The 110,011-nt window shown below is 35.6% G+C and carries 99 protein-coding genes and 1 pseudogene; 72 read left to right on the plus strand and 28 right to left on the minus strand.

Annotation, left to right across the window (positions count from 1 at the left end; genetic code table 11):
• Nucleotides 1–1,160: 1,160 nt before the first annotated feature.
• The 3 genes from dapD to map all read right to left on the minus strand — a co-directional run bounded on the left by dapD (nt 1,161) and on the right by map (nt 5,533).
• Nucleotides 1,161–2,006, minus strand: a complete 846-nt coding sequence (gene dapD, locus Q0940_RS11910) for a 2,3,4,5-tetrahydropyridine-2,6-dicarboxylate N-succinyltransferase (RefSeq protein ID WP_299268785.1) — start codon at nt 2,004–2,006, stop codon at nt 1,161–1,163.
• Between the two features lie 23 nt (nt 2,007–2,029).
• The gene (gene glnD, locus Q0940_RS11915; protein WP_299268787.1) at nt 2,030–4,648 is read right to left on the minus strand and encodes a [protein-PII] uridylyltransferase; all 2,619 of its coding nucleotides are present in this window, start codon (nt 4,646–4,648) and stop codon (nt 2,030–2,032) included.
• A gap of 93 nt (nt 4,649–4,741) precedes the next feature.
• A complete protein-coding gene (gene map, locus Q0940_RS11920) occupies nt 4,742–5,533 on the minus strand; it encodes a type I methionyl aminopeptidase (protein WP_299268789.1) in 792 nt (263 codons plus the stop codon).
• Nucleotides 5,534–5,861: 328 nt separating this feature from the next.
• Here map and rpsB point away from each other — a divergent pair, with 328 nt between their 5' ends.
• Nucleotides 5,862–6,581 carry a 30S ribosomal protein S2 gene (gene rpsB, locus Q0940_RS11925; RefSeq protein WP_105052154.1) on the plus strand — a complete coding sequence of 240 codons (720 nt, stop codon included), beginning with the start codon at nt 5,862–5,864 and terminating at the stop codon, nt 6,579–6,581.
• A gap of 125 nt (nt 6,582–6,706) precedes the next feature.
• Nucleotides 6,707–7,558, plus strand: coding sequence for a translation elongation factor Ts (gene tsf / locus Q0940_RS11930; RefSeq protein WP_299268795.1), 852 nt, complete (start codon nt 6,707–6,709; stop codon nt 7,556–7,558).
• A 92-nt stretch (nt 7,559–7,650) separates the two neighbouring features.
• On the opposite strand, the gene Q0940_RS11935 is transcribed toward tsf, so the two are convergent.
• Entirely contained in the window at nt 7,651–8,340 is a 690-nt protein-coding gene (locus Q0940_RS11935; protein WP_299268797.1) for a 4'-phosphopantetheinyl transferase superfamily protein, read from the minus strand.
• A gap of 166 nt (nt 8,341–8,506) precedes the next feature.
• On the opposite strand from Q0940_RS11935, the gene Q0940_RS11940 reads away from it, so the two are divergent.
• From Q0940_RS11940 to Q0940_RS12120, 37 genes are all read left to right on the plus strand, one after another.
• Nucleotides 8,507–9,175: a beta-ketoacyl synthase chain length factor gene (locus tag Q0940_RS11940; RefSeq protein WP_299268799.1), complete on the plus strand. Its 669-nt coding sequence runs from the start codon at nt 8,507–8,509 to the stop codon at nt 9,173–9,175.
• Nucleotides 9,162–9,929 carry a lysophospholipid acyltransferase family protein gene (locus tag Q0940_RS11945; protein ID WP_299268801.1) on the plus strand — a complete coding sequence of 256 codons (768 nt, stop codon included), beginning with the start codon at nt 9,162–9,164 and terminating at the stop codon, nt 9,927–9,929. Before Q0940_RS11940 ends, Q0940_RS11945 begins: the two co-directional genes overlap by 14 nt.
• Nucleotides 9,922–10,176 (plus strand): phosphopantetheine-binding protein, encoded by a 255-nt coding sequence (locus tag Q0940_RS11950; protein ID WP_299268803.1) that lies wholly within the window; start codon nt 9,922–9,924, stop codon nt 10,174–10,176. Before Q0940_RS11945 ends, Q0940_RS11950 begins: the two co-directional genes overlap by 8 nt.
• Before the next feature lie 11 nt (nt 10,177–10,187).
• The gene (locus Q0940_RS11955; protein ID WP_299268805.1) at nt 10,188–10,439 is read left to right on the plus strand and encodes an acyl carrier protein; all 252 of its coding nucleotides are present in this window, start codon (nt 10,188–10,190) and stop codon (nt 10,437–10,439) included.
• A 66-nt stretch (nt 10,440–10,505) separates the two neighbouring features.
• Nucleotides 10,506–10,988, plus strand: coding sequence for a hypothetical protein (locus Q0940_RS11960; RefSeq protein WP_299268807.1), 483 nt, complete (start codon nt 10,506–10,508; stop codon nt 10,986–10,988).
• 10 nt (nt 10,989–10,998) lie between these two features.
• Complete coding sequence (locus Q0940_RS11965; RefSeq protein ID WP_299268972.1) at nt 10,999–12,333, plus strand: AMP-binding protein; 1,335 nt, start codon at nt 10,999–11,001, stop codon at nt 12,331–12,333.
• Nucleotides 12,323–12,664 carry a thioester dehydrase gene (locus Q0940_RS11970; protein ID WP_299268808.1) on the plus strand — a complete coding sequence of 114 codons (342 nt, stop codon included), beginning with the start codon at nt 12,323–12,325 and terminating at the stop codon, nt 12,662–12,664. Before Q0940_RS11965 ends, Q0940_RS11970 begins: the two co-directional genes overlap by 11 nt.
• Nucleotides 12,661–13,407 carry a glycosyltransferase family 2 protein gene (locus Q0940_RS11975; RefSeq protein ID WP_363323581.1) on the plus strand — a complete coding sequence of 249 codons (747 nt, stop codon included), beginning with the start codon at nt 12,661–12,663 and terminating at the stop codon, nt 13,405–13,407. Before Q0940_RS11970 ends, Q0940_RS11975 begins: the two co-directional genes overlap by 4 nt.
• 1 nt (nt 13,408) lies before the next feature.
• The gene (locus Q0940_RS11980) at nt 13,409–14,353 is read left to right on the plus strand and encodes an acyltransferase (protein ID WP_299268810.1); all 945 of its coding nucleotides are present in this window, start codon (nt 13,409–13,411) and stop codon (nt 14,351–14,353) included.
• Nucleotides 14,354–14,364: 11 nt separating this feature from the next.
• A complete protein-coding gene (locus tag Q0940_RS11985; RefSeq protein ID WP_299268812.1) occupies nt 14,365–15,918 on the plus strand; it encodes an aromatic amino acid ammonia-lyase in 1,554 nt (517 codons plus the stop codon).
• Nucleotides 15,911–16,351 (plus strand): acyl-CoA thioesterase, encoded by a 441-nt coding sequence (locus tag Q0940_RS11990; RefSeq protein ID WP_299268815.1) that lies wholly within the window; start codon nt 15,911–15,913, stop codon nt 16,349–16,351. The genes Q0940_RS11985 and Q0940_RS11990 overlap by 8 nt, the downstream gene beginning before the upstream one ends.
• Complete coding sequence (locus tag Q0940_RS11995) at nt 16,344–16,979, plus strand: outer membrane lipoprotein carrier protein LolA (RefSeq protein WP_299268818.1); 636 nt, start codon at nt 16,344–16,346, stop codon at nt 16,977–16,979. The genes Q0940_RS11990 and Q0940_RS11995 overlap by 8 nt, the downstream gene beginning before the upstream one ends.
• Nucleotides 16,963–19,275 (plus strand): hypothetical protein, encoded by a 2,313-nt coding sequence (locus tag Q0940_RS12000; RefSeq protein WP_299268821.1) that lies wholly within the window; start codon nt 16,963–16,965, stop codon nt 19,273–19,275. The genes Q0940_RS11995 and Q0940_RS12000 overlap by 17 nt, the downstream gene beginning before the upstream one ends.
• A gap of 3 nt (nt 19,276–19,278) precedes the next feature.
• Nucleotides 19,279–20,511, plus strand: a complete 1,233-nt coding sequence (locus Q0940_RS12005) for an NAD(P)/FAD-dependent oxidoreductase (RefSeq protein ID WP_299268823.1) — start codon at nt 19,279–19,281, stop codon at nt 20,509–20,511.
• The gene (locus tag Q0940_RS12010) at nt 20,496–21,098 is read left to right on the plus strand and encodes a DUF3261 domain-containing protein (protein WP_299268825.1); all 603 of its coding nucleotides are present in this window, start codon (nt 20,496–20,498) and stop codon (nt 21,096–21,098) included. Before Q0940_RS12005 ends, Q0940_RS12010 begins: the two co-directional genes overlap by 16 nt.
• Nucleotides 21,095–22,315: a beta-ketoacyl-ACP synthase gene (locus Q0940_RS12015; protein WP_299268828.1), complete on the plus strand. Its 1,221-nt coding sequence runs from the start codon at nt 21,095–21,097 to the stop codon at nt 22,313–22,315. Before Q0940_RS12010 ends, Q0940_RS12015 begins: the two co-directional genes overlap by 4 nt.
• Entirely contained in the window at nt 22,308–22,766 is a 459-nt protein-coding gene (locus Q0940_RS12020) for a 3-hydroxylacyl-ACP dehydratase (protein WP_299268830.1), read from the plus strand. The genes Q0940_RS12015 and Q0940_RS12020 overlap by 8 nt, the downstream gene beginning before the upstream one ends.
• A 25-nt stretch (nt 22,767–22,791) precedes the next feature.
• Nucleotides 22,792–23,517, plus strand: a complete 726-nt coding sequence (gene fabG / locus Q0940_RS12025; RefSeq protein WP_299268832.1) for a 3-oxoacyl-ACP reductase FabG — start codon at nt 22,792–22,794, stop codon at nt 23,515–23,517.
• Entirely contained in the window at nt 23,517–24,743 is a 1,227-nt protein-coding gene (locus Q0940_RS12030; RefSeq protein ID WP_299268834.1) for a beta-ketoacyl-ACP synthase, read from the plus strand. The genes fabG and Q0940_RS12030 overlap by 1 nt, the downstream gene beginning before the upstream one ends.
• A 16-nt stretch (nt 24,744–24,759) precedes the next feature.
• On the plus strand, nt 24,760–25,146 hold the full coding sequence (locus Q0940_RS12035) for a hypothetical protein (protein WP_299268836.1): 387 nt from the start codon (nt 24,760–24,762) through the stop codon (nt 25,144–25,146).
• A 354-nt stretch (nt 25,147–25,500) separates the two neighbouring features.
• Nucleotides 25,501–26,235 (plus strand): UMP kinase, encoded by a 735-nt coding sequence (pyrH, locus tag Q0940_RS12040; protein WP_299268838.1) that lies wholly within the window; start codon nt 25,501–25,503, stop codon nt 26,233–26,235.
• A 21-nt stretch (nt 26,236–26,256) separates the two neighbouring features.
• The gene (gene frr, locus Q0940_RS12045) at nt 26,257–26,814 is read left to right on the plus strand and encodes a ribosome recycling factor (RefSeq protein WP_299268840.1); all 558 of its coding nucleotides are present in this window, start codon (nt 26,257–26,259) and stop codon (nt 26,812–26,814) included.
• A gap of 84 nt (nt 26,815–26,898) precedes the next feature.
• Complete coding sequence (uppS, locus tag Q0940_RS12050) at nt 26,899–27,660, plus strand: polyprenyl diphosphate synthase (protein WP_299268843.1); 762 nt, start codon at nt 26,899–26,901, stop codon at nt 27,658–27,660.
• 26 nt (nt 27,661–27,686) lie between these two features.
• Nucleotides 27,687–28,553, plus strand: coding sequence for a phosphatidate cytidylyltransferase (locus tag Q0940_RS12055; protein WP_299268845.1), 867 nt, complete (start codon nt 27,687–27,689; stop codon nt 28,551–28,553).
• Nucleotides 28,554–28,566: 13 nt separating this feature from the next.
• The gene (gene ispC / locus Q0940_RS12060) at nt 28,567–29,748 is read left to right on the plus strand and encodes a 1-deoxy-D-xylulose-5-phosphate reductoisomerase (protein ID WP_299268847.1); all 1,182 of its coding nucleotides are present in this window, start codon (nt 28,567–28,569) and stop codon (nt 29,746–29,748) included.
• A 9-nt stretch (nt 29,749–29,757) separates the two neighbouring features.
• A complete protein-coding gene (gene rseP / locus Q0940_RS12065) occupies nt 29,758–31,101 on the plus strand; it encodes a sigma E protease regulator RseP (RefSeq protein WP_299268849.1) in 1,344 nt (447 codons plus the stop codon).
• A 51-nt stretch (nt 31,102–31,152) separates the two neighbouring features.
• Complete coding sequence (gene bamA, locus Q0940_RS12070; protein WP_299268851.1) at nt 31,153–33,621, plus strand: outer membrane protein assembly factor BamA; 2,469 nt, start codon at nt 31,153–31,155, stop codon at nt 33,619–33,621.
• A 32-nt stretch (nt 33,622–33,653) separates the two neighbouring features.
• Nucleotides 33,654–34,160, plus strand: coding sequence for an OmpH family outer membrane protein (locus tag Q0940_RS12075; protein ID WP_299268853.1), 507 nt, complete (start codon nt 33,654–33,656; stop codon nt 34,158–34,160).
• A gap of 120 nt (nt 34,161–34,280) precedes the next feature.
• Nucleotides 34,281–35,318, plus strand: coding sequence for a UDP-3-O-(3-hydroxymyristoyl)glucosamine N-acyltransferase (gene lpxD, locus Q0940_RS12080; protein ID WP_299268855.1), 1,038 nt, complete (start codon nt 34,281–34,283; stop codon nt 35,316–35,318).
• A gap of 40 nt (nt 35,319–35,358) precedes the next feature.
• Nucleotides 35,359–35,823: a 3-hydroxyacyl-ACP dehydratase FabZ gene (gene fabZ / locus Q0940_RS12085; RefSeq protein ID WP_299268857.1), complete on the plus strand. Its 465-nt coding sequence runs from the start codon at nt 35,359–35,361 to the stop codon at nt 35,821–35,823.
• Between the two features lie 146 nt (nt 35,824–35,969).
• Entirely contained in the window at nt 35,970–36,731 is a 762-nt protein-coding gene (gene lpxA / locus Q0940_RS12090) for an acyl-ACP--UDP-N-acetylglucosamine O-acyltransferase (protein ID WP_299268859.1), read from the plus strand.
• A 40-nt stretch (nt 36,732–36,771) separates the two neighbouring features.
• Entirely contained in the window at nt 36,772–37,938 is a 1,167-nt protein-coding gene (gene lpxB / locus Q0940_RS12095; protein WP_299268861.1) for a lipid-A-disaccharide synthase, read from the plus strand.
• A 3-nt stretch (nt 37,939–37,941) separates the two neighbouring features.
• A complete protein-coding gene (gene rnhB, locus Q0940_RS12100) occupies nt 37,942–38,547 on the plus strand; it encodes a ribonuclease HII (RefSeq protein ID WP_299268863.1) in 606 nt (201 codons plus the stop codon).
• Between the two features lie 133 nt (nt 38,548–38,680).
• Nucleotides 38,681–42,190 (plus strand): DNA polymerase III subunit alpha, encoded by a 3,510-nt coding sequence (gene dnaE, locus Q0940_RS12105; protein ID WP_299268865.1) that lies wholly within the window; start codon nt 38,681–38,683, stop codon nt 42,188–42,190.
• A gap of 62 nt (nt 42,191–42,252) precedes the next feature.
• On the plus strand, nt 42,253–43,209 hold the full coding sequence (gene accA / locus Q0940_RS12110; RefSeq protein WP_299268867.1) for an acetyl-CoA carboxylase carboxyl transferase subunit alpha: 957 nt from the start codon (nt 42,253–42,255) through the stop codon (nt 43,207–43,209).
• A 422-nt stretch (nt 43,210–43,631) separates the two neighbouring features.
• Nucleotides 43,632–45,047: a tRNA lysidine(34) synthetase TilS gene (gene tilS, locus Q0940_RS12115; protein ID WP_299268869.1), complete on the plus strand. Its 1,416-nt coding sequence runs from the start codon at nt 43,632–43,634 to the stop codon at nt 45,045–45,047.
• A gap of 477 nt (nt 45,048–45,524) precedes the next feature.
• Nucleotides 45,525–46,304, plus strand: coding sequence for a hypothetical protein (locus Q0940_RS12120; protein WP_299268871.1), 780 nt, complete (start codon nt 45,525–45,527; stop codon nt 46,302–46,304).
• 81 nt (nt 46,305–46,385) lie between these two features.
• Here Q0940_RS12120 and Q0940_RS12125 read toward each other — a convergent pair whose 3' ends face one another.
• Nucleotides 46,386–46,955 (minus strand): DUF1415 domain-containing protein, encoded by a 570-nt coding sequence (locus Q0940_RS12125; RefSeq protein WP_299268873.1) that lies wholly within the window; start codon nt 46,953–46,955, stop codon nt 46,386–46,388.
• 83 nt (nt 46,956–47,038) lie between these two features.
• Nucleotides 47,039–47,731, minus strand: a complete 693-nt coding sequence (gene mutH, locus Q0940_RS12130; protein WP_299268875.1) for a DNA mismatch repair endonuclease MutH — start codon at nt 47,729–47,731, stop codon at nt 47,039–47,041.
• A 144-nt stretch (nt 47,732–47,875) separates the two neighbouring features.
• Here mutH and rppH point away from each other — a divergent pair, with 144 nt between their 5' ends.
• From rppH to Q0940_RS12155, 5 genes are all read left to right on the plus strand, one after another.
• Nucleotides 47,876–48,469, plus strand: coding sequence for an RNA pyrophosphohydrolase (gene rppH / locus Q0940_RS12135; RefSeq protein WP_299268877.1), 594 nt, complete (start codon nt 47,876–47,878; stop codon nt 48,467–48,469).
• A gap of 52 nt (nt 48,470–48,521) precedes the next feature.
• Nucleotides 48,522–50,804, plus strand: coding sequence for a phosphoenolpyruvate--protein phosphotransferase (ptsP, locus tag Q0940_RS12140; protein ID WP_299268879.1), 2,283 nt, complete (start codon nt 48,522–48,524; stop codon nt 50,802–50,804).
• A gap of 64 nt (nt 50,805–50,868) precedes the next feature.
• A complete protein-coding gene (locus Q0940_RS12145; RefSeq protein ID WP_299268881.1) occupies nt 50,869–51,672 on the plus strand; it encodes a sulfite exporter TauE/SafE family protein in 804 nt (267 codons plus the stop codon).
• 111 nt (nt 51,673–51,783) lie between these two features.
• The gene (gene lgt / locus Q0940_RS12150; protein ID WP_299268883.1) at nt 51,784–52,587 is read left to right on the plus strand and encodes a prolipoprotein diacylglyceryl transferase; all 804 of its coding nucleotides are present in this window, start codon (nt 51,784–51,786) and stop codon (nt 52,585–52,587) included.
• 44 nt (nt 52,588–52,631) lie between these two features.
• On the plus strand, nt 52,632–53,483 hold the full coding sequence (locus Q0940_RS12155; RefSeq protein WP_299268885.1) for a thymidylate synthase: 852 nt from the start codon (nt 52,632–52,634) through the stop codon (nt 53,481–53,483).
• 167 nt (nt 53,484–53,650) lie between these two features.
• Here the strand turns inward: Q0940_RS12155 and Q0940_RS12160 are convergent, their stop codons facing one another.
• Nucleotides 53,651–54,637 (minus strand): HD domain-containing phosphohydrolase, encoded by a 987-nt coding sequence (locus tag Q0940_RS12160; protein WP_299268887.1) that lies wholly within the window; start codon nt 54,635–54,637, stop codon nt 53,651–53,653.
• A 10-nt stretch (nt 54,638–54,647) separates the two neighbouring features.
• Complete coding sequence (locus Q0940_RS12165; RefSeq protein WP_299268889.1) at nt 54,648–57,962, minus strand: MHYT domain-containing protein; 3,315 nt, start codon at nt 57,960–57,962, stop codon at nt 54,648–54,650.
• Between the two features lie 317 nt (nt 57,963–58,279).
• On the opposite strand from Q0940_RS12165, the gene Q0940_RS12170 reads away from it, so the two are divergent.
• The 5 genes from Q0940_RS12170 to Q0940_RS12190 all read left to right on the plus strand — a co-directional run bounded on the left by Q0940_RS12170 (nt 58,280) and on the right by Q0940_RS12190 (nt 63,363).
• Entirely contained in the window at nt 58,280–58,891 is a 612-nt protein-coding gene (locus Q0940_RS12170; protein ID WP_299268891.1) for a FlgO family outer membrane protein, read from the plus strand.
• Nucleotides 58,892–58,900: 9 nt separating this feature from the next.
• Complete coding sequence (locus Q0940_RS12175) at nt 58,901–59,614, plus strand: FlgO family outer membrane protein (RefSeq protein ID WP_299268893.1); 714 nt, start codon at nt 58,901–58,903, stop codon at nt 59,612–59,614.
• Between the two features lie 16 nt (nt 59,615–59,630).
• A complete protein-coding gene (locus Q0940_RS12180) occupies nt 59,631–60,338 on the plus strand; it encodes a FlgO family outer membrane protein (RefSeq protein WP_299268895.1) in 708 nt (235 codons plus the stop codon).
• Nucleotides 60,339–60,350: 12 nt separating this feature from the next.
• The gene (locus Q0940_RS12185; RefSeq protein WP_299268897.1) at nt 60,351–60,998 is read left to right on the plus strand and encodes a hypothetical protein; all 648 of its coding nucleotides are present in this window, start codon (nt 60,351–60,353) and stop codon (nt 60,996–60,998) included.
• A 430-nt stretch (nt 60,999–61,428) separates the two neighbouring features.
• Entirely contained in the window at nt 61,429–63,363 is a 1,935-nt protein-coding gene (locus Q0940_RS12190) for an EAL domain-containing protein (RefSeq protein ID WP_299268899.1), read from the plus strand.
• A gap of 47 nt (nt 63,364–63,410) precedes the next feature.
• Here the strand turns inward: Q0940_RS12190 and Q0940_RS12195 are convergent, their stop codons facing one another.
• The 5 genes from Q0940_RS12195 to Q0940_RS12215 form a co-directional block, all read right to left on the minus strand.
• On the minus strand, nt 63,411–63,890 hold the full coding sequence (locus Q0940_RS12195; RefSeq protein WP_299268901.1) for a hypothetical protein: 480 nt from the start codon (nt 63,888–63,890) through the stop codon (nt 63,411–63,413).
• Entirely contained in the window at nt 63,877–67,011 is a 3,135-nt protein-coding gene (locus Q0940_RS12200) for an SPOR domain-containing protein (RefSeq protein WP_299268903.1), read from the minus strand. Before Q0940_RS12200 ends, Q0940_RS12195 begins: the two co-directional genes overlap by 14 nt.
• Nucleotides 67,012–67,025: 14 nt before the next feature.
• Nucleotides 67,026–67,811: a hypothetical protein gene (locus Q0940_RS12205; protein ID WP_299268904.1), complete on the minus strand. Its 786-nt coding sequence runs from the start codon at nt 67,809–67,811 to the stop codon at nt 67,026–67,028.
• A 240-nt stretch (nt 67,812–68,051) separates the two neighbouring features.
• Complete coding sequence (locus tag Q0940_RS12210) at nt 68,052–68,648, minus strand: hypothetical protein (RefSeq protein WP_299268906.1); 597 nt, start codon at nt 68,646–68,648, stop codon at nt 68,052–68,054.
• A gap of 200 nt (nt 68,649–68,848) precedes the next feature.
• Nucleotides 68,849–69,469, minus strand: a complete 621-nt coding sequence (locus tag Q0940_RS12215) for a FlgO family outer membrane protein (protein WP_299268908.1) — start codon at nt 69,467–69,469, stop codon at nt 68,849–68,851.
• Between the two features lie 181 nt (nt 69,470–69,650).
• Here Q0940_RS12215 and Q0940_RS12220 point away from each other — a divergent pair, with 181 nt between their 5' ends.
• The 3 genes from Q0940_RS12220 to bamE all read left to right on the plus strand — a co-directional run bounded on the left by Q0940_RS12220 (nt 69,651) and on the right by bamE (nt 72,777).
• A complete protein-coding gene (locus Q0940_RS12220; protein WP_299268976.1) occupies nt 69,651–70,856 on the plus strand; it encodes a dipeptidase in 1,206 nt (401 codons plus the stop codon).
• Between the two features lie 386 nt (nt 70,857–71,242).
• Nucleotides 71,243–72,277, plus strand: a complete 1,035-nt coding sequence (locus Q0940_RS12225; protein ID WP_299268911.1) for a hypothetical protein — start codon at nt 71,243–71,245, stop codon at nt 72,275–72,277.
• A 152-nt stretch (nt 72,278–72,429) separates the two neighbouring features.
• On the plus strand, nt 72,430–72,777 hold the full coding sequence (gene bamE / locus Q0940_RS12230; RefSeq protein WP_299268913.1) for an outer membrane protein assembly factor BamE: 348 nt from the start codon (nt 72,430–72,432) through the stop codon (nt 72,775–72,777).
• Between the two features lie 149 nt (nt 72,778–72,926).
• Here the strand turns inward: bamE and Q0940_RS12235 are convergent, their stop codons facing one another.
• Nucleotides 72,927–73,265: an RnfH family protein gene (locus tag Q0940_RS12235; protein WP_299268915.1), complete on the minus strand. Its 339-nt coding sequence runs from the start codon at nt 73,263–73,265 to the stop codon at nt 72,927–72,929.
• Nucleotides 73,258–73,689 (minus strand): type II toxin-antitoxin system RatA family toxin, encoded by a 432-nt coding sequence (locus Q0940_RS12240; RefSeq protein WP_299268917.1) that lies wholly within the window; start codon nt 73,687–73,689, stop codon nt 73,258–73,260. Before Q0940_RS12240 ends, Q0940_RS12235 begins: the two co-directional genes overlap by 8 nt.
• A gap of 113 nt (nt 73,690–73,802) precedes the next feature.
• On the opposite strand from Q0940_RS12240, the gene smpB reads away from it, so the two are divergent.
• The 3 genes from smpB (at nt 73,803) to Q0940_RS12255 (ending at nt 75,647) form a co-directional block, all read left to right on the plus strand.
• Nucleotides 73,803–74,282, plus strand: a complete 480-nt coding sequence (gene smpB / locus Q0940_RS12245) for an SsrA-binding protein SmpB (RefSeq protein ID WP_299268919.1) — start codon at nt 73,803–73,805, stop codon at nt 74,280–74,282.
• 194 nt (nt 74,283–74,476) lie between these two features.
• Nucleotides 74,477–74,875 (plus strand): hypothetical protein, encoded by a 399-nt coding sequence (locus Q0940_RS12250; RefSeq protein WP_299268921.1) that lies wholly within the window; start codon nt 74,477–74,479, stop codon nt 74,873–74,875.
• Nucleotides 74,862–75,647, plus strand: a complete 786-nt coding sequence (locus tag Q0940_RS12255) for an NRDE family protein (RefSeq protein ID WP_299268923.1) — start codon at nt 74,862–74,864, stop codon at nt 75,645–75,647. The genes Q0940_RS12250 and Q0940_RS12255 overlap by 14 nt, the downstream gene beginning before the upstream one ends.
• A gap of 46 nt (nt 75,648–75,693) precedes the next feature.
• Here Q0940_RS12255 and Q0940_RS12260 read toward each other — a convergent pair whose 3' ends face one another.
• The 3 genes from Q0940_RS12260 to tolC all read right to left on the minus strand — a co-directional run bounded on the left by Q0940_RS12260 (nt 75,694) and on the right by tolC (nt 79,945).
• Nucleotides 75,694–77,286, minus strand: a complete 1,593-nt coding sequence (locus tag Q0940_RS12260; RefSeq protein ID WP_299268925.1) for a vWA domain-containing protein — start codon at nt 77,284–77,286, stop codon at nt 75,694–75,696.
• Nucleotides 77,287–77,298: 12 nt separating this feature from the next.
• Entirely contained in the window at nt 77,299–77,976 is a 678-nt protein-coding gene (locus Q0940_RS12265) for a TcpQ domain-containing protein (protein ID WP_299268927.1), read from the minus strand.
• Nucleotides 77,977–78,574: 598 nt separating this feature from the next.
• A complete protein-coding gene (gene tolC, locus Q0940_RS12270; RefSeq protein WP_299268929.1) occupies nt 78,575–79,945 on the minus strand; it encodes an outer membrane channel protein TolC in 1,371 nt (456 codons plus the stop codon).
• A gap of 231 nt (nt 79,946–80,176) precedes the next feature.
• Here tolC and nudF point away from each other — a divergent pair, with 231 nt between their 5' ends.
• The 5 genes from nudF to Q0940_RS12295 all read left to right on the plus strand — a co-directional run bounded on the left by nudF (nt 80,177) and on the right by Q0940_RS12295 (nt 85,582).
• Nucleotides 80,177–80,830: an ADP-ribose diphosphatase gene (gene nudF, locus Q0940_RS12275; protein WP_299268931.1), complete on the plus strand. Its 654-nt coding sequence runs from the start codon at nt 80,177–80,179 to the stop codon at nt 80,828–80,830.
• Between the two features lie 22 nt (nt 80,831–80,852).
• Complete coding sequence (locus tag Q0940_RS12280; RefSeq protein ID WP_299268932.1) at nt 80,853–81,311, plus strand: DUF1249 domain-containing protein; 459 nt, start codon at nt 80,853–80,855, stop codon at nt 81,309–81,311.
• Nucleotides 81,312–81,345: 34 nt separating this feature from the next.
• Nucleotides 81,346–81,915, plus strand: a complete 570-nt coding sequence (locus Q0940_RS12285; protein ID WP_299268934.1) for a YqiA/YcfP family alpha/beta fold hydrolase — start codon at nt 81,346–81,348, stop codon at nt 81,913–81,915.
• A gap of 130 nt (nt 81,916–82,045) precedes the next feature.
• Nucleotides 82,046–83,935, plus strand: a complete 1,890-nt coding sequence (gene parE, locus Q0940_RS12290; protein WP_299268936.1) for a DNA topoisomerase IV subunit B — start codon at nt 82,046–82,048, stop codon at nt 83,933–83,935.
• Between the two features lie 84 nt (nt 83,936–84,019).
• Complete coding sequence (locus Q0940_RS12295) at nt 84,020–85,582, plus strand: hypothetical protein (protein WP_299268937.1); 1,563 nt, start codon at nt 84,020–84,022, stop codon at nt 85,580–85,582.
• A 30-nt stretch (nt 85,583–85,612) separates the two neighbouring features.
• Here Q0940_RS12295 and hemW read toward each other — a convergent pair whose 3' ends face one another.
• From hemW to Q0940_RS12310, 3 genes are all read right to left on the minus strand, one after another.
• Nucleotides 85,613–86,755 carry a radical SAM family heme chaperone HemW gene (hemW, locus tag Q0940_RS12300; protein ID WP_299268978.1) on the minus strand — a complete coding sequence of 381 codons (1,143 nt, stop codon included), beginning with the start codon at nt 86,753–86,755 and terminating at the stop codon, nt 85,613–85,615.
• Nucleotides 86,756–86,763: 8 nt separating this feature from the next.
• Nucleotides 86,764–87,366: an XTP/dITP diphosphatase gene (locus Q0940_RS12305; protein ID WP_299268980.1), complete on the minus strand. Its 603-nt coding sequence runs from the start codon at nt 87,364–87,366 to the stop codon at nt 86,764–86,766.
• A 179-nt stretch (nt 87,367–87,545) separates the two neighbouring features.
• Nucleotides 87,546–88,127, minus strand: coding sequence for a Fe-Mn family superoxide dismutase (locus Q0940_RS12310; RefSeq protein ID WP_299268939.1), 582 nt, complete (start codon nt 88,125–88,127; stop codon nt 87,546–87,548).
• A gap of 303 nt (nt 88,128–88,430) precedes the next feature.
• Between Q0940_RS12310 and grxD the strand changes: the two genes are divergently transcribed.
• From grxD to Q0940_RS12350, 8 genes are all read left to right on the plus strand, one after another.
• On the plus strand, nt 88,431–88,754 hold the full coding sequence (grxD, locus tag Q0940_RS12315) for a Grx4 family monothiol glutaredoxin (RefSeq protein ID WP_299268941.1): 324 nt from the start codon (nt 88,431–88,433) through the stop codon (nt 88,752–88,754).
• Nucleotides 88,755–88,910: 156 nt separating this feature from the next.
• The gene (locus Q0940_RS12320) at nt 88,911–90,590 is read left to right on the plus strand and encodes a DUF1566 domain-containing protein (protein ID WP_299268943.1); all 1,680 of its coding nucleotides are present in this window, start codon (nt 88,911–88,913) and stop codon (nt 90,588–90,590) included.
• A gap of 2 nt (nt 90,591–90,592) precedes the next feature.
• Entirely contained in the window at nt 90,593–91,138 is a 546-nt protein-coding gene (locus Q0940_RS12325) for a DUF1566 domain-containing protein (protein WP_299268945.1), read from the plus strand.
• 73 nt (nt 91,139–91,211) lie between these two features.
• Nucleotides 91,212–91,994 carry a DUF2884 family protein gene (locus Q0940_RS12330; RefSeq protein ID WP_299268947.1) on the plus strand — a complete coding sequence of 261 codons (783 nt, stop codon included), beginning with the start codon at nt 91,212–91,214 and terminating at the stop codon, nt 91,992–91,994.
• 137 nt (nt 91,995–92,131) lie between these two features.
• On the plus strand, nt 92,132–92,917 hold the full coding sequence (locus Q0940_RS12335; protein WP_299268949.1) for a phosphatase PAP2 family protein: 786 nt from the start codon (nt 92,132–92,134) through the stop codon (nt 92,915–92,917).
• A gap of 311 nt (nt 92,918–93,228) precedes the next feature.
• Nucleotides 93,229–94,722 carry a peptide MFS transporter gene (locus Q0940_RS12340; protein ID WP_299268950.1) on the plus strand — a complete coding sequence of 498 codons (1,494 nt, stop codon included), beginning with the start codon at nt 93,229–93,231 and terminating at the stop codon, nt 94,720–94,722.
• A 99-nt stretch (nt 94,723–94,821) separates the two neighbouring features.
• A complete protein-coding gene (locus Q0940_RS12345) occupies nt 94,822–96,246 on the plus strand; it encodes a peptide MFS transporter (RefSeq protein WP_299268952.1) in 1,425 nt (474 codons plus the stop codon).
• A 44-nt stretch (nt 96,247–96,290) separates the two neighbouring features.
• Nucleotides 96,291–96,593: a DUF6170 family protein gene (locus Q0940_RS12350; protein ID WP_299268953.1), complete on the plus strand. Its 303-nt coding sequence runs from the start codon at nt 96,291–96,293 to the stop codon at nt 96,591–96,593.
• Nucleotides 96,594–96,677: 84 nt separating this feature from the next.
• On the opposite strand, the gene Q0940_RS12355 is transcribed toward Q0940_RS12350, so the two are convergent.
• Together Q0940_RS12355 and Q0940_RS12360 are read right to left on the minus strand one after the other, a co-directional pair.
• Entirely contained in the window at nt 96,678–97,244 is a 567-nt protein-coding gene (locus Q0940_RS12355; protein ID WP_299268954.1) for a YceI family protein, read from the minus strand.
• A gap of 83 nt (nt 97,245–97,327) precedes the next feature.
• Nucleotides 97,328–97,870 carry a cytochrome b gene (locus Q0940_RS12360; RefSeq protein WP_299268955.1) on the minus strand — a complete coding sequence of 181 codons (543 nt, stop codon included), beginning with the start codon at nt 97,868–97,870 and terminating at the stop codon, nt 97,328–97,330.
• Between the two features lie 373 nt (nt 97,871–98,243).
• Here Q0940_RS12360 and Q0940_RS12365 point away from each other — a divergent pair, with 373 nt between their 5' ends.
• Both Q0940_RS12365 and Q0940_RS12370 read left to right on the plus strand, forming a co-directional pair.
• Nucleotides 98,244–98,780, plus strand: coding sequence for a redoxin domain-containing protein (locus Q0940_RS12365; RefSeq protein WP_299268957.1), 537 nt, complete (start codon nt 98,244–98,246; stop codon nt 98,778–98,780).
• Between the two features lie 265 nt (nt 98,781–99,045).
• Nucleotides 99,046–101,895 carry a pitrilysin family protein gene (locus tag Q0940_RS12370; RefSeq protein WP_299268959.1) on the plus strand — a complete coding sequence of 950 codons (2,850 nt, stop codon included), beginning with the start codon at nt 99,046–99,048 and terminating at the stop codon, nt 101,893–101,895.
• A gap of 186 nt (nt 101,896–102,081) precedes the next feature.
• Here Q0940_RS12370 and Q0940_RS12375 read toward each other — a convergent pair.
• The 4 genes and pseudogenes from Q0940_RS12375 to Q0940_RS12390 all read right to left on the minus strand — a co-directional run.
• Nucleotides 102,082–102,383, minus strand: a pseudogene (locus Q0940_RS12375) (hypothetical protein); the annotation flags it as partial.
• A 233-nt stretch (nt 102,384–102,616) separates the two neighbouring features.
• Nucleotides 102,617–104,296 carry a phosphoethanolamine--lipid A transferase gene (locus Q0940_RS12380; RefSeq protein ID WP_299268961.1) on the minus strand — a complete coding sequence of 560 codons (1,680 nt, stop codon included), beginning with the start codon at nt 104,294–104,296 and terminating at the stop codon, nt 102,617–102,619.
• Between the two features lie 123 nt (nt 104,297–104,419).
• Entirely contained in the window at nt 104,420–106,429 is a 2,010-nt protein-coding gene (locus tag Q0940_RS12385; RefSeq protein WP_299268962.1) for an LTA synthase family protein, read from the minus strand.
• The gene (locus Q0940_RS12390; RefSeq protein WP_299268964.1) at nt 106,417–106,812 is read right to left on the minus strand and encodes a diacylglycerol kinase; all 396 of its coding nucleotides are present in this window, start codon (nt 106,810–106,812) and stop codon (nt 106,417–106,419) included. The genes Q0940_RS12385 and Q0940_RS12390 overlap by 13 nt, the downstream gene beginning before the upstream one ends.
• 172 nt (nt 106,813–106,984) lie before the next feature.
• On the opposite strand from Q0940_RS12390, the gene Q0940_RS12395 reads away from it, so the two are divergent.
• Nucleotides 106,985–107,659 carry a response regulator transcription factor gene (locus Q0940_RS12395; protein ID WP_299268966.1) on the plus strand — a complete coding sequence of 225 codons (675 nt, stop codon included), beginning with the start codon at nt 106,985–106,987 and terminating at the stop codon, nt 107,657–107,659.
• Nucleotides 107,660–107,703: 44 nt separating this feature from the next.
• Nucleotides 107,704–109,101, plus strand: a complete 1,398-nt coding sequence (locus tag Q0940_RS12400) for a HAMP domain-containing sensor histidine kinase (protein WP_299268968.1) — start codon at nt 107,704–107,706, stop codon at nt 109,099–109,101.
• Between the two features lie 168 nt (nt 109,102–109,269).
• On the opposite strand, the gene nth is transcribed toward Q0940_RS12400, so the two are convergent.
• Nucleotides 109,270–109,902, minus strand: a complete 633-nt coding sequence (gene nth, locus Q0940_RS12405; protein WP_299268970.1) for an endonuclease III — start codon at nt 109,900–109,902, stop codon at nt 109,270–109,272.
• Nucleotides 109,903–110,011: the final 109 nt, after the last annotated feature.

Consider the following 110,011-nt stretch of genomic DNA (forward strand, 5'->3'; position numbering starts at 1 on the left):
ACAAGATATTTAATAAAATCAATCAACAGGGTTAATTCGAGCTTGAGGAGCAACGAACTGAATTTAGAATAAAGTACCTAAATATCAGTGGCAAACGATAGGAATTAATCTTATGAATTAATTTAATTAACTCACTTATTTATGAGCTGAGTTCAGATGTTAAATTTTAGGCAAAAAAAAGGGCATCCAAATTGGATGCCCAAAAGACTTTAAGTATTTAATATCCACAACAAGATATTAAATAAAATCAATCAACAGGGTTGATTCGAGCTTGAGGAGCAACGAACTGGGATTAGAGTAATGCATCTAAAAACCAGTAACAAACGATAGGAATTCACCTAATGAATTAATTTATTTAACTTATGAAAAGTGATGATTTTAGTGCTTGTTAAAAAATTAGCAGCCATTAACAAGCCAATAAATATTAATTCTATGTTTTAAATATGTGCTTTTTGTATAACGGTTTATATTAACGTTCGTGATAAAAATTAGATGAGAAGTTGTAATTGGTATAAATAAAAAAAGGGCATCCAAATTGGATGCCCAAAATATTACTATATATAATATCCACAACAAGATATTAAATAAAATCAATCAACAGGGTAGTTCGAGCTTGAGGGGCTGCGAACTGGGTTTAGAATAAAACACTTAAATATCAGTGGCAAACGATAGGAATTCATTTAATAAATTAATTTATCTCACGCATGACTTTGTGATTTCTCTCAAGTACTTCAATAAAAATATTTAAGGACTTAACATTTTTATCATTAAATTTTTTTTATAAAAAGGTAGGTGATGGAATGTTAAATTTTAGGCAAAAAAAAGGGCATCCAAATTGGATGCCCAAAAGATTTTAAGCATTTAACGTCCACAACAAGACATTAAACAATATCAATCAACAGGGTTAATTCGAGCTTGAGGAGCAACGAATTGAGATTAGAGTAAAGTATCTAATCTCAACTAACAAATGATAGGAATTCATTCGATGGGTGAATTAAATTAATCTATGTAAGGTACTTAATAATGGAGCATGAGTAACGAGTGTAAAATTAAGACAAAAAAAAGGCGCATTAATTAAATGCACCTATATTATGCTGCTTACAGCTTACAGCTTACAGCTTACAGCTTACAGCTTACAGCTTACAGCTTACAGCTTACAGCTATTCGTCAATGCTACGTAATAGTGCGTTAACACCAACTTTTGCACGAGTTTGTGCATCAACTTTCTTAACAATAATTGCAGCGTAAAGAGAATGGCTACCATCTTTTGATGGCAATGAACCCGGTACAACAACCGCACCAGCAGGAACCCTACCATAAGTTATTTCACCAGTTTCACGGTCAAAGATACGAGTAGACTGACTGATATATACACCCATAGAAAGTACAGCGCCTTCTTCAACAATTACACCTTCAACAACTTCTGAACGAGCACCAATAAAACAATTATCTTCAATAATCGTTGGATTAGCTTGTAGAGGCTCTAAAACGCCACCTATGCCAACACCACCAGATAAATGTACATTCTTACCAATTTGAGCACAAGACCCAACAGTGGCCCATGTATCAACCATAGTGCCATCATCAACATAAGCACCTATGTTTGTGTAAGAAGGCATAAGAACTACATTCTTACCAACATAAGAACCTTTACGTGCAGCCGCAGGAGGAACAACGCGCATTCCACCTTGTTTAAAGTCTGCTTCAGTGTATGACGCAAATTTATTATCAACTTTATCGTAAAATTTAGTTTCGCCACCATCCATAACTTCGTTGTCACGAATACGGAATGATAATAAAACTGCCTTTTTCAACCATTGATGAACAACCCATTCACCAGCAATTTTTTCAGCAACACGTGCTTTACCACAATCTAATAATTCTAACGCTTGCTCTACAGATGATTTAACTTCTGCAGTAACCGTTGTTGGTGTGATAGCATCACGATTTTCAAATGCTTGTTCAATGATCTCTTGTAAAGAGGCTAGGTTTTGTAACTCAGTCATGACTTTCCTAAATATATTATTGTTTAATCTAATTCTAATTCTTGTTTTAACGCTTCAACTAATGATGCTTTTTGTTCATCATTTAATTTAGTTCTTTCTATTGTAGATACTCTAAAAATATCTTCTGCTTTTTCACCTATAGTGGATATTTTAGCAGAGTACAGCATGATATTGTTCTGTTTAAATACTTTTGAGATCTTAGCTAAAACTCCCGGTGTATCCAGTGCCGTTAATTCCATCATGTTACTGTATTTATTTGAATCTTCTTTGAAGTTTACAGTGACTGGAATTTTAAACTGCTTAATTTGTCTTGGAATACGTTTTGAAAATGTGGAACTGCATTTACCCGTTAAGATCACGTTTTCAACTAATACTCTTATATTTTCTCTACGTTCTGCCGTTGAAATCAAAGAACCATCTTGTTCTAAAATAATAAACGTATCAATGACATAACCGTCTTTGGTATTAAGTATATGCGCATCAACTACGTTAGCATTTTTAGTGTCAAAAGTAGTTACTATATCTGCGAATAAACCAGGCTGATCTTTAGCATAGACAAATACTTGGGTGCCACCACGTACGGCAGTTTCGCTGATCAAAACTAAAGGTCGTTTGGAGCGATTTGAGTGAGCTAATAATTTCTCAGTGTGCCATTCGATATGTTTTGGAGCATGGCGGGCAAAATACAAAGTCCTCACTTGCTTCCATATTTTCTGAATTGAACCTGCAGGGTAACCGTTCTTTTCTAATAGCAGTAGAGCTTGTTCTTTATTAGCTTTTGCTGTTTCTCGCATATCTTTGACATTTTCTAACCCCTGACGCAATGCACGTTGAGTTACAAGGTAAAGATCAGCTAACAAGGTGCTTTTCCAATCATTCCAAAGATTAGTATTGGTAGCTCTTACATCAGCAACCGTTAAGCAATAAAGCAAATCTAATCGGGTCTCGTCTTTCACAATTTTAGCAAACCGGGCTATGACGTCTGGATTATAAATATCACTTTTTTGAGCGGTTACAGACATTAATAAATGATTATCCACTAGCCAGCTGATGATCTTAGTGTCAGATTTAGGTAGTTTGTGTAATTCGCCAAAACTAGTTGCATCAATAGCACCTAATTTTGAGTGATCTCCGCCGCGTCCTTTACCAATGTCGTGGAATATACCTGCGATATAAAGTAATTCTGGTTTATCTAAGCGTTTCATAATGCCGCTGCAAAGTGGAAACTCAGATTTGAATTCTGGAATTGTGAATCTATGCAGGTTTTGGATCAATCGATGAGTATGTTCATCAACGGTATACGCGTGGAATAAATCAAACTGCATTTGTCCAACGATATGACGCCAATTAGGCATGTAATAGGCCAATACACTGTGACGAAGCATTAGTGTAAATGCTTTTCCCATTGAGTTTGGGTGACGTAAAAATTCAAGAAACGCTTCTCGGCAATAAGCTAAATCTTGCAAGTCGCCCATTAAGCGACGTCGAACTTGGCGCAATAATCGAATAGTGGAAGAATGTAACTTTTCAATTTCGTCATGATCCGCAATGTGTGTGAACATTTTGATCATATTGGCGCGGTTAAAAAATACATCATCGTGTTTCGCTAACAAAGAACGTCCATGAATCGCAAAATCGTCATCAATATCGGTCACTTCTCGTGTAATACCGAGTATGGCGGAGTTAAATACTTGTAATAACATAGTGTTTAGCTCGACAACTCGCCTAGCAACACGGAAAAAACGTTTCATCATGCGTTCAACAGCGGCTTTGCCGTCATCACCAAAACCCATCATTTCGGCAACTTCTGGTTGATAATCAAATAACAAACGGTTTTCGCTGCGCTTTGCGACCACATGTAACGCAAATCGCATTTGCCATAAATAATCTTGGCACTCATTCATTTCTTGATATTCATCTGGTTGTAAATAACCATGTTTCACTAACTCGGCCACACTTTGAGTATCAAAATGTTTTTTAGCAACCCAAGAAATAGTTTGTAAATCTCGCAAACAACCGGGATTAGCCTTTAAATTAGGTTCCAAATTGTAAGAGGTTGAGTGATATCGATTATGCCTTTCTCTTTGTTCATCACGTTTTGCTAAGTAAAATTCTTTTGAGCTGATAAATTTTGAATTTGTTAGCTCATCACATAAAACTTTAAAAATATCATTATTACCAGCTAATGGGCGTCGCTCCATTAAGTTAGTCGCTATCGTAATATCTTCTTTGGCGATACTTAATGTTTCTTTTATGGTGCGAACCGAGTGGCCAACATCAAATTTCAAATCCCACAAGGTGGTAATAAATAAACTAATTTTTTCAGTTGAACTGGATGATATTGATTTTTTTGAAAGTAATAGTAAATCAACGTCCGACTGAGGATGTAACTCTTTGCGTCCGTAACCACCAACCGCAACTAAGCTTAGATTATTGTCTTGATCTAGACCTGAGTAAATCCAAACATTTTGTAAGATAAAATCAACAAATTCAGCACGAGCTCTAACCAAGTAACGAACAGGAATTGAATTGAAGTTTTGTTCACTCCAATCAGAAAACTGCTTAATACGTTCTTTGTACTCCAACAAATTAAAAGGTGTTGGTAGTGACGTTAATAATGGTGCTGGTATTTCAAATATCATCTTTTTCTCTTTGTTAAACAATAGATAGCTTTGATTAATAGATAGTTTGAATTGATTTTTTACTTTTTACACCAGTGGTTACTGGCTCATTTATTAATGTGAAATCACTCGAGGGAAATCTTCATCATTACGTAATGTTAATACCTCAACACCATTTTCAGTTACTAACAAAGTATGCTCATACTGAGCTGATAACTTTCTATCTTTAGTTACGGCAGTCCATTGATCTTTCAATACTTTTAAACGATAAGTTCCAGCGTTGATCATAGGTTCAATAGTAAAGCACATACCAGCTTTTAATTCTTCGCCAGTGCCCGCTTTGCCGTAATGAACAATTTGCGGTTCTTCATGGAAACCTTCGCCAATACCATGTCCACAAAAATCACGAACAACAGAATAGGATGCCGCTTCTGCGTGTTTTTGTATGATTTCACCAATGTCACCTAGACGACAACCTGGCTTTACAATTTTAATGGCTTTATAAAGGCACTCTTGTGTCACTTTAGCAAGACGTTTAGCTTGGATGTTTGGTTCGCCAACAAAAAACATTTTTGATGTATCACCATGAACGCCATCTTTGATAACGGTAACATCAATATTGACTGAGTCACCATTTTTTAACGGTTTATCATCGGGGATACCATGACAAATAACGTGATTGACTGACGTACAAACCGATTTTGGAAAAGGCGGGTAACCATAATTTAATGGGGCTGGAATACAACCTTGAACGTCAACAATGTAATTATGACAAAGGGTGTTTAATTCATCGGTAGTAACCCCGACTTTTACATGCTCACCAATCATTTCTAATACTTCTGCAGCCAACTTTCCGGCGATGCGCATTTTTTCAATTAGTTCAGGTGTCTTAATTATTGCTGACATAAATATTTCTCTCTGTTTCGACACAACTTTTAGGGAAAAAGCCTAAAATGTTAAAAAATGAACGATTTTATTGGCAATTAGTTGTGTTTGCTAAGTCTCTTATGGTATAAAGCGCGCCTTATTTTTACAAAGGTTTTTTAAGTTTTTACTTAAATCATTTTTAAAAAAGTAAGTAAGCTAAGTTATTAGCGTAATAAATAGCACATTAATTTAAATTAAATAACACACATATATCGACACATTCCCCGGGGTGCTGAAGCGTTGTAAAACGCCAAAGTCGGATAGGAATGGGATATATGGAGGCCTAACCCCATTAGAGGAAATTAAAATGGCAAACGTATCAATGCGTGACATGCTACAAGCTGGCGTACACTTCGGTCACCAAACTCGTTATTGGAACCCTAAAATGAAACCTTTCATTTTCGGCCCACGTAACAAAGTTCATATCATTAACTTAGAGAAAACAGTTCCAATGTTCAACGAAGCGTTGGATTTTATTAAGACTGTTGCAGCTCGTAAAGGTAAGATCTTATTTGTTGGCACTAAGCGTGCGGCAAGCGAAGCTATCAAGGAAGCAGCTATCTCTTGTGATCAATACTACGTTAACCATCGCTGGTTAGGTGGTATGTTGACTAACTGGAAAACAGTTCGTCAATCAATCAAACGTCTTAAAGACTTAGAATCACAGTCTGACGACGGCACGTTTGAAAAGCTTACTAAAAAAGAAGCTTTAATGCGTACTCGTGAAATGATTAAGCTTGAAAAAAGCTTAGGTGGTATCAAAAACATGGGCGGGTTACCTGACGCGATCTTCTTGATCGATGCAGATAATGAGCACATCACTATTGCTGAAGCAAATAACTTGGGTATCCCAGTTATTGCTGTTGTTGATACTAACTCTAACCCAGACAACATTGATTATGTTGTTCCAGGTAACGACGATGCGATTCGTGCAATTCAACTTTATACTTCATCAGTTGCTAATACGATTAAAGAAGGTCGTAATAACAATCTTGAAGTTCAAGCTGAAGATTTTGTAGAAGCATAATAATTGTCTTAAATCATTCGTGATTTATAAAGACAATGTATAGGGTCATTAATTTGACCCTATTTTCCAAATTAATAGGTTAGTGCACTTGATAAGTGCGGTAACAACAATGTGAGGATACCCTTATGGCAGTAACTGCTGCATTAGTTAAAGAACTACGTGAACGCACTGGCGCGGGCATGATGGATTGTAAGAAAGCGTTAACTGAAACTGATGGTGACATCGAGTTAGCAATTGAAAACATGCGTAAAAATGGTCAAGCTAAAGCTGCCAAAAAAGCAGGTAACATTGCTGCTGAAGGAACAATCATTATTAAAGAAAATAATGGTGTTGCTGCGCTAGTTGAAATCAACTGTCAAACAGACTTCGTTGCTAAAGATAAAAACTTCTTAGCATTTGCTAATTCTGTTGCTGACGCTGCTATTGCATCTACAACGACTATTGAAGCTCTTCAAGCTGAATTCGAAGAAGCTCGTGTAACTTTAGTTACAAAAATTGGTGAAAACATCAATGTTCGTCGTCTTCAATACATTGAAGGTAGTGCACTAGCATCATACCGTCATGGTGACAAGATTGGTGTTGTTGTAGCTGGTGAAGCAGACGCTGAAACGCTTAAGCACATTGCTATGCACGTAGCTGCAAGCAAGCCTGAGTTTGTTAACCCAAGCGACGTTCCAGCTGAAGTTGTTGAGAAAGAAAAACAAATCCAAATCGAAATCGCGATGAATGAAGGCAAGCCTGCTGAAATCGCTGAAAAAATGGTTATTGGTCGCATGAAGAAATTTACTGGTGAGGTTTCTCTTACTGGTCAAGCGTTCATCATGGAACCTAAGAAAACTGTTGGCGATATCCTTAAAGAAAAAGGCGCTACAGTAACTTCATTTGTTCGTTTAGAAGTTGGTGAAGGTATCGAGAAGAAATCTGAAGATTTCGCAGCTGAAGTAGAAGCTCAAATTGCTGCTGCTAAAGGCGCATAATTTCTTTTAGAAATTAACTCATACAAAAAACCGCACTCATGTGCGGTTTTTTTTATTGGGTTTTTAGCCAAATCAAATGTGACAAACGTTTATTAAACTTTTATTTCTTGGTAGTTGAGCTGTAACCCTTCAATATTTAATACTCTACTTTCAATTGTATTCTTAGCTATATTTTTAATGTTGCCATTGTTGTTCGGATTATAAATAACTGAAAGCTTATAATCATTGTAAATAGTGAGACTAAAGTGACTTAAATCATCAAGTTTTAATTGATTTATAATATCAACTTTTAAAATGTCTAAATAATTCGAAATTGTATATTTCGCATAAGACTCTTTTAATGTCCATAATGTGTAAAAACTTGATATTAGTTCAACGTTTTTTTCATTTTCGTGAAAGAGTGTTGCAGTATTTTGTAAAACCGTTCGTTTAGGATCTTCAAATTCTACATCTATACCAATCCTTCCTTTTTCATTTGCAAAAATACAAATACATTCTTTGCTATGAGATATAAAATATAAATACTTAGATTTTTTTTGTTTATATTCCACGATTAATGCTTGGTTTTGTGAACAAAATTTAACATTAATATCATTCATTTTAACATCTGGAAATGCTATTTTTTTTATTAAAATACGACTTAATATAAATTGAATTTTAGAGCTTTTTCTTTTTTTATTGGATAGTGTTTTTAATTCTCGAGTCGATAGGTTTTTTGTAAGTTCTTGAAAATAATAAAAGTATTTTTTTTTGTTGAATTTTATTGTATATAATTCATTCATGTACTACACCCCCTCTGTTGGATTAAAATAATATCTTGTTCTTATTACTAATTAATAATAAAATAAAGAATAAGTAGTATTGGTTATTTGAGGCCAAATGGAATTGAGAATAAAAAATTGGTCGTTTGTTGAAACTTCAAATTTAACTAAGTTTAATTGTTGTAATATGACTAACACTCATATTGTAAATTCTTTAGATATAAAAGATATACCTTCATTATCAGTTATTCCTAGAATGAAGAAAAGACGTTTAAGTACGTTTAGTCAATTAGCATTATCAACGGCCTTAGACATCACTATTGAAAGTGATTGTGTGTCCGTTTTTTCATCCAGACATGGCGATTTACATAAAACGAATCAACTGCTGAAAGTTGTAGCAGGTGAGGAAGCGCTTTCACCTACCCAATTTAGTCTTTCTGTACATAATGCTGTGAGTGGTCAGTTTGGTATTTTAACGAATAATAAAGCGGCTTCAAGTGTTATTGCCGGAGGTATTAATAGTTTTCATTATGCGCTTATAGAAGCTTATGCTCTACTGCTTGAAAATGAAGAAGTTCTAGTTGTTCATACCGATACTGAATTACCAGAAAATTACAGTCAATTTGAAGATGAACTTCAAGTATCACATAGTTTAGCTATATTATTATCTCGTATAGAAGGGGTTCCTTTGCAGTTAACGCCTATAGATACATCTGGTGTAATAAGTGATCCTAAACTCACCCCTGAAAAAGTATTACCCCAAGCTATCCAATTTTTTAATTACTTAATTAGTGATGATACTGAGATTGAAATTTCTAATAAATGGAAGTGGAATAAAACTAATGATAAAAATTAATAAAATTTGGCGACAATTTGCAACTATTTTTTGTTTTTCTACTTTTGCATTTGGCTCGTTTTTTCTATCGTTTTTGGTATTCCCATTACAACGTATATTTGTGAGTAAAAATAAACGTAAAAGAACGGCCCAATTAACAGTGCATTATTCTTTTCGGATGTTTATAAAGTTAATGAGTTCTCTAGGTGTCTTAAAAGTTGATACGCTAGGTGTTAAGGATTTTAATGATATTAAAGGAAAGGTTATTATTGCTAATCATCCATCATTGATTGATGTTGTAGTGTTAATAGCTAGCATAAAAAATGCTGATTGCATTGTAAAAAATGAATTATTTAAAAATAGATTGTTAAAAGGGGTGTTTGACGCGACAGGTTATATTAGTAATTCAGACCCTGAACTATTGATTGCTGCATGTAAATCATCCTTGGATAGTGGCAATAATATAATTATATTCCCAGAAGGAACCCGAAGTGAAAAGGGAAGAGATATCACCTTTAAAAGGGGGGCTGCTAACATAGCAATTAGATGTCGAGCCCATTTCTTACCATTAGAAATTTCGGTTTCGCCAAGTACATTATCAAAAGAAGATAAATGGTTCAGTACACCAGAGAGAAAATTTGATTTTGTTCTGAAAACCAATGAAGAAATCGACTTATCAAGCTATTTTGATGAACCCAATTTACCATTAGCTATTCGACAGGTAACAGCTGATGTTGAAAGCTATTTTAAAAGGAAACTGCAGTACAATGAGTGAGATAAAAGTAGAATTAAAAAAACTAATTATTGATGTTCTAGATCTTGAAGATGTCAGTGTTAGTGAAATCATAGATGATGAGCCTCTTTTTGTTGACGGCTTAGGATTAGATTCAATTGATGCCCTTGAATTAGGACTCGCTATCAAGAAAGAATATGGCATTAAGCTAGATGCAAACTCAGAAGATACAAAACGTCATTTTGCTTCAATAAATGCGTTAGCTGAATTTATAACAAGTCAATCATAGGAAGTTTATTCATGAAAAGTAAAGAAGAAGTATTCACGGCACTAAAAACAATTTTAGTTGATGATTTTGAAATTGATGCTGATGAAATTACGTTAGAAGCAAACTTATATGAAGAATTGGACTTAGATAGCATAGATGCAGTTGATCTGGTTGTTAAGTTACGTGATATCACGGGTCAAAAAATTGAGCCTGAAATATTTAAACAAGTAAGAACTGTTCAAAATGTTGTTGATGAAGTCTACGCATTAGTATCTGCTAACTAAATGAATTCAAACCTGTTTAAAATACTGATTTTTATACTTATTGCTTGCTACCCACTTTTTATATTTATGGGGTTGAAAGAGGTAGGTGTTAGGTTTGCTGGATTAGTATTTACAGTTTTGTTAGTTGCTCGTGTCTTTATGGGGATGCGTAGTGTTAGTTATTTTGTATTAGCGTTGCTAGGATTTATTCCAATACTGTATGCGATTATATCTAATGATGTTATTGGATTAAAATTTTATCCAGTGGTCATTAGTTTGTCTATGTTGGCAATGTTCTCTTATTCATTATATAGCCCTCCAACAATGGTGGAACGAATTGCTCGTCTTACGGAGCCTGATTTGCCGCCATCTGGCGTTGAATATACTCGTAAGGTAACGATTGTTTGGTGCATATTTTTCATATTGAATGCGTGTTGTGCGTTTTATACCGCAATGTACAGTTCAATGGAAATATGGACGTTATATAATGGATTAGTTTCTTATATATTGATGGGATGTTTAATGGCTGTTGAATGGCTAGTTCGGTTGAGAGTTAAATCTCGTGGTTGATAATGTGTCTATGTATATTTATAGAGCCTCTCAAACTGCTGGTATGCATTCTTCTGTTGGATTTATATCTTATAGTGACTGGTGTAAAAAAGTTAACCACCTCGCGGCCAAATATCGGAAATCGGATGCGGAAAATTGGCTGCTATTTGATATAGATAGTTATCAATTTTCACTTCAGTTTTTTGCAATGTTAGTGGCTGGGAAGAATGTTTTTTTACCACCAAATCAACAACCAGAAACTATTAAACAATTAGAAAAATTGGTTGATGCAAACAGTAGCGATATATTCGATAGTTCCATGAATTTAATTATTACTGAGAATGAGTCCGCTGAATTTGCAATTAATAAGCAACAGCAAGTGACAATTTTTACGTCTGGTTCATCAGGTCAACCTAAATTAATCGTTAAGCATGTTTGGCAATTATTAAATGAAATAAATGAATTGCAACAACTTTGGGGCGAGGAAGTAGATGAGCAAATCACTTTGTCTTTTGTTTCTCATCAACATATTTATGGTTTGTTATTTAGATTAATGTGGCCTGTTTTAAGTCATAGAGATTTGGTTGTAGAACAATTTGAATACCCAGAACATCTAGTGGCAAAAGCTCTAGAGTTTAATCGGTCCATTTGCATCGTGGGCAGTCCTGCACACTTTACTCGTCTTGTTGGAAACAACGTTTTAGCTGATTTGAATGATTCATTAGGCTTGATTTTTTCATCGGGAGGTAATTTGCCCACGGATAAAGCCGTTGCCTTGAATCATGAGTTAAGCGTAAATATTGTAGAAGTATTTGGTAGCTCAGAAACTGGTGGGATAGGATGGCGACAACAAGCTGAACCTCATTGCACTCAATGGCAGCCATTTTCTACTGTTAAAGTAAGTTACGATACTAAAAGCCAACAATTAAAGATCAAATCAAATTATTTGCAAGATGTTGATAGTTGGTATCTATGCGATGACCGTATTGATTTAGATGAAAATGGTAAATTTAATTTACTCGGCCGAATTGATCGAATTGTTAAAATAGAAGAAAAACGTTTGTCATTAGACGAAATGGAACAACAACTCTCAGCTCATACTTTTGTTAAAAATGTTTTTGTAACACTATTACAAAATACTAGGGTGCAAGTTGTGGCAGCTGTTGAATTGTCTGAGTTAGGACAAGAAAAATTAGCTTTAGATGGTAAGTTAGCCATTAACAATCAGTTGAAAAGTCATTTAACTCAAACGTTTGAAAGAGTGACATTACCTAAAAAATGGCGCTATGTAGATACTCTACCTTACAATGCGCAAGGAAAACTCATTAAGTCAGAAGTAGAAGAGATGTTTAATCATGGTAATTAATCCAACGATAACTGAAGTTATGGAAGAAGAAAATGGTTGTAAATTAGCATTGTTTATACCTAAAGATTTGGAATATTTTTCAGGGCATTTTAATGGCTCCCCAATCCTAGCCGGTGTCGTCCAACTTGACTGGGCTATAAAATTTGCTAAGGAATATTTACCTTTTGATAGTTTTATATTTGACCGAGTTGAGGTGTTAAAGTTTCAGGTGATCATACAGCCTGAAGATAATGTTATTCTGGAACTAATTAAAGTATCAGAGAAGAAATTTAAATTTTCATATATTTCAAATAAAGGGAAACATGCATTCGGGCGGGTTATTTTAAAATGAATTTGTCTGGATATTGTTTCATAATACCGAATTATAACCATCACTTAAAAATAGAAGAGACCATACAAGAGTTAAGTGGTTTTGATATACCTATTATTATTATTGATGATGGTAGTGATCAGCAAACTAAAGATGTGCTCAATCAAGTAATAAAGCATTTTAGTTGCGTATCTATGATCACCCACGAAAAGAACCAAGGCAAAGGGGCTGCGGTAATTAATGGTTTAGTCAAAGCCCGTGAGATTGGTTGCACACATGGAATTCAAGTTGATGCAGATGGGCAACATAATTTATTAGATATTAAAAAGCTAATAAAATGCTCAAACGATTTTCCAAAAGCACTCGTCAGTGGGCGCCCTATTTATGATGATTCCGTTCCTAAGAGTCGCTTGTATGGCCGATATATAACGCATTTTTGGGTTTGGGTTGAGACACTATCGTTTAAAGTTATTGATAGTATGTGTGGTTTTAGAGTTTATCCAGTTGAAGCTAGTGTGAAGCTAATTAATGATGTGAAAATTGGTACAGGAATGGATTTTGATACCGATATAATGGTGCGATTATTCTGGCGTAATGTTGAGATGAAGTTTATAGCAACTAAAGTGATTTACCCAGAAGACGGGTTATCACATTTTAATGCGTTGAATGACAATATATTAATCTCTTGGCTACATACTAGGTTGTTTTTTAAGATGTTATTGATTTTTCCTTATTTAATTTTAAACAAATGGAGAAAAAATTAGAATGGATGAAAAACAACGTCATTGGTCTGCAACTGAAGAACGAGGCAGCTCATTAGGAATAAAATTATTAGCATTTGTTTACCGCTATTTAGGTCGTTGGTTATGCAAGTTACTCTTAGTGCCAATTATTTTTTATTTCTACCTTTCTGGTAAAGTTGCACGTAAAGCATCAATCGATTATCTAACCAAATCAAAAGCTAACGGGGTAAATGTTACACCGAGTTTCTGGGGTGGCTTTAAACACTTTATGCAATTTGGTTATTCTATTTTAGATAAAATTGATGTGTTAATTAACCATATCGATTTAGACGATTTGGTCTTTGAAGGTCAAGAACATTTAGATGAGTTATATAACAAAGGGCAGGGGTGTATTTTATTTGGCTCTCACCTAGGGACCTTAGAAATTTGTCGAACCATAGGCCGTAGACGTAGAAATAAACGCATTAATGTTTTGGTATCAACTCCTCACGCGAACAAAATAAATCAACTTTTAAAAAATTTAGATCCAACTGTCGATGTTGATTTAATTCAAGTCACAGAATTTGGTGTCGACCTTGCCATTATACTTAAAGAACGAATTGAGTTAGGTGAGATGGTGGTTATTGTTGGTGATAGAACATCAATCAGTAATTTTGGCCGTGTGCATTACGTTAACTTTATTGGTCATCCTGCACCTTTTGGTGAAGGTCCATTTGTTTTAGCTGGGTTGTTAGATTGCCCGGTTTTATTATTATTTTGTTTAAAAGATGATTCTAAATTTAAGATCATTTTTGAGCCTTTTGCTCAAACATTAAAATATCCTAGAAAAGATAGAAAAGAGTTATTGGATGGTGCAATAACAGAGTATGCAAAACGACTTGAATATTATTGTGGTCAATATCCTTTGCAGTGGTTTAATTTTTATGACTTTTGGCTGGAAGATTCCAAGGAAAAGTTAATTAAGTAATGGAGAAATTTGTGAGTTCTAACAATATAAAAGAAGTTGTTTTTGGTGACGATAGAATATCAATAGAAGATATAGTAGCTATTTCAAAATCTGAAGCAAATGTTGCATTGTCAACTTCAGATGATTTTAAATTAAGAATAGATTCAGCTGTAACGTTTTTAGATGATTTACTTGATGAAGATGGTGTTATTTATGGTGTAACAACTGGTTATGGTGACTCTTGTACGGTAGATGTGCCTGTATCTATGGCAACTGAATTACCATTACACCTTACCCGTTTTCATGGTTGTGGTATGGGAGCTCCGTTTTCGGAACAACAATCAAAAGCTATTTTAGCTACTCGTCTTTGTTCTTTGGGACAGGGCTATTCTGGTGTTAGCTGGCCGTTATTGAATCAACTTACTGGATTTATCAATAAAGATATTTTACCAGTGATCCCTCAAGAGGGTTCTGTTGGGGCAAGTGGCGACCTAACGCCTTTATCTTATGTTGCTGCTTGTATGATAGGTGAGCGAGATGTTTATTATAAAGGTGATGTTGTTAGTGCCGAACAAGCAATAAAGCTAGAGAATATGTCTCCTTTGGTATTAAGGCCTAAAGAAGGCTTGGCTATGATGAATGGTACAGCTGTTATGACAGCAATGGCCTGTCTTGCATACAGCCGAGCTGAATATTTAATTAAATTGTGTAGCCGAATTACTGCTTTTACTAGTTTAGCGCTTAAAGGAAACTCTAATCATTTTGATGATATTTTGTTTAGTGTTAAACCTCACCCAGGACAACAAGAAGTTGCAAGTTGGATCCGAAACGATTTGAATCACCATGAGCATCCACGAAATTCAAAACGTTTACAAGATAGATATTCGGTTAGATGTGCACCACATATTATAGGCGCTCTTCAAGATAGTATGCCTTGGTTACGAAGCATGATTGAGAACGAATTAAACAGTGCAAACGATAATCCAATTATTGATGGTGTTGGTGAGCATGTATTACATGGTGGTCACTTTTATGGTGGTCATATCGCGTTAGCTATGGATACCTTAAAAAACTGTATCGCTAACTTAGCTGATTTAGTTGATCGTCAAATGGCACTATTAATGGATACTAAATTCAATAATGGCTTACCGGCAAATTTATCTGCGGCTAAAGGCGAGCGTCGTTATATTAATCACGGATTTAAAGCGGTACAAATTGGTACGTCAGCTTGGACTGCAGAAGCATTGAAACATACTATGCCGGCCAGTGTATTTTCTCGTTCTACTGAATGTCACAATCAAGATAAAGTGAGCATGGGAACGATAGCATCAAGAGATTGCCTAAGAGTATTAGATTTAACCGAGCAAGTTGTTGCTGCTGGATTATTATCTTCAGCCCAAGGGGTTAGATTACGTATTGAGCAGAATGAGTTATCAGCTGCAACATTAAGTAAAGACCTTGCATCAATGTTAGATATTATTAGTACTGATTTTGAATTACTTGTTGAAGACAGAGCTTTAGAGTCAGATTTAAGACAAACTGTAAGCAAGATTCAATCTAAGTACTGGGATTTATATAATGGCTGAAGTACCGACAAAAAAACCAAAAGCACTTGAAACTGCTATTGTGATTGATGTGCCATTTTATGATGTGGATGCTATGCATGTTGTTTGGCATGGTAACTATGTTAAGTATCTTGAAGTTGCAAGGTGTGCACTAATGGACACACTGGACTTTAATTATGCTCAAATGGAACAGTCGGGCTATATTTGGCCAATCGTGGATATGCGGATCAAGTACATAGGATCCGCTTTATTTACGCAAAAGATTAAAGTTTTAGCCACTATTGTTGAATATGAGAACCGCATAAAAATAGAGTATGTGATCACAGATACTGAAACAGGTAATGTATTAACAAAAGCCTACACAGTTCAGGTTGCACTTTCTACTGCAAGCAAGGAAATGTTGTATTCGACACCTAATGTGATGCTAGAAAAGCTTGGTGTCGCTAATGACTAGACTTTGCTTATATATCCTGTTGCCTCTTTTTTATTTGTCGTTTAGCGCTAGCGGAATTGCTAGCGTAGACTTATCTCAATTTAAGCCAATAACAAATGAGCAACAATTACCAAAATTATTAATGTCCAATCTACATAGGGCAAGTTTTGTTCAGACAAAAAAGTTAGCCGCATTAAAAAGACCGATTATCTCCTCTGGTGAGTTAGTCGTGAATAAAGATTTAGGTTTACTTTGGTATACAGAAAAGCCACTTAATTCGATTTTAAAAATCACGAAAGATGGCATATATGATATTGAATCAAATTTTAATCCGATTAAGCAAACCGTTGTAACTAATAATCAAAGCTTTAATGAATTTTTATTCGCTGTTTTAAATTTAAATTGGCAGTTTATTCAACACGAGTTTAGGATTTATCAGTCAATTCAAGAACCTAAAGAGTTTTTGTTGTTACCGGTTAATTCTGAGATGTCGAAAGTCTTTTCTAATTTTAGAATGATGGTGGGCGATCAAATTGAACAGATAATTTTGTGGGAAAATAATAGTAATAAAACGACTATTGAGTTTACTAACTTACCCACATCAGCTTTGTCTAAAAAGGAATTAGAATACTTTGTATTGGACAAATAAACATAGGCTTTATGGTTTTGTTAGTTTTATATTTATCCTTTTATTTATGGGATGGTATGGACAAAAAAACGTAAATTTTGATTCAGACCTTTTGGCTCTGTTGCCAGTAGATGAAAATTCGAAAGTTGTACAGCAAGCAATATTTGATGATTCAGCAAATAAAGTTTTCTTTTTAATTTCAGAGAATGAAAATCGTTTAGACGATAGTGTTTCAGCTGCAAAAATGATTATGAGCGAGCTTGAAAGTGCTGAAGTGATCCAATTCCCAGATGATACCAATAGTTTAGACTTGTCTTCGTTTTCCCAATTGTATGCGTCTCATCAGTATCATGTTTTATCAAGTACAGTAAAAAAACTGCTGAAAGAAAAACAATATGAAAAACTTGGTGAGCACTTAAGTAAGCAACTGTTTATTCCTGGAAACCCATTTTTAGCTGACACTATTGAAGTTGATAGTACGTTGTTATTAGCTGATTTATTAAGAACTAAATCTTTACTATTTAAAAGCATAACTAGGTCTAACGGTTTTGTTTGGATAGATCATAAATCAAAAAAATATTTATTATTATCAGGTGAAGTATCTAATCAAGTTAATTGGTCAGTGGAGTCATCTGAACAAGTAAATACGGTTATCTTGGATGTTTTGAGTAAGGTAAATGAACAATACTCTAATCTTAATATTATTAAATCAGGTATATTATTTCATACCGCAGCGGCTAGCAGTATTGCTAAAAAAGAAATTAGCCGGTTTGGCTCATTATCACTGATTGCATTAGTGTTATTAGTTGTGATTGTGTTTAATGGGGTAAAGCCATTTTTACCCGTTAGTATCGTCGTCATTACATCTCTAGTTGCAGGATATGTCGCTTTAGTTAGCACATTTACTTCAGTCCATTTATTAACGTTTGTATTTGCTGTCAGCTTAATAGGTATTTCAGCCGATTATTGTTTTCATGTTTTATGTAGTAAAGATGAAAATGATAATAAGAAAGAAACAAAAGAAACGTCATTATCACCATCAACTAAACGAGCATTGATAACCGGCTTTTTTACTACATTTTTAGGTTATGCAGTGTTGTTGCTCAGCCCTTTAGGTTCAATCGATCAATTAGTTGTTTTTATGATGGCAGGTTTAGCTGGGGCATTAATTACAAGTTTATGGTTATTACCTTCTTTATCTTCATTTATAAAAATATCACCATCAAAATATGCATTAAGCTTTTCTGAAAAGCTAAGTTCGAGATTTGCTAATGGTAAAATATCAAAATTGATCTTAGTTATCAGTATTGTTGGGTTGTGCTTGTTATTATTCGTTGGTGGGGCTCCTAAATTCAATGACGATATTCGTTTGTTAAATAGCTCACCTCAAATATTACTTAACGATGAAAAAGATTTTAGAACTGTTTTCCAACAACAATGGGAAAGCCAATTTATTTTAATTAAAGGTTCTTCAGAGCAACAGCTATTAGAGCAGGAATGGGAACTTTCTGAATCATTAACTAATTTAATAACTCAAAATGAGTTAGTTGATTATCAAGCCGTTAGTCAATGGTTGCCGCCTGTTATAGAGCAAAAGAAAAATGAACAAGAAGTTAGTAATGCATTTATAAATAATGCTTTTAAATCAACAGTTGCTATGACCTCCGATGATTTTAAGTTTATGCTGAATTTAAATTACTTACACCCTGTTGATTTTTTCTTAACTCCAATAGGAAAAACTATTAAGCCACTTTGGTTGGGAGAAGTTGAGGGACAGTTTTATTCAATTGTTCGCTTAGCTGGAATTTCAAATAAAGTTGCGTTGCTAGATACGTTAGAAAAATTTGGATTTGCGACATTTTTTGATAAACCAAATGAAGTTTCACAGCAATTAAGTGAGTACCGAAAAAACCTAGTAATTATGTTATTTGTATCTTTGATCACTATGTCGGTCTTCTTAGTAGTGAAATATGGTTTAACAAAGGCCAGCTATTCAACTTTTTTATTATCGCTTGCGATAGGATTATCTTTTTTAATTAGCTTTCAAATACAACAACATTTAAATGTATTTAATATTATTGGTAGTTTATTAACATTAACTTTAGGTATTGATTATGTTGTGTTTTATTTAGAGAAAGGATTATGTAAACGAGTTGTTTTAGCAATTAGTTTATCAGCAATATCTACAATTATTACCTTTGGTATGTTAGTTTTTAGTGTTACTCCTGCAGTCTTCAGTTTCGGTTTAACTGTTTGTGTAGGTATCTGTTTTATCTATTTGTTAGCTCCATTAATTTGTCATTTGAACAAGGAATAAAATATGTGGGATGTAGTAATAATAGGAGCTGGGCCATCAGGAGCTTTAGCTAGTAGTTTGTTAGTACAGAAAGGGTACAGTGTTTGTATATATGAAAAAGAGTACTTTCCTCGATTTTCAATTGGGGAAAGTTTATTACCTCATTGTATGCAATTTATTGAACAAGCGGGCATGTTAGATGCGGTTACAAATGCAGGTTTCCAGTTTAAAAATGGAGCTGCGTTTCATAAAGAAGGCGAGGATGATGTTACTTTTGACTTCACAGAAAAATTTTCTGAAGGTCCAGGTACGACATTCCAAGTTACACGCGGTACATTTGATAAAATATTGGCTGATGAAGCTGAAAAAAGTGGTGTTGAAATTAATTATGGCTCCACCGTTTTATCTTTTGAGACAAATGAAAAAAATGCAGAGTTACAGATTTTAGACAGTGAAGGCAATACTAAAACGGTTAAAGCTAAAATGGTACTAGATGCCAGTGGTTTTGGTCGAGTTCTACCTAAGTTACTTGATATTGAATCGCCTTCCGATTTTCCTGTTAGAAGTGCCATATTCAGCCACTTTGATGATGGCATCACAGATGAAAATTTTGACAGAAATAAAATATTAATAACAGTTCATCCAGAACATAGTGATATTTGGTATTGGTTGATCCCACTAGCTGATGGGATTTCTAGTATTGGTGTTGTGGGTTCGCCAGAAAAAATCAAGATGTCTGAAAGTTCAGATATGCAGCAGACATTAATTAATTTAATTAATGAAGATAGTCATTTATCAGCATTATTAAGTAACTCTAAAATGGTTCGTGAGGCTCGCCGACTTGAAGGCTACTCAGCAAATGTTTCTGCGCTATCAGGGGACCGATTTGCGTTACTTGGTAATGCTGGCGAATTTTTAGATCCTGTATTCTCTTCTGGTGTGACTATAGCATTACGCTCAGCGACTATGGCTGTCCCTCTGGTTATAAAAACATTAGAGAACAAGAACGTTGATTGGCATGCTGAATATGATGTCCCACTACGTAAAGGTATTAATGTTTTTAAAACATTTGTCGTTGGTTGGTATGATGGTCGTTTTCAAAACGTTATATTTCATAAAACCCCTGATGGGCAATCTGACATAAAAGAAATGATCAGCTCTGTTTTGGCCGGATATGCATGGGATGAAAAAAACCCTTTTGTTGCTAACTCTGAGCGTTACTTAAATGTATTAGCTGAAATATGTACAGATACTTAATTTTTCTTGTATTACTGCTAACAGGTTGTGCATCTGTTATTAAGCCCAACGTCATTGATAATAAATTAGTTTATATTACTGATGGTGTACCGTTTCGTCTCAGTATGCCGCCAGCTACTTGGCAAAACCGTTTTTTATTACAACATTTACAAACTCAAGTGAATGGAGAGAAAAAACAGTTATTGTTTAATGTAGAAATGCAAGCTGATGGAATAAGTATGGTTGGCTTATCTACATCAGGTCTCGAATTATTTAGCTTAGTCATGTCTGAGACTCAAGACCGCATACAAGTTAGCCAATTACCTCTGATAGAGTTAGATCCTAAATACGTTTTAGCTGACTTTCAATTAGCGTTTTGGCCTGTTGAGTTACTACGAAAAGAGTTGCCTAGTTTAACCATAGAGGTTGAAAAATCAGAAGGATCTTTAGTACGAGTGTTCTCTTTAAAACAACTAAAACTAATAACGATTACCTATAGCCCAAATGAAAAGTATGTTGATGATAAATATGGATATAATTTGTTTTTTGAACACCATATAAGAAACTATCAACTAAGTATTACTACATTAGAGCAGGGGGAGATATGACTCAGCAGCCACTTGTATTAACTCAGATGGGCATGGTTAACGCCTTAGGAACAAGCTACGAGCAAATTTTTGATAACTTAATGTCAGGTAATACTAATGGTTTATCTGCTATTAAATATGAAGGTTTGGATGATGTTGTCGTTTTGGGTGAAGTAAAAGGAGAGTTACCTGATTTAAGTGATGCTCCAGCTCGATTCCAAACAAGAAATAATCAATTAGCTAAGCTTGCATTAAATCAAATCCAGCCTCAAATTGAGTCTTTGTGTGATACTTTGGGCCGGAATAAAATAGCTGTAATTATTGGTACTAGTACATCAGGTATTGCTAGTGGGGAAAAGTACTGTAAAGAACTTTCTCTACAAGAGGTGACTTTAAATAAACATCAAGTCGATTCGTCTTTGTATGAATATGCGATGCAGGAAATGAACAATCCAGCTGACTTTATAGCTAATGAGTTTGAGCTTACTGGACCTACTTATAGTATTTCAACAGCTTGCTCATCAAGTGCTAAAGCCTTTGCATCAGCTCGTCGATTAATTTTATCTGGCGTTGTTGACGCTGCTATTGTCGGTGGTGTTGATAGTTTATGTGAATTAACACCTAGAGGATTTTCGGCTCTAGAGTCGACATCTAGTGTTATTTGTCAGCCATTTAGTCATAACCGTGATGGGATTAATATCGGAGAAGGTGCTTGTTTATTTATTTTGCAAAAAGCATCGTCTGGTATCGCATTATTAGGTGTTGGTGAATCGTCAGATGCGCACCATATATCAGCACCTCATCCAGAAGGCGTTGGTGCAATATCAGCAATGTTAAATGCACTAAAAATGGCTAATAAAAAAGTCACAGATGTTGATTACATAAACTTACATGGTACGGCTACTACATTAAACGATCTGATTGAAGGGAATGTTGTTGCTGAGCTATTTCCAAAACAAACGCCCTGTAGCTCTACAAAGCCTTTAATTGGTCATACATTAGGTGCAGCAGGTGCTATGGAAGCTGGTTTTTGTTGGATGGCTATGAGCGCTAAAAATACTGAAATGAAATTACCACCTCATTGTTGGGATGGTCAGCATGATCCATTGATACCACAATTACAGTTTGTAACAACCACTGATAAAATAAAAAAAATGCCTACATTATGTTTAAGTAATTCCTTTGCATTTGGGGGCAGTAATAGCTGTGTCGCTATAGGAGTAATTAATAATGATTAAATTTACAGTAGATGAAGTATTGGCTCACGATGCGCCAATGATTTTGATTGATGAGCTGTTAAGTTATTCTAATACTTCTGCTACTTGCAAAGTTTTGATAACACCTGAGAAATTATTTTATGACGCGACCGTCGATGGTATTCCATCTTACGTTGGTACTGAGTATATGGCACAAACAATAGCTGCATATGCTGGAGCAAAAGCGAAAGTGAAGAATAGGCAGCAAGCAATAAAAGTAGGTTTTTTATTGGGCTCTCGTAAATATGCTCCAAGCATATCTACTTTTAAAAATGGTAGTGAATTAATTGTTACTGCTGAAGAGATAATTGTAGAAGATTCAGGCTTAAGCGTATTTAGTTGTGTTATTAAGATAGATAATGAAATTATCGTTGAAGCAAATATCAATGTATTTCAACCTGAAAACCCAAAGACTTTTATTGATAAGCAATAAAGCCACTAATTTAGTTGGATTTAATATGAAAAAAAGAATTTTGATCACAGGCTCAAGCAAAGGCATAGGCAAATCAGTTGCATTGTTTTTAGCTAATAAAGGGTTTGATATTACGTTACATTGTCGTAGTGATTTTGCAGCAGCACAGCAAACATTAGACGAGTTGAAAGCGCTTGGTCAAGCAGCCAATGTATTACAGTTTGATATTGCAGATAGAGATATGTGTAAAGATATCATCACTAAAGATATTGAAGCTAATGGTGCCTTTTGGGGAGTTATCTGCAACGCGGGAATTACGGCTGATACTGCATTTCCAGCAATGACCGGAGATGAATGGGATAACGTTATTCATACCAATCTTGATGGTTTTTATAATGTATTACAACCAGCCGTTATGCCAATGGTAAGTGCAAGAAAAGGTGGCCGAATAATTATAATGTCTTCACTGTCAGGTGAAATAGGTAATCGTGGGCAAGTTAATTACAGTGCTTCTAAAGCGGGAGTTATTGGGGCTGCAAAATCTTTAGCATTAGAGCTAGCGAAAAGAAATATTACAGTGAATTGTGTTGCTCCAGGTTTAATTGATACTGATATGGTAGAAGGATTACCTATTAGTGAAATAAAAAAAATGATCCCACTTAGACGATTAGGTCGACCAGAGGAAGTTGCTGCTACCGTAGATTTCTTAATGTCCGATGGCGCAGCATATATTACCCGTCAAGTTATCTCTGTAAATGGTGGAATTGCATAATGAAACGAGTTGTTATTACAGGAATGTCGGCAATTACATCGTTGGGTTCTGATTGGGCAACATTTGAAGCTAACCTTAAAAAAGGTGTTAACGCTGTTAAATACATGCCTGAATGGGAACGTTTTGATGGACTTAATACCCGACTAGCTGCTCCTATCACGGACTTTGTACGACCAAAGCATTATAGCCGTAAAGACGTTAGATCTATGGGACGAGTTTCTATAATGGCAACACGTAGTACGGAATTGGCTCTAGAGCAAGCTGGCTTATTAGGTGTCGATGAATTATCTGATGGAAGATGTGGTATCGCTTTTGGATCTTCAACGGGATCTACTGAACCATTAGGCGCATTTGGAAATATGATGGAAACAGGTAGTATGCAGGGAGTCACTGCCACTAGTTACATTCAAATGATGAGCCATACAACAGCCGTTAATATTGGGGTGTTTTTTAAGTTAAAAGGCCGAATTATTACCACGAGTTCAGCTTGTACTTCAGGTTCGCAAGCCATAGGTTATGCTTTTGAGGCTATTCAGCACGGTAAGCAAAAAATTATGGTAGCGGGTGGGGCGGAAGAGCTTTGCCCAACAGAAGCTGCTGTTTTTGATACTTTATATGCTGCTAGTGTAAAAAATGACACACCTACACAAACTCCATCACCATATGATCAAACAAGGGATGGACTTGTTATAGGAGAGGGCGCTTCTACTATTATTTTAGAAGAGCTAGAACATGCTCAAGCTCGAAATGCTAATATTCTGGCTGAGGTTGTTGCCTTTGGTAGCAATAGTGATGGGATGCATATTACCCAACCAACATCCGAAACTATGCAAGTCGCAATGGAATTAGCCATGCAAGACGCTGGTATTGAAGCATCTGAAATTGGATATGTAAACGGTCATGGTACAGCTACAGATCGCGGAGATATTGCCGAAACGATCGCAACTGAAAAAGTGTTAGGTAAAGATGCAAGTATTAGTTCGTTAAAGAGTTATCTGGGTCATACATTAGGAGCTTGTGGTGCTATCGAAGCTTGGGCTTCAATAAATATGATGAAAGCCGAGTGGTTTTGTCCAACATTAAACTTAAAGCAAATTGACCCTAAGTGTGGTGATTTACATTACATCACAGATGGCGGTATGAAAAAGAAAACAAATTATGTGATGAGTAATAACTTTGCATTTGGTGGGATAAATACATCTCTGATCTTTAAAGATTGGTCTTAAATTAAAGGAAAAAAATATGTTAAAAACATTAAAAGTAGTTCTTTTAGGCTCTGTATTAGTAATGGTTGGTTGTAAAGCAACACCAATAATGAACGTTACTGATAAAGCAATCGTTGGTGAGCATGAGCTAACCGTTATAGAAAAATCAATAATGAAAGCAAGCATACGAAAAGGTTGGCAGCCTAAAAAGATATCAGAAGGTGTTATTGAAGCTAAAATAAATGTACGTAATAAGCATTATGCTACGGTGTCGATTTTATATAGTGAAAAATCTTTTAGTATTAATTATGTAGATAGTAAAGGGCTTGATGTAAAAAGAAATAAAATTCATAAAAGCTATAATCGTTGGATAGCTCATTTAACAAAAGAAATAGAGCAAGAAATTTTATTTTCTGATTTATAAAATTAACTTTAGATGTCGTTTGTATTAATCCCCCAAACTACATCTATCAAAGCTTTAGATAGCCTATATAGTTGTAAATATCTATATAGGCTAAATTGACCGCTCAAATAGCATTTTAATGATCAATTATTATAAACAGCCTCGCATTTCCCTATTTTTAAATTAAATCCTCAAATTAGCCCTACATTAATTATGTTTTTTATGAAATTATAAATAATGGTATTACTTAATCAGCTAGCTGTTTTAGTTTAGAAAAATTCAAATTTAGCTAAATCAGGTTTTGCTAAATTTTTCTAAATCACCTAGAATACGCGGCAATTTGCACCTCTAGAAAATTCATCGTACGGGAGCTTTATGAGCACAAAACCAGTTTACAGACGTATTTTATTAAAACTAAGTGGCGAGGCATTATGTGGAGAAGACGGTTTTGGTATTGATCCAAAAGTGTTGGACCGAATGGCTCAAGAGATTAAAGAGTTAGTTGAAAAAGACGTACAAGTTGGCGTGGTACTCGGTGGTGGTAATATTTTCCGTGGTGCGCCTCTAGCAGAAGCTGGAATGAATCGAGTTGTTGGCGACCATATGGGGATGCTAGCAACGGTTATGAATGGACTTGCAATGCGAGATGCACTTCATAGAGCACATGTTAACGCTAGATTAATGTCAGCGATTCCATTAAAAGGTGTTTGTGACGATTATTCTTGGGCTGAAGGCATTAGTTTACTGAAAAGTGGACGTGTTGTTATCTTCTCAGCGGGAACAGGAAATCCATTTTTCACTACCGACTCTGCTGCCTGTTTACGTGGTATCGAAATTGAAGCTGATGTTATTTTAAAAGCCACTAAAGTTGATGGCATCTACTCAGATGATCCAGTTAAGAATCCTGATGCTGAATTATACCGTCATCTTTCTTATGATGAAGTTATCGAAAAAGAATTAAAAGTTATGGATTTAGCTGCGTTTACTCTAGCGCGTGACCATAACACTCCAATCTGTGTTTTTAATATGAATAAACCTGGTGCACTTAAGCGTGTCATCTTAGGCGAAGACGAAGGCACGATTGTATCTACTAAAGCAAAACCAGAATAAATAATATTAAGGAATTCAATCGTGTTAAATGATATTCAAAAAGACGCAGCCGTAAGAATGGATAAGAGCATAGAGTCTCTACATTCACAGTTAAATAAAATTCGTACGGGTCGTGCTCATCCTAGTCTTTTAGATGGTATTCAGGTTTCTTATTACGGAGCAGATACGCCATTAAATCAAGTAGCTAATGTAACAATTGAAGACTCTCGTACCTTATCGTTAACTGTATTTGATAAGTCATTATGTCAAGCCGTAGAAAAAGCGATTATGATGTCTGATTTGGGTTTAAACCCTATGTCTGCAGGTACTGTTATACGTATTCCATTACCTATGTTAACTGAAGAACGTCGTCGTGATTTGGTTAAAGTTGTTAAAGGTGAAGTCGAAGCAGGTCGTGTTGCTGTTCGTAATATTCGTCGTGACGCTAATGGCGATGTTAAATCTTTATTAAAAGATAAAGATATTTCTGAAGATGAAGCTCGTCAATCTGAAGACGAAATTCAAAAGCTAACAGACACTAGAATGAAAACTATTGATGGTATGTTAGCCGTTAAAGAAAAAGAGTTGATGGAAATATAAACCCATTAGCGAGAATTGAAGCTAAAAGTTAAAACGCCGTGAAAATATATAACGCGGCGTTTTGTTATTTATTGAGAGAGTTCTATGGCAAAAGTTGATGTCGCAGACCAAGTGCTAGAATTCTATTCAGAATCAATACCACAACATGTGGGTATTATTATGGATGGAAATGGTCGTTGGGCACAGCAAAAAGGAATGCCAAGAGTTTACGGTCATAAAAAAGGCGTAGACGCGGTAAGAGAAGCGGTTAAATTCTCTCGTAAAGTGGGAATTAAATCGTTAACCTTGTTTGCTTTTTCAAGTGAGAATTGGAAACGACCAGAAGATGAAGTTTCAGGGTTAATGGAACTTTTTATGTTGGTATTAACTCGCGAAGTAAAAACCTTACATAAAAATAATGTAAAGTTAAAGATTGTGGGTGATTTAGATGGGTTTAGTAAATCCATTCAAGATAAAGTAGTATCGGCTCATGAGTTAACAAAAGATAATACTGGATTGACATTAAACGTAGCTGCCAATTACGGTGGACGTTGGGATATTGTTCAGGCCTCTAAAATATTAGCTGAGAAAGTTAAGTCAAACGAACTAAACTTGGATGATATAACAGAAGAATTATTTGATAGTTTCACCTCATTTTCAGATCAAGCACCATTAGATTTAATGATCAGAACTGGCGGGGAAATGAGAATTAGTAACTTTTTATTGTGGCAAGCGGCCTACGCAGAGTTATATTTTACGCCGTTATATTGGCCTGATTTTAAAGATAGTGCATTTGCACAGGCTATAGAATCTTTTGCTGGAACAGAAAGACGATTTGGTCTAACTGGCGAACAAGTAAAAGATTAATTTTAATTTATTAGTAGGGTTTCAGTTTGTTAAAACAACGAATTACCACAGCCATCGTTTTGGGCATTATGTTATTGGCTATTTTGTTTTATGTGCCAATGGAAGTATTCACTTGGTTAGCATTAGCAATATTTGGTTATGGCGCTTATGAGTGGAGTAAATTAGCTGAAATAAAAAGTAAAGTTAATCAGCTTGTGTATTCTGCAGGTTTGATGGGCGTCGGTGGTGCTATCTACCTGCTTTATTTAGACTCTAGTTTATGGACCTTAACCGGCAGTCTGACAGAAAAGAATTATAACTTAATGTTTGTCGCTTGTATTTGGTGGGCCATAAGCTCAGTACTTGTACTTATTTACCCTAGAGGCAAAAGAGTATGGCAACACAATTGTTTTGTTAAATCTTTGTTCGGGTATTTTACTTTAATACCAGCTTGGTTGGCGCTCGTTACTTTACGTGAATGGGATCATTCTATTAACTTCAATGCCGGGGCTTGGTTAGCTTTATTTGTTTTTAGCATTGTATGGGCCGCTGATGTTGGCGCTTATTTTTCTGGCAAACGTTTTGGTGCACGCAAACTAATGCCAAATGTTAGCCCAGGAAAAACGATTGAAGGCTTTGTTGGTGGTATTGTTGCTGTAGTTATCTTAACCGTATCCGTTTTGTGGAGCCAAAATATATCTTTAGAGAACTGGTGGGTATTAATTACTTGTTGTGTTGTCATTGGCGTTATTTCAGCGTTTGGCGACTTGAGCGAAAGCATGTTAAAGCGAGATGCCGGTATAAAAGACAGTGGGAGTATTTTCCCAGGACATGGTGGTTTGTTAGATAGAATTGACTCATTAACTGCTGCTATGCCTGTATTTTTAGTATTCTTTACCCACTTTTATAAGTAGTCGTTTTTAATATATGCAAACGATTACGATATTAGGTGCTACAGGGTCGATAGGTTTATCGACGCTGGATGTTATCAAACGTCACCCAGATAAATTTCATGTATATGCACTTACTGGAAATACCAATGTATTAGGCATGTTTGAGTTGTGCCAACAGTTCAAACCTAATATAGCAGTTATGGCTGATGAGGTTAGTGCACAAAAATTACATACTCAATTACAATCAGTTGGTTCTGAGGTTGATGTTATTGCTGGGACTGATGGTCTACTGCAAGTTTGTTCAGCACCAATCGTTACTACGGTAATGGCCGGAATTGTAGGTGCTGCAGGTCTACTGCCGAGCTTAACGGCTGCAAAACACTCCAAGCGAATATTACTTGCTAATAAAGAAGCGTTAGTCATGAGTGGCGATTTATTTTTATCCGCTGTGGCAGATAATAACGCCATCTTATTACCCGTTGATAGCGAACATAATGCAATCTTTCAAGCAATGCCACCAAGTGTACAAGCAGGTGGTAATTTAAAAGCCGCAGGTGTAGAAAAAATATTATTAACTGGCTCTGGTGGGCCTTTTTTAACTAAGCCGTTAAACGAATTCTCCCAAATCACACCTGAAATGGCGGTTGCTCACCCAAATTGGAGTATGGGCGCCAAGATATCAGTGGATTCTGCGACTATGATGAACAAAGGTTTAGAGTTCATTGAAGCTAAGTTATTGTTTAATGCAAGTTTTGAACAGATTGATGTTGTGATACATCCACAAAGTATCATTCATTCTATGGTGAGTTACTCGGACGGTTCTGTGCTGGCTCAAATGGGCCAACCTGATATGCGCATTCCAATTGCACATACGCTGACTTTTCCTGAGAGAATTAAATCAGGTGTTAAGCCTTTAGATTTTACTCAATTAGCTGACTTTAGCTTTTGCTCTCCAGATTTATCACGTTTCCCTAATTTAGGATTAGCATTAGAGGCATCAAAAGTCGGACAAGGTGCAACAACTGTGCTAAATGCCAGTAATGAAATCGCGGTATCTCATTTCTTAGAACGAGATATTTCGTTTGATAATATAGTGACGTTAAATGAATTATGCTTAGAGCAGTTAGGCTCATCACGTCCGATAACATTAGACGATATATTAGAGTTAGATCAACAAACTAGAGAAGTCGCACTCGGCTTAATCACCCAATTATAGAGGTTATTTTTGACAGACTTTATCTGGAATTTATTTAGTTTTGTTTTAGCGTTAGGCATTTTGGTGTTTATTCACGAATATGGTCATTATTGGGTTGCTAAGAAAAACGGCATTAAAGTATTAAAATTTGCCGTTGGTTTTGGAAAACCAATTTATACTTGGCGTAACAAGTCTGGCACTGACTTTGTGATTGGTCTTATTCCATTGGGTGGATACGTTCGTATGCTCGATGAGCGTATTGACGAAGTATCACCAGAAGACAAAAACGTTACATTTAATAATAAAACCGTGCTTCAAAGAATTTCGGTTGTGGCAGCCGGGCCAATGGCTAATTTTATTTTTGCCATTGTAGTTTTGTTTGCTGTATTTATGATGGGCGGAAAAGCGGTAAAGCCAGTTGTTGGTAAAGTTGATGAATCGTCTATTGCTGCAAATTCAGGTCTTATGGTCAATGATGTTATTTTATCTATTGATGGACAAGAAACATCTACTTGGGAAAGTGCTAATTTCGCATTGATTGAACAAGTGGGAAAAGAATCATTTGAATTAATAGTTGAGCGAAACGACTCTCAGAAAAACTTATTAGTTAACAGCAATGGTTGGGGGATTGAAGACGGACAAGTTCTAAAAGGGCTTGGTATTCAACCTTATCGTCCGACGTCATTGTTGACAATTGCGCTTGTTGCTGATGACTCTCCTGCTCAAAAAGGCGGGTTAAATGTCAATGATAAATTATTATCAATCAATGATATAAGTCTAAAAAGCTGGGGGCAGGCAACAGAGATAATTGCAGCAAGTGCCGGTGTTCCACTTAATGTAGGAGTGGAAAGAAACGGACAAAATTTAACCTTAACCATTACACCAGAGAATAGGCCAACAAAAGATGGGTTTAGCCAAGGTTATTTAGGGATTGCTCCAGATGTAGAGAAATGGCCAAAAGGCTATGTATTTGATGTTCAATATGGTATTTTTCCGGCATTGCAAAAATCAGTTGAACAAACTTGGTCGTTTATTAACCTAACTTTTCAAATGGTTGGTAAATTAGTTACTGGTGATATTGGATTAAATAACTTAAGTGGTCCAATTTCAATTGCTCAAGGTGCTGGACAAAGCGCTGAGAGTGGCTTAGTTAACTTTCTTAAATTTCTTGCATTAATTAGTATAAATCTAGGTGTCGTCAATCTTTTACCTTTACCTGTATTAGATGGTGGGCATTTAATGTATTTTATAATTGAACTAATTCGCGGTAAACCTGTCTCTGAGAGGGTGCAAGAAATGGGCTTCAAAATCGGAGCATTTATATTAATGATGATAATGGGTATCGCCATTATCAATGATTTTGGTCGGTTGTAAACTTACTTAATTTGGCCTGTTGTAGTCAGTGGTATTGGAATTTATAAAATAATGAAACACATCGTAGTTAGTATTGTCCTTTTTTCTTTGAGTTGGTCTACATCAGCAAATAGTGAAAATTTTAAAGTTCAAGATATTCAAATAACAGGTTTGCAACGTGTTGCCTTAGGTGCAGCATTAACAAATGTACCTTTTTCTGTTGGTGATCAAGTTTCAGAATTTGTTATCGGTCAGTCGATTAAAACTTTATTTAAATCAGGTTACTTCTCGGACGTAAAAGTTTTTCGAGATGGTGATACTATTATTTATCAAGTGACTGAACGTCCAACAATTAGTGAAATAGAGTTTGATGGCAATAGTGATATTAAAGATGAGCAACTTCAATCCAGCTTAGACGACAGTAATATTCGTATCGGCGAAGCATTAGATAAAACATTAATTACTAATATTGAAACGGGTCTAACTGATTTTTACCACAGTGTTGGTAAATACAATGCGACCGTTGAAGCCAAAATAACTTACCTACCAAGAAACCGCGTACGCCTTAACTTCAATTTTGAAGAAGGTGATGCAGCTAAAATTAAACAAATTAATATTGTCGGCAATAAAGTATTTACCGACGAAGAGCTGCTAAATAAAATTGAATCTAAATTTAATTTAGATTGGTGGCAATTTACCTCTAATGACCGTTACCAAAAACAAGCTTTACAAGGTGACATTGAAATAATCCGTGATCATTATTTAGCAAAAGGGTATTTAAAGTTTAATATTGAATCGACACAAGTATCAGTCGACCCAAATAAAGAAGCTGTTTATATCACTTTCAATGTGGACGAAGATGAGCCATATACCGTAACTGGTTTTGAATTTATTGGAGATTTGTTAGGGCAAGAAGAGCTTTTAACTAAAATAGTGCCAATTCAAATCAATGAGTTATATAACGGTGAAGTGATCACTTACACTGAAGAAATGATCACTCGCTACTTGTCTCGATTTGGCTATGCCAACGCAAAAGTACAAACTATTCCAGATCTGAATGAAGAAACCAAAGAAGTTGCATTAACTATCTCAGTTGACCCAGGAAAACGTGTTTATGTTAAACGTATAACGTTCGAAGGAAACTTTGGTACATCAGACGAAGTATTAAGACGTGAAATGCGCCAATTTGAAGGTGCTACTTTATCCAACGACTTACTTGAAGCGTCTAAAAGCTACCTGCAGCGTTTAAAATACATTGAAACCGTTGATTTTGTTGTGAATGAAATTCCGGGTGTTGATGATGGTGTCAATGTTGTATTTAAGATCAAAGAACAACCATCAGGCTCTTTCCAAGCGGGTGTATCTTATGGTGACTATACAGGCCTTGCATTTAATGCAGCAATCCAACAAGAAAACTTTTTAGGTACAGGTAACCAAATTGGTATTTCTGTTAATACATGGACTGCACAACAAACTATTTCATTAAATTATACCGATAATTACTTTACTGATGATGGTGTGAGTTTAGGCGGTCAAATATCTTTCAGTAATTATGATGCATCAAAAGTAAACCTTGTTTCTTATTCACAGAAAAAAGTAGTAGTTGGTCCAACATTAAGCTGGCCTGTAATGGAAAATAATCGTATCAACGTAGGTATGTATTATAACAACCTAGAGTTATCTCAATTACAGCCCTACGATCAAATAAAAACCTTCTCTGAGTCATTTTTAGATCCTAATAACCCAGATGCTAAATTTAAATTTGAGAATGTTGAAGCGAGCGTTGGTTGGAGTCGTTCTACTCTAAATAGAGGTGTATTTCCATCAGCTGGTTCTAGCCAATATTTAGGCCTGAAAGCTTCTATACCAGGCTCAGATGTTCAGTACTTTAAGATTAACTTTGATTCAAAGTTTTACTTCCCACTTACTCAAAGTCATAAATGGACCTTCTTAACCCGTTTAGAAATGAACTATGGTAATGGTTATGGTGATTTAGATGGCAATGAGCAAACATTACCATTTTGGGAAAATATGCAACAACGTTCAACCGACTTACGTGGTTTTGAAAGTAATACTATTGGCCCTAAGGGTATAATTAGAAGCAAAGCACCTGCTGCTGGTGCGCCTGATGCATTTGGTGGTACAAGTACGGTTGTGCTTGGTGATGATTTTGATACTATAGACACAACATATCGCGCAACTGGTGGTAATGCATCATTTTTTGGTGGTTTAGAGTTAATAACGCCTACACCATTCTTAAGTGATGAATATTCAAATTCAGTTAGAACTTCGTTTTTCGTAGATGCGGGAAATGTATGGGATACAGAGTTTGACTTAGATAATTATTCAAACTTAGCTCAGAGTGAGCAAGATAAATTAATAGATTATTCTGACATTGGTCGTTATAGATCATCAGCAGGGATGTCGATACAATGGTTATCCCCAATGGGACCTATGGTCTTTACCTGGTCTAAACCAATTAAAGAATATGATAAAGATGAACACGAATTTTTCAGCTTTAACATTGGAACCACTTTTTAATTAAAGATCCTACAACATTTATGGAGTATAAAATGACAATAACAAAAACAACTTTCTTAGGATTAATTGCAGGGATTTTATTTTCTGCGTCTGCATTAGCTGAAAATATGGCTGTAGTAAATATGCAGTTAGTAGCAAGCAAAATCCCTCAAACAGCGGCAATGCAACAAGCTTTAACTAGTGAGTTTGCTGGTGCGACTGAAGAAATTCAAAAATTGGAAAGTGACATAAAATTCAACATGGAAAAATTCCAACGTGAATCTATGACAATGAGTGATGAGCAAAAAACGACATTACGTACTCAAGTTGAAGAATTACAAAAAACATATCAAGCTAAAGCACAGCCATTAGAGCAACAAATACGTCGTCGTCAGACTGAAGAACGTAATAAGATTTTTGCTTTAATTCAACAAGCTATCTCAGCTGTTGCAGCTGAAGAAAAGTTAGATATAGTGTTAAATGCACAAAGTTTAGCCTTTGCTAAACCAGAATTAGATATTTCAGAAAAAGTTGCTGCAAAAGTTAGCAAACTTAATTAATCTGATTTAATAATAAATTAAAAAACCCACTATAGTCGCTATAGTGGGTTTTTTTCATTTATAAGACACCACATCAGCAATAGAGTATTATATTGCCAGTTGAGCATTATAGGAGCACTTATGTCATATCAGTTGCAACAGTTAGCAAAAAAAATTACCGAGCATTCAGGTTTATCAGTCCAGGTTGTTGGAGACCCAACAACAAGCATAAATAAAATTTCAACTATTGATAAAGCTAGCGATAACGATATTACATTTTTAGCCAATGCCAAATATAAAAAGCACTTAGTAGATTGTTCAGCAGGCGCTGTGATCCTTGCAAATACTGAGCTTGATGCATGGGAAGGCCCAGCGTTAGTGATGTCGAATCCATATGTTGGCTTTGCCTTAGTTGCACAAATTTTAGATGACACACCACAACAACCAATGAATATTCATCCTTCTGCTGTTGTTTCTTTATCAGCTAAAGTGTCTGAAAATTGTTCAATAGCAGCTAATGCAGTAGTTGAAGATGATGCTGTTATTGGTGAAAACGTACAGATCGGAGCAGGTTGCTTTGTCGGTCGGGGTACAATGCTCGGCGATAATTCAAGATTATGGCCAAATAGTACAATTTATCATGGTGTTACATTAGGTAAAAACTGTATTGTTCACTCTAATAGCGTTATTGGTGCTGATGGTTTTGGTTACGCTCCACAGTCAATTGATGGCGACCAGCATTGGATTAAAATTCCACAGCTAGGTGGTGTATCTATTGGTGATAACACAGAAATTGGAGCATCAACGACCATAGACCGCGGTGCCATAGATGACACTGTTATTGGTCAAGGAGTGATCATTGATAATCAAATTCAAATTGGTCATAACGTATCAATTGGTGATCATACCGCAGTTGCTGCGGGTACTATGATAGCGGGGAGCACTAAAATTGGTCGTAATGTAACGATTGGTGGCTCTTGTGCTATCAGTGGTCATTTAACTATTGTTGATAAAACTTTTATTACCGGTAGAGCTCTGATCATAAAAGATATTAAAGAAGCTGGGGTTTACTCTTCTGGAATGCCAGCGATGACAAATAAAGAATGGCGAAATAATACGGCCCGATACAGAAAACTCACTGAGTTATTCGATCGAGTGAAAAAATTAGAAAATAAGTAATGTAGTCAGATTAACTGACTACATATAAAAGGAGATTGCCTTGTCTGAGCAACTGAATTCGTTTGAAATTGAAGAAATAATGTCTTATCTACCACATAGATATCCTATGTTGTTAATAGATAGAGTATTGGATTATAAAGTTGGTGAGACGCTACACGCAATCAAAAATGTAACGGCTAATGAACCTATCTTTACCGGACATTTTCCAGGTCGTCCTGTTTTTCCAGGTGTATTAATTTTAGAAGCGATGGCGCAAGCAACTGGACTTTTAGGCTTTAAAACAATTGAAGCTCAAAAAGGCGAAGTTGATCCCAACGAATTGTATTTGTTTGCAGCGATAGATAATGCTCGTTTTAAACAGCCTGTTATACCGGGTGATCAAATACACTTCCACGTGAAGTTTATAAAAGAGCGTCGCGGTATCTGGAAATTTAGCGGAGAAGCGTTTGTTGATGGAAAATTAGCGGCCTGTGCTGAAATTATGTGCGCCCGTAGAGTATTATAAATAAACGTTCCGTTAAGAAAATTAATAAAATAGGTAAACTCCCAGTTTACCTATGCTAATTTTACGTTAGAATATAATGAATTGATAAAAAATAGTTTTATCAATTGTTTGTGAATAACTAACAGTTGAGAAGTTGAGAGTATAATTTGATCCACGAATCTGCGATTGTATCCCCCAGTGCCAAGTTAGGCAAAAACGTTTCTATTGGCCCATGGTCATATATTGGCGATGATGTAGTGATAGGTGATAATACAGTTATTCACTCTCATGTTGTGGTTAAAGGCCCTTCAATCATTGGCAAAAATAATCAAATTTTTCAATTTTCTTCCGTTGGAGAAGATTGTCAGGATAAAAAATATAATGGTGAACCGACTCGTTTAGAGATTGGCGACAATAATATTATCCGTGAAAATGTGACAATTCATCGCGGAACTATCCAAGACCAAAGTTTAACTAAAATCGGTAGCAATAACTTACTCATGGCGTATGTACATATTGCCCATGACTGTATGGTTGGCGATAATACAATTTTTGCTAACAATGCAAGTATTGCAGGACATGTTCATGTTGGTGATTGGGCTATTTTAGGTGGTATGGTTGGTGTACATCAGTTCTGTCATATTGGTGCGCATAGTTTTTGCGGCTTAAATTCTATGGTGGTTAAAGACGTGCCTCCTTATGTTTTAGCATCAGGCCAAAATGCAAAACCACACGGAATCAACTCTGAAGGTCTTAAACGTAGAGGCTTCTCTAGTGATGATATATTAGCTATCAAACGAGCTTATAAAGAGTTATACCGTAAAGGGAACTCAGTTGATGAAGCGTTAGAGAATATACCAGATGCAAGTGAAGCTGTAACAGTATTAAAGCAATTTATAATTGACTCGCCACGAGGCATCATACGTTAATCACTAGTTTTTTATAAACTGGGCTTATAAAAGAGCAAGTATGAAAAAAATAAAAATAGCATTGATCGCCGGAGAACATTCTGGTGATATTTTAGGCGCTGACTTAATGTCGGCGCTTTTGGATCTTGCCAAACAACAAAACCAAGAAACGTCCATTGTATTTAAAGGGGTTGCTGGCCCTAAAATGATGGCGTTAGGCTGCGAAACCATGTTTGATATGGAAGAGCTTGCCGTTATGGGCATTGTTGAAATATTAAAACGTTTACCGCGCTTATTAAAAAAACGTAAACAGCTAGTATTGGATTTACTGGAATGGCAGCCAGACATCGTTATTGGCATAGACGCACCAGAATTTAATATCGGTTTAGAACTCGCATTAAAACAACAAGGTATTCCAACGGTACATTACGTGAGTCCATCAGTTTGGGCTTGGCGTCAATCTCGTATTCATAAAATAAAAAAAGCCTGTGACAAAGTATTAGCGTTATTGCCTTTTGAAAAACAGTTTTATGATGATCACAATATGCCTTGTGACTTTGTTGGCCATACCATGGCAGACCAAGTTCCATTGGAAGATCAACAAGCAATTTATCGTCAAGAGTTAGGCTTAGCGGCTGAAGATAAAGTATTAGGCGTATTACCGGGCAGTCGAGGCTCTGAAATTAAACTATTATTGCGTCCGTTTTTAGATGCAGCGCGCGAGCTAAAACAACAAATTCCAGAGCTTAAAATCCTAGTGCCAGCGATTAATGAAAATCGTGGTGAACTTATTGGCAATATAATTGATGAAGAGTACTCAGACTTAAATGTCACTCTGTCTATTGCTAACGCAAGAGCGGTAATGGCTGCATCAGATGCGGTATTATTGGCATCAGGTACAGCAACACTCGAAACCATGCTAATGAAAACACCTATGGTGGCAGGTTATAAAGTGGGTTGGTTAAGTTATCAAATATTTAGCCGTATGATCAAAACCCCATACTTTACGCTACCAAATTTATTAGCACAGAAAATGATAGTGCCAGAGTTAATTCAAAACGACTTAACCACAGACAATATAATAAAACACATCAAACCTATGCTGTGTGAACCTCAATCTGAATTAAAGCAAACGTTTACAGACATACATAGCTCAATAAAACGTGATGCAAGTAAACGAGCTGCCGATTCTATTTGGCAGCTAATCGCTAAAAATAAGGACGCTTAACAAATGGATAAAACTTTCCCTGAATATATTTATCCAGACTACCAATTAATTGCAGGTGTTGATGAAGTAGGTCGAGGTCCATTAGTTGGGGCCGTGGTTACCGCCGCTGTGATATTAGACCCAAATAATCCTATTGAAGGATTAACCGATTCTAAAAAGTTAACGGAAAAAAAGCGTGAATCTTTATCTATAGAGATAAAAGAAAAAGCTCTAGCTTGGTCACTAGCAAGAGCCGATGCGCACGAAGTTGATGAACTAAATATATTACACGCAACTATGTTGGCCATGACTCGTGCTGTGGCTCGTTTGTCAATTCAGCCTGAGTTTGTATTAATAGACGGAAATCGTTGCCCAGAATTGCCTATGCCGTCTGAAGCATTAGTTAAAGGCGACTTACGAGTTGCTGAAATTAGTGCAGCGTCTATTATCGCCAAAGTGCACAGAGATAACGAAATGAAAGAGCTCGATTTAGTTTACCCTGAATTTGGTTTTGCTAAGCATAAAGGTTATCCAACAAAATTACATTTTGAAATGCTTGCTAAATACGGCCCTACACCGCAACATAGACAATCGTTTAAACCAGTGAGAAAAGCACTTGGTTTAGAATAATTAGTCCGTGCTATTACAATATCAGCGCCGTTAATATCAGCTGACAGAGTCTAAATAGTACTTAGAACAGCAGCTAAATTAAGTAATAAAGTCACTGAATTGTGACCAATAACAGTGATAACTATTAATAAATATGTCAGAAACTAAAGCACCCAGCAAAGATCCTAAATTTATACATCTTAGAGTACACAGCGATTACTCTATGATGGACGGCGTTACTAAGGTTAAAAAAATCTTAGCTAAAGCCGCAGATTTAAACATGCCTGCAATTGCATTAACCGACCAAATGAATTTATGTGGCTTGGTTAAATTTTACCAAGGTGCGCATGGTTTAGGTATTAAGCCAATTATTGGTGTGGATGTTTGGGTTCAACGAAAAGACGATGAACCATTATTTAGATTAACTTTACTGGCTAAAAATAATGCTGGTTATAAAAACATTACCGACCTTATCTCAAATGCCTATTTAAAAGGCTCAGTGCGCGGTAAAGCGATTATTGAAAAAGATTGGTTAATTGAGCACAAAGAAGGTGTGATCATCTTATCTGGTGCAGACCAAGGCGATATCGCTTTTGGTTTAGCCAAAAACAATCCTAAGTTATTACAAGAAATTATTGAGCCTTATCAAACTCATTTCCAAGATCACTTTTTTATTGAAGTGAATCGTACCGGTCGTCCTGAAGAACGACTTTATAATGATCAAGTATTAGACTTTGCTGAGCAAACTGGCTTTCCAATTGTTGCCACAAACCACGTGGTATTTATGTCGCCAGACGATTTTGACGCCCATGAAATTCGTGTCTGTATCCATCAAAAATACACCTTAGAAGATAAGAAAAGACCAAAGGATTACAGCTCACAACAATATTTACGAACAGAAGAAGAAATGTGTGAGCTATTTGCTGACATTCCCTCTGCACTACAAAATTCAGTAGAGATTGCCAAACGTTGTAATGTCACGGTTAAGCTTGGTGAGTACTTCCTACCAGCTTGTCCTACCGATGGCATGTCTGAAGCAGACTTCTTAATAAAAATCTCCAGAGAAGGGTTAGAAGAGCGTTTAGTCTTTTTATTCCCAGATCAAGAAGATCGTAAAACTAAGCGTGTTGAATACGATGAACGATTAGAGATTGAACTTGGCGTGATCAACGAAATGGGATTCCCCGGTTACTTCCTAATTGTTGCCGAGTTTATCCAGTGGAGTAAAGACAACAATATTCCAGTTGGTCCCGGTCGTGGGTCTGGTGCTGGTTCATTGGTAGCTTATGTATTAAAGATCACAGATTTGGATCCACTTGAGTTTGCACTTCTATTCGAACGATTCTTGAATCCAGAACGTGTATCTATGCCGGATTTCGATATCGACTTCTGCATGGAACGCCGTGAAGAAGTAATCGACCACGTAGCAGAACTGTATGGCCGTGATGCGGTATCGCAAATTATCACCTTTGGTACATTAGCAGCTAAAGCCGTTATATTAGGCGTAGGTCGTGTACTTGGTCATCCTTATGGTTTTGTGGACCGTATTTCAAAATTAATTCCAACGGTACCCGGAACTGACTTAAAAAAAGCCTTTGAAGTTGAACCTCAACTAACTGAGCTTTATAACAGCGACTCTGATGTAAAAGAGCTAATTGATATGGCGCGTAAGTTGGAAGGTGTAACCTCCAATGCCGGTAAACACGCCGGTGGTGTTGTAATCGCTCCAACTAAAATTACCGACTTTGCGCCTTTGTATTGTGACGACGAAGGTAATAACCCAGTTACTCAGTTTGATAAAAATGACGTTGAAACAGCAGGGTTAGTTAAATTCGATTTCTTGGGATTACGTACTTTAACTATCTTGCAGTGGGCCATAGAAATGGCCGATGCAAAGTTAGCGAAAGCGGGCAAACCGCCTATTGATATAGCATCAATAGATGTTGCCGACCCAGCTTGTTTTAGAATGTTGAAAAATGCCGAAACAACGGCGGTATTCCAGCTAGAATCGTCCGGTATGAAAAGCCTAATCAAACGATTAGAGCCTGATAACTTTGAAGAAATAATCGCACTCGTTGCCTTATTCCGTCCGGGTCCTTTGGACTCAGGCATGGTAGATAACTTTATCTTGCGTAAAAAAGGTGAAGAAGAAGTTGCTTACCCAGATCACGAATACCAGCACGAATGCCTTAAAGAAGTACTAGAACCAACCTACGGCATTATTGTTTATCAAGAACAAGTAATGCAGATAGCACAGGAAATGTCAGGTTACTCACTTGGTGGCGCCGACATGTTACGTCGTGCTATGGGTAAGAAAAAACCTGAAGAAATGGAAAAGCAGCGTGCAACGTTTGCTGAAGGTGCTAAAAATAACAATATTGATCCGGAGCTAGCCACCAAGATATTTGATCTGGTGGAAAAATTTGCGGGCTACGGTTTTAATAAATCTCACTCAGCCGCTTATGCATTAGTGTCTTACCAGACGTTATGGATGAAAACCCATTTCCCGTCTGAGTTTATGGCTGCGGTTATGTCTGCGGATATGGATAACACTGACAAAATTGTTACCTTAGTTGACGAATGCGACCGCATGAAACTAGTGATTGAGCCACCAGATGTTAACTCTGGCTCATACAAGTTCACAGTAAATGAACAAGAACATATTATTTACGGCATTGGTGCAATTAAAGGTGTGGGTGAAGCTCCGGTTGAAGCTATTTTAGAAGCAAGAGAAAAGGGCGGTAAGTTTAAAGACTTATTCGACTTCTGTGCTCGTGTTGATATTAAAAAGCTAAATAAACGCGTAATGGAAAAACTTGTTTTAGCTGGCGCACTTGACCAAATTGGTCCAGCTCCACATAAACAAGAACAACGTGCGATTATTATGGCAACCTTGGAAGATGCGTTAAAAGCTGCTAACCAAGAAGCTAAAAATATAGATTTAGGCCAATCCGATTTATTTGGTTTATTAGCGACCGATGACGCCGACGTACAACAAAAATTTAAACCAGCGACTTTATGGCCAGATAAAAAATGGTTACAAGGCGAAAAAGAAACCTTAGGTTTATTTTTAACAGGCCATCCAATTAATGAATATCGTAAAGAATTACGTCATTATACTAAGATAAAACTCGCGGAAGTAACGCCAACACGTCGCGATCAGTCAGTTATTGTTGTTGGACTGGTAATAGATGTTAGAGTGTTGGTAAATAAAAAGAATCGTCAATGGGCATTAGTTAAAATTGACGATAAAAGCGGCAGATTAGACTTGAGATTCTTCCCAGAACAGTATGATATGTATCAAGATCAGCTGCAAGATGGAAAAATAATCGTCGTTTCTGGACAGGTCAGCTTTGATAATTTCAGTGACGGCAATACAATGACTGCTCGCGATGTTATGTCGTTAACTCAAGCAAGAGAAAAATACGTTAATTGTATTAACTTGAATGTTAACAGTGTGGAAAAAGGTAATAAAATTCAGCAACAATTAAAAAGGCTGTTGTTACCTTATAAAGATGGCACAACTCCAGTTCGTATAAGTTACGCAAATGAACTGGCAATCGCAGAGATTGAACTAGGAACCAGTTGGCGAGTTAATCCTGATGATCAACTTTTTGTTGATATTAAGGAAGCCTTGGAAATTGATCCTAATCTAGAATTCTAATGGGTTGTTATGTCAACGATATTACAACTAGTATTAAATATTATCTTTAAGTCGGTGGAAGTATGAGTCTTAATTATCTTGAATTTGAACAGCCAATTGCTGAATTAGAAGCAAAAATAAATGAGCTGATGAAAGTTAACCGTAGTGGCGAATTAGACTTAGGTTTGGAAGATGAAATTTCAAACTTAAAGAAAAAGAACCATGAACTGACCAAAAAAATCTTTGGCGACCTAGGCGCTTGGCAAGTAGCACAAATTGCTCGTCATCCTTTACGTCCTTATACTAAAGATTACATTGAACGTATCTTTACTGAGTTTGATGAATTGGCAGGTGATAGAACTTACGCTAACGACTTAGCTATTGTTGGTGGTATTGCTCGTTTGGACGACGAACCAGTAATGATCATAGGTCAGCAAAAAGGCCGTGATACGGCTGAAAAAATTAAACGCAACTTTGGTATGCCAAAACCTGAAGGCTACCGTAAAGCGTTACGCTTAATGGAAATGGCAGAACGTTTTAATATGCCAATCATTACTTTTATTGATACTCCGGGGGCTTATCCTGGTATTGGCGCAGAAGAACGCGGCCAAAGTGAAGCAATAGCGCGTAACTTAAAAGTAATGTCAGGTTTAAAAGTACCAGTTATTTGTACTGTTATTGGTGAAGGTGGTTCTGGTGGCGCACTAGCTATTGGTGTTGGCGACAGAGTTAACATGTTGCAATACAGTACTTACTCGGTTATCTCTCCAGAAGGTTGTGCATCAATTTTATGGAAATCAGCTGAAAAAGCACCATTAGCGGCAGAAGCTATGGGCATTACTGCGCAAAAAATTAAAACATTAGGTTTAGTTGATAACTTAGTTGATGAACCTCTTGGTGGCGCTCACAGAGATATGGAGCTAATGGCTGCTAATCTTAAACAACGCCTTAAAGAAGACTTAGCTGATTTAAAAGCCTTGTCTACAGAAGAGTTATTAGACCAACGTTATGAACGTTTAATGGGCTACGGGTATTTATAAACCCATAGGCTCTTTTTTATAAAGTAGCCTTAAAAACAAATCTTTGCGATACTAGTAGTATTGATAAAAGCCATCATTTATACCAATTGAGTTAATGAATTGATTAGTTCAGAGCTATGTTAGAGGTGTGAGAATAAGCAAAATTTGTGTCGATATAGTTATTCTACATCAAGTAAATTTTGCGCAATTATCGCGCCTCTAACAAGCTCCCGAAGGGCGAGTTTAAAAGGCTCATATGCTTTGTTATTGATTTCAACAAGGGAACAACCATTCTCTTCAATCAATGCCTCACCTATGAACCTTTTAATTCTCGCTGAATAACTAATTCATTAACTCAATTGGTATTAGATGGCTTTTTTGTTTTTGAGATAAGTTTTTTAACATAAGCTTTTTACTACAAGCGTTACAGGCAAATATAAACAATGCGTTTAACTTGGCAGCACTTACACTCTTTTGTAGAACAGCACTTTATAAAACAGCAAAGCTTGGGGCAGGCTCTTGAAAAAGATACACTAGCTGGTGAGTTAGTTGTTGGACTAAGTGGTGGTGTGGACTCTATTGCGCTATTGCATTTGTTTTTACAGTTACGTGACAACACCAATATTAACTTTAGTGCCGTTCATGTTAATCACGGTTTAAGCCAATATGCAGAGCAGTGGCAAGATACATTACAAACGTTGTGTGCTCAGTTAGATATTAAGTTAATAGTTAAGCAGGTAAGCATTCAAGCGCAATCCAGAACCTCGTTAGAGCAACAAGCGCGTGATGCTAGATACCAAGCCATTGCTGATTCATTAGCGCCTAATTCAATCTTATTTACTGGTCATCACCAGTCAGACCAAATGGAAACCTTTTTATTACGCTTAATGCGTGGATCAGGTTTAACTGGGCTTGCCTCAATGCGTGAAATAAGTGCATTTCCCCATGCATCAGGCAGACAAAAGCAACTTAAAATAGCCAGACCGTTATTAACAATACCAAAGCAAAGGATTATCGAATTTGCCAACGCAAACAGCTTAACTTGGGTCGAAGACGACTCAAACACAGATGAAAAGTTTGACCGCAACTACGTGCGGTTATCTATTTTACCTGCACTGTTTAAACGCTGGCCGTTAGCAGGAAAGTCAATTAATACCGCTACTGAGCTATTACAACAAGACTCTGATTTACTTAATGAATACGTTGAACAAGATTACTTAGCTTGTTTAGATAAAGGCTTTGCTCAGCACTCAGTATTAGATATTAATAAGTTAACGGACTTGTCTTTAGCTAAGCAGAAAGCCATTGTGCGTATGTTTATTTATAAACAAATTAATATTTATCCAGCGCTAACTGTTTTAAATGAATTGTTGCAGCAAATTAGCCACTTTAATCCAGATACTAATATTCACTTAAAAGTAGCAAATAGCTTTTTAAAAACCCATAAAAACCATTTGTACTTGGTCAGCGACGTTATTAATGACGCAAGAGATTTAAGCTCAGTTGAATTAATGGTTAGCAATGGAAAGTGGAGCGTATTACCAGAGAATATGCTTTATAAAGAGATAAAAGTAGACGTTGCTGCTGAACATACGGTTGTTATTAAATGGGCACGATTTACCGAAATGTTTCAGCCTAATAAAAACTCAGGCCATAAAAAGTTAAATAAATACTTAAAAGAAATAGGCTGCCCAACATGGTGGCGAGAGCACATTCCACTTGTTTATATTAATGGTGAATTGGTGGCCGTGGCGGATATTGCTGTTTCTGCTGCTTTTGCGGAGGTTTCTGCAGCTTTTGCGGAGGTTTCTGCAGCTTTTGCGGAGATTGTCGGTTCAATTAAAATTGAATTGAAATAAAGGTGTTGGTTTATTTTTTAATTTGAAAGGTATACTGTTTTCCATTGTGATAATTGATAGATCTGGTTTCGCCTGACGGCGAGTTACCTTTTTTCAACAGCCAAAAAACGTAACCTGCACTTTATAATGAAACAGAGCGCCGCTTCCAAACAAAATCCAATACTTCATTAAATAGTTATTTTTGTTTATAAAAACGGGCTTAACTTTCGTCCCTGAAAAAGCCCTTTCTCAGCATCCATGCTTCGAATTTTATAAAAAATAATATTTAACGAAGTGATTTTGTGATGGAGACTTAAAAGCAAAAGCAAAAGCAAAAGCAAAAGCAAAAGCAAAAGCAAAAGCAAAAGCAAAAACAAAGCGAACGTTATGGTTCGCGAACAGTTGATTGACTAATATGTTTGTGCAAATTAGAGTGTATCTGTGCGTTATTTTGATACAAGTATATATAATTACAGGACTTCTAAGTAAGGGATAGCTATGATAGAAAATCAAGAACAGTCCAAGAGAAATTTTGACAGTGTAGTAAGATTCACACCTTTAATTGCTGTCATATCAATTGCCGTGTTAGCTGCCTTTTATTTTATACCTAGATTACACCTAAACTTTGTACTTGATTCAAGTGTTTGGGGAGCTGTGGGAGATTTTTTTGGTGGGATACTTAATCCTATATTATCGTTTTTTACAATATTACTATTAGCATCATCATTGAAATACCAGAGTAGAGAACTCAAGGCTAGTACACAGGCATTAAATGACACTAAGGATATCCATAGAGAAAACTTGTTAATTCAACAACGTAATGTGTTAATCCCTATAGCAACAGAGCGTTTAGATACTCATATTACTCAAATAAGGGAAAAGGTAGAAATTAACCTCCCGCTTAGTACGTTTGTACTTCTTGAGCCAGAGTTTAAGGAGTTCAAAGAAAAATTAGATACATTGAGCATCATCCAAGTTGGCGATTTATTGTTAGACTTCAAAGATAAATGTACACCTGATTCGAAAGCATATAAAGTCCAAAAAACAGGGTTGTACGATGAACTATCAAAACATATTAATAATGTAGTTAATGAGATAAACCTAGTTACAAGTATTGCCAAAGAGCTTCAAGATTTAGGGTGTCATGATTTTGTGTACCTCCGGTACGTACACGATGTGACTTGGTTCGTCATGAAGTTAAAGTATTTACAACCAATATTAAAACAGCACTGTTACAGTCGCTTGGAATATTCTGCGGCGGAAGCCAATAAAATTTGAAGCAAGGTATTTTATGAGCTTCGTAAAGAAGAATACTTTCCTTAAAGCCTTAAAGCCTTAAAGCCTTAAAGCCTTAAAGCCTTATATCTTACGGCTGCTTTTCTCGCTCTTAAACCCATAAATCTCCTCCATTTCCTCTTCACTCAATGACTGAACCGTCTTGATGTTATTCACTGGAATAGACTCTGGATCTGGGTATTTTGATAATACTTTTTCCATGCTGTCTTCTCTTATGAGATGCAGCATAGGGAAGGGGGCTGTGTTAGTTAGGTTCTCTGCGTCGTTCGCTTCTGTGCCGTCAAACTGGTAGTTTGGATGGAAGCTGGCTAGTTGGAATATGCCGCGGTAGCCCATTTGATCTATTAACATGTCGGCGACATCTAACACGTGTAAGTAGTCGGTAAAGTCTGCTAAAAAGTTTGGGATTACGATGACGGTAGTGTCGGCTTGTTCTGCTGGTGTGTTGGTTAAAAAATCAAGTTCAGCGAGTAAATCGTTTGTTAAGTCGTTACTGTTATCTGCTTGAGAGATGACTAACTTTATTTGATTGTTTGCGCGTGGCTTTTTGGCAAAAGGGCACAGGTTTAAACCAATAACGGCTTTGTCTAACCATTGCCAAACTTGAGATTCTACTTGTGCCGTCTTGCTCATAACTGTGTTTAGCCTTTTTATGTTCTTAATTTTCTATTTTTGTTTTCTTAATTTTATTGGGCTTTTTATGCTGGTGTTTAATGTCACAAATTTAACTGGAACTGTTTGTTTAAGATTTGCTTGGTGAAGCTAGTTCTTAAATAAAAGCCTTTTGGTGGCGCTTGGATTGGTTGGCCGTTTTGATTAAACGCTTGAGTTCTTACTGAGCTGTCTGCTGCTTTTGGTCTTAATTGTAAGGCTTCTCCATGAGTGGCGTTGATTTTGTCGTGATGACCAAAGGTAATAAGTTCCATTAACTCTTCCCAGTCTGTTTGCAAGGTTGTTTCTTGCTGTTCATCCATCTGCCATAAAAACGGAGTGGCTATTTGTCTTAAAGGAACGGGAATGTCACGTTCTGCAATAATAGGTACCCATAAAACATGGCGTAGTTTTTTATAAATGGATGACTCGCGCCATGTTACTGGTTTTGATTGAGTTATTGATTGCGTTAATTGGGCCACAGAAACAAAGGTGGTTTCCAATGGCTTTCCTTCACGACTAATTGGTAAGGTTTTTAATTCAACACCAAGTAGCTGAAAATCAGGTTCCGGCAAGTTGCCGGCACTTGCGCCTAAATAGGCTTCCAGTAATTGTCCCGGCCAACCTTTTTCTACTTGTAGATTCTCGGGAACCACGACATTTAGCTCTTGAGCAAGATCACCTAAAGTTAACCCTGCGATTAAGTCTATTCTTTGCTGGAGCTCTTCAATTGTTTTTGGTGGTGGAGAAAAGTTCATTAATTAACCAAGTAAACCAATTATTATGCGACAAGGGATTATCTAATTAACTTTAACTGGATACCAGTTAAATTTTGGTTTGCTCTAATGGCTCCTTTGTGGAAGAATCAGTGTATATAGAAAAGAATAACAACAGGTGACACTGTGATTGATGCTGAAGGGTTTCGTCCCAACGTAGGCATCGTGATTTGCAACCATAAAGGTCAAGTTTTTTGGGCTCGTAGATACGGCCAACATTCTTGGCAGTATCCTCAAGGTGGGATTGATGAAGGTGAAACGCCTGAACAAACCATGTACCGAGAGTTAGAAGAAGAAGTCGGGTTAAAGCAGGATGATGTTGAAATCCTTGCTGTTAGTAAAAACTGGCTAAGATACAGGTTGCCTAAACGACTTATCCGTCGTGAAAGTATGCCGGTGTGTATTGGTCAAAAACAGAAATGGTTTTTACTACGACTTCGTTGCAAAGAATCCGATGTAGATTTATTAAAAACCTCTCATCCTGAATTTGATGATTGGAGATGGGTAAGCTATTGGTACCCAATTAGAAACGTCGTGTCGTTTAAACGTGATGTTTACCGCAGAGCAATGAATGAATTTGTTAGCGTTGTTATGCCATTTGTTAAATCAAATTCTGGCAAAGGTGACTCTGGCGGTAATAAGCCGACAAGCCATCGTCATAAACGTCGTGGTAATAAGTCGACCTATAATAGGAATAATCAAAATAAACAACGTGGATAGTTTTGCCTGATTAATTAATGGCTTTGAACTTCTAGGGGGTTGATAACAAATTATGTTAAATGATTTAAGAAGTATTACTCATTCATTTGTACAGGAGCCATCTTTAGAGATGGCTTTAGCTTCTTTAGTCACTGATATAAAACGTGCTTTAAACTCCGATTGTTGTTCTATTTATTTGGCGGAAGCCGAACAAACGGTATTACGTTTGCAAGCCACCGATGGATTAAACCGAAAGGCCATTGGTTTAACCCAAATGGGTTTCGATGAAGGCTTAACCGGTTGGGTTGCACAACGTGAAGAGCCAATCAAAATCTATAATGCTAAACGCCATCCTAGATTTAAAAACTTCCCAGATGTACAAGAAGATGAATTCACTGCTTTTCTAGGTGTGCCAATTATCCACAGACGCCAAGTCTTGGGTGTTATCACTATTCAGCAATCACAAGCTCGTTTGTTTGACCAAGATGAAGAAGCATTTCTTGTTACTTTAAGTGCTCAATTAGCATCGTCAATTGCCAACGTTAGTCTTAGGATGAAATCAGAGTCAACCTATGTTGAGCATGAGAATAACTCTTTAGTCTTAAAAGGTGTTTCTGCATCTTCAGGTGTTGGTATTGGGCATTCTTATCTTGTTCAAACTGAAATTGATTTGTCAGATGTTTCTTTACGTAAAGTATTAAATCCAGAATTTCAAAAAACTCGTTACTTTAATGCAGTCGAAGCAACTCGTGCTGACATTAAATTAATGGCTGAACGTATGTCAGCGCATTTACCTGCACAAGCATTGGCGATATTTGATATTTATTTACAATTACTAGAAAACGCTAGTTTAGGTAATGAGATTGTAGAAAAAATTGATATAAATTGGTGTGCCGTTTCATCACTTAAAATTGTGGTTGAACGTTACGTATCAGAATTTGAAAAGATGGAAGACCCTTATATTAGGGAACGTGCTGTTGATGTTAAAGATCTAGGCCGACGTCTATTAAAGCATTTAACTAACGCGTCATCTCAAGATAAAGTTATTCCACAAGCCGCGATTATTATTGCGGAGGAAGTTACAGCTTCCATGTTGGCGGAAGTGCCAAGAGATCAAATTAAAGGTATCGTTTCCATTAAAGGTGCGGAAAACTCTCATGCTGCCATCATGGCAAGAGCATTGGGTATTCCTGCGGTTATGGGATTACGAGATGTTCCGTTATTGCAACTCGATGGTGTAGACATCATAGTTGATGGTTATAACGGACAAGTATTTACCTCTCCTGCCGAAGCGATAGTTGAAGAGTATAAAAATTTAGAGTCGGAAGATTTAGAGTTTGCTAATCAGTTAAAACTTGAGTCGGACGAAATAGTACAAACCGCCGACGGCAAGCGTATTTATTTATCTATCAACTCAGGAATGGGGTTTGATGGCGAGTTTGCTGAGCAAGAACATATAGAAGGTATTGGGTTATATCGTACTGAATACCCATTTATGATGCGTCAACGTTTCCCGTCAGAGCTTGAACAACAGCAATTATATCAACAAGTATTAGGCGATTTTACTGGCAAACCTGTTGTTATGCGTACGTTAGATGTTGGTGGCGATAAACAATTACCTTATTTTCCTATTATTGAAGATAATCCATTTTTAGGCTGGCGTGGAATTAGATTAACGCTGGATCATCCTGAAATATTTTTAGTGCAAATTCGTGCAATGATCAAAGCTAATGTGTTTACCGATAATTTGCATATCATGTTACCTATGATATCTGACATTGGTGAAATTGATGAAGCAAGACGCTTGTTTAACCAAGCTTATGCTGAAGTGCAAGACGAATTAAAAGAAGCTGATGCGGCGGCTGTTGTACCAAAACCAAAATTTGGTGTGATGTTAGAAGTACCATCTATGCTATTTCAGTTAAGACATCTTAAAGGTAAAGTTGATTTTTGTTCAATTGGAACTAATGACTTAACTCAGTATCTACTAGCTGTGGATAGAAATAACGATAAAGTGGCTAATTTATATGACGCATTTCATCCAACCGTATTAAATGCGATTAAAATGATCGCGGATGTTACTAAAGAAATTGGTATTCCATGTAGTGTTTGTGGTGAATTAGCCGGAGATCCCGGCGGCGCTATGTTGCTAGCAGGTATGGGATTTACTCAATTAAGTATGAATACCAAAAACTTATTACGAGTTAAATGGGTATTGAAAAAAACCAATTCAGAAAAATTAACTGAATTAGCCAATGACGTTTTAAATTGTACTCGTCCAGATCAAATCAAGTTTAAAGTGAATCGATATATGTTGAATATTGGTGCTGCCAGTATATTACGAGCTGGGAAATAAGCTTATCGTAAAAAGTACTTGTTATAAGTACATGTACATACACTCAAAATAGGCAGTAAACGTTTTGTTAGAAATATTATATATAGCCCCAATACTTGGCATAATTGCAGGGTTTTTGTCTGGATTATTAGGTATCGGTGGTGGGATTGTCTTAGTACCTGCTTTATTGTATTTACTACCATTATTACCCCAAGTTAATTCAGATAATGTTGCTATTATTGCGGTTGCTACCTCATTAATGACGATTGTTATTACGGCATTTTCATCCGCCAAAAGTCATTATAAAAGAGGCAATCTTCATAAAGAAATAACATTACCAATTGCTGTTGCAGTGGCAATTAGTTCGGTTGTGGCACCTTATGTCGCGATTTGGATGGGCAGTTCTTTGTTAACCAGCGTGTTTGCTATTTTATTATTTGTTTTGTCTATTCAGATAGCAACTGGCAGAAAAAATAATCCAGACGTTGATAAGTTACCGTCTAATAAAGTATTGGCTTTCGGTGGTTTGTTTACTGGATTTTTAGCTGCAATTGCTGGTTTAGGAGGCGGTGCGATATTAGTTCCTTACCTAACCGTTGTTGGCGTAAATATTAGAAAGTCGATAGGTGCGGCTGCGGCATGTGGAATGATAGTGGCTATTTTTGGCTCAATTAGTTATTTCATTAGTGGTCATGGCTGGACTGATAGTGTTCAGTTCGCCGGTTATGTACATTGGCCAACCGCGTTAGTTATTATGTTGTTCTCTTACTTTACGGCTCCTTTGGGTGTAAAAGTAGGGCATAAGTTAAATCAAGTTCAGTTAAAAAGAGTATTTGCCATCTTTATGATGGTGGTCGCCACTAAGTTATTATTTGATCAGTTAGCCTAAGTATAGTTTGGTCGAATAGTTTAAAAGATTCATTTAACTGTAAAACAGTCGTGTTTAAGTAAAATTAATTAAAACTAAATAGTTTATAAAAATAAAGTTGAGGTTGTATTCGTGTTAGCAGATCCTATTATTTTCCCAGCAATTGACCCTATTATTGTGTCGTTAGGGCCAGTGGCAATCCGTTGGTATGGTTTGATGTATTTAATTGGATTAGGTTTTGCCTATTTCTTAGCAATGCGTGAAGTGAAAGCTAACCGTTCTCCATTTACTAAACAGCAAGTTAGCGATCTAATCTTTTATGGATTTATGGGCGCAGTATTGGGTGGCCGTATTGGTTATGTATTCTTTTATCAATTTGAGCTGTTTCTTCAAGATCCGCTGTATCTGTTCCAAATTCAACAAGGTGGCATGTCATTCCATGGCGGTTTGTTAGGGGTCATATTTGTATTGATCGTGTTTGCTAGAAAAACCAAACTAACCTTATTTCAAATTGGTGACTTTGTTGCGCCATTAGTGCCTATTGGATTAGGTGCTGGACGTTTTGGTAATTTTTTAAACGGCGAGCTATGGGGCCGAACCACGGATGTTCCTTGGGGGATTGTATTCCCTGGCGCAGGTCCGTTACCGCGTCACCCGTCACAACTGTATGAGTTTGTGTTAGAAGGCATTGTTCTCTTCATTATTGTATTTTGGTATACCCGCTCTAAACGAGCTGTTGGCTCTGCTGGTGGACTGTTCTTATTAGGTTATGGTTGTTTCCGCTTTATTGTTGAGTACTTCCGTCAGCCAGACGACCATTTAGGTTTATTAACTTTAGGTATGTCGATGGGACAGTGGTTATCATTACCTATGGTATTTGCCGGTGCAATTGTTATGGCGATTGCGTTTAAGTTAGATAGCAAAAAAGCACAATAGTATTTAGTTGCGAGTTTCGAAACTCGAATGCAGGAATTAGACAAATGAAACAGTATTTAGAATTATGCCAACGCATTGTTGACGAAGGCACTTGGATAGAAAACAAACGCACGGGTAAACGTTGTTTAACGGTTATTAATGCTGAGTTAAACTATAACGTTGGTGATAACGAATTTCCGATGATCACCACGCGTAAGAGTTATTGGAAAGCCGCTATTGCCGAATTACTTGGTTATATCCGCGGTTACGATAATGCCGCAGATTTCCGTTCTATTGGTTGTAATACATGGAATGCTAATGCTAACGACAATGATGCATGGCTAAACAATCCTCACCGTAAAGGTGAAGACGATATGGGACGCGTTTATGGCGTACAAGGTCGTAGCTGGGCAAAACCAGATGGTGGTTTTGTTGACCAACTTAAAAAGCTGGTTGATGATCTTTCTAACGGTATTGATGACCGTGGGGAAATCTTATCGTTTTATAACCCTGGCGAATTCCACATGGGCTGCTTACGTCCATGTATGCACACACACACGTTTTCTTTGTTAGGTGACACTTTGTACTTAACTAGTTACCAACGTTCTTGTGACGTACCGCTAGGGCTTAATTTTAATCAGGTTCAAGTGTTTGTTTTGTTAGCATTAGTTGCTCAAATTACAGGTAACAAAGCAGGGAAGGCGTATCACAAAATAGTAAACGCTCACATTTATGAAGATCAGCTTGAGTTAATGCGTGATGAACAATTAAAACGTAAACCTTTTGCCTCACCAAAGTTAATCATTAATCCAAAGATTAAGTCGTTAGAAGACTTAGAAACATGGGTAACTATGGATGACTTTGAAGTAGAAGGTTATGAATGCCACCCACCAATTGCGTATCCATTTTCGGTTTAGTTTATAGCTAGATTTTTTTAAAAAGCGTGAATAACGCTTTATGTTTAAATCATAACTAAATAAAAAGTTAAATAAAAAGTTAAATAAAAAGCAGAGTCACTTTAAAATGTGCCTCTGCTTTTTGTATCGAGTGGTAGTTGAATTTAAGTTCAGCCTGAGCTGAGTGGTTATTCATCTTTCCAGCGTCGTTTTATGGTTAATATTTTTTCAAGTTCTTGTTTAAATAAAACAACTAACTCAGGGTCAAAGTGTTTACCACTTTGTTGTTCAATAAAGTCCATAGCTTTTTCTACTGGCCAGGCACCTTTATATGGACGAACACTGGTTAATGCGTCAAATACATCGGCTATTGCGACAATTCGGCCTTCAATCGGAATATTGTTACCCGCTAATCCGTTTGGATAACCTGAGCCATCCCACTTTTCGTGATGAGTAAGCGCAACCACTTTTGCAAGACTGATCAGCTCTGAGTCATCATCACCTAAGATATGAGCGCCAATTTCTGGATGTGTTTTCATAACATCAAACTCTTGCTCTGTTAGCTTTCCTGGTTTTTGCATTATGCTGTCAGGAATTCCTATTTTTCCTAAGTCATGCATAGGCGCTGCGTGTAATAGATCATCTGCACTTTGTTCAGTAAAGCCATAAGCGAGAGCAATGATCTGAGAGTAATGGCTCATACGCATAACATGCATGCCTGTTTCATTATCTTTATATTCAGCGGCATGACCTAAACGTTGAATAACTTGCAAACGTGTACGTCTTAATTCATCTGCTTGCACAAGTGATAAATGAGTCTCGACTCTTACTTTGACAACTGCAGCGGAGATCGGTTTAGTTATGTAATCGACGGCGCCTAGTTCAAGCCCTTGAGCTTCATCGGTATGATCATTTAATGCAGTAACAAAAATCACTGGAATCTTTTTGGTAATGGTTTCCGCTTTTAATCGTTTACAAACTTCAAGCCCTGTGATGTCTGGCATCATAATGTCTAACAATATCAGATCTGGTAGTTTCTCTTTTGCTAAACGCAGTGCTTCCATACCACTTTTAGCGAAAACCAATCTATATTGTTGTTGTAATACTTGTTTTAAAACCCGTAAATTAGTGGGTTCGTCATCAACAATTAAAACAGTTGGTTGTTTTTTTCTCATTATATTCCCCCTAATAACTTTCTAGGTGCTGTTTTAACTCTGATATATGCTTAGAAGCACATTCAAATTCAAAGTCATTAAATGCATTAAAGATTTTGTTTATGTTCACCGAATATTTAGAATCCTTAAATTCTAATAATTGAGTTAATAGTTTTTCTTCTACTTCATTGTCTTGAGCTTTTTTATCTAGTATTAATAGAAGAGCAATTAATTTTTCTACATCAATATCGGTAACTGTGGTTTGTGTAGCTTGCTCACTTTTCCACTGCCTTGTTTTTTTATCTAATTGTTTAAATATGACATCAATTTTTTCAAAGATAGACTCAGATTGGTCAGACTCGTCTTTCACAGCGGACTCGAGCTGTGTAAATAATTTGTGTAATTGGGTTAATGCTAAGTTTCCAGCCAGGCCTTTATATGTATGAGCTATTACTAATACTTCAGGCCACTTTTTGTTTTTTATGTTTTCATTCAGTAAGGCCATTTCGTTTGTCTGACTATTCATAAAGTTATACATTTGTTGGTAATACTCGTTGCTACTTCCCCATAAAGCTGTGCCTTTACCTTCGTCAAACAATAAATTATTTTTCTTGGCTCTAGGCGTTACGATAATTGGCTCAATATCAATGTTAAGTACTTTTGCCATTTCATTACTGAGTAACACAAAATCAATCGGTTTATTTGCAAAGCCTTGCATTCCTGCATTTTCAGCAGCTAATTTATCATCTAACAGCACACTTGCGGTTAGTGCAATAACAGGTATTGCTGGTAAGTTATTCTCTTGCTCGTATAGCCTTCTTTGTTTAGTTGCATTAAGTCCGTCTAAGACTGGCATTTGAATATCCATTAAGACTAAATCAATACCATCACAATCACTCATTCTAATAAGTGCTTGTTTACCATCTCTTGCGGTAACGACCTTATGACCATCTCGTTCTAATAATACTGTTAATAGGTCAATATTTTGCTGAATATCATCAACGACTAACACTTTTAGTGGTGGTAGTTTTATTCGCTCAATTGTTTGTACTTCAATACTTTTAGTTGTTGCGGGTAAAGGTATGTCGAATGAAAACTTACTACCAACATTAAGCTGGCTTTCTGCTCTTATTTCACCTCCCATAAGCTCAACTAATTGCTTGCTGATAGTTGTGCCTAATCCTGTACCTCCGAATCGTCGACTCATGGAGGCATCAGCTTGTGTAAATGCTTCAAACACTGAAGATAATTGTTGTTCATCCATGCCGATACCTGAGTCTTCAACTTCAAATCTGACGTTTTGATCGTCAATAGGGGAAACGGTAATGATCACTTGTCCTTCGGCGGTAAATTTAATTGCGTTACCGATTAAGTTGGTTAGTACTTGGCGAATACGCTCTGGGCTACCTAAATAGTAACCTTCTAGTTTGTGTGAAATATTTGTATTAAGTTCCAAGTTTTTATTACGAGCTTGTAGCCAAAGAGTTGAAATAACTGCGTCAACTTCTTCTATCAATGAAAAAACTCTAACTTCTAAATCTAATTTACCTTTATCTAATTTGGCTGTATCTAATATGTCGTTGAGCAAATGTAATAATGATTTAGACGAGTTGTTAATTGTTGTCATATGACGAACTTGTTCTGGCTCTAAGTCGGTCTCTAATAAAATATCACTGAAGCCTATAATCGCATTCATTGGCGTACGAATCTCGTGACTCATGTTTGCCATAAATGCAGCCCTTGCTTCAGCGGCTTGTTCAGCTACTTCTTTTGCTTGTCTTAATTGTAACTCCATATTGCGGCGCTCAGTGATATCCATAATAAAACCGTCTAGCCAAATCTCTCCTGTGTCTTCGTCTTTTATATAATTGCCAAACTCCATAACCCAGCGGATATCATTATTTTTGGTGATAATGCGATACTCTAAGCTAAACATGTTGTCGATGATTGGATTGGATTCAATACTTTCTTTATCATCTGGATGGAATAAGTCTGAAAAGTTACGTTTATTATTTGGAGTTATAAAGTCGGAGGCTGGATAGCCTGTTATTCCTTCAACGGCATCACTGATAAATAATAAAGGCCAGCCTTTTTGATCTAAACAGCGATAAGCTATGCCAGGAATATTACTGATCAAAGATCTAAATTTGGCCTCATTTTCTTTTAAGGCATGTTCCATTTGAATACGCTGGCGAATGTCAGACATAAACCCAACAAAGTAATTATCATTGGCAAGCTTTACATGGCCGATGGCAAGACGAATATCGATTAAGCTTCCATCTTTGTGTAGGGCTTGAACTTCTCTACTTGCGCCAATAATTTTTGCATTGCCTGTAGATAAATAGTTATCTAAATAATTGTCGTGGGAGTCATAATGTGGATTAGGCATTAGCATTTTTACATTTTGCCCGATGATCTCATCGGGTAACCAACCTAGTAATGAATAAGTCGCTTGGTTGGCACTTTCAATTATTCCTTTGCTATTAATACTAATAATGGCATCTACTGCAGTATTCATCATAGCTCTTAAGCGGTGCTCACTTACACTGGCTTGACGTGATATTTCTCTATACCGATAAATTAAGTTTATACCTAAAATTAATGAAATAATGACGATAGACGTTACCGATACAATAACGGCTAAATAAAATGATATTTCATTGGTTTGTTTACTTAATTCTAACCCCGGTGGTTTTACAAAGCGTGCCGCTGCCATACCTGTATAATGCGTGCTTGCAATAGCAAGCCCCATAACAAGGCTTGCAATAAGGTTGGCTTGCAGGTCTTTATTTTTCCATTTCCTTAATAAACCAGTTCGCACCCATAATGAAAGTATGGCAAAAGTAATAGCTATGATTATAGATAGAATAAAAATAGATAAATCGTAACGGAGTAGGGGAGCCATCTGCATTGACGCCATTCCGGTGTAATGCATAGCGCCAATACCTGTGCCCATTAATACACCCGCAATAATGAGCGGTTTTATTCCTTTTTTATGTTTTTGAAGGTGGTCAAGTGCAACAGAAGATGCACCCACTCCAGGTAATATGGAAAGTAGAGTTAATGCAAAGTTATAATCAACGACAGTACATAAATCAAACGCCAGCATACCTATAAAGTGCATAGACCATATTCCGCCACCTAAGGCTGTGCTACCACCAAACAAAGTTATACGTCGTCGAGCAATTGATATGTGTTCATTATTATTGGTTGCTAATTGTAATCCCATAAAGGAAGCCAAAGTGGCAATGAACAATGATAAAAGCACCATACCAGAATCATAACTTCCATAGATAAGAATACTATCAGGGGAAATAGAAAATAAAGAAGTAACCCAATTAAACATATATAACTCTTAGTTGAATGAACGATTTTTAAATAGCTTGGTTTTTATATAGAACAATCATTCTTGCGCTATTTTATTATGTTGCTCTGAAAATAAAGCATAAAGCAAATCTGATGCGACTGCTAAGCATAGCTTAAATAAGCTAATTATCCTGTTAATTAAATTTAATATGGTTTAATCCTTGCTTATACATTTAAAACAAAGAGCCATTTATAAGTAATATAATTTTTAATGCTGAAGTTATTACCGTAAATCTACATATTTCGTGGCACATTAATTGCTTTTATTGAGCTATGAATGAATAGAGTGAACAACCTATGAACCGAATATTATTATTACTTTTATTGCTAGCTTTAACTGGATGCTCGAGCTTTACTGAACCAACACCTGAGAGCCAAAGGCCTGTAGATAAAGAAGCATTGAGCTTTAAGTCTCCTGTGTCAGAAGGCAATCTGCATTATTACGTTGAAAAATTAGCTAGACAATTATTTGACACAACGAATATGTTTGATACTTCTAGGCCAATTATTGTCGGTACATTTTTACCCGCTGAAACTTTAGTGGTTAATGATAGTGATAAGTTGACGTCGTACGGTATACAAATTCAAGAAAGCTTATCGACTTTACTAACTCAAGCAGGGTTATATGTTGTTGAGTATAAAGCTTTATCAAAAATCAAAATAAAATCTAATTCGGACGTTATGTTATCAAGAGATGCAGATGAGTTGGATTCACTGGTCAATGCAGATTTTATGTTAACCGGAACATATATACAGCGAGAAAGTAGTTTGATTGTAAATGTTCGTTTAATTAACGTTTCTAACAAAAAAGTAGTCGCTGCCGCAACGGATTACATTCCCATTAATAGTATGTGGAATCATTCAAAAATCTCAATGAGAAATCAGCAATTACATCGTAGCGAATACTAGGAGCAAGTCATGAATAAGTTATTAATACCATTGTTATTTTCTACAATATTGTCTGGATGCATGACAATGGGATCAGAAGAGGCTAACAACTCGGCCGTCGATCCCCAATCTGTAAATAACGGGTCGGCTAATAGAATGAATTCTCAAGGTCAAAACTCGAATTCAGCGGTTAACTTCCAAGATAGTTATCGTAATAAATTATTATCAAACATGGGTAATGCATACCAACGTCGAGGTAATAGATCTCAAAGTATTAAAGATGTTAACTATTATGTTCGAGGTTTAATGCAAGAGTTGGTAGGTAACTTACAATATGTAAATGCCTCTACTCCTGTTGCGGTTACTAATTTTGTATTTTTGGATGGTTCGTTTGAGAACTCAGATTTAGTTGGTAAACAACTATCTGAAAGCTTTATTCATGAAGTTCATAAGTTTGGTATTCCAGTACTTGATTTTAAAACAACGGATTATATTCGAGTTTCTCAAAGCGGCGACTTTGTCTTAAGCCGAGACTTTCTAGAGTTAAATAGCGACTTACCAATACGTTACGTTGTTGCTGGAACATTAGTAAGACATTTAGCTGGATATATGGTTAATGCTCGAATTGTTGGTATTGACTCAAAGGCTGTGGTCGCATCAGCGCAAGGGTTTATCCCAGCTAGTGTGATCAATTCATTAATATCTGGCAGTATAAATGACGGTATCCCGTTAACTTCGAATTAATTGTAGGGCGTACACTATGGTACTTTTAAAATTAAGAAAACGACATGTATTGCAATTGTTTTTAGTTAGTACTTTAACAGCTTGTAGTATGAGTTCTAATATGTCAGGACGAGCGCTCAACTCTAACGATAATATCTGCGTTTCTCAAAGTGGCATGGTTGTTACTTGTGGCGTGATTGTACCTAAAACTATGAATGATTCAGGGTCAAATATTGATACTGATTTAATGAATTCCCATACCTTAGAAGCTAGTTCAAATAGTGTAATGCTTGGTGAGTACGTTGAGCAAATAGCGACAGATTTACTGCAAAATATGTTAGTTCCTGTTACTGAGACTTCTGTTGGAATTACCCCATTTGTTGAGTTTTCAACAAACTTGTCTTCTATAAATATGTTAGGTGCTATTTTAGCCGAAGAGTTTATATTTGAATTACAACGTAATGGCATAATGGTTGTTGATTATAAAGTTCAAGATAGTGTAGAAGTGAAGGGCAGAGGCGACTTTATATTCTCTCGAGACAACACAAAGTTAACCTTAAATGGTGTGATGCAGTATGTGCTAGTTGGTACTCTAATTTACAATAAACAGGGGATTTGGATTAATGCTCGTATTGTTGACATTGAATCTAAGAAAGTTGTTTCCTCTGCAAAAAAACTCGTACCGTATTTCATTTTAGACAGCATAGTGCCGTTTGATACCAGTAAAGCTGAATCAGCTAACTAGGAGTCGTAAATCGTGAATAAAATAAAATTTCTTCTGCTAACCAGTTCTGTAATATTTTTTGGCTGTAGTTCAAAACACGAAGAACCTACAGGGGTTAAATCTACGTCAATGTTACCTGTTATTTCAAATCAGATGCATTTGAAAAAGACTATTATTAATGACTACGATGCTTATCAACAAGTAAATTACGACACGATTAAGTCTAATAACTCTGAAGATCAATTAACCCTATTAAACTCTCAAGTAGAGTATGTGGTAATGGACTTAATCTCTAACTTAGATGAGAGATTAATTGATTCACCTATTATTATCAGACCTGTTTTATTTAATGTTGACGAAAGTTATAAAACTCGTGAAAGTGAAATTTTAATAGAGTCTGGCTTTGAACTAACGCTAAAAAGATTTGGTTTTGACGTATTCAACGATAGAAACCCTAGAGGTAAGCTAAACGGTAATGAATGTGTATTAGACATTACTGTGACTTCAATTAACGATAAAGTTATTTTGCTATCAACTTTGAAGTACCTAGATTCAAATAAAATTAGAGCGGTTAAGCAAATCTATATATCTGATTATTTTTTCAAGGACTTTGTTGACGGTATAGAAGTCAGCAATGATATTGAAAGCGATGAAGAAAAACCAGAAATGCAACTTAACTAATGAACATAAAGGTCCTAGAGTTTTACTGATGAATTCTAAGGCCTTTAAAACGCTTATATTTATTTTAACTGCTACAAATTCTTTAATTACTATCTAAATTCATTATTACAATCTCATCCAAATCCAAATCCAAATCCAAATCCAAATCCAAATCCGGCAACTTATATCAGTATACTTGGCAATTTTTTACCTAGTAAGTCGTTGTTAATTTGTAAAATAACTAATCCGTTATTATTCCATTTAAATGACTATTTAACGTTCATTTTGATTTTTAAATAAACGAATTAAGTTGATTAATTGAGCTTTTTGTCAAACTTGCTTGTTTTTTATTCGGTTGAGCTGTAAAACATAATTAACCTGCTTTCAAAATGGTGAATTTAGTCATTTGATATATCCTTAGTAGATAAGTTAATAAGATTAGAGGTGTTTCTTGATTGGTAGTGCTCCAGAGCTAAATAAGTATATGCAACGTGATGCTGCCATATTGTTATATGGTAATGCTGTATCTGGCATTCTGATCAGCATATTAGCCTCTAGTTTTTTGGCATTTGCATTTCACGATCCCCTTACTGATTCATTCAAACAAATATGGTGGCTAGTAATGACCTTTTTGTTAGTGATCAGAGGAATAGATGTTATTTGGTGGAAAGTTAAACTGCAAAATACTAAGTTCGATGGCAAACACGCGGTTAACCGTTTTATTGCTGGTGCGAACCCAACTGCAGTTTTGTGGTCTGTCTATTTAGTTTATTTGACGATATATAACAACGGCATAGAATTGACCACGACTATCATTGTTGTTGCAGCTATGGCGGGAGGCTCAGCTACTGTGTTGGCAGCTCATAAACCTACCGCTATGTTTTATGCTTTTATTTTACTGGCTCCCGGTTCAATCGGTTTATTAGCTTCAGGTGAATATTCACTGAAGTTACTTGGTATATTGGGTTTTGCTTTTAGTATCGTGATGCTTATTATTTCAAAAAAATCAGCTGAATTTACCCTTCATACCTTATATTTAAGAAATGAAAACACGGTGTTACTGCATCGTATGGAAGAGAAAGTCGAACAACGTACTCGTAAAATTTACGAGCTTTCAAACTTAGATCCTCTAACTGGTTTGTATAATCGAACCGCCTTCTTAAATCACTTAAAGTCCGTTATTAGCAATACAGATAAAACCTTTGCTCTGTTATTTATAGACTTGGACGGCTTTAAAAAGATAAATGATTCAATTGGTCATCAAGCTGGCGATCAAATTTTAAGAAAAACAGCTGAACGTTTAAAACAAAGTGAACTCGATACCCAACTACTATGCCGATGGGGCGGGGACGAGTTTCTTATCGCACTTGAGAATACAGGGAAGGTTGAAGCTATTGGAAAGTCTGTTCAGCTAATAGCTAGACTCAGTGAGCCGCATAATACTGAAAATAGTGTATTGTCTGTGGGCGCTACGATAGGCATTGCGTTATATCCCGAACATGCTGTAACAGAAGACCATCTTATTCAATCTGCAGATATGGCTATGTACTATCAGAAAAAACAAGCCCCTTCATCGGTCGGTGTCTTCTCTGAACAAATGGAAAAACTATATTTTCATGAATTAAGAATGAAAGACGGACTTACTAAAGCAATTGAAAAGCAACAACTTAGATTGGTTTTCCAGCCTTTAGTATTATCGATAAACCATCAACTTGTCTCTTTTGAAGCGCTTCTTCGTTGGCAATTTGATGATGAAAATATTCCTCCAGATGTGTTTATACCTATTGCAGAGCAATATGGTTTAATTCACCAAATAGGTGCCTGGGTGTTAAAAAATGCTTGTTTAGAAGCTAGCTCGTGGGATGTCGAACTGGGCATATCCGTCTGTGTTAATGTTTCTGTGATCCAATTAAACGATGAATGCTTTATTGATGTAGTAGACGACGCACTTTCAAACAGTGGTTTGCCTGCTGAGTTATTACACATAGAAATAACTGAATCTGTTTTTGAGTCAGATACTGGCTTTTTATCACATCAAATTAAGAGTTTACAGGCTAGAGGGATTAAAGTGTCAATAGATGACTTTGGTACTGGCTATTCTTCTTTATCAGTAATGCAGGACTTAGCGGTAAATATAGTGAAAATTGACCGCTCATTTGTCAATAAAATGAATAGTAATGGTTATGCCATTATTTCTGCAATTATGAATATAGCTTCATCGTTAGACTTTTTAGTTGTAGCTGAAGGCGTTGAAACTGAAGAACAGGCCAAGGAGCTTTCCTCGCTAGGCGTACATTTTCTTCAAGGATATTATTTTTCTAAACCGATGGAAGTGGCAAATATCTCAAATTTTTTAAGTAAAAAGATTGAGGTTAACGAATACTAATATGTATTATCGTTAACCTTATCCGTTATTTGGTTTAAGTCTAAAGATTAAGGATCTTCAGTAAATTCCAACTCAGCACTGAGGGTTTGTGAGCTGCCACTAGCTAGACCATCTGGAAAGGTTAATGTTCCAGCCATATATACAGTTATTAAACCATCAGAGCCTGTACTAAAGTCTATATAAGTATCTGGATTTAGATTAGTCGCTTCCTCGCCCAAATTATTAGTGAGTCTCAGTGTAGGCTCCAATATAAAACCATTAACATCGCCAACAGTAGATATAGCTTTGATTTCTATATTGGTATTGGCTGTTGCGGTAATTGTGTATTTACCAAGAGTTCCATCTGACACACATAAGGTTGCGGGTGTAATATCACCAGTGATCACGTCCATTACACAGCTACCTGCTCTTGGACTGGTCTCGCCAAAGTTTATGTCTTGTACTACGGTTAAGACTTCCCCCGCAGCAAAGATGAATTTAGAAAATAATAAAAGTGATATGAGTAGAGTATGTTTAATGTTTAACAAGGAATGCTCCTTTTTTTACGCTATCGGGTAACTTATCGAGTGCATTTCTGGCATTTAGTGGCGAGGTGTAATCACCTAAATACAGCTTACAATAAGAATCAGTTTCAACTATGTATAAATGGTCAAGTTTTCTGGTTATCTCTTCAAATGCAGCTGTGTCACATTTTCCGTCTTTTATTACAGCTGACAATTGTATTGAATAGGCTTCCACTTGAATTGAATAAATATCTTCGCCTTCTCGGTAAATGACGGTGAAACCATCATCAACCAAGGTTTTTGGCATGGTACTCTTATATTCGTCAGCGGCAGCACCGGTGCGGAATTCACCAACAAACACTTTACAATTAGTTCCTTCAATAATGTAGAACGCATCAGCAAAACCAGATTGTTTCAACTGCGCCACTCTTAATGCACAATACTCTCTGCTATCGTATGCGCCAAACTGAACCGTATAAAACTCATTATGAGCTAATTCTGATGTGTTTTTTAAGTGCTCTTCTACATTGATTAATTCAAAATCAGGGACTTCAACAAAGTTGGTGCCTGTTTTTATATTAATTAAGTGCTCAGCGGGTAATGAAACTAAACCTAGCTTGTCTAAATACCCAGGTTCAATTCGTATTTTATACTTCCCAGGCCACATTTTCTCTAAAGAATAACTACTGTTAAAATCACTTTTAAATGTTTTTAACACTTTATTGTTCATTGTTACTAACTGTAAAGGGATATTAGGAGGCACGGTTTTATCAGATAAGTTAACAATTAAGCCATCTAAATAGGAGGTATAGTTAAACGGTACGTCAAATGAAGTCACACCACCGGCATGGGTATAAAAATATACATCTTCATAAACCGGAGAAAGCAAATCTGACTTGGTTTCCCTAGTGTCATAGTTGATTTTAAAAGGTCTACCTATACGAGCATTAGGCAAATAGGTATAACCTCTCCTATTAGTAGGGAGATCTTGCCAATAGGGGACTGATCCAAATTTTACACCACTTAGGGAAGAATCAAATTCATCAAAGCTGCCACTTTTATTTCTATCATGGTAAGTAAATAAATCCAGTGTTGATGATTGTGCGCTGTATTCACTTTGTAAATTCACCTCATTTTTATAATAGTCATAATCTAGGTTGAAGGTGATACCTATACCAATACTCCACTCGGTTAAACTTGAATAAGCCAGACTACTAGTTAAGTTAATTTTTTTAGTTTTCCAGGCAAAACGATTAACTAACTGATATACATCATCTTCGTAGAGGTTAATATCAAACGAACCATTCATTTGAGCTAACGTACGCCAATTAGTGCTAAAATGTACAGACCTTACACCAGCTTCTTGCTCTTCAACTTTATTTAATAAATAATTTAACGAGAAACGAGATGTAATTAAAGGTGTAAAGCTTTTCGTTAAGCTTAACTCTCCACCGATTACTTCTTTATCTGGATTTGTAACAATATCGCTATGAGTTTTGGTATATTGAAACTTGTTACTTATGTTGAAGTCAAAAATTGGAGCCGATAAAGCTAATTGATAATTTTGTATATCAACATTTTCTGCTATATACACGTTATTTGTAAAGCCTGATATAGCTGTAATACTTAAGTTATCAAACCGAGTAAAGTAATTAGCTGTAATGGAACTACTTTCTGACGTATTATTTTTATTACTTTGGGCTGCGAACCGATAACGACTTTGTTCTCCAATAGCGCCTACTAAGTTTAAGTTGTAATTATACTTATCCGTGTCGTTAAGTGTGGCACTAATATCTAATAAAGAGTTAGGTAAGGATTTAGATAATGATAAAATGATTTGTTCTTCTTTTTCATTAGCTATACCTGCAAACTCTTGACTTAAATAGCCTATACCAGCACTAGTTTTATTACCTAGACCTATATTAGACTGTACATATAAAGTAGGAATGAATTCCGAATTTATATCTGAATTTGAGTTATTGAATATACTTTTAGTTTGATCTACATAGTTGACGGTAAAGTCGATATTGCCTTGTTTTATAATTTGATTACCTACAATAACATCAACATTTCTTGTTTCTGTTTCACCATAAGGACCATATAATTTTAATGTAAATCTATTGGTCCCATAGTTTACGTCTATATCTTCAAATAAAACTCTACCGTCTTCTGTGGACGTTGTAATAGCAATTAAAAAGCCATAACGATAAAGCTCAACTTCCCACCCAGCAGGTACATTCTCATCTATAATTGCTTTACCGTAATAGTTATTAAAGCGTTTATCTATGGTACTGAAGCTAAAGCCTAATCCACTTACGGCTGTACCAAAACGAGTTAATGTATTAGATACATCACCAAAAGAATAATTATTTAATACCCCAATAATCTTTTTAGTAGGACTTATTTGATCACGTCTAAAGGTTAACCTACCTGCAACATCATTATTTACCGTATTGGTATTCAAAGTTAGATTTGCAGCATGGTTTAATACATCACCGTATAAACTTAAGTTACTATTAAGGTAGGTGTTGTACTGATTTTTTGTTAAGGTCAAAGCGACTTGCCCTTTTGGCGGTGTGAATAAACGGTATTCATCGTCAACCATGAAATTATAATGAACGGTATCACTTGGTATATAAGCTAGTTCTTTAGACTCTCTTAACAACCTAACTTCAATAGGGAAGTTTAAGGCTTTTTCTTTAGGAGTTATAATTAAAGATAGGGAATCATATTCTACAACTAATTCTGATCGTAGTAACTCAGACATTAATTTAATATCAAAATAATAGCCCAGTTCAGTATTAGACCAATATGCAGGGCCATTAATGGATGAAGCTAATTGTTGTAAGCTAGTATCAATCTTTATATCAGCAAAACCGCCAATAAATTGGCTTGAATCAGGATTGTATGTTAAATCTATTTCCAATAACGATTCAATTAATTGCAGTGGTGCTAATATATTACCATCGTTAGTGCGATAAAATTCAGCACTTTGATATAACGTTTTTTCTTTTAGTACAATATCAAATATTTCGTAATCTAGTTCTTGTTCATTTATTTCTACTTGCTGTGAAAAACTCGCAGTAGATGTAAATAATAAAACAAGAATAGCAATAAATGAAAAAAATCGAAAAAACGTTAACATATCAATCCAAGCCTTTAAGGTTTAGTAATTTCAATTGATTTGGTTTCGGTCCCACCAAACTTAGGATTTTCTTCATATAAAAGAGTGAACTTTTTACTGTCTGTATTTTTAAACTGTAATGTATGCTTAATAGCTTTTGCTTGTATATAAGCTGATACACTTGATTTTATAGCTATTTGTTCGCCAGTTTCATCAAGGAGTTTTAATTTTCCATATATTGATCTTTCTCCTTCTTTTAAAAGCGTGAAATTCAAGAGTGTCTTTTCACCTTTTGTAGTAAATGTTATATCAGTAAAGTCAATATTTACAGGAACTTGCTGTTTTCTAATGATGATTGGAATACGACTAATCATTACAGGTCTTATTGATGGGGTTTTGTACTTGCTATTAGTTTCATCTTTGAATAGTAAACCGTCATCACTCGGTTTACAGGCAATGGATAAGTAACTATGCAGTTCATTACTTTCTGCTTTCCTATAACCCCTTGCTATGATCTTTAACTTTTGTGATTGTTGCGGCTTGATGGTTACACGTTTTGGTGAAAGTCTTACATAAGGTTGAGCGCTATTCGATGTTCTTTTATTTTGTTCTAATGCTGTTAAAGAGCCATCTTCTGCAACGTTGTAATCGATGAGCGATATCTGACAGCTCTCTGATTCATTACCTCTGTTGAGTAATGTAAAATCTTGTTTATTACTTTTATTATCAATAAAAACACGTAAATTTGTAAAACTTACGCCAGCCTTTACACTTAGAGACATAAGTAGGGGTAAAAAGATAACTGTACTTTTTATTAACATAGGAAAACCTTTACTGAAATGAATGTAATCTAAATACTAACAGCATTACAGCAAGTTTTAGACCGTAATTTTAATATTCTTAAATTTTATAGGGTTGGGATAGAGGTTTATTGGAGTTTGTGTTTGATATTTCTAATGCTGAGGCTAATAAAGTTAAATTTACTTACTTAAATTTAAGTATAAAAAAAACGAGTTACCCATAGATAACTCGCTTCTTAATATGAAAAAGAAAGCTAAGTATTAATATATAGCTACAATATTAAACGCTACGTTTTCACCAGTAATGATATCAGCACCAGCAACAATTTCTGACTCACCACCTAAATATAAAACAACATATCCACTTCCACCTGTATTAACTGTTGTAGGTGTATCAGCTGGAATAACAACAGAAGGGTAAGATATATCTGATGGAGTTGCTATACCTGTAGGCGTCCATAGAATAGATGTATGAGTTGTAGATGATTGTAACTCAATATCAATTTCAACGTTTACCGCTGTTGTTCCACCATCAACTTTATATATACCAGTTGTTTCTACGGTTCCAGCAGAAATTGCTTGTGTTGGACAGCCATCACCACTTCTAACTACGTTTACATCATCTACAGCACCATCTGGAGCAGTAACCGCGTCAAGAAAAGTAGGAGCCCAAGTACATACACTTGTATCAGTACCGGTTAATATGTCACCAGGAGTAAATGCAGAAGTTTCCGTGATGATAAGAGCAGGTAGTACCCCGAAAGAAACTGTAACAGGAGTTGTTGTAGCATTAGCTGACATTGATGCCGCAACTAATACTGAACTTGCTAATGCTTTTGAAATAATATTTTTTTTCATAATTAATTTCCTAAAATGTTAAAAGTTGCTAGTCATACGTAATTAAACTGTTTATATAATATACAAGGTGAGTCTTTAATAATATATAAGGGTATACCTTAAAGTTAATGACTCTATCTAGATTCATTAACTTTATCGGACTGAGGGTATAAATCTTTAATAATTTTTATGACTTGGTTTTAACATATTGAAAATAAACATTATTTCCCTTTTATTATTATATCTACACCATCAACAATAGGATATGAACTGCGAACAATATAGTTAGGGATACTAAAAGAATGCGCGGCAACAATCTCAGATTGTTTGATATTTATTACCCTTGCATTGATATTTACTGAGTTAGGCGTGTAGTTAATTACACCAGATAAAATAAATTCAGATTCTAGCTTTCTTAGTTTATCTATGGTTCTAGAAAAAACAAATGCGCCTTTATCTGTTATTTGAACGTCGCTGGCGGTGTACAAATCTTCAACAAAAAAGCCAACCTCTTTTAGAGATATTAATAAAGTATCACTTAATTGATTACCCAGAGGGTTGGTATTATTTAAATTATCGTCCAGTTCAACAAATGAGGTAACCGTCATCAAACCTAATTTGTCTGGATTAACTTGTTTGGTCATTTCAAACGCTAAGCGATCTGCATAAGCTTTTAAGATCTTACTATCGATTAAATTTACATTTGCATGTTCAGCTTCATCTTCAGTAATAAAGCCATAACCAAATTGTTTGAAGCGGCCAGCATTATGCTCGTTGTGGTAACCAGCAGCCACACAACCAACTAGTAAGTGCATAACAATTAATAGTAATAATAACTTCATAGCGAAATCCGAATTTAGAATGTTGAAATTTTGATTTGATATAAGCAATAAATACGCCAGTTATAAAGTGGTTTGTTGCCAAAATATAACCAGTGTATCGATAAGTTAAAACAAATCATTTTCTTTTGAACTGACATCTGATTATAGTTAACCCACTACTAACCTATCATAAAGAATAAGGATTCTAATGTTAGCAACAAAATATTTACCAATTTTAGCTGTATCTTTGTTAAGTCTTTCTACAAGTTTACAGGCGGTCACTGTATCAGAAAAAGCAAAAAAAATAGCTCAAGAAACTATAATCGTCGACAGCCATATTGATGTGCCTTACCGCATGCATAAGAAATGGGTAGATGTTACAAAAGCGACTGACGGTGGCGATTTTGACTATCCTCGTGCTAAAACTGGCGGATTAAATGCACCATTTATGTCTATTTATATCCCTGCAACTTATGAAGGTGAAGGAAAAGACTTTGGTGTGCAACTAGCGCATCAATTGATTGATTCGGTTGAGGCAATTGCCTACCGCGCAGGGGATAAGTTTGCCGTAGCGTATTCAACAGACGATGTTTATGCGCAATTTAAACAAGGTAAAATATCTTTACCTATGGGGATGGAGAACGGCAGCCCAATAGCCAACAGCTTTGATAATTTAGCTATGTTTTATAAACGAGGTATTCGTTATGTCACTTTATCCCATTCATTATCTAATCATATCTCTGACTCTTCTTATGATTTACGTCGCCAGTGGAAAGGGTTAAGTGAATTTGGTAAAAAACTCATTCCAGAAATGAATAAAATAGGCATGATGATCGACATTTCTCATGTATCCGATGATGCGTTTTATCAAGCTTTAGAGCTAACCAAAGCGCCTGTTATAGCATCGCACTCTTCTTTACGTAAATTTACTCCAGGGTTTGAGCGTAATATGGATGATGAAATGATCAAAGCATTGGCTAAAAATGGCGGGGTTATCCAAATTAACTTTGGTTCTAGCTTTGTATCAGCGGCTCCACGAGAGTGGCAAGATACGCTAAAAGCTAAGTATGAAGCTGAAAATACTAAAAGAGGTGAAGAAAAAGCCAAACGGATAGAAAAGCTATATAAAGATAATAACCCATACCCATTTGCTAGCTTAGATACGGTATTAGATCATATTGACCATGTTAAAAACTTAGTTGGCATTGATTATATCGGGATTGGTTCTGATTATGATGGTGTTGGTGACTCGTTGCCTCGTGATCTTAAAGATGTATCTTATTATCCACAGTTAGTACAAGGTCTAATTAATCGAGGTTATTCAGAGAAAGATATTAAAAAAATATTGTCTGGTAATTTCATGCGAGTATGGAAAAAAGTTGAACAATTAGCACAGTCTCAAAAATAAACTCGTTTAACTTATAGCGGCTGCTTATCTTTGTACATTGCAGAATATGAAAGATAAACAGCCCCTTATAAAACCTAACAGGGACCTTTACTTTGTAAATATCTTGTTAGGTTTTTATTATTTATATAACTCTATGATTTAAAAGTTAAATATATTTCCCTTCTGGCCATCTATTGATTAAATAAGTTTAATCCTAAATACACTCTTAATTTAGGTATTCCCCTATACAGCTTCATTGTTTTTTTATCTATTATGCTTAGGTGCTATTAAATAATTGTATGTTTTTAATTTAGTTACTTTTATAGCTACACCTTTTTATAGCTACACATTTTCTGGCTCAACTCTATTTAGAAACATTTTCTAGCAACGTAACGAGAACTTAATTTATGACTTCAATTCATGATTTAGCTAAATGCATATTATTAGATGATGTAAACGACGTGTTTTATCGTAGTTTATGTTTTTCAAATTATGCTCGCACTGAATATGATGTTAAATCAGATATAGAACAGAAGTTAGACTCGGCGTTAGAGCAGAGGCTTGCTCGACAACTTAATTGGAGTTCATCAATCTGTAGTTTAGATGCAGCAACCCATAAGTTTAGTCATTTATTAGAGTTGATAATGAAGAACCAATTAACTCAAAATGGTTTGGTTTCAATGTTAGATGATAATTATTGGTTGAAATCAGCTGTTGAGATTGAACTTGGCCAAGATGTATATTCAACGGCAATTGAACAGGGCAATTTAGTTACTTATCTAGAAAGTAAATATATAAACAAACGTTTAGCGCATATTGCTTGGCGCTATTTCGCTTCTCAAATGAGTGATGAAAACCAATATTTATTGCAACAAGTGGTGGAGTTATCAGACGCATTTGCAGAGAAGACGATGGAGAATGCAATTCATATAAATGAGTTTATCGATGAAGATATTGCATATCATTTAACCTTTATAAATTCGTATTCTTTTGTTGTATTACTAAAGTTATTCGACAGAGCGGTACAGTCCGTTAAACATGATGCATTAAATACCACAGCATTTGAATGTGAACAGCAAAGATCATCAATCAATCAATATAAGCCAATGGCAACAAGCTTATTAAGTTTTATGGTATTTGATGAGTTTTTAAAGCCGCATGTATTTGATAATTTAAATTTGGTTGAGGGGGCTAGCACCAATTTAATAAATGGTGATAATGTCTTAGATGCTAAATCTAAAGTATTTGTTTTATCTAGAGGCAAGGTTATTGTTGAACGCTTAAATAAAGCAGATGTTTTAACTACCCAACAACTAGCGGACTTTACGGCCCAGATGGGTATTAAGTTTGAAGTAAGAGAAAATGATTTAGATTTTGATACGTCTGGAAAATTATGGGCTAAATTATTAGCTAGCATTCCAACATTATCCACAGCCGCATAATTTACGCTCATTATTTAATAAGTGATGAGCAAAATATCAAAGATAAACGCCCCCTAAGCTTACCTGCATATATTTATTCTGTTAGTATTACGGAACTTTTTAGGTCTGTTGAGTCAAATAGACTAATCAATTTTGAGATGTAGCAGTATTTTATGAAACAAATTTTAATCACATTTATCCTAACTCTTAGCCTTAGTGGCTGTAGTCTTTGGATTTATAAATATGACATAAACCAAGGTAACTATCTTAATCAGCAAGATGTAGACAAACTTAGAATTAGTATGACAAAAGAACAAGTTCAGTTTGTTTTGGGTAGCCCACTGATTGAAAATCCATTTAAGTCAGATAAATGGCATTATGTTTATACTAATAAGTCTGGAAAAACAGATAAGACAACTCGTAAAGAACTTGTTGTTAATTTTAATGATGACTTGTTAACGGCTATAAGCGGTGACTTTGAGCAACCTGAAGAATTCAATAAATCGCTGGATGAAAACTAATAACTGAGAAATTTACCCAAAAAGTAATAGGAAAGTTAATTAGCGTAACCTGTAAAATAAAAAATCCCCAACTTAGTTTGGGGATTTTTTTATGGAATTGTATTTAGTTGTAACCGCTAGAACTTATTAAAGGGTAGGATTAATAAGTATTATTTCTTTCTTGGGTTTGGTCTACCGCCAGTTACTTTATCGGCGCGGCCTTCTTCAATCGCTTTTTCAGCTCTGCGTTTTCTCACTTCTTTTGGATCTGCAATAAGAGGTCGGTAAATTTCGATTCGGTCACCATCATTTACTATATCTTGTAATTTACAACTTTTGTTCCAAATTCCAACTTTGTTAACGCTCAAATCTATTTCAGGGTACTGTTTGTCTATTTTTGAGTTAATAATAACTTGCTCAACAGTATTACCTTTAGGCACTTCTAAAGACAGTAAGGTTTGTTGGTGTGGTAAACCATAAACAAGCTCAACTTTGATATTATTACTCATAAACTTTTTTCGCTCTTTGGGTGAATGCTGAAACCATATTGGCCACTAAATTATTAAAAATGCCACCAAATGCCAATTCGATCATTTTAGATGAAAACTCAAATTCTAAATCTAATTCTACTTTACAGGCGAATTGATCTAATTCGGTAAACTTCCAAACGCCAGTTAAGTGTTTAAATGGCCCATTAAGTAATTGCATTTTTATTTCTTTATTTGCAGTTAATTCATTTTGGGTGGTAAACCATTTACTAATACCAACAGAGCTGATCAATAATGAGCCCTCTACTGTATTTTCATTTATCTGAATGCGCTTTGAATCAGCACAATTAGGAATGAATTGAGGATATAACTCAATGTCATCAACTAATTTATACATTTGTTCGCAGCTATACATAACTAACGCACTACGTGATATGTTTGCCATAAATATATGTGTTATCTAATTTTTTTTGTATTCTACCAAAGTAACTAGAGAAATACGTACAAAAAATGGTTATCAATCGTTATACTGTTGCGGAATCTAATTAAGTAAGAATTATGGCCAAGAAAAAACCAAGTACTCCATCAAATTCGATAGCGTTAAATAAAAAAGCGCGACACGATTATATCTTAGAAAAGAAATTTGAAGCTGGCATTGAATTACAAGGCTGGGAAATTAAAAGTATCCGTGCAGGTAAAGTGAATATTACCGACACTTATGTATTTTTAAAGAATGAAGAAGTGTTTTTATTAAACGCTGAAATTCAACCGTTAAACCAAGCGTCGTCACATGTTTTATGTGAGCCGACTCGCCAGCGCAAATTATTATTAAAGAAAAAAGAAATTGCTGAATTAATCGGTGCGGTAGAACGTAAAGGTTATACCTTAGTGGCAACTGGCATGTATTGGCAGAGAAACTGGGTGAAAGTTGCATTCCACCTTGCTAAAGGTAAGCATGATCATGATAAACGAACTGATATTAAAGACCGCGATTGGTCTCGTCAGAAAGAACGTTTGATGAAACACTCAACCAGATAATTAATTTTTTTAAATAGTTTGAAATAAAAGTTTAGTTTAATTGTTCTATTATATTAAGTAGAACAATTAATTAGCAGAGATCACATATCAAAACTATTCCACTTACTGAAGTTTATGACAACAAAGTATTAATAAATCAACTTGTCGAATTTATTGATACTTTGCCTGAGTCAAAATTTAATGATGGTTTGAATATGAACAGTGGCACTGTCGGTGCACACGTTCGTCATATTGTAGAGCACTATCAGAGTTTATTATCCGCCGCTGAAACTGTCGATTACGATAAACGCGCAAGAAACGTATTAATTGAGACGCAACAGAAAACCGCGATTGAAGCGTTAAAAACACTTACCCTACAATTAGACACCTTCACATCAGATAGAAGTATTCATGTTTTGTGTAGTACTAACTCCTGTGAAAATCCGGTTGCGAGTATAAGTAGTCTTCGTCGTGAATTAGTATTTGTGCACAGCCACACAACCCATCATATGGCTATTATTCGTATTTTAGCTCTTACTATGAAATTACCTATAAGTATTAACTTTGGTAAAGCGACATCAACTCAGAAGTACGAACATAATGTGCAGTGTTAATTGGCGTAAATTTGATTCACATATTTCTATAGCGTTTAACCGAGATGAATCAGTTAATCGAGCTAAGGCAGAAATACCGCAGGTATTTAATGACGGCAGGGTTAATTTTTTAATGCCGAGGGATCCTGACGGAAATGGAAGCTGGTTAACGGTTAATCAATGCGGTTTTGTATTTTTATTACTTAATGATTACCAAGGGCTATTAAAAAGTACAGAGCTAGAATTGATTTCAAGGGGATTATTAATCCGCGGTTTAGCAAGTTGCCGTTCATTACCAGAAATTACTAAGTTTGTGGCAAACATAGACCTAACTAAGTCACAACCGTTTTATTTAGCCATGATCAGCATGGAAAAACAAATTTGCTGGCACTATGACGGTATCAAAACTGAATTAGTTGCAGATACACTACCAGAACAAATTTATTCGTCAGGACATTCAGACGCAGAACAAATTATCCAGTTAAGAAAGCGTTATGTAGATTCTTTAAATATAGAAAATGATGATGATTTAATTAAATTGCATCAATCTCATCAACCGTTGCCAAATAATTCAGTCGACAGCTTAGATGATTCAATTAATAACTTAGAACGAGCTGATGATAATCTGAAGGTAGGGGATTTGAGATATCCTATTTGTATGCATAGGGATGATGCGAAGACCCAATCATTAACTCATATTGTATTAATGGATCATATAGTGAAAATGAAGTATTGGAATGGTCAGCCATGTTCGACTGACCACTTCTTTTATTCAGGATTCACTCTGAGTTAAACTGGCTTAAAGTTAATTAAGTCGCACAAAGTTAGTTGCTTTAGTATTAGTTTGCACAATTTCTATAAAATGAATTTATGTCGGTAGATTCCGTTGCCAAAATAACATAACTTTCTTCAGATAAATCTGTTACTGATTCTGTCAGTGTTACAGTCCCACCGGCTAAGCTGTCAGAGCCTCTAGTAAATGTAACGGATTTATCATCATCTGATACTTCATAGGTTAGATCACCTTGGCAAACATCTACATCCCAAGAAAAGTCAGGCACTTCCTTAGACCAGCGCAGTCTTGCTGTAAAGGTAGTGGAATCTGAGAATGTGTCAGCGGAACCCGTAATCGCTAATGAGGTAACCACATCACTGAAATCGTCAGCATTAAAGTTATAACTTTCTTCATCTACACAATCTGTTAAATTACCGTTTTGAGATATTTCAGCCTCTTCCTCATCGTTAATTGCAGTAAAACAAGTGTAATCATCAACAGCTTGTATGGTGAGCTGGTGATCACCAGCACGGATAGGGGAAGCATAATAAAGTACATATAAACCATCTTGGTAGGTTTTAACTTGCGCCAAGGTTGATGATAAAATATTAGACAATTGGTCAAAATCGGATTCACTAAATATATTATTTTCAGAAGTGAATTCGACTAATTTTGTTGTGTCAGTTTCATCTCCTATGGTGATAAAATATACGTCTTTATCTTCAATCGATTCCACTACTTGTGCATCTGTAACTGCCTGTGAACTGTCGTCATTGTCAGTAAAAACAATCAGGCTACCGTAGCTTATCAGATCTAGAGATATTTCATTGTCCCATAACTCACTGCCTGCTTTTATTGCGCCATTTAAATTAGTTGAGGTACCACCAAGTTCTATTGCATCTAACGCTGCAACTAACTCTGTTATATCTTGGCTTTGTTCAATTAAAATAGAAATGTCACCATTAAACGTAAGTAAGGAAATAGATTGATTGTTAGCTAATTTGGATTCTCCAGTAACAGAGTCAACAATAGTGTCTTTTATTGTTTGTATAATCTGCAGTAGTTCGTCCTCTTCATCCAAATTAACACCGATTGCAAAAACAGTTGTGTATTCAGCATTAACACTGCTCATTTGTTCTATTTCTAAAAATGAGTCACTAACTGAGGCCGGTGAACCATCTTCTAATACGTTAATGTACTGCGAAATATTATCATTAGTTAAAGTGTCTAACGCTAATTCTGTATAACGGTCTACTAAATGAAAAGCAAAGCTGATCACGGAAGGCTCTTCAACATTAAATGCTAAACCATTTAAATGGTAAGCCGAGAAGTCTGTGCCATTGCAATCTATTTCAATGGAATCAATATCAATGTTTGATGTGCCAGTATTATTAGTAATGCTGCAATTTAAGTCATTTGACGTACTGACAATTGAAACAGAGTAACTATCAGAGTCATCTATACGAGTTTCAGCAGTGAACTCTCCGTTATTAGCGAAGGTTTCATTTGTTCCATTAATAGATAAAGTAATAGAACCACTTAAACCAGATATAGAACCACCAACTGTATAAGTCCCCGGAAATTCGTCATCATTATCACCAGAGCTACACCCTTGTAATATAGCCGCTGTTAATAAAATGGCACATAATTTATTCATTTTAACACCTTGTTAATTTAAGCCTAATTTTAGACGTCGTTTATAATCTTCTTCTCTTTTTTTATCAAGAGCTATACGTCTTTTTGATATTGTTAGTTGGCAAGATTGAGTAACATACTCATCGGGATTGTCCGTTATAATAATAGCGCGCTCTGTTGGACAAAAATACCCTTGAATCTTACCGTCATAATCATTGCCAATTGTTTTAGATATTCTTTCAACTAACTCTTTAAAGTTAACACGTTCAACAAAATGATTTTTTATGATGTAATCATATTTTAAATCCCAAATAACGGAGACGTCTTCATCTTCCCCAAAGGCTTGTAATGCAGTTTTTAATGTTTCATTTTCTTTAAAGCTGCGACGTTTTTCTTTACCTCTCCAATTAGGACTCCCTGGTTCAACCGATAAACGGCGAGCTTCTAATTTTTGTGAAACAGACTCAGTTTCAGGGGGGAGTTGGAGAGTGTACTCATCTAGTTGTGTTGCACCAGGCGTAAATGATTCTCTAAATGTAGAGTAAAATTTTGCAACGCCGTCCGCCATCTGATGTGTTGTTTTATTCGGGTCTCTAATAACGTCTAATCCCCAATACACAATTGCAACGATAATTGCTATTAAAGCAGCGGGTAATAGTAGTTTCAACATTAAGCGTGATTTTTTGTCTGTTGGTGCATTTGTATCTGGCATAAAAATACCTTGTTTAGAAATTAGTATAAGGATTTGAGTTTTCTGGCGAGCTCGTTTTAAAACGACGATGCACCACATATATTGCTCGGTATTATTTTATATCGACTGCTCAATCCAATTGTTTATTATAAATACACTTGCAGTGGGATCCCTTACTGGATAATTATTGAGTTCTAGTAAGAACTTTAACGCATAACCGTTGCATAAAAGTACGAATCGTTACTACTGACTACGTTCTGTTTTATCTATATCAGGTAGATATAATTCCAAGTTTATATTAGTCATATCTCGTCGGCACTTCATCCAAAAGTTACCAAACCATTTTCTGAACATTACTTGAATGTTAAACGGTAACCAACTTAATTAATATAAAAAATAGACACTAAGCTAAGTTAGTCAGTATTTAGGAGTTATAAAACTTAGTTGTAACTTAGGGTTGTGTTGTAGTCGCTTTCTGTTTGACGGTTTTGCTAAAACGAATACCAATAAATAAAGTTGTAAATATCTGTTATTGATAATACCTCACTTATGATTGGAATATTAATAAATAGGCGAAAAAAAACGGAGACAAGCTCCGTTTTATTAAACGCAAATATAATTAACTTGCGGATAATCCAGAATTAACGGCTTCAACATCACTACCAGTTAATGAACCAGATGATTGTTTAAGCGTTAACATAGCTAAAATATAATCGTAACGAGTGTTAGACAGGTTACGTTTAGCGTTAAATAAGTTTTGTGTACTATTTAATACGTCAACTATGGTACGAGTACCTACTTCAAAGCCTGCTTGAGTGGCTTTTAACGCACTTTCTGCAGAAATAACAGATTGCTCTAATGCTTTTAATGTTGAAACAAGAGCTACAACATCGGCAAATGAGGTACGAGCTTGTCTAACAACAGAACGATGAGTCGCTTCCATATCTTGGCTAGCATAAACATAATTAGCTTGAGCTTGTTTAACCGCAGCAGATGTAGCGCCACCTGAGTAAATTGGAACTGTTAAATTTAAACCAATAGATGTTGTATTAAGAGCTGGCTCATTATAATCCACGGCATTATAAAGGCCACTTTCATCACTGTTAGTTAAGCTTGCAGTAAGGTCTAGCGTAGGGTAATGGCCTGATTGTGCTCGTTGAATATCGTATTTAGTCGCTTCAACTAATAACTCTTTTGCTTTTAATTCAAGGTTACTTTCTTCTGATTTGGTTACCCAGTGTTGAATTTTTAATGGTGCAGGCATAGTTGCTTCAAAACGATCTGTATTTAAACCATCAAACGTTGAATAGTATTTACCTGTAATTTCACGTAACGTTTCTTTTGCGATTTCAATGCTATTTTTACCACGGATCTCTTCAGCTACTGCGCTATCAAAATTTGCTTGGGCTTCATGAACATCAGTAATTGCAGTTAAGCCAACATTAAAACGTTGTTTAGTTTGTTCTAATTGGCGTTCAATTGCTTTTTTCTCAGCTTGGATAAATTCTAAATTGTCCTGAGCTTTTAATACATTAAAGTAAGCAACAGATACACGAGTTATAAGCGTTTGCTGAGCCAAGTCAAATCCAGCTTGAGCTTGCAAAGCGCGTTTTTCAGCAGCATCCAATGAATACCAATCGCCCATTTTGAAAATAGACTGAGACAAACTTAATCCGTAAGATAGTGTTGTTACATCGTTATCAAATGTAGAAGGTGTTGGATTTGTAGAGTCAGTGCTCGTTACAGCGCCAACATAAGTTTCGTAGTCAGTTGCTGTGTAACTCGCTGTAAATCCAATTGAAGGAAGTAAGCTCGAAAACGCAACACTTTCAGATGCTTTAGCCACATCGTACTGTGCTTTAGCTTTTAATGTTTGAGGATCATTCTTTACTGCATCTTTATATGCTTCTAACAAGTTTGTCGCTTGAACTTGTAAACTTAATCCCGATACTAGTAATAGTAGAGAGGCCGACAAAAAAGATTTTTTCATTTTTATTCCTTAGGCTGAAGCCAAACTTGCAAAAGTCTATGTTTAAATAGGTAACAATTAAAATCATTGTAACGTTTCTAATTGATTTTCGTAATGTTTTACTTAGATATAAATAAGGCTAAGTGTAACAGAGTATGTATATAACACGTAATATTAGTTCAATCTAATATAATGATTAATATCGAGTGTTAACTATTAATTAAAATTTATTAGCATAAAGTGAGGACTAATATGACAAAAAACAAGTTTGCATCTCAATTTAATAAAGAAAATGTGGAAATTAAATCGGTAGAGCCAGTCTATAAAGGCTTTTTTAAAATTAACCAATTTAAGTTCACCCATGCTTTATTTAATGGTGGGCAAAGCACTATTGTCAGTCGTGAAATTTTTGAACGAGGACATGCCGTTGCTGTTTTACCATACGATCCTGTTGAAAATAAAGTCGTGTTAATTGAGCAAATCAGAATTGGGGCATTAGCAACTAAGCAATCACCTTGGTTGTTAGAAGTGGTTGCAGGTATGATTGATAAGCCTGAAGATACAAGCCAAGTGGCAATACGAGAAGCTCAAGAAGAGGCCGGTTTGACTATAAATAAACTAATTCCTATATTAGATTACTTATCAAGTCCAGGTGGTACAACAGAGAGAGTGTATTTGTATTTAGGAATAGTTGATTGTAAAGATGCGGCTGGTATATTCGGCCTTGACGAAGAACAGGAAGATATTAAAGCTCACGTATTCGACTATAATGAAGCCATTGATTTGCTAAACACGGGTGAATTAGATAATGCGGCAACGGTTATTTGCATGCAGTGGTTAGCGTTAAATAAATCTAAGTTAGACAGGGAGTATGAACTAGATAAAACGAGACCTAAGTCTATATAAAATATAAATTTATGAGTATTAAATGATAAAACGTTCACAAAAATATGTGCCTAATTTGCAAAAAATGCAAGCTGTGTGTACTCGTAACTATGCATTATTACTGAGGTTGTTACCTATGGAATATGATCTGGGTGCGAGTTGGGATATTAAATGTGATGGGTTATTGGAGTTTCAACTAAAGGTAACTGAAAGAAGCCGGTATACAGATACGCTTAGTATAACCCAGTCAGCGTCCAATCTACCTAAGTTTATGGTGAGTGAATTTGACGTTAGAGTTTATCACGATGCTCAAATGGCTGAAGTTATTGGCTTTCAAAAGCATAAGCGTCTACGCCAAAACTATCCTTACCCAAATCCTAAGCTGCATCATAAAGATGAAAAGTACCAGGTTAATAGCTTGTTAAAGGATTGGCTCAATTTAGTATTCACTAAACAAAATGAGCTAACCAATAAAGGTGCATTAATGACTCCATCGGTATAATATAGCGCGCTGTTTAAATTATTTAAAAGTGCGTATGAAATACATCCTTTATTTACACGGGTTTCATTCTTCACCAAACTCGCAAAAAGCACTGATTTTTAAGCAATTAATTAATGAAAACTTCGATGGGATTGAAGTTTTAGTACCTCAGTTGGCCGTTATACCTGATGATGCAGTTTCTCAACTCAACAACATAATGAAAACTTATGGTGATGATGTTATTGGTATTGTGGGGAGTTCATTAGGTGGTTTTTTAGCAACGTATTTACATAATAAGTTTAAAAAGCCGATTGTTGTTGTTAATCCAGCGGTAAAACCTTTTGAGTTATTGCATGATTACTTGGGAGAGCAAGTACAGCCAATTACAGGTGAAAAGTATATTTTAACTGAACGTCATATGGATCAATTTAAATCTTTATACCCGAGAGAGCTTTATCAACCGGAACGTATTTGGCTATTACAGCAAGAAAAAGATGAAGTATTGGATTATAGACAAGCGATGGAACGCTATAAAAATTGTAAAATCACATTTGAATTAGGAGGTTGCCATGGCTTTGATCAGTTTGAGCGGTTTCCTATAAAAATTGCAGAGTTTTTTCTGTAATAAAACGGTGTAAGCTAAATTGATTTTGTCTATCAGTTAAATTTTCCTTTAAGTTTTAATCCAACATCGTTAGTCTTTACACTAAGCACTAAAATCTAAGCATGGGAATTATCTAATAATTTATTAACTTATGACCAATAAAACCTATAACGCAGAGTCAATAGAAGTACTTAATGGACTCGAACCAGTTCGTCGTCGTCCTGGTATGTACACAGATACAACCAGACCAAATCACTTAGCTCAGGAAGTAATCGACAATAGTGTCGACGAAGCATTAGCCGGACATGCGTCAAATATTATTGTAATTCTTCATGAAGATAATTCAATTGAAGTACAAGATGATGGTCGTGGTATGCCTGTGGATATTCACCCTGAAGAAGGTATTCCAGGGGTAGAACTTATCCTAACGAAACTTCACGCTGGTGGTAAATTCTCAAATGATAATTATGAATTTTCCGGTGGTTTACACGGTGTAGGTGTTTCTGTTGTTAATGCACTTACCACTAGAATGGAAATTCGAGTAAAACGTGATGCTCAAGAATACTTAATTGCATTTGAAAATGGTGACAAAGTTCAAGACTTAGAAGTTATAGGTACGGTTGGTCGTCGTAATACTGGTACAAATATACGTTTTTGGCCAGATGCCTCGTACTTTGATACTGCAAAATTCTCTAATTCTAAACTAGTACATAATCTACGAGCGAAAGCGGTTTTATGTCCTGGGTTAAGAATTAAATTTGAGAACAAACAAATTAATGAAAGCCATGAATGGCATTTTGTTGATGGGTTAAAAGATTATTTAGTTGATTCGGTTAAAGATTATGTAACTTTACCAGAAGACCCATTTGTTGGTGTATTTAAAGGTAAGTTAGAGGCTGTTGAATGGGCTGTAACTTGGCTACCGGAAGGTGGCGAGTTAGTTGCTGAAAGTTATGTGAATTTGATCCCAACCGCACAAGGTGGTACACACGTAAATGGTTTGCGCCAAGGTTTGTTGGAAGCCATGCGTGAATTTTGTGAATTCAGAAACTTATTGCCACGTGGCATTAAATTAACACCTGAAGATATTTGGGAACGTTGCTCTTATATCCTATCTGTTAAAATGCAAGATCCACAGTTTGCCGGCCAAACAAAAGAACGTTTGTCATCGCGCCAATGTGCCAACTTTGTATCTGGTGTATTAAAGGATTCTTTTAGTCTTTGGTTAAATACGCATACGGATATATCTGAGCAACTTGCTGAATTGTGTATCTCAAATGCACAAAAACGATTGAAAGCAGCTAAGAAAGTAATTCGTAAAAAAGTAACTCAAGGCCCTGCATTACCGGGTAAATTAACCGATTGTAGTAGCCAAGAAAGTCAAAGAACTGAACTGTTCTTAGTGGAAGGTGACTCAGCTGGTGGCTCAGCAAAACAAGCGCGAGACCGTGAAATTCAAGCAATTATGCCACTTAGAGGTAAAATCCTTAACACTTGGGAAGTTGACTCTGGTCAAGTATTAGCTTCAGAAGAAGTACACAATATTTCTATCGCTATTGGTATGGATCCTGATTCAACTGACTTATCTCAATTACGTTACGGTAAAGTATGTATTTTAGCCGATGCAGACAGTGATGGTCTTCATATTGCTACACTTCTATGTGCCTTGTTTATTAAACATTATTACGCGTTAGTGGAAGCTGGACATGTCTATGTAGCTATGCCTCCTTTATATCGTATTGACGTAGGTAAAGACGTTTATTACGCACTCGATGAAGCCGAGAAAGACAGTGTGTTAGATCGCATTGTAGCGGAAAAGAAAAAAGGTAAAGTGAACGTACAACGATTCAAAGGATTGGGTGAGATGAATCCACTACAACTACGTGAGACCACGATGGATCCAAATACTCGTCGTTTAGTACAGTTAACAATCGATGAATTTACGCCAACTATGGAAATGATGGACATGTTGTTAGCTAAAAAACGTTCAGGCGATAGAAAAATATGGCTAGAAAGTAAAGGTAATAAAGCAGAAGTATAACTAGGGGCTTTATATTTTATACACCTTAAATTAGAAATTCCATGATGTAGATTCAAGGTATTACCTTAATGTTTGGAGCTTAAATTGCGCGGAAATAGCAAGACTAAAACGCAGTCGTCATTAACGGCCATGAACTATTTTAATATGAAGGTTGCATGTTTATGCGAAAAAAATAGTTGGGGTACGTTAATTCAAGAGCAATGTTCTCGCATGGGTATCGACGATGTTAAATTACTATACAAAGGGTTAGACTCTCTGGATCCTGAGAATTCGTATGACCTGATTATTTTAGATGAAAATATAGATGTAAACAGATCAGGCAGTGAGGTCATTGATGGTTTGTTGGCATCAGGGATCATCAAATCAACTACGGGGGTTATCTTAGTTTGTGATGAGTCCAATAACCATGTTCAGGATTATGATAGTCCTTTAATGCTATTAGATTTTCTTTCAACACCTTTTAGTGAGAAAGACGTTACTGGTAGAGTCATGAGCATGGCTAAAGCTATTATATTATTTAAGCCAACCTTAACCTTTATAGGTAATGGTAAATTGTCATTTGCTTATAAAGCGTTAAATACCATTCCAAAAGATAATATTTCTATAGATGTAATCGAAAAGTTTTTAAAACTTAAGATCAACTTAACATTTGAGACTGGTAAATTTAATCAAGTTGTTTCAATTTGTAGTAAACCTACTGTTAAGGGAAAGTCTTGGAGTTTATGGCCTAACTTAAAAGCGCATTATGAACTAGGTGATTGGGACGCTTGTAGTAAACTTTTATCAGAAGAGTCTTTTATCGCTTTACCGCCTGGATCTATGAAGCTTTTTTGGCAACTAAGAATTTTGTTACAACAACAAAAATTTGAAGATGCAATTGAGCTCATTAATACATATCCATCCAGCTCAATGCCAGCATCTATGGTTCGTCTCGTATTTTTGATCTTAAGCTTTGCGCAAAGGTTTGATGATGCTCAAGAGTTTATAGAACGAAAAATTCGATTGGCCAAACCCAACTCTTTATTGTTTGCTCAACTAACTATGTCTCTTTGCAGCGTATATATTTATGACTATTTGTCATCTCCATCGAATGATAAAGATAAGATTTTGGATAAGTTAGAAGAGAGATTAAGTAGGTTTAGTAAAAAACATATTGCGAAAAGGTTTAGTGTTGAAATTGCGGTAATAAATGTATATTTATTGATCATAAAAGCTGGAAGTAAACCTGACTTACTCAGTAATGCAAAAAATAGATTAGATGAGTTGAGTAAATCAAACGATTCACCAGTAATTACCTGCCGAATTGCTTATGCATGGTATTTACTTGGCGAGCATAAAAAAGCGTTTGATGCGATGGTTTATGTGGATACTGAATTTAATGACATGCCTTTAAATATAGAGCGTTTAATTTTAGGGTTAGTACATACCCAAATATTTTATGCTATGTATCATCCAGAGAAAAAGTTTGATGCTTATCATCGAATAGGCGATAAACATGTCGAGCAGAAAAAATATAAATTAGCTTGTAAATCATATGTAAGAGCACTGCTTTTAGAAGATCAGGAGCATGTTAAGGAAAAATTATATAAAGCTATGGCAGATGCTGAGTTGCCATATCTATCAGGCTATCAACTAAGTTCTGATTAACTGAGTAATTTGCAATTTCACATTACAAGATCATAAAAACAAGTCGACCAAATTATTATAAAACTGAATGCCTTTTTCAGTTACCTGATATTGGTCACTTGTCACTTTTTCTAATAACGTAAGCTTAACGGCTTTGCTAAGTTTCTCTTGAATATCGTTTGATTCAATTCCTGTATATTTTTCAAATTCAATAAGACTAAAAGCTTCTTTTAATCTTAATTTATTCATAAAGTATTCAAACGTTCTATCGTCCAATTCAACATCCCACACTTTATTCAAATGCGCTTTGGTTAAGTCCATATAACCTTTTGGGTGTTTTACTTTCTCCGTGCGAACAATCTTATTGTCTTGTTCAACTGTGATCTTGCCATGTGCTCCACAACCAATGCCTAAGTAATCACCAAAACGCCAATAATTTAAATTATGTTTGCATTGATAACCGGCTTTTGAATATGCGGATATTTCATATTGAATATAACCCGCTTGCTTTAATAACTCATGGCCTTGCTGCTGAATATCCCAAAGAGTTTCATCTTGCGGTAATTTGGGCGGCTGAGAGTAGAATAGGGTATTTGGTTCAATGGTTAATTGATACCAAGATAAATGCGTAGGGTTTAATGCAATCGCCTGTTTTAAATCTGATATAGCGTCGTCTAAGCTCTGATTTGGCAAACCGTGCATAAGGTCAATATTAAAGGTATTAACGCTACTAGCAGCGTAAGAAGCTGCTGTTTTTGCTTCATCGTCGTTATGTATTCTGCCTAATGCTTTGAGTTTGTCTAATTGAAAACTCTGTACGCCAATGGAGATGCGATTAACCCCAGCGTCAGCAAAACCTGAGAACTTGTTATATTCTAACGTTCCGGGATTAGCTTCCAGGGTTATTTCAATATCGTCTGCAAACTCAATGCGCTGTTTTACGCCGTTTAATATATTAGCAACCGCTTTTTCAGATAGCAGACTTGGCGTGCCGCCACCAAAAAATATAGAGTGTAATTTACGGCCTTGTACATATTTTAAATCTTGATCTAAATCATCTAATAAATTAGCTACGTATTCAGTTTCTGGAATCGTACCTTTTTGCGCGTGACTATTAAAATCACAATAAGGGCATTTTTGTACACACCAAGGAATATGAATGTATAAAGATAATGGCGGTAGCACTAATGATATTGGCAAGACTAAAGACCTAACTGTTGGAACTGAGCCATTAATTGTTTTAACGCTTTACCACGATGACTAAGAGCGTGTTTTTGTTCTGGATTTAACTGAGCTGCAGCAAGATTTAGTTGTGGTTGGAAAAAGACTGGGTCGTATCCAAAACCGTTTTCACCTTGTCTTTGCGTGCTTATTACGCCATCCCAACAGCCTTGGCATATAATTGGTGTTGGGTCATCAGCATGACGCATAAATACGAGTACGCAAACAAAACGAGCTTGGCGTTTACTTTCTTCAACGCCCTCTAACTGACTTAAAAGTTTATCAATATTAGTTCCGTCGGTTGCTCCTTCGCCAGCAAAACGAGAAGAATAAATACCCGGAGCGCCATTTAACGCAGCAACTTCTAATCCTGAATCATCAGCGATACAAGGTAAACCAGTTACCTTTGATGCATGACGCGCTTTAATAATGGCATTTTCAACAAATGTAGTGCCAGTTTCTGGCACTTCTTCCACATTAAATTCGCTTTGTGGAACTACGTTTAAACCTAAAGGCGCTAGCATTTCTTTAAGTTCGTTAACTTTACCTTTGTTACCAGAAGCGAGAAGTATGTCTTTCATTATGCGGTCCAAAATAGATAGGAATTAAACTGGCGGAATAATAAAGGAGAACGTTACAACTTTAAAGGTTTGACTAGGCAACTGGGGTAAATCTTTTTGGTCAAAGAGGTTTATTCAATCAAGATGAATTTTAGACACAAAAAAAGGTGCATGTAAATGCACCTTTTTTTAATACAGGCTGATTATGCAAAGTTAGCGTTTGCAAATTCCCAATTAACTAATGACCAGAAACCACCAAGGTATTCAGGACGTACGTTACGGTAATCAATATAATAAGCATGTTCCCAAAGATCGACAGTGATAAGTGGTGTAACACCAGCTTCTGTGATTGGAGTACCTGCATTAGATGTATTCACGATATCTAAAGAACCGTCAGCTAATTTAACTAACCAAGTCCAGCTAGAACCAAAGTTGTTAACTGCTTTGTCGTTAAATGCAGCTTGGAATTCAGCAAATGAACCCCATTTTGCATTAATCGCATCTGCAACTGCACCAGTTGGTTCGCCGCCGCCATTAGGGCTTAAAGAGTTCCAGTAGAAAGTGTGATTCCAAATTTGTGCTGCATTGTTAAATACACCACCTTCAGAAGTCTTAATGATCTCTTCTAAAGTTTTACCTTCGAATTCAGTACCACCAATAAGGCCATTAAGTTTTACAACGTAAGTGTTGTGATGTTTACCGTGGTGAAAGTCTAAAGTCTCAGCTGAAATATGAGGTTCTAAAGCGTCTTTTGCAAATGGTAATGCTGGTAATTCAAATGCCATGATGGTCGTCTCCGTTGGTTTTATATAAGCATAGCTGATAAGATTATAAAACTTGACTATATTACTCAAGTATTAGTTTTACTATATCGCTATTATTATTTATAGTTACACCTTTAATGAGGTTGTTAATTTTTGTTTCAAGTGAAAGCATTGAAAAATTTAATAATCGTACATATCTACACTAAATAATTTAATGAATTTGAATAATATGTATTTAAATTCTCTGTATGCTAGACCAAGAAATAATATCAAAATCATACTTTCTAGGTTAGTTTTATTCATCGCCATACTACCGAGGTTGACATGGAAACCATAGATAAAATCAAACAACAAATCGCTGAAAATTCAATTCTTTTATACATGAAAGGTAGCCCTAAATTACCTTCTTGTGGTTTCTCTTCACAAGCGTCTCAAGCATTAATGCAATGTGGTCAAGAATTCGCTTATGTTGATATTTTACAAAACCCAGATATTCGTGCTGAATTACCAGCTTATGCGCAGTGGCCAACATTCCCACAATTGTGGATTGGTGGCGAGTTAGTTGGCGGTTGTGACATCATTATGGAAATGTTTCAAAAGGGTGAGCTACAATCTCTAATTAACGAAGAAGCTGAAAAGCCAGAGTAATACTGTTCGTTAAAATGTAATAAAAAAACCAGCGTTTGCTGGTTTTTTTATAGGTGGTATTTGTCTGATTTTTGTTAAGTAAGTAAATGGCTTGAACTTTGCATTTAAGCTGTGACATCCCATATTTAATGCACCTTAATTATAAGTATTAGGTTTATGTTAAAAGTCTATTTGAAAAATAAGTTCATCCAGAAAAACTACTTAACTGTATGTATTTATTTAATTATTTCAGTGGCAGTGAACGCTTGCAGTGACTCTTCAAGTGGATCTGATTCTGCGGCAAATCTTGCCAGTGTTAATGCTGGAGAAGATCAAGTCGTACTAGAAGGTCAGGCTATAACGTTAGATGCTACGGTTTATCCTGAAGGTGGTACGGTGGTTTGGGTGCAAACCCAAGGTCCATTTATTGATGGATTTCCTACGGAAGATGACTTAAGTGTTGAAATAACCGCTCCGGCTACTTCTGTAGACGTTGATTTGGTGTTTAAAGCTGAGTATACCTCTTCGGATGGTCAGGTTGTTTATGATGAAATAACCATTCAAGTGACTAATGTTGACTATGCACCCATTGCAATTGTTCAGTTTGAAGACGGACTAACACCTGCATTTGATACTTATGAAGTAGTGACACTTTTAGGCACTAGCAGTTACGATCAAGATGGTGAGATTCGTCAATATCAATGGACCCAAATTGATGAAAATGATGCGTTAACTTTTATTTCAGATACAGACTCAGATGAGTTACAACTTACAGCTCCTTTTGTGACAGTCGCAACAAATTTTACTTTACAACTTACCGTCACCGATAACTCTGGATTGGAAGGTAGTAATACTCTTATTGTTCCAGTTGCTGCATCTAGTAGCGTTATTGCGGCAAATGCGGGTTCGGATCAAATTGTGGATGAATTTACGCTTGTTACTCTTAATGCATCAGACAGTGCATCAGCGGTTTCAGATGTAAGTTGCAATTGGCAACAAACTTATGGAATTAGTGTCGTTATTGATGATGTGGATAGCTGTATAACCACTTTCGTAGCGCCTGATGTTGATGCCGAAGAAGAATTGATTTTTTCAGTAGAGGTAACGGACAGTGCAAATGAACAAGTATCAAGTGAAGTTTTGATAACGGTTAATCCAGTTAACTTGGGAACTTTGCATGATACGGGTATAACTAAATGTTTTAGTGACACTAAAGAAATAACCTGTAACAACCCGGATTATCCAGAACAAGATGCTGATTCAGGTCGAGATGAAATTAGCTCTTTATTGGATAAAATAGGCGAAGGGCCTCGTTCTTTTGATTTTACTAAATTTGATGAGAATGGGGATGAGTTATCCCATTCTGCGGTCGTGTTTAGCTGTGTTCGCGATAACTTCACTGGTTTAATTTGGGAAGTTAAAGACTCACCAAGCATCCCTGAGTTTGAAAATTTAAGAGGCGCTGAAAACTATTACAGCATGGACTCTGATCTTGATCCTATATTATCTTGTCCATCAACTAGTAATTGTGGGCAAGAAGAATTCATAAATACTGTTAATGATGAGTATTTCTGTGGTGGGGCTAATTGGCGTTTACCAACTTATTTAGAGTTATTAAATATACTGGATTATAACGATGTCGATAGTGGTGATTTATTTGTGTCAGATTTCTTCCTGAATACACCAGATAAAGCTAAGTTAGGGCATAAGTTCTATTGGGTATCTGACGCTAATGCAGAGGGCGGTACCGATGAAGCTTATTTTGTATTAGATTTAGCCACTGGTGATGATTCGGTAATACATATGTCAAAACCTGCTTATGTTATTTTAGTTAGAAGTGTTGGGGACGAGGATTAGCGATGATAAATAAATTAAGAAAATATTTAACAATATTAATAACTTCATTTTTAATGTTCTTGTCAACACAAGCATTTTCAGATCAACAATGCGACGGCAGTACAGTAACTACAGACGATGCTGACTTTGTTATATCAGATGATGAGCCTGGGATTGTTATCCATTCAACCACAGGGTTAGCTTGGGCTAGGTGTGTTGTAGGGCAAGAATGGAATGTTGATGATGAGGTTTGTGAAGGCTCAGCAAAGCAATTAACTTGGCAAGATGCACTTAAGCTTTCAACGAGTTATGAATTAGAACAAAAAACAGGATGGCGGGTGCCCAATATAAAAGAGCTAGCCTCTATTGTTGAACGTAACTGCGTTACACCATCCGCTAACTTAACTATTTTTGATAATACTCCCATTAAAAACTTTTGGTCTTCATCACCTAATACAGCAGCCGCTCAAGCGGATGAAGCTTGGGCCATTTCATTTTCTAATGGACGGTTAGATAGTAATTTTAAAAACAGTGATTTCTACGTACGCATGGTTAAATACGCTGAATAGCATTGATCATTAATTGCTTTACCTGCAAAATTAAACGCACTGAAATACATTCTTTGTAATTGGAATTAAGACTTTGCGTTTTCACCTTATATTTTTCATTTTCTTGGCTTTTACTTTTACACAACAAAGTAACGCGGCTGAGTGCCCAATCCAATTAAAAATGGGTTTGTTAATATCCCCTGATCATATCCGTGTTTTAAAAAAAGGTCGTACCCAATTTCAAATTAATAACAATGAACAACTGTTTATCCGTGGTGACGAAATAGAATTGACGCCAGAGCAAACATCTTTAGTTAAAGAGTTTAGTATGGGACTAAGAAAAGAACTGCCTGAGATTGTCGATATTGCAATGGACAGTATGGAACTAGGTTTTGGGGCGTTAAATGACGTAATTAAAGGTATTGCAGGTACTGATGCTGCGCAAGGAATTGAAGAGCACTTTGCTGTTTTACAACGAAGTTTAATGGGCCGTTTTGCTCGTAGTGGCGATAACTTTTATTTAGCACCTCAGGGCTTAAATGAACTTAATGATTTTTTTGAAGGTGAGCTTTCCAATCAGGTTAAAAGCATAGTTACCAACTCTTTGAGTGTTATGTTAGGCGCTATGGATGAAGCGTTTAAACAAAGCGACAGTGATATAGAAGGTAAGAAAGTAGGCTTAGGAGAGAGGGTTGACTTGATAAGTGCTGAAGTCGAACGTTCGTTAAAATATAATGCAGATAGATTAGAGCAAAAAGCGCATGCTTTTTGTCAACGTTTTGAAACATTAGATGCAATTGAAGCTAGATTACAAAAGCAATTACCACGCCTTAGGAATTATGACATTTTAAGTAATGCAGCAGCCACAGTAGATTAAATTAATACCCAGTTAGTTCATCATAAAATTGATATGGTTCAGTATATATCAACTTCAAAATCATTTTATTTTTATGCTAATATCTTGCCAATAACTATATTTACCAATTAATAAATTCCAGAAAACGATAGGATATCATGTCAAATTCATCTAAATATTTAGCTACTGCTGTTATTTTCCAGTGCACCAGTTTTTTTTCTTTTGCTGAAGAGCGCTTTGAAGTGCAAACCAAGACTATCGTTTCTGATGTCATTAATGATTATAAAACTTTCTATAAACCAGAACGTTTATTAAGAGCTGCAAGCGTATTTACCCTTGGTGCTGTTATTGCCAATACAAGCATTGATCCTGAAATTCAAGATTGGCATCAATCTAATATTAAGTCTCAGGGATCGGATGATTTGTCAGGGGTTGCGAAGCTTTTCGGTGAAAAAATATTAATTGTACCTCTTGCCGCAGCCGCTACTGCCATGCAAATGTCATCTACTGATAATGCGTTTGGTGAATGGGGGCAATTAACAATGCGTACCTATCTTGTCTCTGCACCAGCGGTGGGGGCGTTACAGTTTTTAACAGGTGGTTCAAGACCTAGAGATGGAGTCGAAGCAACTTGGCGACCATTTAACGATGATAATGGTGTTAGTGGTCATGCTTATGTAGGTGCTGTGCCTTTTCTCGTGTTAGCAAAAATGGATCAGTTAACCCCAATCCAACAAAACCTTGCCTTATTTGCATCAGGTTTATCAGCTTGGTCACGTGTGAACGATGACGCGCATTATTTTTCACAGGCATTACTGGGTTGGTACATGGCTTGGGAAGCTGTTGATGCCGTGTCGTCTAACGGGGTAAATAATAATTGGGTTAAAGTAGCTCCATACACTTTTGGTGATGGCGTTGGTGTATCAGTTTCAATGTCTTGGTAAAAAGTATTTTATAGATGAAAAAATCTACTCTACAAAGTTAGCATTCAATTAATTAAGGTAAACAAAGCCAACCAGAGCTTGAATCCCGCTAATTAAAAAGAGTAATAGTGGTTTATTTAGTTGGCTAATAAACCACTATTACCGAGTTAGTGCCTAAAACCTTACAAATTCTGAGCAATTGAACTGACTATTAACCTATGGGGTCTTGCATCATAGTACTGATGACGGTATAAACACTGGGTTTGATATAAATCAGAAATGGCTCAAAGAAGCTGTTTAAAAAATAATAACTATAATCGTTAGGAACATTTATGAATAAACCAGAATTTACTGGAACGTGGTTTGGTCAACCAGGCGGGTTGCTCACTTTATTTGCAACCGAAATGTGGGAGCGAATGAGCTACTACGGCATGAGAATGATGTTGGTTCTTTTCATGACTGCATCCTTACAAGATGGTGGTTTAGCCATTACAGTTGCATCCGCAGCTGCTATTTACGGACTTTATACCGGCTCTGTATACTTTATGGGCTTGCCAGGTGGTTGGATTGCTGACCGTTTAATTGGTGGTCAAAAATCAATATGGTACGGCGGTATCATCATTATGTGTGGTCACATCATCTTGGCAATTCCAAGTGATACTACCTTTTTTATTGGTCTTATTTTTGTTGTCCTAGGAACTGGTTTATTAAAACCAAATATGAGCTCGTTAGTCGGTGGCCTTTATGCTGATAATGACGACCGTCGTGATGCTGGTTTCGCCATCTACTATATGGGTATTAATCTTGGCTCGTTGATTGGTTATCTTGTTTGTGGATATTTAATGGAGAGTGACAGTTTTGGCTGGCACTGGGCATTTGGTGCTGCGGCTGTAGGTATGGCCATCGGGTTAGTTATTTATAAAAAGACAACGGCACGCTTAAATGGTGTTGGTGCTGAACCAACACATCCTATGTCTGAGAAGGGTAAAAAAATTAGTTGGGCAATTATTGCTGCTAGTTTAGCCTCATTAGCTCTAGTTACTTTTTTAGCATTCAATGGTAGTTTAGTAATAAACCCAGTTGTCTTTGCAGAAAATACAGCCATTATTTTTGCTATAATATTTGTTGTTTATTTCTTCGGTATCTATTTTTTAGGTAACCTGAACCAAAATGAAAAGAAAGGCATGGGGGCATTGTTACTTGTCTGTGTTGCTTCTATTTGTTTTTGGTCTGGTTTTGAGCAAGCGGGTTCTTCACTGAATTTATTTGCCCGTGATTACACAGACCGAATGATAGGTTCATTTGAAATTCCTACAGGTTGGTTCCAGTCCTTAAATTCATTCTTCATCATTGCATTATCACCATTTTTTGCTGTATTGTGGATTAACTTATCTAAGAAAATGATCAGCCCATCTTACGGCATAAAAACCGCGGTTGGTTTGATTATCATGGCAACCGGATTTTTAGTTATGTTTGCTGCATCACAATATGCTGTTGCTGGTTTAAAAGTTGCGCCATATTGGTTAGTTGCTACTTATTTCCTACATACTGTTGGTGAGTTATGTTTAAGCCCTGTAGCATTAAGTGCGGTAAGTAAATTATCGCCTAAACGTTTCTCTGGTCAGTTAATGGGTGTGTTTGTATTAACGTACTCAATTGGTAACCTTATATCTGGTTTATTAGCGGGTAACTACGATCCTAACAATGTAGAACAAATTCCATCATTGTATTTACAGATTAGCTTATTTAGTATTGGCATCGGTATTGTGGTTGTTTTACTTAGCTTTAAAACTAAAGCGTGGGAAAAAGCAGCGGAAGACAAGTAAATGTCTCTCTAGATCATTTAAAGCCCTTTTATTAGGGCTTTTTTGCAAATATCTACATCACATTGAAATATGGTAATTAAATTCAAGTATGGTTAATAAATGACACAAGAAAAAGAAATACTAGGTTATTCTAGAGGCTTATTTTTATTAGCAAACACAGATATGTGGGAACGCTTTAGTTATTATGGAATGCGTGCCTTATTAGTATTGTACCTAGTTGCGGCAACCTCCAATAATGGTATGGGGTGGACGACCACAGCTGCATTGAATTTATATGGTACCTTTACCATGTTGATTTATATCCTACCTTTGTTCGGCACTTGGCTTGCTGACAATGTGTTAGGGCAACGAAAAGCCATAACCTATGGTGGTTTTTTATTATCTTTTGGATATTTTACTTTAGCCATACCATCTGATGTTATTCAAGGGCTTGAAACTCAATTTTTGTACGCAGGCTTATTATTAATTGTTATTGGTAACATGTTATTTAAAACTAACATGTCCGGCTTAGTTTCTGGTTTATTTAAAGATGATGAAAGCAGACGTGTTGGTGGATTTACCATTTTTTATATGTGTATCAATTTAGGTGCATTTATTTCACCATTAATTATTGGTGGGATTGGTGAAAAAGTAAATTGGCATTATGGATTTGCGATTGCTGGTTTTGGAATGTTGATTGGCTTAATCACCCAGCTGATTTACTCTAAACGTTATTTAGGTGATTTAGGGATAGATCCTAGCGCTAAAGTTGCCAAGAAAAAACGAGTAGATGAAAATGTAAAAGCCTTAACTCAAGATGAAAAAGACAGAACCAAAGTCATTCTATTGATGAGTGTTTTTTCAATCGTTTTTTGGGTTGGTTTTGCGCAAGCTGGTGGTTTGTTTACTATTTATGCTTCTGAGTTTACCGACAGAAGTTTTATTGGCTTTGAAGTCCCTGCAACTTGGTTTCAAGCGTTAAATGGTTTGTTCCTTATTTTGTTTGCACCTTATGTTGCATCTTTATGGTGTAAATTGGGTGATAAAGAGCCAAAATCCCCGGTTAAATTCTCTATTGCTATGGTGCTTTTATCCCTTGGTTTTTTAGTTATGGTGTTAGCTACTTTTCTACAAGGCGGAGATGAAAGCATAAAAGTCAGTATGTTATTTTTAGTGTTTACTTATTTATTCCATACATTAGCTGAGTTATGTTTATCTCCTATCGGGTTATCTAGTATTAGTAAGTTGGCACCGGTGAAATTAACCTCATTGTTAATCGCGGTGTGGGTATTTTGTAGTGCATTGGCAAATAAACTTGCTGCTGTTGTTGGCACGACAATGGGAAGGGGAGAGCAACAAATAGAAAACGCATTTATTATTTTCTCATCTATAGCGCTTGCCGGACTTGTTACCGCTCTGATTGTTTATTTGCTATCAAATACACTTGTTAAGTGGATGCATGTTACTGAAAATGAGCAGGACTCTGATGAAGAGAAAAGATTAGAACAAGAAGTATCAGTAGTTGCTACGCATGAAGGGATGTAACTCTGTGGCTGTTATTTATGAAGACAAATTAGTGATAAATAATCATGATATTTAACACAAGTAAACTCCCTGTATTTTCTGGCTTAACTTATACCCAACGCATGTTGGCTTTAGAAATGGCAAAAGAAAAGTTGCCGCTACCTAAAAAAGCCATATTACACAGTATTAAATTTTTGTTTATCGCGCCGATATTTTTTTTGATTGCGAATGAGCAAAACTGGTCAGTCTTAGCTTGGATATTTTTATTGTTTTTACTTTATCCGTTAATTACAAAGCCACTTTCTATTTACTTTGTAAAAGCATATTTACCAGAATGTGTTGAACAAGTTAAACAAGGTGTTAATTAAAACAATAAATAACAGGAAAATAAAAAGGGCGTTTAAACGCCCTTTATTTATTTTAAGATGGAGCTCTTAAACAATAATTAAAAATTACTGCTTAATACCTTCAATTAGTAATTCTAATTCAACCTTACCAACCCAAGCTGCTTTAAAACCGAAGTCATTAACATCTATTGTTGTAGTACCAGCAAAACCTGCGCGGTAACCACCCCACGGATCTTTACCTTCACCTATTTTAGTTGCATCAATAACGATATTTTTAGTCACGCCGTGTAATGTAAAGTCACCAGCAACTTCTAATTTACCGTCAGCTGTTTCAGTTACTTTTGTACTAACAAACTTAGCCGTAGGAAATTCTTCAACTGCTAAGAAGTCACTACCACGCAAATGTTTATCACGTTCAGAATGGTTGCTGTCGATACTTGTTGCATCAATGTTTACTGTGATCTTAGTTGCGCCAATATTGTCAGCGTCGTAAGTAAATTTACCGTCAAATTTATTAAAACGACCGGTTAATAAGCTATAACCTAAATGGCTTGCTTTAAAGTTAATAAATGCGTGAGCACCTTTAATGTCTAATACATAATCTGCAGCAGTTGCAACTTGGCTTGCCGTTAAGGCTAATAAACCAACTAAACTAAGTGTTAATTTTTTCATGTTTATCCTTTATTTTTAAGTTAATTATTTAAAGTGTTATTTATCCAGAGCATTCTTTATGTAGAACATATTATAAGCTCTGTTTATTTAAATTTTGTTATACGTTTTACAGTATCATCTTTATCAATAAAATGATGTTTTAACGCCGCTAATGCATGTAAACAAACCATAGCTATAAGAATATAAGCCGCAATCTCGTGTACATTACCTGCAATATCTTCTTGGTGCTCAAATAGCCTTCCCACAGAAGGAATAGTCACTATATTAAAGAAATCAATTCCTAGCCCATCAGCTGTTGATATTAAATAACCGCTACACATGATAACTAAGAGTAATCCGTAAAGTGTTAAATGCGCTATTTTAGCTAAGTTTTTCTCAATTTTATTTTCACCAAGTTCTTTTGGTGCAATATTTGTAACTTTCCAGCCAATTCTAAAAAGCGTAATAAATAATAGTATTAAACCAAAGGCTTTATGGTAATAAGGCGCTGTCTTGTTCCATTCACTGTAGTAGTTTAAATCCACCATCCAAAAACCAACACCAAATAACGAAAATACCATAACTGCAGTTATCCAGTGAATATAAGTACTAATTAACCCATACTTTGTGATTGAGTTTTTTAACATTACGTAATACCTCTTGTTAAACTTGAACCATCTTACACTCTATTTTTTACAGGTATATTTCAAATAATATGCAATATCGTTCTGTTTAATAGAACGGTTTTAATGTAAATACCTTTCACTTTATTTTCAATATAAATATTATAATCAGTTGTTTACTATATTTTTTTATAGGGAATGAAATTAAATCAGCTGAAGCTCGTTCAACTTAAGTTGAATGTGTAAATTACATAAGATTTGGAAATAGTCTTTGTAATCAATATGCATAAAAAGGTCGGTGTATGCTACATAACTTCTAGTTATTAAACGCTTTTGTAGTAAAACAAACAATGTATTTATTAACATAATTTAACTTACTAATTTAAAAAGAGGCTCTATGAAAAATTCAATTAAACTCACCGCAGGCGATGCTTTTCCATTAACGGAAGCGACACTTTTGGATGGCACGGTTGTTAACTTAGGTAAAGCGCACGGTGATGCTGATTGGCAAATGGTTGTGGTATACAGAGGTAAACATTGTCCTTTGTGCGTACGATACTTAAATCTATTAGAAGAGCACCAAGAAGCATTGAAAGCTATTGGCGTGAGTGTTTCTGCTGTTTCAGCTGATTCAAGAGTACAACTTGAAGAGACAATGGAAAAGCTAACCATAACTTACCCCATTGCTTATGGTTTAACAGAACATCAAATGAAAGCGTTAGGTTTATATATTTCAGCGCCGCGTTCTGAACAAGAAACAGATCATAACTTTGCTGAGCCGGGATTGTTTGTGATTAATGAAGAAGGGCTTTTACAGGCGATTAATATATCTAACACGCCATTTTTACGTCCAGAGTTAGATGTTGTGGTAAGGGGCTTAAGCTTTGTTCGTGGTCAAGATGACTATCCAATTCGTGGAACGCTTAGTTATTAGCTGAACTTTTTACGAGTGAGTAATGTAGTAAGGTTTTATTACTTATAGGATTGTAAGCATAGTCGCCTTATCTCATCGTTATGTGCTCACTTACATTCAATTTAAAAGCATAAAATTACCTAAAAATTCAATTTATACAGGTAATTAACTTAAAAATTTAGAATGTGGTAATAATAAAAAGTAAAACTCATTTTTAGTTTACAAATTTAACTAACTTCATTTAAAGTAGGTGGTTAAGGTAGTTAAATTTAAACAGGACGAAAAAATGAAACTAACAAAAATAGCCCTAACTTTATTACTCAGTACAGGCTTAACAGCCTGTGGTGGTGAAAAAAGCAATTCAACGCATACTATCCCAGGAGTAACGCTTGTAGAGTCATTACAGGCTAACCCTGATGAAATCAATATTCCTTATAAAAAATACAAATTAGATAATGGTTTGACCGTTATTGTGCATGAAGATCACTCCGATCCTTTAGTCCATGTTGATGTTACCTACCATGTAGGCTCTGCACGTGAAGAATTAGGGAAGTCTGGTTTTGCTCATTTTTTTGAACATATGATGTTTCAAGGCTCAGAAAATGTTGCGGATGAAGAGCATTTTAAAATAATTTCAGAAGCCGGTGGTACTTTAAATGGTACAACTAATTCAGATCGCACTAATTATTTTGAAACGGTTCCAGTAAACCAATTAGAAAAAATGTTATGGCTAGAAGCCGACAGAATGGGTTTTTTACTTGATGCAGTGACACAAGAAAAATTCGAAGTTCAGCGTGAAACAGTTAAAAATGAACGTGGACAACGGATAGATAACCGTCCTTATGGACGTATGAGCGAGAGAGTATCTCAAGCTTTATATCCTGATGGTCATCCTTATTCATGGCCAGTTATTGGTTTTATGGATGATTTAAATCGTGTAAACGTAAATGATCTAAAAGCCTTCTTTTTAAAATGGTACGGCCCTAATAATGCAACGCTTACTATTGGCGGCGATATAAGTGCTGAAGAAATACTCCCTTTGGTTACAAAATATTTTGCGCCTATTCCTGCTGGGCCAGAAGTTCCAGACGTTAAACCAATGTCAGTAACCCTTACACAAGATCGTTATATTTCAATGGAAGATAAAGTTCACTTACCGCTATTAAGTATGAACTTTCCAACGACTTATGCACGTTCTGAAGATGAAGCTCCTCTAGATGTATTGGCAGAGATAATCGGCGGAGGTAACAACTCGTTATTGTATAAAAACTTAGTTAAGACCCAGTTTGCTGTTCAAGCTAGTATGAATCACCCTTGTAGTGAACTTGCTTGCTCGGTAAGTATTTATGCATTACCTAATCCGGCATCAGGAAAAACACTTGCAGATCTAGAAAAGGTTGTACGCAACTCATTTGAAGAGTTTGAAAAACGCGGTGTAAAACAAGATGATCTGGATAAAATAAAAGCTAAAATTGAATCAAGTTCAATATTTGGTCTGCAAAGCGTTGCAGGTAAAGTATCACAACTTGCTGCTTCTGAAACATTTACAGGTAACCCAAATTACATCAAAACGGATATTGCTCGATACAATGCAGTAACTAAAGAAGATGTTATGCGTGTTTTCAATCAATATATTAAAGGTAAGTTTGCCGTTATTATGAGTGTGGTACCAGAAGGGCAATCTAAACTGATTGCAGCTGCTGATAACTTTACACCTAAAACGCACGACTTCGGTGGTCCATCAACAACGTCGGCAGACGATTTAGTAGCACGTCGCGCAGTCGATACTTTTGATCGTAGTGTTCAACCTAAAGCCGGTGTAAACCCAGCGGTGGAAGTCCCTACATTGTGGGAAACGGAAACTAAAAATGGTATAACTCTACTAGGCACGCAAAGCACAGAAACACCAACAACGGCTATCTTCATCAAAGTACCGGGCGGTGTATATAATGAGTCTATTGATAAAGTTGGTCTGTCTTCTTTAACCGCGTCACTATTAGGTGAGTCAACTGAAGACCACACAACCGAAGAAATGAGCAATGCGCTTGAGAAGCTTGGCAGTAATATCAATATATATGCAGATAAAACACACACTAATATTTATGTTTCTACGCTTACCAAAAACCTTGATGCAACACTTGAACTAGTAAAAGAAAAACTGTTCAAACCTGCGTTTAATAAAGATGATTTTGAACGTAATAAGCAACAAACTTTACAAAATATTCAACACTCAATGAAAGATGCTGGTTACTTGGCATCAAATGCCTACAACAAATTACTTTATGGTAGCAGCATTGCCGGTTTAGCAAAAAGCGGTAGTCTTGAAAGTATTTCAGCGATTAAGTTAGATGATGTTAAAGCTTTTTATAAGACAAACTTTAAACCTCAAGGTGCTGAAATTATAATTGTTTCAGATTTAGCTAAAGCAAAAGTCGAGCCTAAAGTGACAGCAGCTTTTGCTAATTGGGAAGGTAAATCACCAACGTTTACGGTTGATTTTACTGAGCCAAAAGTAGAAACCAACGTTATTTATTTAGTTGATAAACCAGCGGCGCCTCAATCTGAAATCAGAATTGGGCGACGTGATATGGTTGAAGATATTACTGGTGAGTTTTTTAAAGCTAATTTAATGAACTTTGCTTTAGGTGGTACATTCAACAGTCGTATCAATTTAAATCTAAGAGAAGATAAAGGCTATACGTATGGCGCCCGTTCACGCTTTTGGGGTGATAAAACGTCAGGTGGTTTCACCGCATCTGCTGCGGTAAGAGCTGATGCTACAGCAGCGTCTATAACAGAGTTCACTAATGAACTAATGAGCTATTCAGAGCAAGGGATCACTGATGATGAGCTTATGTTTATGCGAAAAGCAATCAATCAAAAAGATGCGCTAAAATATGAAACGCCGAATGCAAAATTGACCTTTTTAGCACAAATTTTAGATTATGATTTATCGCCAAGTTTTGTTGATGACCGCAATAAAATTGTGAGTAGCATTAGCAAAGAAGAAATTAACAAATTAGCTAAGAAACACTTAAACACTAAAGATATGGTCTATTTAGTGGTAGGTGATGCTAAGACTCTTCGCCCTGAACTTGAAAAGCTTGGAATGAAAGTTGTTGATTATAAATTGTAATTAACTACAGCGTTATAACTAAAAAAGCAGCTTTAAGCTGCTTTTTTTATTGTCTGGATAAAATGGTAGTTAAAGAGATACCAATAATTTACTGTTTTTAAGGGGGAAGGAAGGTTTAAGAAAGATAAACATCTTCATAAGATATTGGCGAAACCGATTTAGATTTGTCGAGCCATGTCGTTAAGTTTAATCAGTCTTATCTTTAAATTCACACAAGTCTTCAATCAAACATGCCCCACATTTAGGTTTTCTGGCTACGCAGATATAGCGGCCTAGTAGAATTAGCCAGTGGTGAACGTCTACTTTAAATTCTTTTGGCACGACTTTTTTGTATAGGGAAATACTTATACTGGGAGGCCATGGAAGGCATACGAGCAGTGCAGGAGTTTTTGTTCTACATCATCGACAGTTTTGCCCATGGCGAGCTTAGTGCGGTTTGAAACACGGTAAATGTGTGTGTCCACAGCGATAGTAGGCCAGCCAAAAGATAATTAATGTAGATATTTTGGCTGACTCAAAAACTAGTGTCTGCTTTTAGCCAATTGCGGACATTAAGCCTCTGCAAATTCAGGATCATATTTAGGGCAATATTAGCCAAGATTTTCTGCTCACTTGTGGGGCTGGTTTAAGCTCATTGCCAACAGTCGAAGATATACTGAAGAACACTATGAGTGATAGCCTGACACGGGGGATAGATGAATCAGTTTACTATCCATAATTATTATAATTCTTCGTGTTTTTCTAATTTAATTTTAGCAATATTGATCGTATTAGCATTAAAATCACATGAGTTAAAAATATCAAGTGTAGTTTTGTATGTCGTTGAATCTACATTAAGTAAACCAAGCATTGAATGATATATATTGTCATGATTAAAAGCCGTTTGCGTACTTTGTTCTACACAATCATTTTTTACATTAGTCTCTATAGTATTTGACCAAAATAACATAGGGATATGAGTTTGCTCAACAGGAGCAATAGCATATGGAAAGCCGTGTAAGTATAGGCCGTTTTCACCTAATGACTCTCCATGGTCTGATACATAAATCATTTCTGCATTTATCGTCTGTGTATTATTTTTCGTAAATTTAGTTAATTTATTTATCACTTCAGCAATCACATAATCAGAATAATGTATCGTATTATCATACGTATTGACTAGTTGCTCTGATGTGCAGTTTTGTATATCACTTTGTTGGCAGTCAGGTAAAAACGTTGAAAATTTTTGTGGGTAACGACGATAATAAGTTGGTCCATGTGATCCCATTAAGTGCAGTACAATCAATGTTGTTTGATGACTTAAATTGGTTAGTTTCTTATCTAGTTGTGAAAGTAATACTTCATCAAAGCAATAGTCACCATCGCATAGAGGATTACTTTTATTCTTATCAATATTAATGGTGTTTACTCGCTTGCAGACACCCTTGCATCCTTCGTTATTGTCTACCCATAAAACATCTACACCTGCTAATTTCACAAGGTCTAGTAGGTTTTGTTGTGAAGAAGCCGACTGCTTATTAAACTGCTCTTTGTTTAATAATGAAAACATACAAGGAACAGAAACGGCTGTTGCTGTTCCGCAGGAATACATTTTTTTAAAAGAATGTATATTAAGTTTTTCTGTATATTCGTTTGTTTGCTTAGGATAACCATTTAACGAAAAATTGTTTGCTCTGGCGGTTTCTCCTACAACCATCACAATAATATTTTTATCGGTATTGTTCGATGTTTTTATTTTAGGAGTAGTGTCTAACGTTTGAAATACCGTTGGAGTATAAAAATAATTGCGCTTAATGTATTTATAACCAGAAATTAAGGTTGGAATTGGCACGATATATTTAGCTAAATCTCTATTGTTACGGTTAACCGATGCGTAGCTAGAATACAGACTAAAGAAAATAATGATAAAAATTACCAGTGCAGCAACAATCAATTTTAAACGGTGATTTATGCTTACTTTTAAATCAGTTAACTGTGGATTGATTTTATTTAATATTACGACAGGCGTAATTATTAATAATGTTATATAAAAAATAGCGGATGAATTAAGATAAGTAAAAGCTTCAGACGTTGATGTTTCAACCATATTTTCAACCATTCCGTAATCAAAAATAATTCCATAGCTAGTTATCGCATAGCAAAATATAGCTGATAAAAAGACAAGCGAAGTAATGACTGTTTTATAAATATATCTTTGGGGTAATAGACTAAATAGAAGCATAAAAACGGTGCTTAAAAATAGCGGAAGAGAGATGAAGTAGGCAAAGTCAAATCTATCTAATTGGATTAAATCACTATACGTTTTTTGTAAAAATGGAAAATTAAAAACAATTGAAAAATAGAGACTTAACAGTATAGTTGCAGAATTTAGCGAAAGCGTTTTAGAAAATATTTTTTGCACAATGTTATCTCTTTAATAAAAATAACATTGTGCATTTCCAGTCTTAAATAAGACTTAATTTAAACTGAATTATTACTGAATATTTGGCTTTGTTTAATGTTACCAATAAGTAATAATTTTCTTTTAATGATAAAGCTCCTGTTGATAAAGTTTACTCCCTAATATGGCATGTGATTGTGCTCGCTTAATGAGTTGTGATTTTTCTTCAGCAGATAAGTTATATTTAGCGATAACCAATGCCTCTTTGTCAGGTTGAAGAAATACTTTATTATCGCGAGTGATATAAGCAAAGTTTTTATCATATTGCATTAATGCTCGTAATTTTTCATTAGGTATTATTTGCGTTAAATCATGACCAATCATCGGGTGAGTTCCACTAACACCAGCTATCGATAATAACGTAGGGGCAAGATCAATTTGACTCGTTAATCGACTATCTTGCTTTGCCTTAATATCTTTACCAATAATTACGGCAGGAATATGGAAATGTTCTATCGGCACTAATTCAGCACCAGCAACTCTAGAGTCATGATCGGCAACAATTAAAAAAATGGTATTATCCCAATAATTTGATTTTTTTGCTTTCTCAAAGAAAGTGCCTAATGCGTAGTCTGCATATTTAGCCGCGTTGTTACGCGTGCTTTTCTCTTTATCATGTAATGTAATTTTACCATCAGGAAAATCATAAGGAGAGTGGTTAGAACTGGTAAAAACCAAACTAAAAAATGGTTGTTCTTTATTGGCTAGCTCGTTAAATTCTTTATGGGCTTGGTTATATAAATCTTCATCAGAAGCTCCCCAAGAGCCTTCAAATTCAACATGATTAAATTTAGGATAATCAACAATATCTTCAAAACCATTACCTAAGAAAAAACCTTTCATATTGTCGAAATGGCTTTCGCCTCCATAAATAAATTGTGTGTAATAATTATGTTTTTTTAGAAAGTCTGCAATAGTAAAAAAATTCTTTTGAGACTTATCTAATTTTACAACAGAGCGAGAGACGGTAGGTAAAAAACCCGTAATGATAGCTTCTATACCACGAACAGAGCGTGTTCCTGTTGCGTATAAATTAGTAAAATTCCAACCTTCGTTCATCAGTTTATCTAAAGATGGCGATAAAGGTAAACCACCTAAGCCGCCAACATAACGAGCACCTAAACTTTCTTGCAAAAGTATCACTATATTTTTCGGTTTACCCTGGTAACTTGCGGTATGAAAAGCTTGTGTTGGTATTTCGGCATTTACATATTGGTTTGTTGCGAGGTTCGATGATTGTTGAACCTGTGTTATGACTTCATCAAAAGGCTTATCACCATAAAAATCAGCACTGCTCATTTCTAGTTGCATTTGCTTTAACGCAAACAGTGTTGAATAAAGAGAATTTAACGTAAGCTCATTAACTAAATGGTCTGTTGAAAAAGCCATCATAGCAGGATTAATTGGCCTATGTTGCAATGTACCTCTTGCCCCTAAAGCACACAGAAAAATCAAACTAATGCCTAATAAAGCTAAATATTTTTTGGGTAAATCCGTTTTCGCTTGCCAAGATGTATCAAATAACTTCATTGAAAGTTTTGTTGTAAAAATCATAATAATAATACAGCTTAAAATCTCAATTTTGTAACCTGTAAAAAGCATTGAGAATACTTCTTTAGGATAAATTAAATATTCAATAAATAGACGGTTTGGTCTTAAATCATATTCTAAAATAAAGGTAGGTGTTATTGCTTCAAAGAATACTAATATGGTTACTGAGGCGATTAACCAACCCTTTAAAAATGATCGTAATATTCGATCACCTGAACTATTTTTTAAGTTAAGAAATAAACCGATAAAACTAATCAATAAAGGAATAATGAAAAAATAAGATAATATTGATATATCTATGCGTAAACCATTGAGTAGTATTTGTGGCCATGCGTTTTCATTTAATGTTCGCTCTGCTTGCCAAACAATTAATATTAGCCGTATAAAGGTTAACGACAGCAGCGTAATAGCATAAAAAGTTAGAAGAACACCAATTGGCCCTAGGTTTGATTTTATTTTGTTAAAACGAGTTATTAATAATTTCTCATCGACATTGTCTATTATATTATTTAGTTCAATGTTTAGGGGGGTTATTGTTCCCATAAAACAACTCCCCATGTAGCAACCGCTATAGCTAAACTAATAAATACAGCCAATGAGCCTAAATCTTTTGCCAAACCAGAGAGAGAATGATGTTCTAGTCCAATACGGTCAATAGTGGCCTCAATTGCAGTATTAATTACCTCAATTAATAAAACTAAAAGCAGTGAAACAATAAGCAGTAAATGTATTAATAAGCTGATATTTAAAAAACAACTAAAAATTGATAATAATAAAATAATAATCAATTCTTGTTGAAAAGCAGCTTCGTTATTTATAAGCCATTTAAAGCCTTGTAATGAATTAATAAACGCTAGATAAATACGTTTAAATCCTTTGTTTTTTTGTATTGTCATCATTAACTCAAATAATAAATAATTCTTCATATTTAAGTTACCAAATCGAACTTAAGGGTGTCTGAAGGGAAGCTTAAGGTCTGCTGAAGGTGATAATTTATATAATGAAGATGACTGTTCTGTTTATGTTGTGGCGTAAAAAATTCAGTCAATCTTAAGTTTGACGTGATAAATTAAAGAAAAATTGGTATTGATGATTAGTATGAATATTTTACTTGTTGAAGACTCAGATAAATTAAGACGCAGTTTACGTATAGGTCTAGTTGGCTTAGGGTTTGCTGTTGATGAAGCAAGTGATGGTGCTGATGCTTTAGCTATGGCCTTATCTGATGATTATGACATTATCATTTTAGATTTAATGTTGCCTAGTGTTGATGGTTTATCTATATTAAAATCGTTAAGAAAACATAAAAAGCAAAGTAAAGTAATAATTCTATCAGCCAAAGATCAAGTCGCAGATCGTATTGATGGTCTATTTCAAGGGGCTGATGATTACATGACAAAGCCTTTTTCATTTGATGAATTACATGCTCGAATTATCGCTTTAACAAGACGAGGCGAACTATTAAGAACATCCAATTTAATTACCATTAATGACTTTGTGGTTGATTTACAAGCTAAAGTATTTAGCTTTCAGGATAAACCGATAAACTTAACCCCGACAGAATATAAAATTACAGAATGTTTATTTATAAATAAAGAAAAAGTAGTGAGTGCTGAAAAAATGGGGGAATACATTGTTGGTAAATATGATGCTATTAATAAAAATTCTTTAGAAGCACATATTTCGTCTATTCGTAAAAAATTGAAACAATTTTCTGCTGTTTTTCCTGTAAAAAATAAACGAGGATTTGGCTATGTTGCGACTAATGTTTAAAACACCGAATCAAAGCATATTTAAAAAGGAACAGTAAGGTTTACATGAAATCGATCAGACAATCTTTAGTTAGGCAAATAACAACACTTATCACTTTCATTTTGTTTATTGTTTTATTATTTTTAGACATAAGCGTAGATACTTATGTAGATAAACAATTTGATGAATCTTTAGAACAAAAAGGTAAAAGTCTCGCTAATTTAATTAGCTATAAAGACAATTCGTTACAATTATCTATGCTAACGGATGTGATGGCTGAGTTTAGTCGTACAGAAAATGGGGAGTATTTTCAAATATGGTCAAATAATGATTTATTAAAATATTCTTCTACTCTAAGCCAAACGCCTGAATTTAACTTTAATCGCACGGAACTATTACTTGGCGAACAAGTGATAGCACAATCTAATTTACCTGATGGTGAAAGTGGGCGTGTTTTTCTATTTAAGTTCATCCCTGTAACTGATGACAATCATACCGAAGTTCAAGCCCCTATATCGCTTGTTTTTGCTCGTTCTAATGCAACTCTTGAGCGAATTTTAATATTAATTGATATTGTTTTTTTACTTACCGCAATAGGTACTGCCTTTTTTGTTCGTTATTTAGTGAATAAAATTGTTTCTAAGGGGTTAAAGCCAATAGCCTTACTTAATAAGCAGATAAGAGAAATAGATATTAATAATGAATTAGATCAATTTATAATTGATTATCCTCCTAGTGAAATTAAAACAATTATTGATGAATTAAATCAATTTTTAATCGAAAACCGCGCATTACTTAAAAATGAAAAACGATTAACTTCAGATATTGCACATGAGTTAAAAACACCTATTACAGAATTAATGAGTGTGAGTGAAATAGCCATTAAATACCCTGAAAATGAAGAAGTTATCGAAAACTATAAAGATGATGTTTTATCAATATCTACGCGCATGAAAAACATTGTAGAGTCATTGTTATTATTAAATAAAGTCAATACTGAGCAATTTCATTTAACAATGATTGATATTGATTTATCAGATAAAGTGTTATGCATCTTAGAACGATTAGCGATTACTACGCCTAATTTGGAACAAAGAATTAATACAAATATTGCTGATAATATTATCATTACTAATGACGTGTTTTCATTAGAAGCTATTCTAACAAATCTTATTCATAATGCTGTGTATTATAGTCCTGAAGAAAGCAAGGTTAGTATTGAGCTTGATATTATTAATAAGCAGCCAGCGCTTAAAATATCTAACATAACACTGCAAAATATAACCATAGCTGATATCGACAATATGTTTGAGCCGTTGTGGCAAAAAGACCAGGCTAGAACTTCAGAAACACACTTTGGCCTAGGTCTAGCTATTGTTAGAAAATTAGCTGAACGAGCGAATATAAAAATATCAGTTAAATTAGATAAAGATAATGTGATTACTTTTAGTGTACTTTTTTAATCTCCATTACTTCGTTTCAACTTCGACAAAAATCAATTCAAAATTGAATGACTCAAAGGTGGCATTTTTGCCAGTCAGGTTATTCGATTAATTGGTAATATTTATAGTCAAACAATGCGTATTTATATCAGTGGGGAACGTCCGCTATCGTATCGTAGCAGACAGAAGTTACTCAGTCTTATCCTTAAACTCACACAAGTCTTCAATCAAACATGCACCACATTTGGGTTTTCTGGCTACGCAGATATAGCGGCCTAGTAAAATTAGCCAGTGGTGCACGTCTACTTTAAATTCTTTTGGCACGACTTTGAGGAGTTTTTGTTCTACATCATCGACGGTTTTGCCCATGGCGAGTTTAGTGCGGTTGGAAACACGGTAAATATGTGTGTCTACAGCGATAGTAGGCCAGCCGAATGCAGTATTGAGTACAACGTTAGCTGTTTTTCTACCAACGCCTGGTAGCGCTTCTAGGGCGGCTCTGTCCTCTGGCACAACAGAATTATGCAGCTCAACTAACATTTTGCAGGTTTTAATGGTGTTTTCGGCTTTGGTATTAAATAAGCCAATGGTTTTTATGTACTCTTTTAAGCCATCCACACCTAAAGCTAAAATAGCTTCTGGTGTATTGGCCACAGGATAAAGCTTGGCGGTTGCCTTATTTACACTGACGTCAGTCGCTTGTGCTGATAATAAAACTGCGATCAACAATTCAAATGGGCTTGAAAACTCTAACTCGGTAGTAGGGTGAGGATTATCATCTCTCAATCGAGTTAATATTTCTAAACGTTTTACTTTATTCATCGTCGTTTTTTAAACTCTTACAACTTATTCTTTGATGTGACCTCGTAAAAGTAGACACGGGGTTAATTTAATTCTTCATATTGCATGGGACTCATATAGCCTAGAGTTC

The organism is uncultured Psychrosphaera sp. (genome assembly GCF_947500655.1).
In the GTDB taxonomy this organism is placed as follows: Bacteria; Pseudomonadota; Gammaproteobacteria; order Enterobacterales; family Alteromonadaceae; genus Psychrosphaera.

Bases quoted from the DNA above. Each gene is read 5' to 3' on its own strand.
- Q0940_RS12310 (WP_299268939.1), bottom strand. From the start codon at position 88,127: ATGGCATTTGAATTACCAGCATTACCATTTGCAAAAGACGCTTTAGAA.
- lpxD (WP_299268855.1), top strand. From the start codon at position 34,281: ATGTCATATCAGTTGCAACAGTTAGCAAAAAAAATTACCGAGCATTCA.
- Q0940_RS12160 (WP_299268887.1), bottom strand. From the start codon at position 54,637: ATGAGAAAAAAACAACCAACTGTTTTAATTGTTGATGACGAACCCACT.
- nudF (WP_299268931.1), top strand. From the start codon at position 80,177: ATGACAAAAAACAAGTTTGCATCTCAATTTAATAAAGAAAATGTGGAA.
- bamE (WP_299268913.1), top strand. From the start codon at position 72,430: ATGAAACAAATTTTAATCACATTTATCCTAACTCTTAGCCTTAGTGGC.
- Q0940_RS12365 (WP_299268957.1), top strand. From the start codon at position 98,244: ATGAAAAATTCAATTAAACTCACCGCAGGCGATGCTTTTCCATTAACG.
- Q0940_RS12240 (WP_299268917.1), bottom strand. From the start codon at position 73,689: ATGGCAAACATATCACGTAGTGCGTTAGTTATGTATAGCTGCGAACAA.
- Q0940_RS12210 (WP_299268906.1), bottom strand. From the start codon at position 68,648: ATGAAAAAAAATATTATTTCAAAAGCATTAGCAAGTTCAGTATTAGTT.
- Q0940_RS12325 (WP_299268945.1), top strand. From the start codon at position 90,593: ATGATAAATAAATTAAGAAAATATTTAACAATATTAATAACTTCATTT.
- Q0940_RS12285 (WP_299268934.1), top strand. From the start codon at position 81,346: ATGAAATACATCCTTTATTTACACGGGTTTCATTCTTCACCAAACTCG.
- dnaE (WP_299268865.1), top strand. From the start codon at position 38,681: ATGTCAGAAACTAAAGCACCCAGCAAAGATCCTAAATTTATACATCTT.
- Q0940_RS11965 (WP_299268972.1), top strand. From the start codon at position 10,999: ATGTATATTTATAGAGCCTCTCAAACTGCTGGTATGCATTCTTCTGTT.
- Q0940_RS12170 (WP_299268891.1), top strand. From the start codon at position 58,280: ATGAACCGAATATTATTATTACTTTTATTGCTAGCTTTAACTGGATGC.
- Q0940_RS11940 (WP_299268799.1), top strand. From the start codon at position 8,507: ATGACTAACACTCATATTGTAAATTCTTTAGATATAAAAGATATACCT.
- Q0940_RS12180 (WP_299268895.1), top strand. From the start codon at position 59,631: ATGGTACTTTTAAAATTAAGAAAACGACATGTATTGCAATTGTTTTTA.
- Q0940_RS11975 (WP_363323581.1), top strand. From the start codon at position 12,661: ATGAATTTGTCTGGATATTGTTTCATAATACCGAATTATAACCATCAC.
- Q0940_RS12030 (WP_299268834.1), top strand. From the start codon at position 23,517: ATGAAACGAGTTGTTATTACAGGAATGTCGGCAATTACATCGTTGGGT.
- Q0940_RS11950 (WP_299268803.1), top strand. From the start codon at position 9,922: ATGAGTGAGATAAAAGTAGAATTAAAAAAACTAATTATTGATGTTCTA.
- tilS (WP_299268869.1), top strand. From the start codon at position 43,632: ATGCGTTTAACTTGGCAGCACTTACACTCTTTTGTAGAACAGCACTTT.
- Q0940_RS12360 (WP_299268955.1), bottom strand. From the start codon at position 97,870: ATGTTAAAAAACTCAATCACAAAGTATGGGTTAATTAGTACTTATATT.
- map (WP_299268789.1), bottom strand. From the start codon at position 5,533: ATGTCAGCAATAATTAAGACACCTGAACTAATTGAAAAAATGCGCATC.
- Q0940_RS12385 (WP_299268962.1), bottom strand. From the start codon at position 106,429: ATGGGAACAATAACCCCCCTAAACATTGAACTAAATAATATAATAGAC.
- Q0940_RS11980 (WP_299268810.1), top strand. From the start codon at position 13,409: ATGGATGAAAAACAACGTCATTGGTCTGCAACTGAAGAACGAGGCAGC.
- accA (WP_299268867.1), top strand. From the start codon at position 42,253: ATGAGTCTTAATTATCTTGAATTTGAACAGCCAATTGCTGAATTAGAA.
- Q0940_RS12260 (WP_299268925.1), bottom strand. From the start codon at position 77,286: ATGAATAAATTATGTGCCATTTTATTAACAGCGGCTATATTACAAGGG.
- pyrH (WP_299268838.1), top strand. From the start codon at position 25,501: ATGAGCACAAAACCAGTTTACAGACGTATTTTATTAAAACTAAGTGGC.
- Q0940_RS12155 (WP_299268885.1), top strand. From the start codon at position 52,632: ATGAAACAGTATTTAGAATTATGCCAACGCATTGTTGACGAAGGCACT.
- Q0940_RS12280 (WP_299268932.1), top strand. From the start codon at position 80,853: ATGATAAAACGTTCACAAAAATATGTGCCTAATTTGCAAAAAATGCAA.
- Q0940_RS11960 (WP_299268807.1), top strand. From the start codon at position 10,506: ATGGGGTTGAAAGAGGTAGGTGTTAGGTTTGCTGGATTAGTATTTACA.
- nth (WP_299268970.1), bottom strand. From the start codon at position 109,902: ATGAATAAAGTAAAACGTTTAGAAATATTAACTCGATTGAGAGATGAT.
- Q0940_RS12345 (WP_299268952.1), top strand. From the start codon at position 94,822: ATGACACAAGAAAAAGAAATACTAGGTTATTCTAGAGGCTTATTTTTA.
- Q0940_RS11945 (WP_299268801.1), top strand. From the start codon at position 9,162: ATGATAAAAATTAATAAAATTTGGCGACAATTTGCAACTATTTTTTGT.
- Q0940_RS12175 (WP_299268893.1), top strand. From the start codon at position 58,901: ATGAATAAGTTATTAATACCATTGTTATTTTCTACAATATTGTCTGGA.
- Q0940_RS12320 (WP_299268943.1), top strand. From the start codon at position 88,911: ATGTTAAAAGTCTATTTGAAAAATAAGTTCATCCAGAAAAACTACTTA.
- Q0940_RS12215 (WP_299268908.1), bottom strand. From the start codon at position 69,469: ATGAAGTTATTATTACTATTAATTGTTATGCACTTACTAGTTGGTTGT.
- ptsP (WP_299268879.1), top strand. From the start codon at position 48,522: ATGTTAAATGATTTAAGAAGTATTACTCATTCATTTGTACAGGAGCCA.
- Q0940_RS12075 (WP_299268853.1), top strand. From the start codon at position 33,654: ATGACAATAACAAAAACAACTTTCTTAGGATTAATTGCAGGGATTTTA.
- Q0940_RS11935 (WP_299268797.1), bottom strand. From the start codon at position 8,340: ATGAATGAATTATATACAATAAAATTCAACAAAAAAAAATACTTTTAT.
- Q0940_RS12015 (WP_299268828.1), top strand. From the start codon at position 21,095: ATGACTCAGCAGCCACTTGTATTAACTCAGATGGGCATGGTTAACGCC.
- Q0940_RS12335 (WP_299268949.1), top strand. From the start codon at position 92,132: ATGTCAAATTCATCTAAATATTTAGCTACTGCTGTTATTTTCCAGTGC.
- Q0940_RS12255 (WP_299268923.1), top strand. From the start codon at position 74,862: ATGTGCAGTGTTAATTGGCGTAAATTTGATTCACATATTTCTATAGCG.
- bamA (WP_299268851.1), top strand. From the start codon at position 31,153: ATGAAACACATCGTAGTTAGTATTGTCCTTTTTTCTTTGAGTTGGTCT.
- tolC (WP_299268929.1), bottom strand. From the start codon at position 79,945: ATGAAAAAATCTTTTTTGTCGGCCTCTCTACTATTACTAGTATCGGGA.
- rpsB (WP_105052154.1), top strand. From the start codon at position 5,862: ATGGCAAACGTATCAATGCGTGACATGCTACAAGCTGGCGTACACTTC.
- Q0940_RS12205 (WP_299268904.1), bottom strand. From the start codon at position 67,811: ATGTTAATAAAAAGTACAGTTATCTTTTTACCCCTACTTATGTCTCTA.
- Q0940_RS12235 (WP_299268915.1), bottom strand. From the start codon at position 73,265: ATGAGTAATAATATCAAAGTTGAGCTTGTTTATGGTTTACCACACCAA.
- rnhB (WP_299268863.1), top strand. From the start codon at position 37,942: ATGGATAAAACTTTCCCTGAATATATTTATCCAGACTACCAATTAATT.
- dapD (WP_299268785.1), bottom strand. From the start codon at position 2,006: ATGACTGAGTTACAAAACCTAGCCTCTTTACAAGAGATCATTGAACAA.
- Q0940_RS12165 (WP_299268889.1), bottom strand. From the start codon at position 57,962: ATGTTTAATTGGGTTACTTCTTTATTTTCTATTTCCCCTGATAGTATT.
- Q0940_RS12395 (WP_299268966.1), top strand. From the start codon at position 106,985: ATGAATATTTTACTTGTTGAAGACTCAGATAAATTAAGACGCAGTTTA.
- Q0940_RS11955 (WP_299268805.1), top strand. From the start codon at position 10,188: ATGAAAAGTAAAGAAGAAGTATTCACGGCACTAAAAACAATTTTAGTT.
- Q0940_RS12225 (WP_299268911.1), top strand. From the start codon at position 71,243: ATGACTTCAATTCATGATTTAGCTAAATGCATATTATTAGATGATGTA.
- mutH (WP_299268875.1), bottom strand. From the start codon at position 47,731: ATGAACTTTTCTCCACCACCAAAAACAATTGAAGAGCTCCAGCAAAGA.
- Q0940_RS12400 (WP_299268968.1), top strand. From the start codon at position 107,704: ATGAAATCGATCAGACAATCTTTAGTTAGGCAAATAACAACACTTATC.
- Q0940_RS12200 (WP_299268903.1), bottom strand. From the start codon at position 67,011: ATGTTAACGTTTTTTCGATTTTTTTCATTTATTGCTATTCTTGTTTTA.
- Q0940_RS12010 (WP_299268825.1), top strand. From the start codon at position 20,496: ATGTACAGATACTTAATTTTTCTTGTATTACTGCTAACAGGTTGTGCA.
- Q0940_RS12350 (WP_299268953.1), top strand. From the start codon at position 96,291: ATGATATTTAACACAAGTAAACTCCCTGTATTTTCTGGCTTAACTTAT.
- Q0940_RS12020 (WP_299268830.1), top strand. From the start codon at position 22,308: ATGATTAAATTTACAGTAGATGAAGTATTGGCTCACGATGCGCCAATG.
- Q0940_RS12355 (WP_299268954.1), bottom strand. From the start codon at position 97,244: ATGAAAAAATTAACACTTAGTTTAGTTGGTTTATTAGCCTTAACGGCA.
- Q0940_RS12035 (WP_299268836.1), top strand. From the start codon at position 24,760: ATGTTAAAAACATTAAAAGTAGTTCTTTTAGGCTCTGTATTAGTAATG.
- Q0940_RS11995 (WP_299268818.1), top strand. From the start codon at position 16,344: ATGACTAGACTTTGCTTATATATCCTGTTGCCTCTTTTTTATTTGTCG.
- Q0940_RS12005 (WP_299268823.1), top strand. From the start codon at position 19,279: ATGTGGGATGTAGTAATAATAGGAGCTGGGCCATCAGGAGCTTTAGCT.
- Q0940_RS12265 (WP_299268927.1), bottom strand. From the start codon at position 77,976: ATGCCAGATACAAATGCACCAACAGACAAAAAATCACGCTTAATGTTG.
- smpB (WP_299268919.1), top strand. From the start codon at position 73,803: ATGGCCAAGAAAAAACCAAGTACTCCATCAAATTCGATAGCGTTAAAT.
- grxD (WP_299268941.1), top strand. From the start codon at position 88,431: ATGGAAACCATAGATAAAATCAAACAACAAATCGCTGAAAATTCAATT.
- Q0940_RS12390 (WP_299268964.1), bottom strand. From the start codon at position 106,812: ATGAAGAATTATTTATTATTTGAGTTAATGATGACAATACAAAAAAAC.
- Q0940_RS12370 (WP_299268959.1), top strand. From the start codon at position 99,046: ATGAAACTAACAAAAATAGCCCTAACTTTATTACTCAGTACAGGCTTA.
- Q0940_RS12125 (WP_299268873.1), bottom strand. From the start codon at position 46,955: ATGAGCAAGACGGCACAAGTAGAATCTCAAGTTTGGCAATGGTTAGAC.
- lpxB (WP_299268861.1), top strand. From the start codon at position 36,772: ATGAAAAAAATAAAAATAGCATTGATCGCCGGAGAACATTCTGGTGAT.
- Q0940_RS12340 (WP_299268950.1), top strand. From the start codon at position 93,229: ATGAATAAACCAGAATTTACTGGAACGTGGTTTGGTCAACCAGGCGGG.
- ispC (WP_299268847.1), top strand. From the start codon at position 28,567: ATGCAAACGATTACGATATTAGGTGCTACAGGGTCGATAGGTTTATCG.
- Q0940_RS11990 (WP_299268815.1), top strand. From the start codon at position 15,911: ATGGCTGAAGTACCGACAAAAAAACCAAAAGCACTTGAAACTGCTATT.
- parE (WP_299268936.1), top strand. From the start codon at position 82,046: ATGACCAATAAAACCTATAACGCAGAGTCAATAGAAGTACTTAATGGA.
- fabG (WP_299268832.1), top strand. From the start codon at position 22,792: ATGAAAAAAAGAATTTTGATCACAGGCTCAAGCAAAGGCATAGGCAAA.
- uppS (WP_299268843.1), top strand. From the start codon at position 26,899: ATGGCAAAAGTTGATGTCGCAGACCAAGTGCTAGAATTCTATTCAGAA.
- glnD (WP_299268787.1), bottom strand. From the start codon at position 4,648: ATGATATTTGAAATACCAGCACCATTATTAACGTCACTACCAACACCT.
- tsf (WP_299268795.1), top strand. From the start codon at position 6,707: ATGGCAGTAACTGCTGCATTAGTTAAAGAACTACGTGAACGCACTGGC.
- Q0940_RS12120 (WP_299268871.1), top strand. From the start codon at position 45,525: ATGATAGAAAATCAAGAACAGTCCAAGAGAAATTTTGACAGTGTAGTA.
- Q0940_RS12250 (WP_299268921.1), top strand. From the start codon at position 74,477: ATGAACAGTGGCACTGTCGGTGCACACGTTCGTCATATTGTAGAGCAC.
- Q0940_RS11970 (WP_299268808.1), top strand. From the start codon at position 12,323: ATGGTAATTAATCCAACGATAACTGAAGTTATGGAAGAAGAAAATGGT.